Annotated in this window: 100 protein-coding genes, 1 tRNA gene and 2 riboswitches (2 of these 103 only partly in view); of the genes, 42 read left to right on the forward strand and 59 right to left on the reverse strand. The window is 63.3% G+C overall.

All coding sequences use genetic code 11. The annotated features are described in order from the left end of the window. The 4 genes in view from ACSSVQ_RS07315 to ACSSVQ_RS07330 are tightly spaced (at most 36 nt apart) and all read left to right on the forward strand, a layout consistent with a single transcriptional unit that may run on beyond the window. Window positions 1–357, forward strand: partial view of an alpha/beta hydrolase gene (locus ACSSVQ_RS07315; protein ID WP_454181893.1) — the final stretch only. 615 nt of this gene lie to the left of the window's left edge; 357 of the gene's 972 nt are visible here — the last part of the coding sequence; its start codon lies beyond the left edge, outside the window; its stop codon occupies window positions 355–357. Window positions 358–393: 36 nt separating this feature from the next. Then, window positions 394–1,314 (forward strand): acyl-CoA thioesterase, encoded by a 921-nt coding sequence (locus tag ACSSVQ_RS07320; RefSeq protein ID WP_454181895.1) that lies wholly within the window; start codon window positions 394–396, stop codon window positions 1,312–1,314. A 3-nt stretch (window positions 1,315–1,317) separates the two neighbouring features. Further along, window positions 1,318–2,226, forward strand: a complete 909-nt coding sequence (locus tag ACSSVQ_RS07325) for an acyl-CoA thioesterase (RefSeq protein ID WP_454181897.1) — start codon at window positions 1,318–1,320, stop codon at window positions 2,224–2,226. A 12-nt stretch (window positions 2,227–2,238) separates the two neighbouring features. After that, on the forward strand, window positions 2,239–3,159 hold the full coding sequence (locus ACSSVQ_RS07330) for an acyl-CoA thioesterase (protein ID WP_454181899.1): 921 nt from the start codon (window positions 2,239–2,241) through the stop codon (window positions 3,157–3,159). A 3-nt stretch (window positions 3,160–3,162) separates the two neighbouring features. On the opposite strand, the gene ACSSVQ_RS07335 is transcribed toward ACSSVQ_RS07330, so the two are convergent. The 5 genes from ACSSVQ_RS07335 to ACSSVQ_RS07355 are packed head-to-tail and all read right to left on the reverse strand — an operon-like array spanning window position 3,163 to window position 6,925. Further along, entirely contained in the window at window positions 3,163–3,426 is a 264-nt protein-coding gene (locus ACSSVQ_RS07335; RefSeq protein ID WP_454181901.1) for a hypothetical protein, read from the reverse strand. A gap of 12 nt (window positions 3,427–3,438) precedes the next feature. Further along, window positions 3,439–3,891: a hypothetical protein gene (locus tag ACSSVQ_RS07340; RefSeq protein WP_454181903.1), complete on the reverse strand. Its 453-nt coding sequence runs from the start codon at window positions 3,889–3,891 to the stop codon at window positions 3,439–3,441. Window positions 3,892–3,944: 53 nt separating this feature from the next. Further along, window positions 3,945–4,880 carry an alpha/beta fold hydrolase gene (locus tag ACSSVQ_RS07345; RefSeq protein ID WP_454181905.1) on the reverse strand — a complete coding sequence of 312 codons (936 nt, stop codon included), beginning with the start codon at window positions 4,878–4,880 and terminating at the stop codon, window positions 3,945–3,947. 4 nt (window positions 4,881–4,884) lie between these two features. Beyond that, entirely contained in the window at window positions 4,885–6,057 is a 1,173-nt protein-coding gene (locus ACSSVQ_RS07350) for an alpha/beta hydrolase (RefSeq protein WP_454181907.1), read from the reverse strand. A gap of 34 nt (window positions 6,058–6,091) precedes the next feature. Continuing rightward, on the reverse strand, window positions 6,092–6,925 hold the full coding sequence (locus ACSSVQ_RS07355; RefSeq protein ID WP_454181909.1) for an enoyl-CoA hydratase/isomerase family protein: 834 nt from the start codon (window positions 6,923–6,925) through the stop codon (window positions 6,092–6,094). 177 nt (window positions 6,926–7,102) lie between these two features. On the opposite strand from ACSSVQ_RS07355, the gene ACSSVQ_RS07360 reads away from it, so the two are divergent. Continuing rightward, on the forward strand, window positions 7,103–7,897 hold the full coding sequence (locus tag ACSSVQ_RS07360) for an SDR family NAD(P)-dependent oxidoreductase (protein WP_454181910.1): 795 nt from the start codon (window positions 7,103–7,105) through the stop codon (window positions 7,895–7,897). Here the strand turns inward: ACSSVQ_RS07360 and ACSSVQ_RS07365 are convergent, their stop codons facing one another. From ACSSVQ_RS07365 to ACSSVQ_RS07405, 9 genes are all read right to left on the reverse strand, one after another. After that, window positions 7,898–8,185: an encapsulin-associated ferritin-like protein gene (locus tag ACSSVQ_RS07365; RefSeq protein ID WP_454181911.1), complete on the reverse strand. Its 288-nt coding sequence runs from the start codon at window positions 8,183–8,185 to the stop codon at window positions 7,898–7,900. It lies immediately after the preceding gene. 58 nt (window positions 8,186–8,243) lie between these two features. Beyond that, window positions 8,244–9,350 carry a glutathione S-transferase family protein gene (locus ACSSVQ_RS07370; RefSeq protein WP_454181913.1) on the reverse strand — a complete coding sequence of 369 codons (1,107 nt, stop codon included), beginning with the start codon at window positions 9,348–9,350 and terminating at the stop codon, window positions 8,244–8,246. Between the two features lie 193 nt (window positions 9,351–9,543). After that, window positions 9,544–12,846 carry an autotransporter outer membrane beta-barrel domain-containing protein gene (locus ACSSVQ_RS07375; protein WP_454181915.1) on the reverse strand — a complete coding sequence of 1,101 codons (3,303 nt, stop codon included), beginning with the start codon at window positions 12,844–12,846 and terminating at the stop codon, window positions 9,544–9,546. Between the two features lie 161 nt (window positions 12,847–13,007). After that, a complete protein-coding gene (locus ACSSVQ_RS07380; RefSeq protein ID WP_454181917.1) occupies window positions 13,008–13,814 on the reverse strand; it encodes a hypothetical protein in 807 nt (268 codons plus the stop codon). A gap of 128 nt (window positions 13,815–13,942) precedes the next feature. Continuing rightward, the gene (locus ACSSVQ_RS07385) at window positions 13,943–16,165 is read right to left on the reverse strand and encodes a 3-hydroxyacyl-CoA dehydrogenase NAD-binding domain-containing protein (RefSeq protein ID WP_454181919.1); all 2,223 of its coding nucleotides are present in this window, start codon (window positions 16,163–16,165) and stop codon (window positions 13,943–13,945) included. Window positions 16,166–16,182: 17 nt separating this feature from the next. Then, window positions 16,183–17,388 carry an acetyl-CoA C-acetyltransferase gene (locus tag ACSSVQ_RS07390; protein WP_293326155.1) on the reverse strand — a complete coding sequence of 402 codons (1,206 nt, stop codon included), beginning with the start codon at window positions 17,386–17,388 and terminating at the stop codon, window positions 16,183–16,185. 98 nt (window positions 17,389–17,486) lie between these two features. Then, complete coding sequence (locus tag ACSSVQ_RS07395; RefSeq protein ID WP_454181921.1) at window positions 17,487–18,644, reverse strand: acyl-CoA dehydrogenase family protein; 1,158 nt, start codon at window positions 18,642–18,644, stop codon at window positions 17,487–17,489. A gap of 35 nt (window positions 18,645–18,679) precedes the next feature. Further along, window positions 18,680–20,473 carry an acyl-CoA dehydrogenase C-terminal domain-containing protein gene (locus tag ACSSVQ_RS07400; protein ID WP_454181923.1) on the reverse strand — a complete coding sequence of 598 codons (1,794 nt, stop codon included), beginning with the start codon at window positions 20,471–20,473 and terminating at the stop codon, window positions 18,680–18,682. Window positions 20,474–20,558: 85 nt separating this feature from the next. After that, window positions 20,559–21,047 (reverse strand): MerR family transcriptional regulator, encoded by a 489-nt coding sequence (locus tag ACSSVQ_RS07405; protein WP_293326164.1) that lies wholly within the window; start codon window positions 21,045–21,047, stop codon window positions 20,559–20,561. 191 nt (window positions 21,048–21,238) lie between these two features. Between ACSSVQ_RS07405 and ACSSVQ_RS07410 the strand changes: the two genes are divergently transcribed. From ACSSVQ_RS07410 to ACSSVQ_RS07430, 5 genes are all read left to right on the forward strand, one after another. Then, entirely contained in the window at window positions 21,239–21,796 is a 558-nt protein-coding gene (locus tag ACSSVQ_RS07410; protein WP_454181925.1) for a CAP domain-containing protein, read from the forward strand. A gap of 230 nt (window positions 21,797–22,026) precedes the next feature. Further along, window positions 22,027–25,020: a peptidoglycan-binding protein gene (locus ACSSVQ_RS07415; protein ID WP_454181927.1), complete on the forward strand. Its 2,994-nt coding sequence runs from the start codon at window positions 22,027–22,029 to the stop codon at window positions 25,018–25,020. 248 nt (window positions 25,021–25,268) lie between these two features. Beyond that, a complete protein-coding gene (locus ACSSVQ_RS07420; RefSeq protein WP_293324263.1) occupies window positions 25,269–26,198 on the forward strand; it encodes a sulfite exporter TauE/SafE family protein in 930 nt (309 codons plus the stop codon). A 3-nt stretch (window positions 26,199–26,201) separates the two neighbouring features. Further along, window positions 26,202–27,011 carry a TIGR02186 family protein gene (locus tag ACSSVQ_RS07425; RefSeq protein WP_454181929.1) on the forward strand — a complete coding sequence of 270 codons (810 nt, stop codon included), beginning with the start codon at window positions 26,202–26,204 and terminating at the stop codon, window positions 27,009–27,011. An 87-nt stretch (window positions 27,012–27,098) separates the two neighbouring features. Next, window positions 27,099–27,878, forward strand: coding sequence for a cytochrome c biogenesis CcdA family protein (locus ACSSVQ_RS07430; protein WP_454181931.1), 780 nt, complete (start codon window positions 27,099–27,101; stop codon window positions 27,876–27,878). Between the two features lie 66 nt (window positions 27,879–27,944). Here ACSSVQ_RS07430 and pdeM read toward each other — a convergent pair whose 3' ends face one another. After that, window positions 27,945–28,667, reverse strand: a complete 723-nt coding sequence (gene pdeM, locus ACSSVQ_RS07435) for a ligase-associated DNA damage response endonuclease PdeM (protein ID WP_454181933.1) — start codon at window positions 28,665–28,667, stop codon at window positions 27,945–27,947. Window position 28,668: 1 nt separating this feature from the next. After that, window positions 28,669–31,224 carry a ligase-associated DNA damage response DEXH box helicase gene (locus tag ACSSVQ_RS07440; RefSeq protein ID WP_454181935.1) on the reverse strand — a complete coding sequence of 852 codons (2,556 nt, stop codon included), beginning with the start codon at window positions 31,222–31,224 and terminating at the stop codon, window positions 28,669–28,671. A 113-nt stretch (window positions 31,225–31,337) separates the two neighbouring features. Here ACSSVQ_RS07440 and ACSSVQ_RS07445 point away from each other — a divergent pair, with 113 nt between their 5' ends. The 3 genes from ACSSVQ_RS07445 (at window position 31,338) to ACSSVQ_RS07455 (ending at window position 33,505) form a co-directional block, all read left to right on the forward strand. Then, complete coding sequence (locus ACSSVQ_RS07445; RefSeq protein ID WP_454181937.1) at window positions 31,338–32,180, forward strand: mechanosensitive ion channel family protein; 843 nt, start codon at window positions 31,338–31,340, stop codon at window positions 32,178–32,180. Window positions 32,181–32,210: 30 nt separating this feature from the next. Further along, entirely contained in the window at window positions 32,211–32,495 is a 285-nt protein-coding gene (locus ACSSVQ_RS07450; protein ID WP_293328942.1) for a DUF6460 domain-containing protein, read from the forward strand. Window positions 32,496–32,626: 131 nt separating this feature from the next. After that, the gene (locus tag ACSSVQ_RS07455; protein WP_454184664.1) at window positions 32,627–33,505 is read left to right on the forward strand and encodes an SDR family oxidoreductase; all 879 of its coding nucleotides are present in this window, start codon (window positions 32,627–32,629) and stop codon (window positions 33,503–33,505) included. A 17-nt stretch (window positions 33,506–33,522) separates the two neighbouring features. On the opposite strand, the gene ACSSVQ_RS07460 is transcribed toward ACSSVQ_RS07455, so the two are convergent. The 6 genes from ACSSVQ_RS07460 to ACSSVQ_RS07485 form a co-directional block, all read right to left on the reverse strand. Further along, entirely contained in the window at window positions 33,523–34,083 is a 561-nt protein-coding gene (locus tag ACSSVQ_RS07460) for a DUF1131 family protein (protein ID WP_454181939.1), read from the reverse strand. Window positions 34,084–34,086: 3 nt separating this feature from the next. Then, entirely contained in the window at window positions 34,087–35,073 is a 987-nt protein-coding gene (locus ACSSVQ_RS07465) for an NADPH:quinone oxidoreductase family protein (protein WP_454181941.1), read from the reverse strand. 66 nt (window positions 35,074–35,139) lie between these two features. After that, window positions 35,140–35,748 carry a TMEM165/GDT1 family protein gene (locus ACSSVQ_RS07470; protein ID WP_454184665.1) on the reverse strand — a complete coding sequence of 203 codons (609 nt, stop codon included), beginning with the start codon at window positions 35,746–35,748 and terminating at the stop codon, window positions 35,140–35,142. Window positions 35,749–35,787: 39 nt separating this feature from the next. Beyond that, window positions 35,788–35,930, reverse strand: a riboswitch (yybP-ykoY riboswitch). 33 nt (window positions 35,931–35,963) lie between these two features. Next, on the reverse strand, window positions 35,964–36,314 hold the full coding sequence (locus ACSSVQ_RS07475) for a DUF3147 family protein (RefSeq protein ID WP_454181943.1): 351 nt from the start codon (window positions 36,312–36,314) through the stop codon (window positions 35,964–35,966). A gap of 7 nt (window positions 36,315–36,321) precedes the next feature. Continuing rightward, complete coding sequence (locus ACSSVQ_RS07480; protein WP_454181944.1) at window positions 36,322–37,356, reverse strand: alpha/beta hydrolase; 1,035 nt, start codon at window positions 37,354–37,356, stop codon at window positions 36,322–36,324. Continuing rightward, a complete protein-coding gene (locus ACSSVQ_RS07485; protein ID WP_454181946.1) occupies window positions 37,353–38,045 on the reverse strand; it encodes a TetR/AcrR family transcriptional regulator in 693 nt (230 codons plus the stop codon). Before ACSSVQ_RS07485 ends, ACSSVQ_RS07480 begins: the two co-directional genes overlap by 4 nt. 287 nt (window positions 38,046–38,332) lie before the next feature. Between ACSSVQ_RS07485 and ACSSVQ_RS07490 the strand changes: the two genes are divergently transcribed. From ACSSVQ_RS07490 to ACSSVQ_RS07500, 3 genes are read left to right on the forward strand one after another with little or no spacing between them, the layout of a single operon-like run. Next, the gene (locus tag ACSSVQ_RS07490; protein ID WP_454181948.1) at window positions 38,333–38,851 is read left to right on the forward strand and encodes a PaaI family thioesterase; all 519 of its coding nucleotides are present in this window, start codon (window positions 38,333–38,335) and stop codon (window positions 38,849–38,851) included. After that, the gene (locus ACSSVQ_RS07495) at window positions 38,848–39,297 is read left to right on the forward strand and encodes a PaaI family thioesterase (RefSeq protein WP_454181950.1); all 450 of its coding nucleotides are present in this window, start codon (window positions 38,848–38,850) and stop codon (window positions 39,295–39,297) included. The genes ACSSVQ_RS07490 and ACSSVQ_RS07495 overlap by 4 nt, the downstream gene beginning before the upstream one ends. Then, entirely contained in the window at window positions 39,294–40,640 is a 1,347-nt protein-coding gene (locus ACSSVQ_RS07500; protein WP_454181952.1) for an MATE family efflux transporter, read from the forward strand. Before ACSSVQ_RS07495 ends, ACSSVQ_RS07500 begins: the two co-directional genes overlap by 4 nt. On the opposite strand, the gene arsC is transcribed toward ACSSVQ_RS07500, so the two are convergent. From arsC to ACSSVQ_RS07515, 3 genes are read right to left on the reverse strand one after another with little or no spacing between them, the layout of a single operon-like run. Further along, window positions 40,627–40,986 carry an arsenate reductase (glutaredoxin) gene (gene arsC / locus ACSSVQ_RS07505; RefSeq protein ID WP_454181954.1) on the reverse strand — a complete coding sequence of 120 codons (360 nt, stop codon included), beginning with the start codon at window positions 40,984–40,986 and terminating at the stop codon, window positions 40,627–40,629. The two genes, ACSSVQ_RS07500 and arsC, sit on opposite strands and share 14 nt — an antisense overlap. Window positions 40,987–41,005: 19 nt before the next feature. Then, the gene (locus tag ACSSVQ_RS07510; protein WP_454181956.1) at window positions 41,006–42,046 is read right to left on the reverse strand and encodes a quinone-dependent dihydroorotate dehydrogenase; all 1,041 of its coding nucleotides are present in this window, start codon (window positions 42,044–42,046) and stop codon (window positions 41,006–41,008) included. A 5-nt stretch (window positions 42,047–42,051) separates the two neighbouring features. After that, entirely contained in the window at window positions 42,052–42,411 is a 360-nt protein-coding gene (locus tag ACSSVQ_RS07515) for a DUF952 domain-containing protein (RefSeq protein WP_454181958.1), read from the reverse strand. Between the two features lie 202 nt (window positions 42,412–42,613). Between ACSSVQ_RS07515 and ACSSVQ_RS07520 the strand changes: the two genes are divergently transcribed. Beyond that, window positions 42,614–43,258: a S24 family peptidase gene (locus ACSSVQ_RS07520; RefSeq protein ID WP_454181960.1), complete on the forward strand. Its 645-nt coding sequence runs from the start codon at window positions 42,614–42,616 to the stop codon at window positions 43,256–43,258. A 19-nt stretch (window positions 43,259–43,277) separates the two neighbouring features. Here the strand turns inward: ACSSVQ_RS07520 and ACSSVQ_RS07525 are convergent, their stop codons facing one another. Next, window positions 43,278–44,069, reverse strand: a complete 792-nt coding sequence (locus ACSSVQ_RS07525; RefSeq protein WP_454181962.1) for a hypothetical protein — start codon at window positions 44,067–44,069, stop codon at window positions 43,278–43,280. Between the two features lie 119 nt (window positions 44,070–44,188). Next, on the reverse strand, window positions 44,189–45,814 hold the full coding sequence (locus tag ACSSVQ_RS07530) for a lysine--tRNA ligase (protein ID WP_454181964.1): 1,626 nt from the start codon (window positions 45,812–45,814) through the stop codon (window positions 44,189–44,191). 144 nt (window positions 45,815–45,958) lie between these two features. Between ACSSVQ_RS07530 and ACSSVQ_RS07535 the strand changes: the two genes are divergently transcribed. The 5 genes from ACSSVQ_RS07535 (at window position 45,959) to ACSSVQ_RS07555 (ending at window position 52,739) form a co-directional block, all read left to right on the forward strand. Further along, entirely contained in the window at window positions 45,959–47,821 is a 1,863-nt protein-coding gene (locus ACSSVQ_RS07535) for a sensor histidine kinase (RefSeq protein ID WP_454181965.1), read from the forward strand. A 67-nt stretch (window positions 47,822–47,888) separates the two neighbouring features. After that, a complete protein-coding gene (locus ACSSVQ_RS07540) occupies window positions 47,889–50,792 on the forward strand; it encodes an ATP-dependent DNA helicase (protein WP_454181967.1) in 2,904 nt (967 codons plus the stop codon). 80 nt (window positions 50,793–50,872) lie between these two features. Continuing rightward, on the forward strand, window positions 50,873–51,283 hold the full coding sequence (locus ACSSVQ_RS07545; protein WP_293327396.1) for a tellurite resistance TerB family protein: 411 nt from the start codon (window positions 50,873–50,875) through the stop codon (window positions 51,281–51,283). 110 nt (window positions 51,284–51,393) lie between these two features. Beyond that, entirely contained in the window at window positions 51,394–52,221 is an 828-nt protein-coding gene (locus ACSSVQ_RS07550; protein WP_454181969.1) for a sterol desaturase family protein, read from the forward strand. Then, window positions 52,218–52,739: a SixA phosphatase family protein gene (locus tag ACSSVQ_RS07555; protein WP_454181971.1), complete on the forward strand. Its 522-nt coding sequence runs from the start codon at window positions 52,218–52,220 to the stop codon at window positions 52,737–52,739. The genes ACSSVQ_RS07550 and ACSSVQ_RS07555 overlap by 4 nt, the downstream gene beginning before the upstream one ends. 78 nt (window positions 52,740–52,817) lie before the next feature. On the opposite strand, the gene ACSSVQ_RS07560 is transcribed toward ACSSVQ_RS07555, so the two are convergent. Next, window positions 52,818–53,927, reverse strand: coding sequence for a transporter substrate-binding domain-containing protein (locus ACSSVQ_RS07560; protein ID WP_454181973.1), 1,110 nt, complete (start codon window positions 53,925–53,927; stop codon window positions 52,818–52,820). Window positions 53,928–54,243: 316 nt separating this feature from the next. On the opposite strand from ACSSVQ_RS07560, the gene ACSSVQ_RS07565 reads away from it, so the two are divergent. Together ACSSVQ_RS07565 and ACSSVQ_RS07570 are read left to right on the forward strand one after the other, a co-directional pair. Then, the gene (locus tag ACSSVQ_RS07565) at window positions 54,244–56,136 is read left to right on the forward strand and encodes a glycosyltransferase family 2 protein (RefSeq protein WP_454181975.1); all 1,893 of its coding nucleotides are present in this window, start codon (window positions 54,244–54,246) and stop codon (window positions 56,134–56,136) included. Window positions 56,137–56,162: 26 nt separating this feature from the next. Further along, window positions 56,163–56,729 carry a response regulator gene (locus ACSSVQ_RS07570; protein WP_454181977.1) on the forward strand — a complete coding sequence of 189 codons (567 nt, stop codon included), beginning with the start codon at window positions 56,163–56,165 and terminating at the stop codon, window positions 56,727–56,729. A gap of 19 nt (window positions 56,730–56,748) precedes the next feature. Here ACSSVQ_RS07570 and ACSSVQ_RS07575 read toward each other — a convergent pair whose 3' ends face one another. Next, window positions 56,749–58,290 carry a malonate--CoA ligase gene (locus tag ACSSVQ_RS07575; protein WP_454181979.1) on the reverse strand — a complete coding sequence of 514 codons (1,542 nt, stop codon included), beginning with the start codon at window positions 58,288–58,290 and terminating at the stop codon, window positions 56,749–56,751. A gap of 23 nt (window positions 58,291–58,313) precedes the next feature. Further along, the gene (locus tag ACSSVQ_RS07580) at window positions 58,314–60,302 is read right to left on the reverse strand and encodes a BCCT family transporter (RefSeq protein WP_454181981.1); all 1,989 of its coding nucleotides are present in this window, start codon (window positions 60,300–60,302) and stop codon (window positions 58,314–58,316) included. A 520-nt stretch (window positions 60,303–60,822) separates the two neighbouring features. Here ACSSVQ_RS07580 and atzF point away from each other — a divergent pair. Next, entirely contained in the window at window positions 60,823–62,640 is a 1,818-nt protein-coding gene (gene atzF / locus ACSSVQ_RS07585) for an allophanate hydrolase (RefSeq protein WP_454181983.1), read from the forward strand. 22 nt (window positions 62,641–62,662) lie between these two features. On the opposite strand, the gene ACSSVQ_RS07590 is transcribed toward atzF, so the two are convergent. Together ACSSVQ_RS07590 and ACSSVQ_RS07595 are read right to left on the reverse strand one after the other, a co-directional pair. After that, window positions 62,663–63,346: a hypothetical protein gene (locus ACSSVQ_RS07590; RefSeq protein WP_454181985.1), complete on the reverse strand. Its 684-nt coding sequence runs from the start codon at window positions 63,344–63,346 to the stop codon at window positions 62,663–62,665. Between the two features lie 401 nt (window positions 63,347–63,747). Continuing rightward, complete coding sequence (locus ACSSVQ_RS07595) at window positions 63,748–65,817, reverse strand: DUF1302 domain-containing protein (RefSeq protein ID WP_454181987.1); 2,070 nt, start codon at window positions 65,815–65,817, stop codon at window positions 63,748–63,750. A gap of 441 nt (window positions 65,818–66,258) precedes the next feature. On the opposite strand from ACSSVQ_RS07595, the gene ACSSVQ_RS07600 reads away from it, so the two are divergent. Then, window positions 66,259–67,332, forward strand: coding sequence for a helix-turn-helix domain-containing protein (locus tag ACSSVQ_RS07600; RefSeq protein WP_454181989.1), 1,074 nt, complete (start codon window positions 66,259–66,261; stop codon window positions 67,330–67,332). Here ACSSVQ_RS07600 and ACSSVQ_RS07605 read toward each other — a convergent pair. Beyond that, a complete protein-coding gene (locus tag ACSSVQ_RS07605; protein ID WP_454181991.1) occupies window positions 67,326–67,604 on the reverse strand; it encodes a hypothetical protein in 279 nt (92 codons plus the stop codon). The genes ACSSVQ_RS07600 and ACSSVQ_RS07605 overlap by 7 nt on opposite strands. A 133-nt stretch (window positions 67,605–67,737) precedes the next feature. Then, the gene (locus ACSSVQ_RS07610; protein ID WP_454181993.1) at window positions 67,738–69,099 is read right to left on the reverse strand and encodes a DUF1329 domain-containing protein; all 1,362 of its coding nucleotides are present in this window, start codon (window positions 69,097–69,099) and stop codon (window positions 67,738–67,740) included. A 507-nt stretch (window positions 69,100–69,606) separates the two neighbouring features. Between ACSSVQ_RS07610 and ACSSVQ_RS07615 the strand changes: the two genes are divergently transcribed. Next, complete coding sequence (locus tag ACSSVQ_RS07615) at window positions 69,607–70,590, forward strand: AraC family transcriptional regulator (RefSeq protein WP_293327433.1); 984 nt, start codon at window positions 69,607–69,609, stop codon at window positions 70,588–70,590. A 55-nt stretch (window positions 70,591–70,645) separates the two neighbouring features. On the opposite strand, the gene ACSSVQ_RS07620 is transcribed toward ACSSVQ_RS07615, so the two are convergent. After that, window positions 70,646–70,719, reverse strand: a tRNA-Gly gene (locus tag ACSSVQ_RS07620). Window positions 70,720–70,787: 68 nt separating this feature from the next. Beyond that, complete coding sequence (locus tag ACSSVQ_RS07625) at window positions 70,788–71,807, reverse strand: DUF2804 domain-containing protein (RefSeq protein ID WP_454181995.1); 1,020 nt, start codon at window positions 71,805–71,807, stop codon at window positions 70,788–70,790. An 89-nt stretch (window positions 71,808–71,896) separates the two neighbouring features. On the opposite strand from ACSSVQ_RS07625, the gene ACSSVQ_RS07630 reads away from it, so the two are divergent. Continuing rightward, window positions 71,897–72,847 (forward strand): radical SAM protein, encoded by a 951-nt coding sequence (locus tag ACSSVQ_RS07630; protein ID WP_454181997.1) that lies wholly within the window; start codon window positions 71,897–71,899, stop codon window positions 72,845–72,847. Between the two features lie 164 nt (window positions 72,848–73,011). Then, complete coding sequence (locus tag ACSSVQ_RS07635; protein ID WP_454181999.1) at window positions 73,012–73,431, forward strand: hypothetical protein; 420 nt, start codon at window positions 73,012–73,014, stop codon at window positions 73,429–73,431. A 141-nt stretch (window positions 73,432–73,572) separates the two neighbouring features. On the opposite strand, the gene ACSSVQ_RS07640 is transcribed toward ACSSVQ_RS07635, so the two are convergent. The 4 genes from ACSSVQ_RS07640 to ACSSVQ_RS07655 form a co-directional block, all read right to left on the reverse strand. Then, window positions 73,573–73,896: an HD-GYP domain-containing protein gene (locus tag ACSSVQ_RS07640; RefSeq protein WP_454182001.1), complete on the reverse strand. Its 324-nt coding sequence runs from the start codon at window positions 73,894–73,896 to the stop codon at window positions 73,573–73,575. Between the two features lie 493 nt (window positions 73,897–74,389). Continuing rightward, a complete protein-coding gene (locus tag ACSSVQ_RS07645) occupies window positions 74,390–75,112 on the reverse strand; it encodes an LrgB family protein (RefSeq protein WP_293327459.1) in 723 nt (240 codons plus the stop codon). Further along, a complete protein-coding gene (locus ACSSVQ_RS07650) occupies window positions 75,109–75,483 on the reverse strand; it encodes a CidA/LrgA family protein (RefSeq protein ID WP_293327461.1) in 375 nt (124 codons plus the stop codon). The genes ACSSVQ_RS07645 and ACSSVQ_RS07650 overlap by 4 nt, the downstream gene beginning before the upstream one ends. Window positions 75,484–75,486: 3 nt before the next feature. Further along, the gene (locus ACSSVQ_RS07655) at window positions 75,487–76,647 is read right to left on the reverse strand and encodes a 2'-deoxycytidine 5'-triphosphate deaminase (RefSeq protein ID WP_293327464.1); all 1,161 of its coding nucleotides are present in this window, start codon (window positions 76,645–76,647) and stop codon (window positions 75,487–75,489) included. A gap of 148 nt (window positions 76,648–76,795) precedes the next feature. Continuing rightward, a riboswitch (SAM riboswitch) is annotated at window positions 76,796–76,875 on the forward strand. A gap of 41 nt (window positions 76,876–76,916) precedes the next feature. Here ACSSVQ_RS07655 and ACSSVQ_RS07660 point away from each other — a divergent pair. The 3 genes from ACSSVQ_RS07660 to argE all read left to right on the forward strand — a co-directional run bounded on the left by ACSSVQ_RS07660 (window position 76,917) and on the right by argE (window position 79,894). Further along, the gene (locus tag ACSSVQ_RS07660; RefSeq protein ID WP_293327467.1) at window positions 76,917–78,113 is read left to right on the forward strand and encodes an O-succinylhomoserine sulfhydrylase; all 1,197 of its coding nucleotides are present in this window, start codon (window positions 76,917–76,919) and stop codon (window positions 78,111–78,113) included. Between the two features lie 178 nt (window positions 78,114–78,291). Next, entirely contained in the window at window positions 78,292–78,684 is a 393-nt protein-coding gene (gene apaG / locus ACSSVQ_RS07665; protein ID WP_293327470.1) for a Co2+/Mg2+ efflux protein ApaG, read from the forward strand. Window positions 78,685–78,727: 43 nt separating this feature from the next. Beyond that, window positions 78,728–79,894 (forward strand): acetylornithine deacetylase, encoded by a 1,167-nt coding sequence (gene argE, locus ACSSVQ_RS07670; RefSeq protein ID WP_454182004.1) that lies wholly within the window; start codon window positions 78,728–78,730, stop codon window positions 79,892–79,894. A gap of 3 nt (window positions 79,895–79,897) precedes the next feature. On the opposite strand, the gene ACSSVQ_RS07675 is transcribed toward argE, so the two are convergent. The 4 genes from ACSSVQ_RS07675 to ACSSVQ_RS07690 form a co-directional block, all read right to left on the reverse strand. Further along, window positions 79,898–80,908 (reverse strand): Hsp33 family molecular chaperone, encoded by a 1,011-nt coding sequence (locus tag ACSSVQ_RS07675; protein ID WP_293327475.1) that lies wholly within the window; start codon window positions 80,906–80,908, stop codon window positions 79,898–79,900. Between the two features lie 58 nt (window positions 80,909–80,966). Next, window positions 80,967–81,893: an ornithine carbamoyltransferase gene (argF, locus tag ACSSVQ_RS07680; RefSeq protein ID WP_454182006.1), complete on the reverse strand. Its 927-nt coding sequence runs from the start codon at window positions 81,891–81,893 to the stop codon at window positions 80,967–80,969. Then, on the reverse strand, window positions 81,890–83,092 hold the full coding sequence (locus ACSSVQ_RS07685; protein WP_454182008.1) for an acetylornithine transaminase: 1,203 nt from the start codon (window positions 83,090–83,092) through the stop codon (window positions 81,890–81,892). The genes argF and ACSSVQ_RS07685 overlap by 4 nt, the downstream gene beginning before the upstream one ends. 241 nt (window positions 83,093–83,333) lie before the next feature. Continuing rightward, window positions 83,334–84,158: an ABC transporter permease gene (locus tag ACSSVQ_RS07690; RefSeq protein WP_293327482.1), complete on the reverse strand. Its 825-nt coding sequence runs from the start codon at window positions 84,156–84,158 to the stop codon at window positions 83,334–83,336. Between the two features lie 451 nt (window positions 84,159–84,609). Between ACSSVQ_RS07690 and ACSSVQ_RS07695 the strand changes: the two genes are divergently transcribed. After that, complete coding sequence (locus ACSSVQ_RS07695) at window positions 84,610–85,134, forward strand: GcrA family cell cycle regulator (RefSeq protein ID WP_454182010.1); 525 nt, start codon at window positions 84,610–84,612, stop codon at window positions 85,132–85,134. Window positions 85,135–85,252: 118 nt separating this feature from the next. Here the strand turns inward: ACSSVQ_RS07695 and phoB are convergent, their stop codons facing one another. From phoB to ACSSVQ_RS07735, 8 genes are all read right to left on the reverse strand, one after another. Next, window positions 85,253–85,948, reverse strand: a complete 696-nt coding sequence (phoB, locus tag ACSSVQ_RS07700) for a phosphate regulon transcriptional regulator PhoB (RefSeq protein WP_293327488.1) — start codon at window positions 85,946–85,948, stop codon at window positions 85,253–85,255. Between the two features lie 74 nt (window positions 85,949–86,022). Then, complete coding sequence (gene phoU, locus ACSSVQ_RS07705; protein ID WP_293327491.1) at window positions 86,023–86,742, reverse strand: phosphate signaling complex protein PhoU; 720 nt, start codon at window positions 86,740–86,742, stop codon at window positions 86,023–86,025. A gap of 45 nt (window positions 86,743–86,787) precedes the next feature. Further along, the gene (pstB, locus tag ACSSVQ_RS07710; protein ID WP_454182012.1) at window positions 86,788–87,603 is read right to left on the reverse strand and encodes a phosphate ABC transporter ATP-binding protein PstB; all 816 of its coding nucleotides are present in this window, start codon (window positions 87,601–87,603) and stop codon (window positions 86,788–86,790) included. Next, entirely contained in the window at window positions 87,597–88,916 is a 1,320-nt protein-coding gene (pstA, locus tag ACSSVQ_RS07715; protein WP_454182014.1) for a phosphate ABC transporter permease PstA, read from the reverse strand. Before pstA ends, pstB begins: the two co-directional genes overlap by 7 nt. After that, on the reverse strand, window positions 88,913–90,373 hold the full coding sequence (pstC, locus tag ACSSVQ_RS07720; RefSeq protein WP_454182016.1) for a phosphate ABC transporter permease subunit PstC: 1,461 nt from the start codon (window positions 90,371–90,373) through the stop codon (window positions 88,913–88,915). Before pstC ends, pstA begins: the two co-directional genes overlap by 4 nt. Window positions 90,374–90,527: 154 nt before the next feature. Further along, on the reverse strand, window positions 90,528–91,547 hold the full coding sequence (locus ACSSVQ_RS07725; protein WP_293325562.1) for a substrate-binding domain-containing protein: 1,020 nt from the start codon (window positions 91,545–91,547) through the stop codon (window positions 90,528–90,530). Window positions 91,548–91,796: 249 nt separating this feature from the next. Further along, the gene (locus tag ACSSVQ_RS07730) at window positions 91,797–93,206 is read right to left on the reverse strand and encodes an ATP-binding protein (protein ID WP_454182018.1); all 1,410 of its coding nucleotides are present in this window, start codon (window positions 93,204–93,206) and stop codon (window positions 91,797–91,799) included. A 78-nt stretch (window positions 93,207–93,284) separates the two neighbouring features. After that, window positions 93,285–94,502 (reverse strand): acyl-CoA dehydrogenase family protein, encoded by a 1,218-nt coding sequence (locus ACSSVQ_RS07735; protein ID WP_454182020.1) that lies wholly within the window; start codon window positions 94,500–94,502, stop codon window positions 93,285–93,287. Window positions 94,503–94,656: 154 nt separating this feature from the next. Here ACSSVQ_RS07735 and ACSSVQ_RS07740 point away from each other — a divergent pair, with 154 nt between their 5' ends. Continuing rightward, on the forward strand, window positions 94,657–95,481 hold the full coding sequence (locus ACSSVQ_RS07740; RefSeq protein ID WP_454182022.1) for an SDR family NAD(P)-dependent oxidoreductase: 825 nt from the start codon (window positions 94,657–94,659) through the stop codon (window positions 95,479–95,481). Window positions 95,482–95,533: 52 nt separating this feature from the next. Here ACSSVQ_RS07740 and ACSSVQ_RS07745 read toward each other — a convergent pair whose 3' ends face one another. Then, window positions 95,534–96,166 (reverse strand): TetR/AcrR family transcriptional regulator, encoded by a 633-nt coding sequence (locus tag ACSSVQ_RS07745; protein WP_454182024.1) that lies wholly within the window; start codon window positions 96,164–96,166, stop codon window positions 95,534–95,536. Window positions 96,167–96,275: 109 nt separating this feature from the next. On the opposite strand from ACSSVQ_RS07745, the gene ACSSVQ_RS07750 reads away from it, so the two are divergent. From ACSSVQ_RS07750 to ACSSVQ_RS07765, 4 genes are all read left to right on the forward strand, one after another. Beyond that, window positions 96,276–97,148 (forward strand): metal-dependent hydrolase, encoded by an 873-nt coding sequence (locus tag ACSSVQ_RS07750; protein WP_454182026.1) that lies wholly within the window; start codon window positions 96,276–96,278, stop codon window positions 97,146–97,148. Between the two features lie 11 nt (window positions 97,149–97,159). Then, window positions 97,160–97,675 carry a hypothetical protein gene (locus ACSSVQ_RS07755; RefSeq protein ID WP_454182028.1) on the forward strand — a complete coding sequence of 172 codons (516 nt, stop codon included), beginning with the start codon at window positions 97,160–97,162 and terminating at the stop codon, window positions 97,673–97,675. A 66-nt stretch (window positions 97,676–97,741) separates the two neighbouring features. Further along, the gene (locus tag ACSSVQ_RS07760) at window positions 97,742–98,047 is read left to right on the forward strand and encodes a putative quinol monooxygenase (protein WP_454182030.1); all 306 of its coding nucleotides are present in this window, start codon (window positions 97,742–97,744) and stop codon (window positions 98,045–98,047) included. A gap of 13 nt (window positions 98,048–98,060) precedes the next feature. After that, window positions 98,061–98,939 carry an alpha/beta fold hydrolase gene (locus tag ACSSVQ_RS07765; protein WP_454182031.1) on the forward strand — a complete coding sequence of 293 codons (879 nt, stop codon included), beginning with the start codon at window positions 98,061–98,063 and terminating at the stop codon, window positions 98,937–98,939. A 10-nt stretch (window positions 98,940–98,949) separates the two neighbouring features. Here ACSSVQ_RS07765 and ACSSVQ_RS07770 read toward each other — a convergent pair whose 3' ends face one another. Genes ACSSVQ_RS07770 through ACSSVQ_RS07785 form a run of 4 tightly spaced genes read right to left on the reverse strand, consistent with a single transcriptional unit; the run spans window position 98,950 to window position 102,750 of the window. After that, window positions 98,950–99,393: a hypothetical protein gene (locus tag ACSSVQ_RS07770; RefSeq protein WP_454182032.1), complete on the reverse strand. Its 444-nt coding sequence runs from the start codon at window positions 99,391–99,393 to the stop codon at window positions 98,950–98,952. Between the two features lie 4 nt (window positions 99,394–99,397). After that, on the reverse strand, window positions 99,398–99,814 hold the full coding sequence (locus ACSSVQ_RS07775) for a DUF1330 domain-containing protein (protein WP_454182034.1): 417 nt from the start codon (window positions 99,812–99,814) through the stop codon (window positions 99,398–99,400). Next, complete coding sequence (locus tag ACSSVQ_RS07780; RefSeq protein WP_454182036.1) at window positions 99,789–100,511, reverse strand: TetR/AcrR family transcriptional regulator; 723 nt, start codon at window positions 100,509–100,511, stop codon at window positions 99,789–99,791. The genes ACSSVQ_RS07775 and ACSSVQ_RS07780 overlap by 26 nt, the downstream gene beginning before the upstream one ends. Window positions 100,512–100,557: 46 nt before the next feature. Next, complete coding sequence (locus ACSSVQ_RS07785) at window positions 100,558–102,750, reverse strand: copper-transporting P-type ATPase (RefSeq protein ID WP_454182038.1); 2,193 nt, start codon at window positions 102,748–102,750, stop codon at window positions 100,558–100,560. Window positions 102,751–102,986: 236 nt separating this feature from the next. On the opposite strand from ACSSVQ_RS07785, the gene ACSSVQ_RS07790 reads away from it, so the two are divergent. Together ACSSVQ_RS07790 and ACSSVQ_RS07795 are read left to right on the forward strand one after the other, a co-directional pair. Beyond that, window positions 102,987–104,951, forward strand: a complete 1,965-nt coding sequence (locus ACSSVQ_RS07790) for a BamA/TamA family outer membrane protein (protein WP_454182040.1) — start codon at window positions 102,987–102,989, stop codon at window positions 104,949–104,951. Beyond that, window positions 104,951–109,159 carry a translocation/assembly module TamB domain-containing protein gene (locus tag ACSSVQ_RS07795; RefSeq protein WP_454182042.1) on the forward strand — a complete coding sequence of 1,403 codons (4,209 nt, stop codon included), beginning with the start codon at window positions 104,951–104,953 and terminating at the stop codon, window positions 109,157–109,159. Before ACSSVQ_RS07790 ends, ACSSVQ_RS07795 begins: the two co-directional genes overlap by 1 nt. Before the next feature lie 22 nt (window positions 109,160–109,181). On the opposite strand, the gene ACSSVQ_RS07800 is transcribed toward ACSSVQ_RS07795, so the two are convergent. Further along, entirely contained in the window at window positions 109,182–109,625 is a 444-nt protein-coding gene (locus ACSSVQ_RS07800) for a hypothetical protein (protein ID WP_454182044.1), read from the reverse strand. Between the two features lie 137 nt (window positions 109,626–109,762). Then, complete coding sequence (locus ACSSVQ_RS07805) at window positions 109,763–112,072, reverse strand: S8 family peptidase (protein ID WP_454182045.1); 2,310 nt, start codon at window positions 112,070–112,072, stop codon at window positions 109,763–109,765. A gap of 274 nt (window positions 112,073–112,346) precedes the next feature. On the opposite strand from ACSSVQ_RS07805, the gene ACSSVQ_RS07810 reads away from it, so the two are divergent. Beyond that, on the forward strand, window positions 112,347–112,667 hold the full coding sequence (locus ACSSVQ_RS07810; RefSeq protein ID WP_293324867.1) for a 2Fe-2S iron-sulfur cluster-binding protein: 321 nt from the start codon (window positions 112,347–112,349) through the stop codon (window positions 112,665–112,667). Window positions 112,668–112,752: 85 nt separating this feature from the next. Then, on the forward strand, window positions 112,753–113,066 hold the beginning of the coding sequence (locus ACSSVQ_RS07815) for a ferritin-like domain-containing protein (protein WP_293324870.1). It continues 793 nt past the right edge of the window; the window shows 314 of its 1,107 coding nt (coding positions 1–314); its start codon is at window positions 112,753–112,755; its stop codon lies beyond the right edge, outside the window.

Raw genomic sequence — 113,066 nt, forward strand, 5'->3', positions numbered from 1 at the left:
CTCAACATGACGCCGAGCCAGCGTTCCTTCGGCGACGAGCGCCTCATTCTGCGCACGATCGACATCGAGAAGTTCCGCGATGCGACATGGCCGGGGCTGAAGGATTTCAGCGATCCGGATATTTCGCCGCTTCATGCGCAACTGCACGACATGCCGCCGGCGCTCTTCACCGTCGGCACGCGGGATGCGCTGCTGGACGACTCGCTCTTCATGCATGCGCGCTGGGTTGCCGCGGGCAATGAAGCGGAGCTCGCCGTCTATCCGGGCGGGGCGCATGGCTTCATCGCCTTTCCCGGCGAGCTGTCCAAATCGGCCAATGACCGCATTGACGACTTCCTGAAAGGCATTGTCGGGTAGGCTGCCGTTTCCACCCGATACAGGATCAGGTTCGTCATGAGTGATTTTATCGACTCGTATCGCGGCAGCGTGAATACGTGGGAATGCGACGATGTCGGCCATATGAACGTGCAGTTCTATGTAGCGCGCGCCTCCGACGCAGCCTTCTATCTGCGGCATGCGCTGGGGCTTTCTCCCTCGCAGATCCACGAAGAAGGCCGCGCCATGGTGGCGCTGGAGGAGCATTTCCGGTTCCTGCGCGAGCTGCGCGCCGGCGACATGATGAATATGCGCTCGCGCGTGATCGAGCTGCGCGAGAAGACACTGGTGAGCTATCACGAGCTTCTGAACAGCGCGACGGGCTACATCGCCGCGACCTGTATCGCGGTGAGCGCGCATTTCGATCTCGAGGCGCGCAAGCTGATCGCCTGGCCGCAAGAGGCACATGAGAAGGCAAAGGCCATTACCGCGCCCCTGCCCGACCATGCCAAGCCGCGCAGCGTGACGCGCGAGGTGCGCATGCCGCATATCACGCTGGCGGAGGCGGAGGCGCGCGGCTTCATCGAAATCTATCGCGGCGCAGTGATGCCGTGGGAATGCGACGATTTCGGCCATATGAACAGCCGCTTCTATATGGGGCGCTTTTCCGACGGGGCGGGCCATCTCTGGCAGGCGGTCGGCATGGAGAAGACGCGGCTGCAGAAAGAACACCGCGGCACGGTGGTGCTGGAAATGCGGCTCAACTATCTGAACGACGTGCGCTCCGGCATGATGCTCATCGTCAAGAGCACGCTGACGCGCATGGAGAACAAGACGCTGACCTTCGTTCATTACATGTTCGATGCGGAAACCGGCATGCCGGTGGCGACGGGCGAAGCGGTGGCCGTGATGCTCGATCTCGATGCGCGCCGGACGGTGAATCTCACCGATGAGGACCGTGCGAAAATCGCACCGCATGTTCGCGCGCTGGAGGCCTGACGCGTGGCGCTGATCGATACATATCGCGGGTATGTCTCGTTGCAGGAGTGCGACGAGATGGGCCATATGAACATTCAGCATTATGTCGGCAAGGCGTCGGATGCGCATTTCAACCTGCGCGCCGCACTGGGGATCGGCTATGAGCATCAGGCGCGCGAACGCACGACCTATGTCGCGCTGGAACATCACATCCGCTTTCACCGGGAGTTGCGCGCAAGCGATCTCGTGCTGATCCGCTCCGGCATCGTGGAGATGCGCGACAAGACGATGCGCGTCTATCAGGAGGTGCGCGAGATACTGGACGACCGGCTGGCGGCGACGCTGACGCTCGATGTCGGGCATTTCGATCTCGACAAGCGCAAGCTGACACCCTGGCCCGCGCATGTGCGCGATAAGGCGACGGAGATGATGACGGAGATGCCGGATTATGCCGCGCCGCGCTCTCTCCCCGCCGAGACGCTGACGCGCGACATCTCGCTCGCGCGGGCCGACGAGCTGGGCATGGTGGAGACGAACCGCTCCGCCGTCGCGCCGTGGGAATGCGACTCGAACGGCCATATGAATACGCGCTTCTTCATGGCGCGGGTGTCGGATGCGCAAGGCCATATGTGGGCGCATGCGGGGCTCGGACGGCATGAGCAGGCGGCGCGCGGGCTGGCGACGGCAACAGTCGAAACACGGCTTTCCTACAAGCGCGAGCTGATGGCCGGACAGACCATCGTCGTGCGTACGGGCATTGCGGCGGACAGCGCGCGCACGCTGCGCTACCGGCACTGGCTCTTCAACGGGGAAACCGGCGAACCGGCCTTCGAGGCTGTGGGCGCGGGGCTTCTCTTCGACAAATCGACACGCAAGGCCGTGACGCTGCCCGACGATGTGAAGGCGCGGCTGGCCTCAACGCATAACAACTGAACGGACAAAAGCATGAGCGGGATGATCGAACTGGCGCGCAATGCCGTGCAGACATGGGAATGCGACCAGATGGGGCATATGAACGTGCAGTTCTATGTCGAGAAGGCAACACAGGGGCTGGCCGCGCTCGGTGTGAATCTGGGGCTCGGCCCGCGTTTCGTGAGAAGCGAAGGCGCACGGCTTTTCGCGCGCGACCATCATGTGCGCTTCCTGCGCGAGCAGCGGCCCGGCGCGCCCTTCTGGCTGCGCGGCGGCGTGCTGGAGGTGCATGATTATTCGCTGCGCATCTATCAGGAGATGGTCGCAACGGCGAGCGGCGAAGTGGCGGCGACGTTTACGGCAGATGTCGAGCTGCTGGACGAGTTCACGCGCGAGATGAAACCGCTGCCCGCCAAGGCGAAGGAAAAGGCCAATGCGCTTCTGATCGAGCTGCCCACCCATGGCGCGGCGCGGGGCCTGACGCTGTACGACCCGCGCCCGGCTCCGTCGCTGAAGGACGCGGAAGGGCTTGGCATGGTGCATACCTATCAGGGCGAGGTGCAGGCGCCGCAATGCGATACGCAAGGCCGGCTTTCGACACGCCACTTCATGGGGATCGTGTCGGACTCGATTCCGAACCTGCTCGCCCAGACGCGGGGCGACGACCGCTCGAAGACGCCGAGCGTCGGCGGGGCGGCGCTGGAGTACCGCTTCATCTATCGCGGACACCCCGCCGCGGGAGATGTGCTGGCGCTGAGGAGCGGGCTCAAGGAAGTCGGCAACAAGACCTATACCTGGTGCCATTGGCTGTTCGACGTCGAGAGCGGCAAGGCCGTGGCGACAGCGGAAGCCGTCGCCATCGCGCTCGACCTCGAAACGCGCAAATCCATCCCCATCCCCGACGAGATGCGGACGCTGCTTGAAGGTCTGGTGATCGACGGGCTCGGCGTCTGAGGGTCAGGCGTTCCCTTTTCGCGGACGGCGGGCCTGAATGACGAGGCCGCGTTCGCCCGCCAGACGCTGGATGGTCTTCAGTCCACGCGCCAACGGGTAAAGCGTTTCCATGTCGCCCTGCTTGCGCGCCTCGGACGCCGCGCTGCGCGTGACCTCGTAAAGCCGCATCAGTTCGTGCCCGTCCATCAGGCGCAGCGCCGCCTCCTTGGCCGGGCGGTCCGGATCGCGCTCGGGGAAGACCAGCGGCTTTACCTGATGAAAGGTCACGCGTTCACCGCCTCAGATATCGTCCGACTGCGGAGCGGGGGCGGACGGCTCGTCCATATTCCGCATACGGTCGCGGAAGTCGCGCGCCAGCTCGGCAAAGCGATCCATGAACGACCCGAAAAAGGAGAAGGCCTTGTCGAGCTCTTCCTCACTGGGCAGCTCGGCCTCGGCCCCCTTGTCGTTCAGCCGCTTGCGCAGATCGGCATTTTTGTTTTCCAGCTCGCCGAGACGCTTTTCATAGGCTTTGCGTTCGTCCGGCACGAGCTGGCACACCCAGGCCCCCTGAATTTCACGGCAATGGGACATTTCACCGGTCTGCCGGTCGAGGCGAAGAAAGCCGCCATCGACCCTTTCCATCTCGTAGCGCGGGGCGCTTTCCGGCTCCGCCGCGAGCGCAGGCGCAGCGGCGCACACCGCCAGAAGCGATATGAGACCTGCCCCTCCAAATCGGATTACGCCTGCCATGGAGCGTTCCTTGCGCGGCTGAGTTCAGCGTTTGAGGAATGATAGGAGAGCCGTCAGCCCGCCGCAATGCGGGCCTGAAGATCGAGCATCTCGCGGCGGATCGTCTCGGGAAATTCCATGGGAATGAAATGCGAGGCCCTGCCGATGCGCAGGATGGTCGCCTGCGGATCATGCGCGGCCAGGAGCGCGGGCGCAGGCGCGCGGCAGGTGCTGCCGGGCCCGGCATAGATGAGGGTGAACGGCGCCTTGAGCTGCGCAATGGGCGAGATGCTGTCATGCCCTTGCGCGCGGAAACTGGCCGCTTCCCAGGCGGGCTTGCAGGCAAGCTCCAGCGTGCCATCGGCGCGGGCCACGGTGCCGCCCTCGATATAGTCCGCGATCACCTCCTGCGGCCAGCTGCGGAAGGCGCCACGGCCGGTATAGGCGCGCAGCACGGTCTCCGCATCGGGAAATTCCGCCCGGCGCTTTTCCGCGCCGCGCGCGAGAGCGAAGCCGTTCGAGCCGCCAATGCCGAGCTTCTGCGCCAGACCGATGAGGCGGCGCTGATGGTTGGGGATCAGCACGGGGTCGATCAGCAACAGGCCGCGCACAAGGTCGGGCCGTTCCGCCGCCGCCATCACGCTCAGCGCGCCGCCCATAGAATGACCGGCGAGCATGATGGGGCCGCCCGTTTCCTCGGCCCACCCCTCGATGAAGCGGATGAGATCGTCACGATAGACATACCAGTTACGAAGGTTGGCCGGATCGGCGGGCAGAGACGTCAGCCCATGGCCGCGCGCATCCCAGGCGCGAATGCGAAAGTCTTTCGCGAGCGGGGACAGAAGCTGGCGGTAAGTCAGCCCATTGAACCCGTTGGCATGCGCGAAATGCAATGTCGGGCAATCCGCATTGCTTTCACCTGCCCATTCGATAAAGGAAATCTCGCCGTCGCGATCGCACCAACTCTTGCGCTCGCCCACAGGCGCGGGCGCCGTTACTACACCATTCATATCGTTACTGCTCGAGCAGCCCCTTTTTCCGAAGCCAGTTCCCAATCACGCCGACCGCTTCGGCAGCCTTGTCCGGCTGGCCGATATAATAATGGGTTGCGCCCTCGATGCGATGAAACTCCTTGTCATCGTGCTTTACGCCTTTGAACAGGCGCGCAGCATGAGACGGCGTGCAGCCATCGTCTGCGCTGTTTTCGATGACGAGGACGGGTTTTGAAATGTCGCCTGCGCATTTCGGCCCATTGGCGCGGCTTTCGGCATAGGACCATTGCGAGAGCCAGGCGCGGAGCGAAGAATAGCGCGCAAGTCCAGCGGGCGACATGTTGACGATTTTCGGATCGCCCATGAAACACCAGTTCGGCCCCTTGCGGTCATTGGGGTCGATGGTGAGATCGAGCCAACGCGGGTCGGCCATGGTGCCATGCACGGTGAACGCATATTCCTCGTTCTCTCGGCCCGTTTTCCGCAGGTGGTCGAGCTTTTCCTTCACCCAACTGTCGATCTTGTCGGACCGCGCGATCTGGGCGGCGCGGAAGCGGTCCAGAAATTCCGGCGTATAAGGCGGCTGGTTCGGGTTTTCCGGATCGTAGAGGTCGAGCTCGCGGTCGCGGTCTTCGGGATCGAGTTCATTGCGAATGGAGGGGTCGAGCCATTCGGTGAGCGTCAATGCGCGGCTGACATGGGCGGCGAGAAACATCACCGCGTCCGCGGGGATGAGGTTCGCGCCCGCCACATCCACCGGGTCGCCCGCGGGCGTTGCCGTGATGGAGGGTTTTTCCGCCTGCGACTGATAGAAGGCCGAGAGCGAGCCGCCGCCGGACCAGCCGGCCAGGATCACCTTCTCGAAGCCGAGCTTTTCCTTCGCGTAGCGGATATAGGCACCGAGATCGAGCAGCACCTTTTCCATGATGAGGGCGCTATCATTATGCGGGTATCTACTGCCGCAGGTGAGGACATGGACGCCCGCCGCCGCCAGCGCATTCGGCATGGGCAGAAGGTTCATCGTGCCCGTCGGGTGCATGAAGACGAGCACCGTTTTCGAGGGTGCGTCCTTCGGCTTCAGATATTGCCCTTCGACCACGATGCGGTCATGCGCGCCCGCATAGGTTTCCTTGAAGGCGGATTTCTCCTCCCAGTGCAGATAGAAGGGTATCCGCTCGACCTCGAATTTTTTCATGACCGGCCTCCCTGCCAGACAGATATGACAGGGTTTATTCGGCAGCCTTGCCCGCTCTCGCCCGCGCGGCCTTGAAGTCGGGCTTGCGCTTGTTGAGGAACGCGTCCACCGCCTCATGATGTTCCGGCGTCGTCCAGCATTCCTGAAGGGCGTCGGTTTCGAGCTTCTGGGCGCGCGTCAGATCCGTGGTGCAGGCGTTCTCCGTCAGCAGCTCCTTCGTCATGCGAAGCTGGAGCGAGGGGTTCTCGCAGATGAGACCGGCGATCTCCATCGCCTTGGGCAGAAGCTCCTTATGCGGAACGACATATTCGCAAAGGCCTTTTTCCTTTGCTTCCGCCGCCGGATAGATGCGGCCCGTGAGCATCATCTCGCTGGCATTGCCCCAACCCATGCGGCTGACGAGGAAATGCGAGGAGGCAAGCTCCGGCACAATGCCCATCTTCACGAAGACGAGACCGAATTTCGCTTCTTCCGAGGCGACGATGATGTCGAAAGGCAGGATCTGCGTAACACCTATGCCGACAGCGGGACCGTTCACCGCCGCGATAAGCGGCTTGGAGGTCCGGCAAAGCTGTATCCAGTCGAGCCCCTTGGGCAGGCCGCCGGAGCCGCCCTTGGTGTCGTTACCGGGATCTTCGCCGTCGAGGCGGGTCTTGAAGGTGCTTTCGATGTCGGCGCCCGCACAGAAGCCGCGTCCCTCGCCCGTTACGATAATGGCGCCGATGTCCTCATCGTCATTCGCCTTTGTGATCGCGTCGGCCAGCTCTTCCGACATGCGCGGCGTCCAGGCGTTCAGCCGATCCGGCCGATTGAGCGTGAGCAGCAACACACCGTCACGCGTTTTGGATTTGATCTGTTCGTATTGCATGGTCCTCCTCCCAGAGTTCCTCATTGTTCTTTTGAGGGAAGTCTAGGCAGCGTGGAGAGCGGTCACAAGCAGGATGGAAGCGACCGGCGGCGCACCCTGCGTAACCCGACGTCAACGCCGCGTGCTTGATCGGCCCCCGCCGCGCGCTACAGTGTCGGCGAACAGAGGGAGGCTCAGATGGATCTGGAACTTGGCGGCAAACACGTCTTCATCGCGGGCGCGAGCCGCGGTATCGGCTTCGGCATGGCGGAAGCCTTCCTGCGCGAAGGCGCGAAGGTTGCGCTGACGGGACGCGGCGAAGCCTCGCTCGATGCGGCGCGCAAGACACTGATCGACAAGGGCGTGGCGGAAACGCAGCTCTGCACCATTGCAGGCGACATGACGTCATCGGCCGGTCTTGTCGCCGCGCTCGACGCCGCAGAGGAACGGCTGGGTCCGCTTCACTGCGCCGTTGCCAATGTGGGGCTCGGGCGCGCACCGCTCGGCTACGACGTCAGCGACGAGGACTGGGAAGCTGATTTCAAACAGAACCTCTTCGGGTCGGTCTATCTCGCCCGCGAGGCGGTGCGGCGTTTTCTGAAGCGCCCGCCGGAAGAGCGCAAGGATGCGAACATCATCACCATCTCTTCCATCGCAGGCGTGGAGTCGCTCGGCACGACGCTCACCTATGGCGCGTCGAAAGCGGGGGTGAACCATTTCACGACCTCGCTTGCCAAGCTCGTCGGCAAGGAAGGCATCCGCATCAACGCCATCGCGCCGGGCAATATCATTTTCCCGGGCGGCAACTGGCAGCAGAGAGTGGATGAGAGGCCGGATGCCTGGGGACGCTGGATCAAGCGCGAAGTGGCGCTCGGCCGGTTCGGCCAGGTGGAAGAAATCGCCGATGCCGCGCTCTTTCTCGCAAGTCCGCGTGCGAGCTTCGTCACCGGCGAAGTCTTTGTCGTGGATGGCGGCCAGGTCAACCGCGCGTAATCAGTCCTCGCCGATGGTGCTGTCCTTGAACAGGCGCTCCTTCATCTCATGGGCGAAGCGCTCATTGTTGCGGCGCAGCCATTCCATGACCATGACGGCGTGTTCGATTTCCTCGTCGCGATTATGCTCGAGGATTTTCTTCAGCTCGGGATCGGTCGTGTTCTGGGCGCGCTGATTGTACCAGTCCACCGCCTCCAGCTCTTCCATCAGGGAGACGATGGCGCGGTGGAGGTCCAGCGCTTCGGGGGAGAGCTTGTCATAGGGTTCGTGGAGACCTTCACTCGACATGGGCGATCCTTCTTTCTGATCTGGTTCTCGTTTTTCGTCCGTCCAGGGTGCGGTCGCGTCAGGCGAGCGCGTGCTTGAAATTGCGCCGGGCAAGCCGCGGATAGTCCGGGAAGGCCATCATCGCTTCCCCGCCCGCCATATTCAACAGCTTCCCGACCGCTTCGCTATCGGCGCCTTCCAGCGAACGCAGATAGTCGAGCGGGCGCTGGAACATCCAGAGGTCGAACAGGAAGACGGCGCGCTTTTCCGTCACGCCTTCCAGCGTGAAGTCGTGCATGCCGATGGCGCGGGGCAGCTCCTTCTCGCCGCTCGCCACGTCCGGCTGTGCGGCAAGGAAGGCTTTGAACTGCTCCGCCGTGGCGAGAAGGACCGGCAGATATTCGCGCATCATGCGCTGAAGCACCGGCATGAGCGTGTCCGGCACGTCGTCTCCCGACAGGAACTCGCCCTCTTTGGGGTGAGGCGGCTTCATCATCCGCTCGACCCATTTTGCGACATGGGGCGCGACGCGCTTCATGAGCTCGCCGGATGCGGGATCGCGATATTGATGCGCATAGAGCGGGCCGATGAGCCCGAAATCGCCGATGGAAGGGCGCGAACCGAAGAGATAGTCGTGATGGGCGAAATGCGCGTCCAGCTCGGCGAGAAGCCCTTCATAGCTCCGCTCGATGGCCGGGCCCGACGTTTCCGTGCAGCCCAGGGCGGGCAGCGCGCCGGCGAAAGGCTTCGCCATCTCCTCGCCGATTTTGTGCTGCGCCTCAACCGGCAGGTCGGGACGCGAGAGGCGGCCAAATTCGGCGATCGCGAACTCCCGGTTCTTCGTCCAGCGGTAATGCATGGCCGGAATCTTCAGCCATTCATCGCCATAGACCTCCAGCAGCAGGGCGGCGAGGCGCTGGCGCGGCGTGGCGGGATAGATGGAGGGGTCGGGGAAACGCACTTCCAGCGCATCGATGATGTCGGTGGAATCCTGCAGCGTATCGCCTTCGGGCGTCACCATGACGGGAATGACCGGCCAGCCGACGCGCGGCATGATGACGGTCTTGTAGACCTCGCGGTTTGCGATCGTCTCCACAAAGGGGATTTTCTTGTAACGCAGATAGGCGCGGACCTTGCCGGTGAAATAGCTCACCTCGGCACCATAGAGTTCGTACCCGTTCGTCATATTGTCCTCCCGCCCGCGCGATGGCTGCTCGATCCATGAACAGCATGCCATATTCGCTCTCGGGACGGGACGCAATCCGCGCCGGCGCTGCCCTGCTTCACCGCGCCGTCGCTACCAGCACGACCGATGTTCCCGGCCAAACGCGAAAAGGGCCCGGCAAGCCGGGCCCTTTTGCACTTCAGCCTGCCGCGTCTTACCAGTCGTAACGCAGGTAAAGGCCGAGACCGAAGGCTTTCGAGCCTGAGCGGAAATCGCCCGATGCCTGAACCCCGACACGAAGCGGTTCGCCGACAAAGGCTTCGGCGCCGAAGCTCGCCAGAAGCGCGTTGCGGGCCTGGCTGTTGGTTTCGAGCGTGAAGCTCGTGCCCGGCGCACCGGCGAAAGCCGCCGTCACGCCCTTGTCGGCCTGACGGATGTCATAGCCCCAGCGGATATCCGCCGTCGGCTGGACCTTGCCGAGGAAACCCGGCTCAAGCGTGCCGGTCGCCTGCACGCCAAAGGTGGAGCGGAGCTGGTAGTCGTTATTGGCGTCGATGGCGAGGTTGTAGCCGCCCGCGCCCGTTTCCGTGTAGCTGTCGGTATGAAGGTGGGTTGCGTCGAGACCGACGACCGGGCGGATCACCGCCTTGCCCATGGTCATGGCATAGCCCGCCTCGACGCCGCCGCCGACGGCGAGGCCGTCATAATCGGAATGGGCCGAGACCGAGCCGAGGCTGACCAGACGGTCGGACTTGAAGCTGTTGAACGACAGGCTGATCTGGCCGGAGAGGTCCACCGGGCCTGCCAGCGTGGTGCCATAAAGGCCGACCAGCACGCTATCGACCGAGCCGTCGCTGCCCGCGCGGTCCGGGCTGAAGTCGGTCCGGGCATAGCCGAAGGAGACACCGGCCGCCGCCGTCTCGCCCAGCGCGATGTCGTAGCCGCCCTGAAGGCCGCCGCCGCGATAGGAGAAGCCGTTGGCGGCGCCGCTATCGGAGGCGACATCGCCGAAGGTGCCGAAGCCGCGGCCCCAGAGGCCGTTGCTCGTGCCCGCGCGGTAGGAGGGCGCGCCCATGAGCGAGGCGGTCAGGTCGCCATCCGTGCCGGCGGACGCAAGGCGGATCGCGCCGCCATTCCCCGACCAGGCGGCGCGGACGCCGCCCAGATGACCGAACACATTGCCCTGAAAGAGACCCGAGAGCTGCTGCATGGTGATGCCCGAGGCGTCGGACAGATCGGGGGCGAGCTGATCGAGCGCGGCGGCAATGTCTCCGCTGCCATAGCTTGCAAGCTGGCCGAGAACCGCCTGAATGTCCGGATCGGTCGGGCTGGAGGCTTCGATGGCATCGATGGCGGCCGCAAGCGTGGCGCTTTCGGGCGTGCCCACGAGGCTCGAATAGGTCGTCGAGGTGCGGTTGAAAGCGAGCATGACGTCATTGGCGTTGTAGGTCACGACCGGATCGAGAAGCTTCGAGGTCAGTTCATTGTCGACATTGGAAAAGGTGCCGCTGACGCCGCCCGTGGCCGAGAGAATGGTGTAAGTGAGGTCGGCGCGGAAGCCCGACTCCAGATCGCCCACGATGAGATCGCCATCAAGCGTGGCGGTTCCGCCCACACTCACTTCGCTCGAGCTGCTGCCGCTCACGCCGACATTGAGCGAGCCGCCCGCCCCTTGCGTGAAGTTGCCCGTGACAGCGAGTGTGCCGAGCGACAAAGCCCTCCCGCTACTGGCGATGCCGCCGGCGAAAAGCTCTCCATTGTTGATGAAATCTGCCGTCGCGACCGTTCCCGTGCCGGCGAACGCGCCCGCATTGGTGAAGCTCGTCGCACTCGAATAGTCGTCCGTCAGAATGACCACGCCATTGGCGATGGCGGTCACCTCGAAATTGGCGTAGTGCGAATTGCCCAGCAGGAAGGGCGAGAGCGTGCTGTTCTGAATGTCGATATTGAGCGTATCGGCGCCGCCGTCGCCCGCATCCACCGTGCCGGTGACCGAACCGCCATACATGTTGAAGGTGTCGTTGCCGCCGCCCAGCAGAACCGAAATGTCGGACGTGCCGGAGATGGTGCCGTAGTTCGTCACCGTATCGTCCTGGCTGCCGACCAGCTTGATCGCATAGCCGTCAAGGCCGCGAATGGCGCCGTAGTTCGTCACCTGCGTGGCATAGAAGGCGTCGCCTGCATTGCTGTCATCGATCAGGATGCCGTTATCGGCGCCGGTGATGAGCGCATCGGTGTGCGTCGCATCGCCATTGACGATGGTGCCGCCGCCGGCCGCGATGCCTTCGCTGGTGCTGGGGTTCGGCTCGCCCGGCTTGGTGCCCTTGGAGCCCAGCGCCTGGATGGTGCCGTAATTGTAGATGACGGCTTCATAGTCGATATCCACGCCGTCGCCATCGCCAAAGGCATAGGCGTCGTTATAGGTGCCGGTGATGGTGCCGTAGTTCGTGACCGTGGTCGTGGCGTTCTTCGCATCGGAACCAACGCCCGAACCGTTGAGGCCGGTGATGACGCCGCCCTCTTCGTTGATCACCGAGGCGTTCGTCGCGTCCTTGTCGATGGTGATACCGTGCTTGCCGCCGCGAATGACGCCGGTGCCGTAATTGTGTACCGAGCCGCCATCATCGTCGATGCGCACGCCATACATGTCGCCGATCTCATAGCCGTCGTCCGTCGGGTCGCTGTTCGTGTCCGTCCCGGTGACGATGCTGCCGGTGGTCTCCACCGTGCCGTAGTTGGCGAGCGAGCTGCCGTTTTCAAGCCGGATCGCGCCAACCTCGCCTTCCTTATTGCCCTGCTCCACGCTTGCCGCATCGCCGGTGGCCCGCACGATGCCGTGGTTCGTCACCGTGGTCGGGTCGTCATGACCGGCGCGAATGGCATAGATGTTGGAGCCGTTGTCGCCAGAGCCGTCCAGCGTGGTGGCGCTGCCGGTCGCCTCGATGACGCCCGTCGACTGGTTCAGGATCGTGCCGCGATCGACGCGCAGGACGTAGGAATTGTCGCCCGCAGCCGGTGTGGTCGCACCGCTGATCGTGCCGCTGTTGGTGACGTCGCCATCCTTGTCGAGTTCGATGGCCGACTCGCCGCCCGTGGTGGAAATCGTGCCTGCATTGACGATGGTCACATCGTCGTCGAGCTTGATCGCATTGCCCGAGCCGAGCGCCTGAATGATGCCGGTCGCGTTGTTGGTGACGGTGACGCCGTCGCCATCGTCGCTGCCGTCGTCGGTGAGCGCATCCTTGGAGGAGCCTGCAACCGAGGTGATGGTGCCGTTATTGGTGAGGGTGGTGTCGTCCTGGGTGGTGATCGTCGGATCGCCGGTCGCACCGGAATTGTCGATGGTCACGCCTTGCTGCACCGTGTCGCCATCGGCGGGCAAGGCCGCGCCCGTGGTGGAGGCGGCGATGTCGCTGCTCGCAGGAAGCGCATAGGCGCCGCCGGACAGAAAAAGGAGTATGGCGGTGGTCGCAATCAGGCACGTCGGAGCGATACGCGCGCTCGCACGATGTTTCATCAGGCCCCCCAATCAGGCATGCACTTGGAACTGCCGGGTCGCCCCGGCGCTTCAGATCAGCATGCTTAATTGAAGGTAAAATGAGACGTTTGCGATTCCGTTCCGTGACGGATTTACAAAGTCATGAAATCCAAGTGCCGCAGCGGGGGGCCGATAGCGGCCTATCTGCGCAGCGCGCCGGCGGCCGGCGCCGCATTCGTCTCCCGCCCCCTCAACACATCGAGAAAGAGCGCCTTCCGGCACTGATCGAGACAGGCGATCATGTGGGTGGGCTCCCCGCCCTCGAGATAGAAGAAGATGTTGTATCGCGTCGCGTCGATATTGGAGACGGCATCGAGCTGCCAGATTTCGTCCGCAGGCGGCGCTTTCGTCTCGCCGGATGCCTGCGCCAGCAAGGCGGCGGCCATTTTCCGGCGTTCGCCCTCCGCCTTCTGACCGACAAGCCCGGTAAAGCGGTAGGCATAACGCGGATCGAAACCGGCCGAGGCGGGTTTCGGCGTCTGGCCGGGCGGGAGAGCGAGAATGGAGACGGCTTCGCTGCTGCCATGCGCGACCCAGGCGACACCCATGACAGGCACCAGCGCCTGGCCTTGCGCGGAACAGACCCGGACCATCCAGCGGTCGAAAGGTGCCGGCACGGGCACCGTCATGCCCTTGGGGGCATCGAGGCAGAGAAACCCGGCGTCGGCGGGCTTACCCACGGACAGATCAGCGGGCACATCTGCTGGTATGGGGGAGGCTGTCGCCCGGTTCGGCCTTGCCAGCGGCGTATTCAACAGGCGCTGCCGGTCGTCTTTTTCAGGCTCCGCGACCAGCTCGTCGGGCTGGGCGGCGACGCGGTCGCCCTCTTCCCAGACGGGCTCGGATGAAAGCCCGGCGGGGCCCATATCCGGCACCTCGGCGCGGGCCCGCATGCCCGCCCCGGCAAGCAGAACGACGACGACAAGAAAAGCGAAAAGACGGACCAAAACGAACGCCCCAGATCCAAACTCAGGCCCAAGCCCAAAGAAGACAATCTAGCAGGCGGCACGGGCGAACCAAAGAAGAAGGGCGGCCCGCCGGACCGCCCTTCCGCATCGTTCGTGACCAGATCGGATCAGGCCGCGGCCTGTTCCTTCTTCGGCGCGAAGCGGGTGTAGAAGCTTTCGCCCTTTTCCGCCATTTCGCGCAGCAGCGCATTCGGCTTGAAGCGCTCGCCATATTTCTGGGCGAGGCTGTCGCAGAGTTCGACGAAGGCTTTCGTGCCCAGCATGTCGATGTAGGAGAGCGGACCGCCGGTCCAGGGTGCAAAGCCCCAGCCCAGGATCGCGCCGACATCGGCATCGCGCACATCCGTGACCACGCCTTCCTCGAAGCAGCGGGCCGCTTCCAGCGCCTGGATGCAGAGGAAACGCTTCTTGTATTCCTCAACAAGTTCCGGATCGGCTTCCTCGATCTTGGTTTCGACGAGATCGGCAAGGCCCGGCCAGAGCTTCTTCTTGCCGCCCTCCGGATAGTCGTAGAAACCCTTGCCCGCCTTGCGGCCCATACGGCCAAGCTCCACGACCATCTTTTCGATGAGCTTGTCGGCGGGACCTTCTACAAATTTGTCGCCGAGATCCTTCTTGGTCTGCTGGCGGACCTTGTAGCCGAGTTCCAGCGACACTTCGTCGTTGAGCGCGAGCGGCGGCATGGGCATGCCGGTCATCTTGCCGGTGTTTTCCACGATGGCCGGCTTGATGCCGTCGGCCAGCATGGCAAGACCTTCGCTCACATAGGTGCCGAAGCAGCGCGAGGTGTAGAAGCCACGGCTGTCATTCACCACGATGGGCGTCTTGCGGATCTGCTTGACGTAATCCATCGCCTTGGCGAGCGTCTCGTCGGACGTCTTCTCGCCCATGATGATTTCGACAAGCTGCATCTTGTCGACCGGGGAGAAGAAGTGAATGCCGATGAACTCTTCGGGCTTCGAATAGGCCTGCGCCAGGCCCGAAATCGGCAGGGTGGAGGTGTTGGAGCCGTAGATGCCGCCTTCGGCGATCATCGGTTCGGCCTTCTTCGTCACTTCGGCCTTGATGCCGCGATCCTCGAACACCGCCTCGATGACGAGATCGGCGCCCTTGAGGTCGTCGAAGTTGGTCGTCGGCGTGATGCGCGCCAGCGTGGCGTCCATCTTTTCCTGAGTGGTCTTGCCGCGCTCCAGCGCCTTTGCGAGAAGCTTCTGCGAATAGGCCTTGCCCTTTTCGGCATTCGCCTGATCGGTGTCGAGCAGCACGACCTCCATGCCGGCCTGGGCGGAGACATAGGCAACGCCCGCGCCCATCATGCCGGCGCCGAGAATGCCGAGCTTCTTCACCTTGAACTCCGGCACGCCCGCGGGGCGGCGCGCGCCTTTTTGCAGTTCCTGCATGGAGAGGAAGAGCGAACGGATCATCGCCTTGGAGCGCGGATCCATCAGCAGCTTGGTGAAGTAGCGGCTTTCGATGCGAAGACCGGCCTCGATCGGCACCTGCAGACCTTCATAGACGCAGGAGAGAATATATTTCTGCGCCGGGAAGTTGCCATGCGTCTGCTTGTGAAGCTGCGCATTGCCGATGGTGAAGACCTGAGCGCCGCCCTTGGAGTTGGGATCGCCACCCGGCACCTTGTAACCCTTCTTGTCCCAGGGCTGCTCGGCATCGCCGACTTCCCTGATCCATTTCTTCGCTTCATCGATGAGCTGATCGGCGGGCACGACCTTGTGGACAATACCGGCCTTGGCCGCCTTTTCCGGATTGAGCGACGAGCCCTGCAGGATGATCGGCAGGGCCGCGCCCGCGCCGATGAGACGCGGCAGGCGCTGCGTGCCGCCACCGCCCGGCAGGAGGCCGACCTTGGCTTCGGGCAGGCCGAGCTGCGTTTTCGGATTATCGGCCGCGACGCGGTAATGGCAGGCGAGCGTCACTTCGAGACCGCCGCCCAGCGCCGTGCCGTTGATCGCCGCGGCGACCGGCTTGCCGCAGGTTTCCAGACCGCGAAGGATCATGTTGAACTTGAGGTTGCCCTCATACATGGCCTTCACACGGTCTTCCGGCGACCCGCCGCCCTCTTTTCCGCCGGATTGGCCGCCAGCCTGACCGCCCATCATGGAGAGATCGGCACCGGCGCAGAACGCGCCCTTGCCGGAGGTGATGACGGCGCCCTTGATGGCGTCGTCGGACGCGATCTTTTCGATGATCGAGGTGAGGTCGGCCATGGAGCTTTGCGAGAGCACGTTCATGGAGCGGCCCGGCATGTCCCAGGTCACGAGCGCGATGCCGTCGCTATCGACGTCGAAGCTGAAATTTTCGTATGTGGTCATTGTCTATTCTCCCTCGCTCAGACGCGCTCGATGATGGTGGCCGTGCCCATGCCCGCGCCGACGCAAAGCGTCACCAGCGCGGTGTTGAGGTCGCGGCGTTCCAGCTCGTCCAGCACCGTGCCGAGGATCATGCCGCCGGTTGCGCCCAGCGGATGGCCCATCGCGATGGCGCCGCCGTTCACATTCATTTTCTCATGCGGAATGTCGAGCGACTGCATCATGCGCAGCACAACGGAGGCGAAAGCTTCATTAAGCTCATAAAGGTCGATGTCTTCCGGCTTCATGCCCGCCTTGGCGAGCGCCTTGCGCGACACATCGGCCGGGCCCGTCAGCATGATGCAGGGTTCGGAGCCGATGGAGGCCATGGCGCGGATGCGCGCACGCGGCTTCAGGCCCATCGCCTTGCCGGTCTCCGAATTGCCGACGAGCACGGCGGAGGCGCCGTCCACGATGCCGGAAGAGTTGCCTGCATGATGAACATGCGTGATCTCTTCCACTTCCGGATAGCGGTCGAGCGCCACGCCGTCGAAGGCGAATTCGCCGAGCGAGGCGAAGGAAGGATTGAGCGCGGCCAGCGACTGCATGGTCGCCTCGGGGCGCATATGCTCGTCATGGTCGAGGATGGTGAGGCCGTTGATGTCCTTCACCGGGATGACCGAGTTGGAGAAATAGCCCTTGTCCCAGGCGTTCTTTGCGCGCTTCTGGGATTCCACGGCATAGGCATCCACATCGTCGCGCGAGAAGCCGTATTTCGTCGCCACGAGATCGGCGCCGATGCCCTGGGGCGTGAAGTAGGATTTGAACGCGATGTTGGGATCGGTCGACCAGGAGCCGCCCGAGGCGCCCATGCCGACGCGCGACATGGATTCGACGCCGCCGCCAATCGCCATGTCGGCTTCGCCGGAGATGACCTTGGCCGCCGCCATGTTGGTCGCTTCCAGACCGGAAGCGCAGAACCGGTTGACCTGCACGCCCGCCGTCGTATCGGCGTAATCTGCATTCAGCACCGCGATGCGGGCGATGTCGCCGCCCTGCTCGCCGACCGGATCGACGCAGCCCAGCACCACATCGTCCACCTTGGAGGTGTCGAGACCGTTGCGGTCGCGGATGGCCTTCAGCGTCTGCGTGGAAAGTTCCAGCGCAGTCACTTCATGCAGCGCGCCGTCCTTCTTTCCCTTGCCGCGCGGCGTGCGCACGGTGTCGTAAACGAAACAATCGGTCATGGGGAACTCCCTGTCTGACACGCCGGTCGTACCGGCAACCGTTCTTTTATTGGTTTGAATGTGCCACGCCCCGCAATCGCGGGGCGTGGTTTCTTGTCCTAGAGCGTGCGGGCAATGAGCATCTTCATGATCTCATTGGCGCCGCCGTAGATCTTCTGGATGCGTGCGTCCGCATACATCTGAGCGATCGGATATTCCATCATGTAGCCGTAGCCGCCGAAGAACTGGAGACAGGTATCGACGATCTCGTTCTCCTTCTCGGTGGTCCACCATTTGGCCATGGCCGCGGTCGTCGCATCGAGCTTGCCGTCGAGCAGCTTCACCGCGCAATCGTCGACGAAGACGCGGGCGATGGTCGCCTCGGTCTTGCATTCGGCGAGTTTGAACTGCGTGTTCTGGAAGTCGAGGATCGACTTGCCGAAGGCCTTGCGGTCCTTGGTGTATTCAGCGGTCAGCGCGACGGCCTTTTCCATCGCGCAGCAGGCCTGCACGGCGATGATGAGGCGCTCCTGCGGAAGCTGCTGCATGAGCTGGATAAAGCCCTTGCCTTCGTCTTCACCCAGAAGGTTCGTCAGCGGCACCTTCACGTCGTCGAAAAAGAGTTCCGACGTGTCCTGCGCCTTCTGGCCGAGCTTCTTCAGATTGCGGCCTCGGCGGAAGCCCTCGACCTCTTCGGTTTCGACCATGATGAGCGAGGTGCCCTTGGCGCCCGCTTCCGGATCGGTCTTGGCGACGACGCAGATGAGGTCCGCGTTCTGACCGTTGGTGATGAAGGTCTTCTGACCGTTCAGCACATACTGGTTGCCGTCCTTCTTCGCGGTCGTCTTCACGCCCTGAAGGTCGGAGCCCGTGCCCGGCTCGGTCATGGCGATGGCGCCGACCAGTTCGCCGGACGCCATTTTCGGCAGCCACTTCTTCTTCTGCTCTTCCGTGCCATAGGCCTTCACATAGTGCGCCACGATGCCGGAATGCACCGAATTGCCGAAGCCGCCGACGCCGGCGCGGCTCTGTTCCTGCGTGATCACCATTTCATGGGCGAAGGTGCCGCCGCCGCCGCCATATTCCTCAGGGATGGAAGCGCAGAGAATGCCCGCCTCACCGGCCTTCAACCAGGCATCGCGATCGACGCAGCCCTGGTCGTTCCACTTCTCGACATGCGGCACGAATTCTCTTTCGTAGAATTTCTTCACCGCGTCCTGAAGGATTTCCAGCTCCTCGTTGAGCCAGGGGGATTTGTATCCCTCATTAAGTGTCATCCGTAACGCTCCCTGTTTTTCTTGCGTTCTCGTTATCAGAAATCATTCGCGGCCAGCGCCATCATGTTCGACGAGCCCGCGCGCACGCGCTCAAGCTGCATCGCCGTTTCCGGTACTGCCTGCTGCATATAGAAGAGACCGGTGGTGAGCTTGGTCTCGTAGAATTCCGCCTGGTCGCCGGCGCCCTCTTCGAGCTTGTCCAGCGCGACCTTCGCCATCATCGCCCACATGAAGGCGATGCCGGTGATGCCGAAGAGATGCATGTAAGGCGTGGAGCCTGCGCCTGCATTGTCGGGATTTTCCAGTGCGTTCTCCATGAACCACATGGTCGCTTCTTCCAGACGCTTGCGCGCGAGCTTGACCGGCTCGAGATAGGGTTTGAGCTTGGCATTGCCTTCGTTGGCGGAGACGAATTCGTCCACTTCCTTGAAGAAGGCGAAGACGGCGCGGCCGCCATTGGAGGCGAGCTTGCGGCCGACAAGGTCGAGCGCCTGCACGCCGTTGGCGCCCTCATAGATCATGGCGATGCGCGCATCGCGCACGAACTGCTCCATGCCCCACTCGCCGATATAGCCGTGGCCGCCATAGACCTGCTGCGCTTCCACGGCATTGAGGAAGCCGCGATCCGTCAGATGGCCTTTCAGCACCGGCGTCAGCAACGCCATCATGTCGTCGCCGAATTCGCGGGTCTTCTCGTCTTCCGATTTGTGCGACAGGTCGCCATGCAGCGCCGTCCAGACGAGCAGCGCGCGGGCGCCCTCATTGAAGGAGCGCGCATTGAGCAGCATGCGGCGGATGTCGGGATGGACGATGAGCGGATCGGCGGGCTTGTCTTCCGCCTTGGGGCCGGTGAGAGAGCGGCCCTGAAGACGCTCCAGCGCATATTCGGCCGCGTTCTGATAGGCGACTTCGGACTGAGACAGGCCCTGCAGCCCGACGCCGAGACGCGCTTCGTTCATCATGGTGAACATGGCGCGCAGGCCCTTGTGCTCCTCGCCGACGAGCCAGCCGACGGCGTCGTCATAGTTGAGAACGCAGGTCGCGTTGCCGTGAATGCCCATCTTCTCTTCCAGCGATCCGCAGGAGACGCCGTTGCGCTCGCCTAGAGAGCCGTCCTCGTTGACGAAATATTTCGGCACGAGGAAGAGCGAGATGCCCTTTACGCCTGCCGGACCGCCCTCGATGCGCGCCAGCACAAGATGCAGGATGTTCTCGGCAAGGTCGTGCTCGCCCGCCGAAATGAAGATCTTCTGCCCACTGATCTTGTAGCTGCCATCGCCCTGCGGCACGGCCTTTGTACGCAGAAGTCCCAGATCCGTCCCGCAATGGGGTTCGGTGAGGTTCATCGTGCCGGTCCACTCGCCCGACACGAGCTTGGGCAGATATTTCTGCTTCTGCTCATCCGTGCCGTGCTGATGGATTGCGGAATAGGCGCCATGGCTCAGGCCCGGATACATGCCGAAGGCCATGTTCGCGGAGGACACCATTTCGTTGAAGATCACGCCGAGCGAATTGGGCAGCCCCTGGCCGCCATATTCGGGATCGACGACAAGCGCAGGCCAGCCGCCTTCGACGAGCGTCTTGTAGGCCTCCTTGAAGCCGGTCGGCGTGGTGACCTCGCCGTTTTCGAGTTTGCAGCCCTCGCGGTCGCCCACCTGATTGAGCGGCTGGAGGACTTCCTCGGTCAGCTTCGCGGCTTCTTCCAGGATGGCGCGGACAAGGTCTTCCGACGCATCCGCGAAGCCGGGCAGGTTGGAATATTGCTGGATGCCCAGCAGCTCATAGAGAAGGAAATTATATTCGCGAAGGGGGGCTTTGTAGCTGGGCATTGATTACCTCGAGATCGTCTAACCGCGGGACCGCGTTGCATCACTCACAGGAATGACGGACGGCCCCGCGCCGATTGGCAAAGCCTCAACCTATAGAGGCTTTTTGACGCTTCTTCGGCGCATCCTTCCCGGAATTTCCGTCGGCGGCAATTCGTTCTTCAAGGCGGCGGCAGGCTTCGTGCAGCGTGGCGACCTGCAGGCCGATCTCGTCGCGCTGGCGTTCCAGGCTCGTAATGCGATTGCGGAACTTCTCCAGCGCGATCCGGTCCTGCGTTTCGCAGCCTTCGGCGGGATCGTAATGATCGAGGATCTCCTTGATCTCGGTCAGCGCCAGACCGACATTTTTGCCCCGAACGATGAGGATCAGACGGGCGCGGTCGCGCGGATAATAGACGCGCGTCTGACCCTGGCGCTCCGGCGACAGGAGCCCCTTGTCTTCATAAAAGCGGATGGCGCGCGTGGTAAGGCCGAACTCCTCGGCAAGCTGGGTGATCGAGAAAGTCGGGCAAGGCCCGTGCTTGTCACCCTCATGACTGCCCGCCAATACGGCATGTTCGGACGTCTGCTGGTCCATGTTCCATCTCCCCGACATTCGCCGGTTTTCCGGCTTTATTCGCTCGATTTGAAGTGGCCGGACTCTAGGTGACGTTGACGTAAACGTCAAGCATATCGCCTGCCCGGGGATTTCAAACCGGCGCCACAATTTCCTACTCGGATGAGAGGGCATGTTCGGTCAGAATGCCGATGTCTCTAAAGGGAGGGATCATGAAATCGGGATATGCGGCCATCATCGCCGTCGCAGCGAGCCTCGTCCTGGCGGGCTGCCAGACGACAGGCAATTCCTCGGACGGCGACAAGTTCGTCCGGGTCAACACATCGAGCCTGCCCGCGCAGGCCGAAGCCTCGGCGCAGGCGGACACCCCCCTCGCCCGGGCGCTGCTCGACGAGGTGAACGCCTTCCGCAAATCCAAGGGGGCCGGTCCGCTCTCGGTCGATCCGTGCCTGCAAAAGGCCGCCGCCGTTCATAGCCAGGACATGGCGCTTCGCGATTTCTTCGGCCATTTCAACCCGGACGATCAGGGCCCGAAAGAGCGGGTTCTGGCGGTGGACGAGGACTACAAGGGCTCGCTGGCCGAGAATATCGTCTTCGTGCAGGGGCCCGATCTGGACGACAAGGTGCTGGCGAAAAAGCTTTTCACCAAATGGCGCAACAGCCCCGCACATCGGCGGAACATGCAGGATCCGAGCTTCACCATCACCGGCATGGGGGTGGCGCGCTCAGGCGACAAGGTCTATGCAACCGAGGTCTTCGGCGGGCCTTAAGTCCCTGCATATACGCATGAATCCCCTAATCGTTAACCAGCTGTTTACGGTGCCCGGCGCTTTATAGGCGGCATGCGGGAGAGGCCGTTCAGGCGGCCGAGGCTCGATAGAGAATCGGTGCGATTCACCAGATATGGTGCCGATGTCAATATTTTGGGCTAACCCACACGTTTAAACGCCATATTCCGTGGCATATACTGACCCAAACCGTTCAAAGGCTAGTGATTCGGATGAGATCGGGGGTCCCCTGGAGCGTCAAAGGCATAGAGCCTGAAGCGCGCGAAGCTGCAAAGCAGGCTGCGCGCCGCTCGGGCCTGACGCTTGGCGCGTGGCTGAACCAGGTCATCATGGACAGCGGCACGGACGATGTGTCCGGCGACGGCGGCGAACAGAGCGGCTGGAGCAACCAGACCCGCTCGGGCGGACGCCCGGACTACGCCGCGCAGGCGCCTGCGCAGGCCGCCCGGCCCGGCGACGGCGAGATGGAAGGCCTGGCCGATGCGGTCCGCAATCTTTCAAGACGGCTGGAGCGCAGCGAAGACCGGACCGTGGAATTGACCCGGCGTCTGGGCGAAACCATCGACGAGCTGGCAGACCGGATCGTCCGCGCCGAACATGCGCCCGCCCAGCCGCAGCAGGAGACGAAAGCCGTTATCGATCCTCTGGAACGCAAGCTGCAGCATCTGGCCGAACGGCTGGAACGCGCGGAGAAGGATGGCGGCGGCTCCCAGCAGACCGCCGAGGACAAGCACGCGATCCAGACGCTGGAGAAGGCGGTGAACGCGGTGGTCGACCATCTGGACACCAGCGAGAAGCGGACCAACGATTCCCTGTCCGATATCCGCAACATGCTGGGCCAGCTCTCCTCGCGCATCGACGAGACCGAGCAGGCCAACGAACGCGAAGCCGAAAAGAAGCGCGCGGAAGCGCAGGAAAAACACCTCTCGCTCCTCTCCCAGCGGCTGGAGCAGATGGAGCAGAGCCTTTCCGGCGTCAGCGGCAATCTGGAACAGACCCAGGCCAAGGCCGTGCAGGCGGCGCTGAAGGCGTTCGAGGACAAGGCGCAGGCCGACAGCCAGCGCGACACGATTTCCAGTCTCCAGAAGAGCCTTTCCCGGCTTTCCGAACGGCTGGAGCAGACCGAACAGAAAAGCCAGGACGCGCTGGACGCCGTGCACAAGGGCATGAACGGCATTGCGCGCCAGATCGAAGACCTTTCCAGGCCGCGCGAACCGGAAATGCCGCGTGAGCTGGCCGACCAGCTCGACATGCTGGCGCAGCGTCTGGAAGAAAGCGAACACCGCAGCGACGAGACCACGCGCAATGTGGAAGAAACGCTGTCGCAGATCGCGAACCGGCTGAGCGAGACCGATCACCAGAGCCGCGAGGCGCTGGAATCGGTGCAGAGCGTGCTGGCGCGCACGACCGAACGACTGGCCCGGCTGGAAAAGTCGGCCAAGCAGCGCGCGGCACGGCCCGCCGCGCCGCAGATCAATGCCGGCATGGGACCGCAAGGCAGCTTCTCGCCCAACTTCCCCACCGCGGCCGCGCTGAACGCGCCGGGCATGGGGGGCGCGCAGTTCGACCTGCCATCGATCGGCGCCCAAGGGCGTGGCGAAGGCTTCATGGTGCCGTCCGCGATTCCCGCCCAGCCTGCGATGCAGGCCCGTGCGCCGGTCCTGCGGGAAGATCCCGTCGCGCCGCCGCCCATCGACGAAGGGCCCCGGCTTGTCGAGCCGGTGCGCGAGACACCCGCGCCCGACGTGCCGGTCAAAACCTCTCCCAAGACAGCGGACATCCCCGATTACGAGACGCCCGAGCCCGAGGAAGATGAGGATGACGGCGTCGTCCTGCCGGATCCGCCGCCGCCTCCGCCGCTGAGGGAAGCCGGCGCGCAGGCTGCACAGGATTTCCTCGCCCAGGCACGCCGCGCCGCGCAGGCCGCCTCGCAAGGGTCCCATTCCGGCTATGACAGCCCGGCCTATGCCGAATCCTCCGCGCGCTTCGAGACAGACGATGCGGAGAAGAAGCGCAACCGGCTGGTGATCATCGCCACGGCGGGCTTTATCGCGCTTGCGGTCATCGCGGGCGCCTTCCTCTTCATGCGCCAAAGCCCGACACCGGGCGGCACGGCGCCGATGACAAATCCGGGCGAGACAAGTTCGCCCGCGCCGACCAATCCGGAGGCCAGTCCGGAGGACGCCGGTGCCGATGCGGCACCAGAGGCACCGGCGTCCACCACGTCTCAGACCGGCACGTCCAAGACCGGCGCGCCCGAGACGAGCGCCCCCAAGACGGGTACGTCGGAGACCGGCGCATCCGCCGAAGCCCCCGTCAATGTGGCGAAGGTTCCGGCGACGCCCGTGGACGATGTTTCGCCCGCGACGAGCACGCCGCCCAGCGCGCCGCAGCCGGTGACATTGAACGATGCCGCGCGGGCCGGGAACGCCGCCGCGGAATACACGCTCGGCGACGCCTATGCGCGCGGCGAGGGTGTGGCGCAGAACGACAAGCAGGCTGTGAGCTGGATCCGCAAAGCCGCCGGACAGGGGCTGACCATCGCCCAGTACAGGCTCGCGACCTTTTATGAAAAAGGGCGCGGCGTGGGCCAGGACAATGCCCGTGCGATGCAGCTCTACGAAAAGGCCGCCAGCAAGGGCAATGTGAAGGCGATGCACAATCTCGCCGTCATGTATGCCGAAGGCCGCGGCACGTCCCAGGATTTCGCCAAGGCCGCCCAATGGTTCGCCAAGGCGGCCAATTACGGGCTGGGCGACAGCCAGTACAATCTGGCCGTGCTCAACGAACGCGGGCTCGGCATCAAGAAAGACCTCGCCACCGCCTATAAATGGTTCGCCATCGCGGCTCTTGCCGGCGACAAGGGTGCCGCAAAGAAGCGGGATGCGCTGGCCGAACAGATGGAGCCGGGCGATCTCGCCGATGCGCGCATCGCGACGAATGCCTGGCAGGCGAAGACGGCCGATCCGGTGGCAAATGGCAACCTCTCCTCGCTCAAGAGCTGGGACAGCGCCGCCGCAGGCCCCGCCGATCCCGATATCGCGCAGGCGCAATCGCTGCTCAACAAGCTCGGCTACGATGCCGGCCCGGCCGACGGCATGATGGGGCCGCGCACCAAAGACGCCATCGCCGCCTTCCAGAGGGCGAACGGTCTTGCGCCGTCGGGCAAGGTGACGCCGGAACTGCTGATCGAGCTCGAGGGCTAAAAGAGCGGGCGGAGACGGCCCGTCCGGTCGGCGCAGATTCCGCGTCACGGTTCTGGCGCAAAAGCTTGCGAGATAGTCCACGCCCCGGCGCGCCGCCCCTTTGAAATGGGCCGGCAACGTGCTACGCCAAATCAAACATTGCCGGCGCCGTTCCGCAGCGAGTCCCTCTCGATGTATCCGACGCAGGCGGCCGAGGGGGAAGGCCGGAGCCCGGATATGCGGGCAGGCCGCCGGAAGCGCTTACGTTCATGCAAATCTATCTGCCAATCGCGGAAATTCCGGTGAATGTGCTGACCATCCTGGCGATGGGGCTCACGGTCGGGTTTCTGTCGGGCATGTTCGGCATTGGCGGCGGCTTTCTGATGACGCCACTCCTCATCTTTCTCGGTATTCCACCCGCCATCGCGGTGGGCACGCAGTCGACCTCGGTCGTCGCCTCCTCGGTGACGGGGGCGCTGGCGCATTTCGCGCGGCGCAGTATCGACTTCAAGATGGGCGGCGTGCTGCTGGCGGGCGGTACCGCGGGCTCGCTCAGCGGTATCTATCTTTTCAAGCTGCTCAGTTCGATCGGCCAGGTCGACCTGATGATCTCCATCATCTATGTGGTCTTCCTGACCATCATCGGCGGGCTGATGATGGTGGAAAGCGTGCAGGCGATACGGGCCGCGCGCAATGGCGGGACGGGCGGCCGCGCACGCGGGCGGGGTCATCACAGCTGGATCCACGGCCTGCCGTTCAAGATGCGGTTCCGCCGCTCCAAGCTCTATATCAGCGTGATCCCGCCCATCCTGGTCGGCTATTTCGTCGGCACGCTCTCGGCGATCATGGGCGTGGGCGGCGGCTTCATCATGATCCCGGCCATGATCTACCTGCTGCGCATGCCGACCAGCGTCGTGATCGGCACCTCGTTCTTCCAGATCGTTTTCGTGACCGCGCTGACCGGCGTGATGCATGCCTATGAAAACCAGGCGGTCGATATCGTGCTGGGCTTCATCCTCGTGATCGGCGGCGCTGTGGGCGCGCAATTCGGCGTCCGCGTCGGCGAGAAGCTGCAGGGCGAACAGGTGCGCGCGCTGCTGGCCGCGCTGCTCCTCGTGATCGGCGTGCGGCTGGGCATCGACCTCATCAGCCGTCCCGACGACCTCTATTCCATCGTCGTCATGTCGTCGGGGAACTGACGCATGGCATTCCGGCGGACCGGCACATCTGCGCTTCTGGCCCTGCTGACGCTGGGCGCCTTTGCGCTCGGGACCGTATCGGCCCGCGCCGACCGTCTGGTGACCGACCTGTCGCAGCACCAGGTCTCCATCCGGTCCAACTTCACGGGCACGGAGATCCTGCTGTTCGGCGCGGTGGAAGCGCCGCAGGCCGAACGCGCCGTCGATCGCGACATCATCGTGGTCGTGACGGGGCCGACGCGGACGGTGAAGGTCCGCCGCAAGGAACAGGTGGCCGGGATATGGGTCAATCACGACTCGGTGACCTATCCCAATGTGCCGGGCTATCACGCCATTGCCAGTACGCGGCCGCTGGAAGTCATCGCCTCGCCCGAAACGCTGCGCGAGCAGCGGATCGGCATCGAGAACTACGAGTTCGGCGACGCCGTTGCGACCGGGATCGACGGGACGCAGGAATTCCTGCCGCCGGATACCGAGCGCGATTTCTGGAAGGCGCTGATCCGTAACAAGCGCCGCGACGGGCTCTACCTGACAGATCCGGGCGGGGTGATTTTTCTCGGCCAGACGCTTTTCCGCGCCACGCTGGACCTGCCCGCCACCGTGCCTGTCGGGCTTTATACGGCGAAGGTCTATCTGCTGAAGGACGGCAAGGTCGTCGATACGATTTCCTCTCCGCTCTATATCGACAAGGGCGGGATCGAGCGTTTCATCTACCGCCTCGCCCATAATAATGCGCTGCTCTATGGCCTGATCGCGGTGATCGGCGCCGCCTTTTTCGGCTGGCTGGCCTCCGCCGTGCTGGGCCGGCGCTGAACATGACCACAAAGTAATGCGGCCGCGCCGATCTGACACGCCGTTGCACATTTGCCTCGCGGCGCCGACGGGCTAAAGTCCCCGCCCATGGACCCATCCAGCATCAGCTATGCCGCCGCGGCCGCGGGCGGCCTTATCAGCTTTCTCAGCCCGTGCGTGCTGCCGCTCGTGCCGGCCTATCTTTGCTATATCGCGGGCACATCGCTCGACGAACTCGTCGCCAAGAACGAAAAGGGCGAGGCGCTGGGCTCTGACGGGCTGACGCTGCGCGTGACGCTGGGGGCCATCGGCTTCGTGCTGGGCTTCACCACCATTTTCGTCGCGCTGGGGGCGAGCGCCTCGGCGATCAATCCGCTCATCATCGCGCATAAGCAGCTTCTGGGGCGGATCGCAGGCGCGGTCATCATCATTTTCGGCCTGCATTACATGGGCGTTTTCCGGCTCGCCTTTCTCGACCGGGAAGCGCGCTTCCAGGTGCAGGGGACGGGCGCGGGCGAGAAGAGCCTCTTCATGCAGTTTGCGAGCCCCTATCTCCTCGGGCTTGCCTTCGCCTTCGGCTGGACGCCGTGCATCGGGCCGATCCTCGCCACGATCCTGACGGTCGCCGCCTCGCAGGAAAGCCTCGGCGCGGGCGTCGGGCTGCTGACGGTCTATTCGCTGGGGCTCGGCATTCCGTTCCTTGCCGCCGCCTTCGCCATTCGCGGCTTCCTCAGCTTCGCGGGCCGCTTCCGCCGTCACATGCACAAGGTGGAAATCGCGGCGGGGCTGCTGCTGGCGCTGACGGGCCTTTTGATGCTGACGGGCTCTTTCGAGAGCATCGCCGTCTTCCTCATCAATACGTTTCCGGGGCTCGCCAAGTTCGGCTGAGGTTTTCCGGAAAGGTCCGAAGACGTGGATGCCCCGCATGAAGCGGGGCATGACGGTTCAAGGAATTCAGTCGCCTTCGAGGCGCGTTGCCGAGACCGGCACGACCGCGTCTCGGCCCATCATCCAGGCATGGAAGTCGCGCCCCGGCAGGAGCCCGGCATAGGCGCGGTCCAGCACGTTGAGGCCGCCCGCATAGGCGCCGAAGGCCGGCAGGATGGCGCGCGTCGTATCGCTGACGAAGCAGCGCCGCCGCAAGCGCCGTCCGCGCACGCGCACCGCCGCGCAGGGGTGAAGGTGGCCTGCGATCTCGCCGGTGGAGGGCGCGGGCCGCGGCTCGTGCCGGAAGGTGAGCGGGCCGACCGTCATCTCGCCCTGCACCGAGCCGCCGAAGCGGCGCGGCGGCACGGGGTCGTGATTGCCTTCGATCCAGATCCAGTCGCAGGCGGCGGTGAGCGCAACGAGGCGGTCGGCATCGGACTTCGCCATGCGCTTTTCCGCCCGGCGGTCATGGAAGCTGTCGCCCAGCGCGATGAGCGTTTCGGGCTCGAATTTTTCCATCAGCTTTTCCAGCCGGGTCAGCGTCGCGCCCGTGTCGTAGGGGGGAAGCGCGACACCGCGTTCGGCGAAGGCGGACCCCTTTTCGAAATGCAGATCGGCGACGACGAGGATGCGTTCGTCCGCCCACCAGAGCGCGCCTTCCGGCAGCGGCGTCAGTGCCGCGCCGCAGACGCTGAGCGGCGTTTCGCGCAATCGGGGGGTGGCTTCCGTATGTCGTTTACGCAACTGCATTTCAGACCAGTCTTGTCGCTTCTTCGATCAACTCATCGGCCGCTTCGGCCAGCAGCGCCTCGTTCGCTTCGCCTTGAACGGCTTCGCGCCCGATATCGAGCAGCACGGGCACGGCGAGCGGGGAGACGCGGTCGAGACGTTCAAGCACGATTCGTCCCTTCACGCGCGTCAACATGGCAGCGACACGCGCAACGTCAAGGAGGCCGGTCGCGGCATCCTGATAAGTCGCCCGCAAAAGAATGTGATCGGGCTCGTGTTCGCGCAGCACATTGTAGATGAGGTCGGCGGAGAAGGTGACCTGCCGCCCGGTTTTTTCCTGCCCCGGAAAGCGTCGCTCGATGAGACCGGAGATGAGCGCGCAGTCGCGGAAGGTGCGCTTCAACAGGCTCGATTCCGCCAGCCAGTTTTCAAGATCGTCGCCCAGCATGTCCTCGCCGAAAAGCTCGCCCAGCGGCAGCTCGTGGCGGTCGGCCATCAGACCCGGATCGCGCAGGCACCAGATGGCGAGCGAATATTCCGACGCGACGAAGCCGAGCGGACGCGCGCCCGCGCGATCCAGACGGCGCGTCAGCAACATGCCGAGCGTCTGATGCGCGAGACGGCCTTCGAAGGGATAGCAGACGAGATAGAACTTGCCGTTGCGGGGAAAGGTTTCGACCAGCAGGTCGTTTTCGCCGGGGAGCCGCGAGCGCCAGGCCTGCATGCCGAGCCAGTCCTGCACCTGCTGCGGCAGCGCGGCCCATTCGCCTTTGTTCGCCAGCATGCGACGCACGCGCGAGGCGAGATAGGTGGAGAGCGGAAACTTGCCGCCGTAATAGGCGGGGATCATGGGTTCGTCGCCGCCGCCCTTGGTCACCAGCGCTTCGGTTTCGGCCAGTCCCTCGAAGGAGAGGATGTGTCCGGCAAAGAGAAAAGTGTCGCCGGGCGACAGCTGGTCGATGAAATATTCCTCGATCTCGCCGAGCACCCTGCCCCCGCCCGCGCCCACCGGACGACGCCCTTTCCGGATCATGCGGACTTTCAGCATGGGCGCTTCGACGATGGTGCCGACATTCATGCGGAATTGCTGGATGACTTTCGGATTGGAGGCCCGCAGGCGCATATCGCCTTCGAGCGGCTTGTTGGGACGCAGGCGCGCGAAGCGGTCATAGGTCTTGAGCGCGTAGCCGCCGGTCGCGACGAAATCCACCACGCGGTCGAACTCGTCCCGCGTCAGCTCGCGATAGGGCGAGGCCGAGCGCACTTCCGCATAAAGCTCATCGGGGTCGAAGGGTTCGGAACAGGCCATGCCCAGCACATGCTGGGAGAGCACATCGAGCGCGCCCTTGCGGGCGACGAGCCCGTCTTGCGCGCCTTCCAGCGCGGCGGCGCGGGCGGCCTCGCATTCCAGCACCTCGAAACGGTTGGCGGGCACGAGAAGCGCGCGGCTCGGCTCGTCGAGCCGGTGATTGGCGCGCCCGATGCGCTGCAACAGACGGCTTGCGCCTTTCGGCGCGCCCATATTGACGACGAGGTCGACATCGCCCCAGTCGATGCCGAGATCGAGCGTCGAGGTACAGACGACGGCACGCAAGGATCCCGCCGCCATGGCCGCTTCCACCTTGCGGCGCGCTTCCGGCGCCAGCGAGCCGTGATGCAACGCGATGGGCAGCGTGTCCTCGTTCAGATGCCAGAGCGACTGAAAGACGAATTCGGCCTGGGAGCGCGTGTTGACGAAGACCAGCACCATGCGGTTGCGCTTGATCTCTTCATAAACGGCAGGCAGCGCATGGCGCGCGGAGTGTCCGGACCAGGGTATTCGCGCTTCAGCCGGTACAGGCAGCTTCGCCGCCGAATCAGGTTCCGGCCCTTTCGGGGTCAAAATGCCCAATTCCGGCACGGCGCCCGGCGGCGCGGTGACGATTTCCGCCATTGCATCACCCATTATGGGTTGGGGCATGAGATAGCGGCGCAGCTCGTCCGGCTCGGCCACGGTGGCGGAAAGGCCCACCCGGCGAAGCGACGGCGCGAGCGTCGACAGGCGGGCGAGACCCAGCGCCAGAAGGTCGCCGCGCTTGGAGTTCGCCAGTGCGTGAAGCTCGTCCAGCACGACGCATGACAAAGAGCCGAAAAATTTATCCGCATCCGGATAAGAGAGCAGCAGCGCCAATTGCTCCGGCGTCGTCATCAGGATGTCGGGCGGTGTGTGACGCTGGCGCAGGCGACGGTTCTGCGGCGTGTCGCCGGTGCGGGTTTCCACCGATATATCAAGGCCCATCTCGCTAATCGGCGTTTCGAGATTGCGCTTGATGTCCACCGCCAACGCCTTGAGCGGCGAGATGTAGAGGGTATGCAGCCCGCCTCCCCGCCCCGCCGAAAGCTCCACCAGCGAGGGCAGGAAGCCCGCCAGCGTCTTGCCCGCGCCGGTGGGGGCGATGAGCAGGACGGAGCGGCCGCTTTCAGCGATCTCCAGCAACTGGAGCTGATGGGCGCGCGGGGCCCAGCCGCGCGCGGCAAACCAGTCCCGGAAGGGTCCGGGCAGCAGGCCGGTGTCGGCTGTGGATAAGGGCTCGCTCATGGCGTTGAGCCTAGCTGCCCCCTGCAAGACGGCAAACCTTGTCTTTTTTCATATGCGTAAACATGGGAAACTGCGCGCTTTCAGGGGTCGCCAACCATCAGGAGCCAGACCACATGCTCGCGCAGATGCCCGCCATCGTTCAGCAGAATATCGACGCCTTGCTGCCTTTCGCTCTCCAGTACGGGGTCAGCTTCGTCGCCGCCATCCTTATCCTTATCGTCGGCTTCTGGTTTGCCGGGCGCGCAAAGACCTGGACCATGCGGGCGCTGGCACGCGGGCCGGTGAAGGACGACATGCTGCAGAGCTTTTTCGGCAGCATCGTCCGATACCTCATCATCGCCGCCACCCTTCTGGCCGTACTCGGCGAGTTCGGGATCGAGACGACCTCTCTCATCGCCGTTCTCGGCGCCGCCGGCCTGGCCGTCGGCCTTGCCCTTCAGGGCACGCTGTCCAATGTGGCGGCGGGCGTGATGCTCCTGATCTTCCGTCCCTTCCGCACCGGGCAATATGTCGAGATCGGCGGCATCGCCGGCACGGTGAAGGAACTCACCCTGTTCTTCACCGAACTCAACACGCCGGACAATGTGCAGATCATCGTGCCGAACAGCGGCATCTGGGGACAGCCGCTGAAAAACTATTCGTCCTATCCGACGCGGCGCGTCGACATCACATTCGGGATTTCCTATGGCGACGACATCGACAAGGCGATGGAGATCATCCGCTCCGTCTATGAAGCCGATCCGCGCAGCATGAAGCAGCCCGAGCCCTTCCTCGGCGTGATCGGGCTGAATGACAGCTCCGTCGATATCGTGATGCGGCTGTGGGTCGCCAACGCCGACTATTGGCCGACCAAGTTCGAGATCACGAAGAAGGTGAAAGAGCGTTTCGACGCGGAAGGCATCACGATCCCCTTCCCCTCGCGTACGGTCTATCAGATCGCCGACGCCGCGGACTAGCTCCGCCCAACAATCCAAAGGATGCCGGATATGGACAAACTGCTTGGCGGGCCGCTGCTGCCGACCCTTCTGAAGCTCGCCATCGCCTCGGTGGTGGTGGGCATCGTGCTGGCGGTGTTCGGCATCCGCCCGATCGATCTGTGGCGCGATTTCATCGACACTTTCATGCGCGTCTGGGAAATGGGCTTCGACGCCATTCGCTGGTCCGGCGAATATTTCATGCTGGGCGCCATCGTGGTGATTCCGATCTTCATCATCGTGCGGCTCTGGAGCGTGCTGGTCGAACGCAACGGCAAGAACGGTCCGCAAAGCTGAGTTTGACGCTGCGTCTCGTCCCGCAGGCTATGCGCGGGACTAGGCGCGGCGGCTCTCGCTGCTATCCTCCCTCCCGAACGCAATAATGAATGGCCGGGGTCATAACGGCCAAGGAGGACAGCATGGTTTCGATGTTCCGGGACGGACTTCTCACAGGAAAACGCATTCTCGTCACCGGCGGCGGCACGGGCCTCGGCAAGGAAATGGCGGAGGACTATCTGCGGCTCGGCGCCGATATCCATATTTGCGGGCGCCGCAAGAAAGTGCTCGACGACACGGCCGCCGAGCTGATGGACAAGCATGGCGGGTCGGTGAAAACGCATAGCGTGGACATTCGCGTCGCCGAAGCCGTGGACGAGATGATCGAGGAGATCTGGGCGAACGGTCCGCTTACCGGCCTGGTCAACAATGCGGCGGGCAATTTCATCTCTCCGACCAAGGATCTTTCCACGCGCGGTTTCGACGCCATCGCCAATATCGTCTTTCACGGCACCTTCTATGTGACGCATGCCTGCGGCACGCGCTGGATCCGCGACGGCGTGCCGGGCAGCGTCATTTCCATCCTCACCACCTGGGTGTGGAACGGCGGCCCCTTCACCGTGCCGTCGGCCATGTCGAAGGCGGGCGTCAACATCATGACGAAATCGCTTGCCGCCGAATGGGGCCAATACGGCATCCGCCTCAATGCGATCGCGCCCGGTCCCTTCCCCACCGAAGGCGCATGGGCGCGGCTGAGCCCCGGCCAGTCGACCGACGGCGATCAGGAACGCGACGGCATTCCGATGGGGCGCGTGGGGCAGATGGACGAGTTGAAGAACCTCGCCACTTTCCTGATGGCGGATGGCTGCGACTATCTTTCCGGCCAGACCATCGCCATCGACGGTGCGGCCTATTCCGCGGGCGGCGGCAATTTCTCGCGGCTCTCTTCGCTCAAGGATGACGACTGGGACCAGATGCGGGACATGATCCGCAGCGCGAACGACAAGGACAAGGCGCAGCGCAGCGTGTGACCGCCAAACGGCGCAGGTTAAACCGCGCTGGCGCGCCAGTGGATTGCCGTGACCTTCCAGTTCCGAATGACGTCGTCGGGCGGCACCTTGCCGTCCGGCCCGTCCCACTTGCCGGCAAGCTCGTAATAGATGCGCGTCGACTCGGCGGCCGGGCAGAAAAGCCGTCCGGCATATTCCTCGACGCCCGGCAGACATTGGGGCCTGTCGTTTTTCTTGTAGATGTCGGTATAGAGGCTGCCGACATGAATGCCGTGCATGTCGCGAATGCCGGGCGAGAAGACGATGACGCCCGCGACCGACCGCTCGTCCGCGTCCGGTACGACTTCCATCATCTTCTCGTTGTTTTCCTCGACGAGGATGATGGGATATTTCTCTCCCTCGCGCGAGACCTGCCGACGCGAAACCGTCGTGCCCGGCAGAAGGGCCGACACGGCGTCGGGATCGAAGGCGGTGATGCCGGTAATGGGGCCGACGCCTTCTTCGGTGACCTTGATGGCCTTCGGCCCGGAACATGCCGCAACCAGTAACAGGATCGCGACCGCCGCGAGCGACGCTTTCGTTCCGGGCTTTCGTGCCATCGATCAGTTCTCCCCGTTCATTTCGATCACGACCTTACCGACAACCTCGCGGTTTTGCAGCATGCGCATCGCGTCTGCCGCCTTTTCCAGCGGAAAGCGGGCACAGATATAAGGGTCGATCTTTCCCTCCGCAGCCAGACGGTCGATGGCTTCGATATTGGCCTTGCCCGCCTCCGGGTCGCGGCGGCCATATTCGCCCGCCCGGACGCCGACGACGGAAAACCCCTTGATGAGCGGCATATTGACGGGGACGGACGGGATACGGCCGCTGGTGAAGCCGATGACGAGCAGGCGTCCGTTCCAGGCGATGCAGCGCACGCTCTCGTCGAACACGTCGCCGCCGACCGGATCGTAGATCACATCGGCGCCCTTGCCGCCGGTAAGCTCCTTCACCTTGTCCTTGAAGCCGTCATTGATGTTGAGCACATGGTCGGCCCCGCGCGCCTTCACCACTTTGAGTTTTTCATCCGACGCCGATGTCGCGATCACCGTTGCGCCAAGCAGCTTTCCCATCTCGACGGCGGCAAGCCCGACGCCGCCGGTGCTGCCATGGACGAGAAGCGTTTCGCCCGGCTGCAAATGACCGCGGCAAACGAGCGCGACATAGGCCGTGAGATAGGCTGCCGGATAGGCCGCGGCCCTGGCGAAATCCATGCCTTGCGGGATGGGGCGGCAGGCTTCAGCCGATGCGTTCACTTCCTCCGCGAAGCCGCCGATGCGCAAGCCCGCAACAACATGATCGCCGACTTTCAGCGTCGTAACGCCCTCGCCCAGCTCGGCGACGATGCCCGCGCCCTCCATGCCGGGCGAGAAAGGCAGCTCCGGCTTGAACTGATATTTGCCCTGCACCATCAGAATGTCGGGGAAGTTCACCGAGCAGGCCTTGAGCTTCAACCGCACTTCGCCGGGACCGGGTGGCGGCAAGTCCATATCATCCATTCGCAGAACGGAAATATCTTCCGACAGCTCATGCACACGCATCGCCCGCATGGGCACCTCCCTCTTTTTCAATATCGTTTCGCGCAGCATAGGCAGAGCGCGTGAGCGAAGGAAGCGTCAGAGATAACCGAAGGCGGAAAGCAGCGTGACCGCGCCAAGGGCGATGAAGATAAACGCGGCGGTTGCGCGCACCCAGCCAAGCGGCACGAACCGAGCGACCTTTTCGCCAAAGAACACCACCGGCACATTGGCGAACATCATGCCCAATGTCGTCCCTGCCGCGACGTGAAGCACGGAATCGAAACGCACCGCCAGCGCCGCCGTGGCGATCTGGGTCTTGTCGCCGATTTCTACAAGGAAGAACGCAATCACCGTGGCGAGGAAAGGACCGAAGCGCTTCGTCCGTTCAAGTTCCGTCGCATCATCCTCGGGCGCCTTGTCGGGGATCAGCGCCCAGAAGCCCATCAAGATGAAGGAGACGCCGACGAGACGGGTCATGAGCTCGCGGTCCATAAACCCGGCAAGTTCCACCCCCGCCCAGGCGGCGAGTGCGTGATTGGCAAGCGTCGCCGCGAGAATGCCCCAGACGACCGGCCAGGGCTGGCGAAAGCGCAGTGCAAGGATCAGCGCCAGAAGCTGCGTCTTGTCGCCGATTTCGGCGATGGCGACGGTGACGGTGGAAATCAGGAAGGCGTCCATCTCGAAGCTCCGGCCGGGCAAATACACCAATGGCTTTACGCTCTCCGCCCGGCCAGGCGAAAGCGTGAAACCAAAGGTCTTGCCAAATCGGGCCGAAAATCCGGCACCTTTCGCGAACGCCATGGCGTGAGCCAAGTGTGTTGACGTCCGCCCCTCTCGACCCCCGCTAGGCGCGGGCGGAGGGAGGCTACTCCCCTAAGGACCCGTTTTGACTAGCACAGGCCCTCTCGCGCATCAACGCTCTAGAGCCTGATGCCGAAGCGGGCCGCGACGACCACGGTGAGGAAATAGAGAAGGATGGTGAGGAGGATGGAAAGCCCGAGCGCCATCCAGAAGGACATGCCATGGCGCAACATCGCCGGAAAGGCGAGGAACATGGGAAGGCTCGGGATGACGTACCAGAAGGTCGCTTCCGCATGGTCCGCGATGCGCGGAATGTCGCCCGTATCGCGCCAGAGCCAGACGATACCGAGGACGGAGACGAGCGGGATGGAGGCGACCAGCGCGCCGAAGGCGGGACTGCGCCGCGCAATTTCGGAAATGAGCATCACGATGACGCCGGAAATGGCGGCCTTGATCAGCAGATAGGTCATGCGGGCCTCATGCGGATGCTGAGAGCCCCGCCCGCACATCCACCGCGATCTCCTCGCAGGCCCGTTTCGCCGCGGGCACGGTGCCGGACATGGCGGTGAAGGCATGGGCAAGCCTGTCGTAGCAGCGATAGGTGACGGGGACGCCCGCCGCTTTCAGCCTGTCGGCATATGCCGCCCCCTGATCGCGGAGCGGATCGAACCCCGCCGTGACGACGATGGCGGGCGGCAGGCCGGACAGGTCCTCCGCCTTCAGGGGTGAGGCGCGCAAATCCTTCTTGTCTTCTGGCTTGTCGATGTAATGGTCGATGAACCATTGCATGATGTCGGCGGTCAGCGGATAGACCTCGCCGCAGCTTTCCATCGACCCGCCTTGCGCCTCCATATCCGTTACCGGATAGATGAGAAGCTGACACGCGGGCGCAGGACCGCCCTCGGCCTTCATTTGCTGCGCCACGACGGCGGAGAGATAGCCGCCCGCGCTGTCTCCGCCAACGCCGATACGGCCCGCCTCCATGCCGAAGGAGGATGCGTTTTCCTCAGCCCATTTGTAGGCGGCCAGCGCATCGTCCACCGCGGCGGGAAATTTGTGCTCGGGCGCGAGACGGTAGTCGACGGACAGAACCGCGCAATTGGCGCTGCCGGCGAGAATGCTGCAGAAAGTCTCGCAGGTGTCCAGATTGCCGATCACGCAGCCGCCCATATGAAAATAGACGAGGCCGGGCAGCGGGCCGGCTGCATGTTTGGGCCGGTAGAGACGCGCGGCCAGCCTGCCGCCGGGCCCTGGCATGACGACTTCGTCGATCGCCACATTGGCGCGCGGCGCATCGTCCAGAAGCGCCAGGCCCTGCGCCGCCGCCGCGCGGGCGGCCACCGGGTCGAGCGTGGTAAGCGAGGGCGCCTTCGCGCCCTGCACCGCGAGCAATTGCACGCGCGGATCGATCACCCTTCCATCGATGGAGAGCGGCTCACCGCCCGACATGCGCAGGAGAGCGCCCTCGGGCAGTTTCATCAGGCCACGGATGACAAGCTTCTGTAAATTCATTTGCCGTCTTCCTTGCGGTCATCCGCGCCGGAGGTCGCGGGCGCCGTGCCTGCGACGGGCAGATTGTGAAAGCCGCCCAGCACCAGCGCCGTCGCAAACTCCGCCGCTGCGGCGGGGTCGACATTGTCGCGCGCGATCATGCGATCGCCCATTTCCATGGCGAGCCCGACCACGGACGCCATCAGATATTCGGAATCCACGGGCGGCAGCGTGCCGTTGCGAATATCCTCTTCCATATATTCGCGGATCTCTTCGAAACCGGCGATCATTTCCGCCGTCTCCATGCGCACGCGCACCGTGTTCGGATTGCGGCGCATCACCTCGAACGTCTCCCGGTCGGAGGCGAGATACTCGAAATAGGCGTGAAGCGCATTGCGGATGAAATCCTCGAAGGTGCGCGAGCGAATGCGCTCGGCACGCAGGCGCGGGCGGATGCGGCGCATGCCTTCATCCATCAGCGCCTCGAACACTTCTTCCTTGCTGCGGAAATAATTGTAGAAGGTGCCGGAGGCGAGGCCTGTGCGACGGATGATGTCGCGCACCGTCGTCGCGCCATAGCCCAGATCGGCAAAGACGTTCCGCGCGGCCTGAAGGATGGCCTCCCGATTGTTGATTTTCGTCCGTTCGCGCTTGCCGAGGGGCTTGCCTTCCGCCCGCTCCTTCACAGCGTCTTCCACGCTATCTTTCATACTGGTTCCAGTGCCCCCACCGGCCCGCCGCCGAGGCGGCTGACCCTGATTTCATGTTGGGCCCGAGTCTAGACAAAAGTGAATCAACGTCAACTTTGAGAATGCATCCCAAGGCGCAAAAACCGCTTTTCTTTCAGATAGTTGCGTAAGCGCACCTCGGTATCGGGCAGAATCACATAGAAATCCGGTATAGGTTATTCCCATTCAGGGCGCAGTTGACACGACGACGCCCGGACGCCCTACTAGCGCCGTTTCGCGGCCGGCGGCAGCCCAAGGCAAGAGTGACCATGAGTGACCAGACGAATATCTCCCCCGAACAGATTCGGATGATGAAGGATGTGCTGATCGAGCATGTACCGCATGCACGCGCACTCGGCATGAAAGTCGAGGATGCCGCGCGCGGCGAGGCCTGGCTCAGCGTGCCCTATAACGAGGATCTGGTCGGCGACATCGAAACCGGCGTGCTGCATGGCGGCGTCATCACCGCCATGCTGGACAATGCCTGCGGCATCGCCGTCCAGCTTTCCCTGCCCGAGCGCATCGCGATCGCGACGCTCGACCTGCGGATCGACTATATGAAGCCCGCCACGCCAAAGCTCGACCTCAATGCGCATACGCATTGCTACAAGGTGACGAAGAACATCGCCTTTGTACGCGGCGCGGCCTATCACGAAGACGAGGAAGATCCGATCGCCACCTGTGTCGGCACCTTCATGCTGGCAGCCAACCGGGCCATGCCCATGCCGATTTCGGAAGAGCTTCGTCAGCAGGCGGATCAGGTTCTTGGCGGAGGAAAAGCGGAATGAGCGAGACGAAAGATCTGAGCCTGTTTCTCGATCGCATTCCCTATGCGCGTTTTCTTGGCGTCGGCGTCGACCGGCGCGGCAACGAGATCACCACCGTGCTGCGCTACAAGGAAGATTTGATCGGCAACCCCGTGCTCCCGGCGCTGCATGGCGGGGCCATCGGTGCTTTCCTTGAAATGACGGCGATGGCGCAGCTCGCCTTCGAAACGGGGATCGATGCGCCGCCCAAGCCGATCAACATCACCATCGATTATCTGCGCTCGGGCAAGCCGCAAGACACCTTCGCCCGCGCCGCGATCACCAAGCAGGGACGGCGCGTCGCCACGGTGCATGTGGAAGCCTGGCAGGAAGACAAGTCCCGGCCCATCGCCGCGGCGCATGGTCATTTCCTGCTGAAACAGCCCGACGAAGAAGGGACCGCGGCGGACGCCGGCGCTACGGCATGAACCCGAATGCGGCGGGCGACAGGATCACGCATGCCCGCGTGCTTGCCATCGCCGGTCCGATCGTTCTCTCGAACCTGTCCACGCCGCTTCTGGGGCTTGTCGACACGGCGGTCATCGGACAGATCCCCGACCCGGCGCTGATCGGCGCCGTCGCGCTTGGCGCGACGCTTTTCAGTTTCCTTTACTGGGGGTTCGGGTTCCTGCGGATGGGAACGACCGGGCTGACGGCGCAGGCACTGGGCGCCGACGATATGGACGAAGTGCGCACGAGCCTGGGGCGCGCGCTCCTCATTGCGGGCGTCGCGGGCCTTGCCCTCGTCGCGCTGCAATGGCCCATCGGCAAGATCGCCTTTTCGCTTCTATCGGGCAGTGCGGAAGTCGAGCGGCACACACATGACTATTTCGCCATCCGCATCTGGTCGGCGCCCTTCACGCTGGCCAATTTCGCGCTGCTGGGCTGGTTCATCGGACGGCACAAAGCGGGCACCGCGCTTGCCCTGCAATTTCTGCTCAACGGGACGAATCTGGCCCTCGACGTCACTTTCGTCGTCGGGCTCGGCTGGGGCGTGAAGGGGATCGCGGCGGGCACGGCCATTGCCGAAACGCTTGCCGCGCTGGTGGGCCTTGTCATTGCAAGCAGGGCGCTCAAACGGATGGGCGGGCACTGGGACCGCGCCAAGCTCTTCGATGCGGAGCGCATCCGGCGGACGATCACCGTCAATCGCGACATCATGATCCGTACGCTCTGCCTCGTCTCTGCCTTTGCCTGGTTCATGGCCAAGAGCGCGGATATGGGCGATGTGCAGCTTGCCGCCAATGCCGTGCTGATGCAGTTCGTCTCCACCTCCGCCTTTTTTCTCGACGGGTTCGCCTATGCGGCGGAGGCGCTGGTCGGCAAGGCCATCGGCGCGCGCACACGGGAGAGGCTTTCCGAAGCGGTGCGCATTTCCACCGTCTGGGCGGCGGGGACGGCGGTTTTCCTTTCCGTCGTCATCCTTGCGGGCGGCCCGTGGTTCATCGACCTGCTGACGACCGCGCCGCATGTGCGCGACGCCGCGCGCCTCTTTCTGCCCTGGGCGGTGCTGACGCCGCTTCTGGCGGTGTGGAGTTTTCAACTCGACGGCATTTTCATCGGCGCGACCCGCACGGTGGAAATGCGCAATGCGATGATCGTCACGCTTGCGCTCTTCCTTCTGGCGTGGCGGCTGCTGGCGCCGGCCTATGGCAATCACGGGCTCTGGGGTGCCTTCATGATCTTCTATCTCCTGCGCGCCGCTTCGCTGCTCTACTACTATCCGCGCGTCAGAGCCGCCGCGGAGGCGGAGGGCCTCACCACTCGTTGAAGAGATCGAGCACGTCTTCCGGCGGGCGGCCGATCTTCGCGCCATATTCCCCGACCACGATGGGGCGTTCGATCAGGATCGGATTTTCCACCATCGCCTTGATAAGCTGCGCGTCGCTCAGGCTTTCATCGTCGAGGCCGAGGGCCTTGTAGGGCTCTTCCTTCTTGCGCATGAGATCGCGCGGCTTCATCCGCAGCTTTTCCAGAATGCCTTTCAGCTCGGCCTCAGTGGGCGGCGTTTTCAGATATTCCACGATGTCCGGGACGATACCGTGCTGCTCCAGCAGGGAGAGCGTCTGGCGCGATTTCGAGCAGCGCGGGTTGTGGTACATCGTTACGGCAGTCATCGCCTGTCCCTTTCGAAAATTATTCCGTATCCTGACCGATGGCATCCTGCACGCGGGCAAAGCCGTCGGCTTTCAGCATCGCGGCCAGGTCGCGCTTGATGGCGCCGACGAGGCCCGGCCCTTCATAGACGAGCGCGGTATAGAGCTGCACCAGCGAGGCGCCGGCCCTGATCTTGGCATAGGCGTCCGCGCCGCTGCCGATACCGCCGACGCCGACCAACGGTATCCGTCCGCCGGTCAGCTTGTACATCTGCCGCAAAATGGCCGTCGACAGACCGAAAAGCGGCTGGCCGGAGAGGCCGCCGGTTTCCCCGGCCCGGGCGCCCTGCACCAGCCCCTCGCGCGCGATCGTCGTATTGGACACGATCAGACCGTCGAGGCCTTTTTCGGCAGCCACATCGGCGATGTCCTGCAATTCCTCGTCGGTCAGGTCGGGCGCGATCTTGAGCAGGACCGGCGTTTCGCCTGCCCTGGCGGCCAGCACCCGCGTCACCAGCGTTTCAAGCTCCGCCTTGTTCTGCAGTGCGCGCAGGCCGGGCGTGTTGGGCGAGGAGATATTGACCGTGAAATAGCTCGCCAGCCCCTCGAAAGCGCGGATGCCGGTTTCATAATCGGCGATGCGGTCTTCGCTATCCTTGTTGGCGCCGATATTGACGCCGACGATGCCGGGCCGTCCGCGCCGCGCCTCAAGGCGGCCTTTGGCGGCCGCGTGGCCTTCATTGTTGAAGCCGAGCCGGTTGATGACGGCGCGCTCATGCGCGAGGCGGAAGATGCGGGGGCGCGGATTACCGGCTTGCGGGCGCGGCGTCACCGTGCCGATTTCCGCAAAGCCCATGCCGAGCCGCAGCATGGCGTCGGGCACTTCGGCATTCTTGTCGAAGCCCGCCGCGATGCCGACGGGATTGGGGAAATGCAGTCCGAAAAGATCGATACCCAGTTCGGCGGGGTCGGCCCCTCCGGCCGGCACAAGGCCCAGCTTCAGCGCGCGAATGGTGTTGCGATGCGCGGTCTCGGGATCCATCAGGCCCAGAAAGGGCCTTGCGAGCGGGAAGAGGTTCATCCGCTTCAGCTCTCCCCGTCAGTGACCGCCGCCGGAAAGACATGCTCGCCCTCCGGCCCCAGCGGCAGGTCGTGCACGCCGGTCACAGCCGTCATCGGCAGCACGTCATAAAGATGGGGAAAGAGGTCGCCGCCGCGCGAGGGCTCCCATTTCAGCACCTCGCCCAGCGCGTCCGCATCCACGGCCACCAGCAACAGGCCCTTGCGGCCCGCAAAGTGCCGCGCCGCGGTCTCGCGGGCCTGCGCCGCGGTCGAGAAATGGATGAAACCGTCATCGAGATCGACAGGCGAGCCGATGAACCGTCCCTCCGCTTCGGCGGCGCGCCATTCATGCGCGCCCACTATCTTGAAGATGGTTTTGGTCATAAGCCGTCTGATGTTTCTCGCGAAGTGCGCGCACTCTAGCGGCGGGGATGCCCCCTCACAAGCTGGCGCGCCGTCGCCTGCCGGGGCCTGCCGGGGCCTGCCGGGGCCGCGCTCCATATGGCGCGATTCCCGAAATCATGCCAGATTGGGGGAATAGGATTTTATTCAGCGCTCGCGTCATATCCGGAAGGGAGATTGCCGCATGCCGCGTCAAATGACCCATGCCCGCATCTGGGCCGCGATCGACAAGCTGGCCGCGCATCGCGGCCTGAGCATTTCCGGGCTTGCCCGGGCGGCGGGGCTGGACCCGACTTCCTTCAACAAATCCAAGCGCTTCACCCCCGCCGGACGGCCGCGCTGGCCCGGCACGGAAAGCCTTTCGCGCGTGCTGGAGGCGACCGGCGCGGGCCTCGACGAATTTCTGACGCTGGTCGAGGATGGCGAGACGGCAGGCGAACATACGCATCGCGTGCCGCTGATCGGATTTGCACAGGCCGGTCTCGGCGGGTTTTTCGACGATGCGGGATTTCCGGTGGGCGGGAGCTGGGAAGAGATCGCCTTTCCCGCCATCGCCGACCCCAATGCCTATGCGCTGGAAATCTCCGGCGACAGCATGGAACCGGTCTACCGGGCAGGCGACATCATCATCGTGTCGCCCAATGCCTCTGTCCGGCGCGGCGACCGCGTGGTGGCCAAAACCGCCGACGGTCAGGTTCTGGCAAAGGCCTTGGGGCGCCGCACGCAGGGCGAGATCGAGCTTCTGTCGCTCAACCCGGCCTATGAGACGATCCGGGTTCCGGCCCGGGAACTGATCTGGCTCGCCCGCATTCTCTGGGCCAGCCAGTAACCGCCTTCCAGTAGCCGCCTTAGCGGGCGCGGCCCAGCCTGGCCTCGGCCAGTTGCATCGCCTTTTCGGGACGGCCCTGATCGAGCGCCTGTTTGAGATTTACCGCCGATTGCCTCAGCAGCCGCTCCATCGCATTCGCGGGCCGGTGCGCCACCACCATATCGAGCAGCTCGGCGGCACGGCGCCTGTGCGCGTCGCCGTCGAGGCCCAGCAACTGGACCGCATATTGATAGGCAATGGAGATGTTGCCCGGGTCGATAGAGAGTGCGCGTTCATAGGCCTGCTGGCCGGCCTTGACCGACGCGCCGTAGATCGCCTCGCCGATAGAGCCGCCCGCATAGGCGATCTGGAGGTTCCACCCGCCCAGCGCCGCATGCGCCCACGGGCTGTCGGGCGCCAGTTTCAGGGCGATGTCGATATGCTTGCGGGCTTCCTCGCCCAGCCCCTGCATATGCGCTTCGAGGCCGCCTTCGCTGCGGGCCACGAAGCCCAGCGCGATGGCCAGCGCCAGATGCGCCTCGGGGCTGTCCGGCGCGCCAGCCACGGCCTTTCGCGCATCCGCCAGCGCAGTCCGATAGCATTCGAGGCGGACCTTGTCCTTTTCCTCGATGAGATCGCCCCGGGCCATTTCGGCGTGGGCGGCGAGCGTATATCCCTCGGCGGTGCCGATTTCACGCGCGACCCCGGCGGCGCGCGAAAAGGCGCCGTCATCGAAGGCCGCCCGCGCGGCGTCGAGATCGCTCCACATGGCAGCGGCCGGCTGGGCCCACTGGGCCAGGACGAGGATCAGCAATAAAGAGACCCATCTCATGCCGCATTTCCCTCGAAGCGCCGAAAGGTGAAATATCATACGGTATGATTGGTCTTTAGGGGGCTCCCGGCAAGCCTGGATATGCGCCAGGGGCGCAATCCGGCCGGAATTTCGCGCGATCAGCCTTTGGAAAGGTCTTCCCCGGCCAAGGCGCGACGGATGAGGGCGACGCTCTCTTCCCGGCCGTAAAGCGCGATGAAGGAGCCGAAACGCGGTCCCTGTGTCTCGCCCAGCAGCACTTCGTAAAGCGCCTTGAACCAATCGCGCAGCTTTTCGAAGCCATGCGTCTTGCCGATTTCATAGACCACGGTCTGGAAGGCTTCGGCGCCCGCATCGGAGGGCATCTCGTCCAGCCGGTCCGCCAGATCGGCAAGCGCGATCGCTTCCAGATCGCTCGGCTGCCGGTAGGTCTTGTTCGGCTTCACGAAGTCATGGAAGTAGTTGATCGCATAGCCGACCATATGGTCGAGGCGCGGATAGGTCTCGGGCGAAGCGTCCGGCGCATAGCGGCGGATGAACCCCCAGAGCACATCGTGGTCTTCCGAATGGCTCGCGCTCACCAGATTGAGCAGCAGCGAGAAAGAGACGGGCAGCTTTTCAGCCGGCGGGTTGCCGGCATGGATGTGCCAGGCGGCGGAGTTCAGCCGCGTGCGCAGATCCTGTTCCGGGAAGTTCACGATCGAGGAAAGATACTCGTCCACATTCTTCGGAATGACGTCGAAATAGAGCTTCTTGCCGGAGCGCGGGCTCTGGAACATGAAATATTGCAGGCTTTCGGGGCTCGCATAGCGCAGCCAGTCATCCATGGAGATGCCGTTGCCCTTGGACTTCGAGATCTTCTTGCCTTCCTCGTCGAGGAAGAGTTCGTAGTTGAAGCCCTCCGGCGGCCTCTTGCCCAGCACGCGGCAGATCTTGGAGGCGAGCTTTACGCTGTCGATCAAATCCTTGCCGGACATTTCGTAGTCGACATCGAGCGCGGCCCAGCGCATGGCCCAGTCGGCCTTCCATTGCAGCTTGCACTGGCCGCCCGTGACCGGCACTTCCACGATCTCGCCGGTATCCGGCTCCTCATAGGAGACAGTGCCCTTTTCGGCATTGCGCTCGGTGAGCGGCACAAGCAGCACATGGCCGGTGCGCGGGCTGACGGGCAGGATGGGGCTGTAGGTCTGCTGCCGCTCTTCGCGCAGGCTCGGCAGCATGATCTTCATGATCTCGTCGAACTTCTCGAGCACCTTCCTCAGGGTCTCGTCGAAACGGCCCGAGGTGTAGTAGTCGGTCGCGCTGGCGAATTCATACTCGAAGCCGTAGCTGTCGAGGAAAGCGCGCAGCATCGCATTGTTGTGGTGACCGAAGCTCTCGAACTTGCCGAACGGGTCCGGGATGCGCGTCAGCGGCATGTTGATGTAGCCGGCCAGCATCTCCTGGTTCGGGACATTGCCGGGCACCTTGCGCAACCCGTCCATGTCGTCGGAGAAGCACAACAGGCGCGTCGGCACGCCGGGCGCCAGCGTCTCGAAGGCATGGCGGACCATGGTCGTGCGGGCGACCTCGCCGAAAGTTCCGATATGGGGCAAGCCCGACGGGCCATAGCCCGTTTCGAACAGTACGGTGCGCGTCTCGCCGCCTTCTTTTTCCAGCCGGTCCACCAGTTTTCGCGCTTCCTCGAACGGCCAGGCTTTGGAAACCCTGGCTGCTTCAAGAATTTCGTCTTCACCGAATGTGGCCGGAAGTGTATCGGACGGCATTTTTTGACCTGTGTGTAAGGACTTAATGCTTTGTCAAGCGCGCGGACCCTATGCTGACCTTTAAGTACAGTCAACGCGGCAGTGGGGACCTGCGCCATATGGGCGTATCCTGCATATGTATCGTTGAGCCGGAGAGCAAATAAGGTGAGCGCGCAAACCAGGGACGAAGAGCCCGAAGCGATGGAAATCCCCGCCATCCGTCGGCCCGCGGACATGACGGCGCGCCTCAATGCGGAACTTCTCCGCATCCTTTTCGGCCTCGGCGACAGCAGCAGCATCACGGTCTTTCTGGGGATCGTGGTGGTGGGGCTGGTTTTCGTTCCCTACTACGCCCCGATCTGGACGCTGCCGGCGGTCATCGCCGTGCAGGGCGTCGCGGAAATGCTCTTCTCCCGGGTCAAAAGAGGATTCCGGGAGGATGCCGAGGCCGTTGCCCATACCTCGAAATGGGCGCAGCGCTATACGGCCGTCACGGCGCTCAGCGGATCGACATGGGGGCTGGCCGCCTGGCTCTGGCTCCCCCATGCGCCGCTCACGCATCAATTCTTCTTCACTTTCGTGCTGTCGGTCCTGTGCACGGCCACCGCTGTGACACGGGCCACCTATCCGCCTGCCGTGTTCGTCTATACGAGCTTCGTCGCAAGCCCGACCATCCTGCTGTTCGTGCTGCGCGGCGACGCCATCTCGGTCGCCATCTTCGTGCTTGCGCTGCTGTTCTTCGCAACGCTCGCGGGCTGGACGCGTCATGTCCAGCACTCCTACCGGGAGGCGGTGCGGCTAAAACTCGAAAATGCCGATCTGCTGGAGCGCATGTCGCGCGCCCATGCTGCGGCGGACCAGAAGCGACGGGAGGCGGAACGGGCCAAAGCCGAGGCGCAGGCCGCCGCCGCCACGAAGGGCGCATTCCTCGACATGCTCGGCCATGAAGTGCGCGCGCCGCTCTCTTCCATGACGCGCATGGCGGCGCAGCTGGGCAAGACCGCTCTCGACGGGAGCGCGCGAGGCCTGGCGAAAAGCATCGAAACGACCAGTCAGCTGCTTTCGCGGCTGTTCGACGACATGCTCGATTTTTCGCAGATGGAAACGCAGACCCTGACGCTAGCACCGCGCCAGCTCGACCCCTCCGAGCTGTCACGCGACGTGGTGCGCGCCATGCGGGACGCGGCGTCGAAGAAAGGCCTGTCCCTCGAACTCGACCTCGCCACCGATATACCCGCGGCCATGACGGCCGATCCGGACCGACTGCGGCAGGTCCTGATCAACCTGATCGACAATGCGATCAAATTCACCGATCAGGGCGGCGTGGTCCTGCGCGCAGCGCGGGTGGAGGGGCCCGAGGATACGACGCTCCTGCGATTTTCGGTGACCGATACGGGGCCCGGCCTCAGCGAGGATATGCGCCAGCTTGTCTTCGACACCTTCGAGCGCGGTCCGCAGGAAAAGGCCGACAATGCCATGATCCACAGCGCGGGCCTCGGCCTCGGCCTGCCGATCTGCGACCGGCTTGTCCATCTGATGGGCGGCCAGATCGGCGTGGACAGCGTACCGGGTCTCGGCAGCACCTTCTGGTTCCTGTTGCCGCAGGAACCCGGCATGGCCGCCGAGTATCTCGCCACGCTCAACAGCGCGCGCAGCGGAGAGCAACAGATATGGACCGCCCCGCTGCTGGACCACGGCATGCTGTACGAGATCGAGAACGGGATGGCCGGCGACGCCCTGACCGAATATCTGGTGGAGGGCCTGGAAAAGGTGCTCGTCTTCCACCGCAATGTCTGCGGCGCGAAGACGACCCGCAATGCCGAAGCGTTGCGCGAAAGCGCCGCCGAACTGGCCAGGGCGGCGGAAAATCTCGGCCTTGCCGCCATCGCGGAAAACGCACATGCGATCGGGGAAGCACTGGACAAGGGTGAGGAAAAGGCCGCTTTCGCGAATGTGCCGCGTCTTGAACGGCAAATCACCGCCACCTGGCATGCGCTGGCGCAATCCTATCCCAGCCTGGGCGCCTGACGCCCTCGCCGCTGCGCCGTCCGCCCCGGTCATGGGCATTCCTCGCAGGGGCATGATATGACGAAGCATGCCTTCCGACACGGACCCCGAATCGATGGAATTGCCGGATGTCCCTGCGCTGGTGCCGCTTTCGGGCGGCGGCGCTGGCGGCGCCGTGTCCGTGACGCCGGATGGCGAGATCGAGGAGCTTTCGGCCGAAGCGGCGCTGGCCCTGATCGAGCGGGAGCCCGTGATACTGGTGCATGGCGGCTTTACCGCAAGACGGATCGCCCGCTCGCCGAATGTCCGCGATCCCCATTTCCGCGAAGCTGGGCCGCATGTCTTCGACCTGCTGGAGCTTTTCGCCTTCACCTTCCCGGCGCAACCCTGCCTGCCGACGCCTGAGGGACTGTTCCGCGCCCTCGGCCTGCCCTCCGCCGATACGCCGGAAGACCAGGCCATCAGGCTGCATGAGGCGGCGGCGCATATGTTGCGCATCCTTGCCAATCCGCGTCTGCCCGACCGGCCCTTCGCCGCGCGCACCGCCTTTCGCATGGCCGAGGGCGGATGGGCCTGGGGACCGGGCGTTCTCAACGCGATGAAGGATGTGCTGGGGCGCGACGGCAAGCCGCCTGCCGGGCGCGGCTTCGATGTCTGGAACGAATTGCCCGAATGGGAGGACAAGCCGCCCCGGCCTGCGCCGGGCGCGCTCCCCGTCAGCGCAGAGGAAGCGCAGGAACGGCTGGCGGAACTAGCCGGACCGAACGCGGAAGCCCGGTCCGGCCAGAAGGATTTCGCCGCCACCGCCGCGCTCGCCTTCGCGCCCCGCAGCAAGACCGGCGAACCGGAAGTGGTGCTGGCGGAAGCCGGTACCGGCATCGGCAAGACGATCGGCTATATCGCGCCGGCAAGCCTCTGGGCGGAACGCAACCAGGGCACGGTGTGGATTTCGACCTATACCAAGAACCTGCAACGCCAGCTCGATCAGGAGCTTTCGCGGCTCTATCCCGATCCGGCGGAGAAGGCGCGCAAGGCGGTGGTCCGCAAGGGCCGGGAAAATTATCTCTGCCTGCTCAATTTCGAGGAGATCGCCGGCCGGGCGGCGCTGGGAGGCGGCGCCGTCACAATCGGCCTCGTCACGCGCTGGGCGCGGGCAAGCCGCGACGGCGACATGGTGGGGGGCGATTTCCCCGCCTGGCTCGGCCCAAGGCTCGCCAATATGGCGGGACGGGGCGGCGTGACGCTGACCGACCGGCGCGGCGAATGCGTCTACAGCGCCTGCCCTCATTTCAGGAAATGTTTCATCGAGCGCGCGATCCGGAAAGCACGCCAGGCCGACATCGTGGTGGCAAACCATGCGCTCGTCATGCGGCAGGCCGCCCTCGACCTCGCCGCCTCCTTTGCGCCGCCGCAGAATACGCAAAAGGCGGAAGAAGCCGTCGCGGCGGGCGCCGAGGACGAGGAGCCCAGCGGGCGCGAGGCACGGGGCCGTTTCGTCTTCGACGAGGGTCATCACATTTTCGAGGCGGCGGACAGCGCCTTTTCCTCCATCATTTCAGGGCTCGAAGCCGCAGAGCTCCGGCGCTGGATCCGCGGCTCGGAAGGACAGAGGCGGCGGCGCGGACGCGGTATCCAGGAGCGTGTCGGCGATCTCATCGGCGAGAGCGAGACGGCGGAAGAGGCGCTCGACGCACTGCTTTCCGCCGCCGCGGCATTGCCCGGTCCCGGCTGGACGACGCGGCTTGCAGACGGCAGCCCGCGCGGTGCGGCGGAAGACTTTCTGACGCTGGTCCGCCAGCAGGTTCATGCGCGTGTGGAAGACGCCAATATCGGCTTTTCCCTCGAAGCGGAAACCTTTCCGCCGGTGGACGGGCTGGTAGACGCGGCCAAGAAGCTGAGCGACGGGCTGGGACGAATTGCCGGGCCGATGCGGCTCATCTCCGACCGGCTGCGGGCGCGGCTCGACGACGAGGCGGACAAGCTCGACACCTCGCTGCGCATTCGCATGGATGCCGCCATACGCGGGCTCGACCGGCGCGCGCGCATTCACATCCCCGCCTGGCAGAACATGCTTGCGAGCCTTGGCGGCACGACGCCGGAAGATTTCGTGGACTGGTTTTCCATCGAACGGCAATTCGGGCGCGAAATGGATTTCGCCATGCACCGGCATTGGCGCGATCCGTCTCTTCCCTTCGCCGAAGCGGTGCTGGAACCTGCGCAGGGCGTGCTCATCACCTCCGCCACCTTGCGGGACGGCCTGCCGGAAACGGAAGACGCAGACGGGAGTGCGGAGGACAGCTGGACCTCGGCGGAAGTACGCACCGGCGCAGGCCATCTCGTCGTCCCCGCCAAGCGCGCCTTCAGCCCCTCTCCCTTCGACTATGCCGCGCAGTCCCGCGTGCTGGTGGTGCGCGATGTGAACATCAACAAGGTGGATGAGCTTTCGGCAGCCTATCGCGAACTCTTCCGCGCCTCGGGCGGCGGCGCGCTCGGCCTTTTTACCGCGATCCATCGCCTGCGTGCCGTGCATGAACGGATCGGCGGGCCGCTCGGCGAAGCGGGTCTCAATCTTTATGCGCAGCATGTGGACATGCTCGACACGGGCACGCTGGTCGACATCTTCCGGGCGGAGCGCAATGCCTGCCTGCTGGGAACGGATGCCGTGCGCGACGGCGTGGACGTGCCCGGCGACAGCCTGCGCATGATCGTGTTCGACCGGACGCCCTGGCCGCGCCCGGACATTCTGCACAAGGCGCGGCGCGAGATTTTCGGCAAGGGCCGGTATGACGACATGCTGACGCGGCTGCGGCTGAAACAGGCTTTCGGCCGCCTGATCCGCCGGGCCGGCGACAGGGGCGTTTTCGTGACGCTGGATGCGCGCCTGCCGACACGGCTCACCACGGCCTTTCCGCCGGGCGTGGAAGTTCAGCGTGTGGGCCTTGCCGAGGCGATCGCGCAAGTGAAGGGCTTTATCGGCGCCGACGCGCCGTGAGCGCGGCGATGGGGAGCGACCTTGCCGCCGCCTGCATCAATCCGTAAGCTCCGCTCGCCCGATCAACCGTGAGGAAGCGCATGTCCACGATCTCCCCCCAGCACGCCCTTATCTACATCATGGTCACCATGAGCGCCGTCGACCGCGCCATGAGCGACAATGAACTGCAGGAGATCGGGAATATCGTGAAAACGCTGCCCATTTTCAGCAATTTCAGCGAGGAAAAGCTCATCCCCGTGGCCCGGGAATGCGCCTCAATCCTGCAGGAAGATGGCGGCCTCGACGCGGTTTTCGGGCTCGCCAAGGACGCGCTGCCGCATTATCTGCGCGAGACGGGCTATGCGGTCGCCGTGGAAATCGCCAGCGCCGATATGAGCGTCAAGGCGGAAGAGCTCCGCCTTTTGCAGATGCTGCGCGAGGCGCTGGGGGTGGACAAGCTGACCGCCGCCGCGATCGAACGCGGCGCCCGCGCCCGCCATATGACCGAGTGAGCTACGCGGCATTTCCTCGCATGCTTGTGATCGCGGCTTCATTTTCGCAAGGCCGCGCGATCCTGTAACCTGTGCGCGAGCGCAATGAGGCGCATCATGCACAGGTCCAGATGAGCGAATTCCTGTCCCTCCACGAACCGCAACTGCGCCTTGCCGCCTTCGGTGGGGTGCTGCTTGCCATGGCGCTGTGGGAGATATTCGCGCCCCGGCGGCGGCTGTCCGCGCCGCGCTGGCACAGATGGACCACGAACCTGCTGCTGTCGGCGGGCGGTACGCTGCTCCTGCGCATTGCCGTGCCGCTGCTGGCTGTGGGTGTGGCGCTGGAGGCGGAGCGGGCGGGCTTCGGGCTCTTCCACTGGCTGAGCGCGCCATGGCCGCTCGCCTTTATCCTCTCGTTTCTCGCGCTCGACCTTCTCGTCTATGCGCAGCATGTGCTTTTCCACCATGTGCCGCTGTTCTGGCGGCTGCACCGGGTCCATCACGCCGATACCGATATCGACGTGACCACCGGCATCCGCTTTCATCCATTTGAAATTCTCGCCAGCATGGGCATAAAGATGGGCGCGGTGGCGCTGCTGGGAGCTCCGGCGGCGGCCGTCATCCTGTTCGAGGTGGTGCTGAACGCGACGGCCATGTTCAATCATGCCAATATCGAAATACCCGCCTGGGCGGACCGCTTGCTCAGGCTTGTCATCGTGACGCCGGACATGCACCGTGTGCATCATTCTGTGCGGCCCGAGGAGCACAACAGGAATTTCGGCTTCAACCTGTCTGTCTGGGACCGGCTGTTTTCCACCTATCGGGCAGAGCCGCGGGAGGGGCACGAGAAAATGCATATCGGGCTTGCCGACTATCCGGCGCCAAATCCTCAATATCTGGGCTGGAGCCTCTGGCTGCCCTTTGCCGGGCGCGCACCGCGCCGGGAGCGACATGTATGAAACGCCTCTGCCTGCTTCGGCATGCCAAGTCCGACTGGTCGGACCCGGCCCGCGACGATTTCCACCGGCCGCTGAACGAGCGCGGCGCGAAGGCGGCGGACTTCATGGCCGGCTATGTTGCCAGCTGCCCCTACCGCCCCGACACGGTGATCTGTTCCACCGCGACGCGCGCGCAGGACACCTGTGCACCGATGATGAAAGAACTGGGCGACGATGTGCCCGTGATCTATCGCGAAGAGCTTTACCATGCGATGCCGGACCAGATGCTGGCGGAAATCCATCGCGCGCCCGACAGCGCGGATACGCTGCTGGTGATCGGACATAATCCCGGGCTCGTGCTGCTGGCCATGGCGCTGGCGGTCGATCCCGACGATGAGGTGTCGTTGCGCATTTCGCGCGGCGTGCCGACGGGCGGGTTCATCGTTTTCGATTTCGACATCGACCACTGGGCCGACCTCAAGGAAGGCAAGGGCACGCCGGTCTTCTTCGGCCGCCCGCGCGACCTGATGGCCGACTAGGCGAAGAGCTAACTCTCTGTTCTCTTTGATATCGCGATCCCGGACGGAAAACCGGTCCCCACTTTTCCTAGGATCGCTTCAATAAATACTCTGAGAAAAGTAGCGCGACGAGATGCGCCGATAGGTGCCGTCCGCGACAAGGCTTGCGAGCACAGCATCCATGCGCTTGCGCAGCGCTTCGTCCTTGCCGCGCAGCGCGATCCCCGCGCCCTGCCCGAACCAGGAAGGATCGTCATAATCCGGTCCCGCCAGGCGGCAACATGTCCCGCCCGTCCTGAGCCAGCGCAGCAATGCGTTCCGGTCCCCGAACAGATAGTCGACCTTGCCTTTCGCGAGAGCCTGCTCGGCATCTTTCAGCGTCGTCACATCGACGGCTTCCACGCCCGGAAAATGATGCGTGAGAAAAGCCGCATGGACGGACCCCGCCTGAACCGCAACGCGCTTGCCTGCGAGCCCCGACGCGCTGGCCGGGAAACCGCCGGATTTCTGCACGGCGAAATGACCGGGCGTCGAATAATAGGCGCCGGTGAAGACGATGCCCTCTTCATGCGGCGGCGCGGCGCGCGGCGCGCTCGGGATCAGCATGGAGGCGATCACGACGTCGCCGTCGCCGGATTTGAGGGCGGGCAGAAGCGCTTCCCATGCTTTCGTTTCGAAGCTGCATTGCGCCTTGAGCCTGTCGCATAGCGCATGCGCCAGATCCACATCGAAGCCGGTCAGCTCGCCTTTGTCGTTGCGATAGTTGAAGGGCGGATAATCGCCCTCGGTGAGCACGGTCAGGACAAACGGCGGTTCAGCTTCCTTTTCGGGCGTGCCAGTTTCCACAGGGGTCTCCGCCGGTATCTCCAAAGGCGTTTTCGCCGCGAGACGCGGATTGACGAGCGGCACCCCATGGGGCAGCGGTTCGCCGGTCGCGGCCGGTTTTTCCTCAACAGGGTTTTTGTCGGCGGGGTTTATGTCAGCGAGGTTTTCTTCAGGGGGTTCCTGCGTCGGCGCGGCAGCGGATGCCCTCAAGCCCACCGAGGCCATGTCGACCGATCCGGTCTCCGGCGCGCCCGCATCGGGAGATGCCTCGTGCGACGCCGACCGGTTCACCGGCTCGGCGAACTTCGTTCCCTCGTAATGCCGGGCCAGACCTCCTGCTATCAGGATGATCGCCAGCAAATTCAGATAGGCCAGAAAACGCATACCCGCCCCGAAACCCCCGATTGCACGGCTTACCCGTGCCATTGTGAAACAAATTGCCGCGGACTGTCTCCCATCCATGCGAAATGAAAGAAAGGCGGCCATTTCGCCTTCTCTCAGCAAGAGGCATGCCCGGCCCACATTCAGCCGAAAAAGGATTTACCAGACCGATATTACGGAATATCATCTGTGTAATCACCTATGTAAAGACATCGGTTTCTTTTTCGTTTTCCAATAACCCGGCAGGCCTATGCGATCTGCTCTTCATTCGAAGCGTGCAGACTCTCCCTCCCGTCGGGCGCGGCCCCGCCCCCTGCGGGTGCGCCGTAAATGGCCCCTCCTCGGCACGCTGGCCCTTCGCAGCGGCCTCGTCTCCCGGCGCGAGCTGGACCCCATTCTGGCCGAGCAAAGGCGAAGCGGCAGCCGCATCGGCGACGTTCTCATGGCCGAAGGCAAGGCAGGGCCGGACGATATCGGCCGCCTTGTGGCCCGCCAGAACGGCGTTCCGTTCGTCGATCTGGAAGAAGCGCCGCCCGATAGCGGGATCGCTGGCGCGCGGACCGAAGGGCAGCCGTCGCTCGATTTCTGCATCGCCCATCAATGCCTGCCCTGGCGGCGCCGGAACGGAAAGGTGACATGGGTCGCGGCGGATCCGTCCCTGGCGAAGAAGGCCGTCGCGGATCTGGTGGCGGGACCGTTTGCCATGTGGGCCGGGTCCGCGCGGCAAATCCGCCGCGCCATCGAAGCGCTTTATGCAGACGAACTGACGGAGCGGGCAGTACGCGGGCTCATGACGCATGCGCCTCAGGATTCCGCCGCGATGCGCCTGTCGCCGGGCCAGTGCATCGCGCTGCCGCTTCTCGCCGCGGGCGCGGCGCTGCTGACGGCGCTATACCCGCAGACGGCACTGGCCGTGTTCAGTGTCGTGCTGAGCATTTGCTTTCTCGCCGTGTCGGCGCTTCGGGGGGTCTCCATCCTGCTGAGCGCCGCCGGACGCGAAACGGCGGAAGAGCTTGCCTATGAGCGGCATGGACCGGGCCCTGTCGACGAGCTGCCTGTCTACACGATCATGGTGCCGCTCTTCCGCGAGGCCAATGTGCTGCCGCCGCTGACCGATGCGCTCAAACGGCTGAACTACCCGCCCTCGAAACTCGACATCAAACTGATCTTCGAGGCATGCGACGCGGAGAGCTACGAAGCGGCCAAGGCTCTGAACCTACCTGGCCATTTCGATTTCATCCGCGTGCCGGAAAGCGCGCCCCAGACCAAGCCCAAGGCCTGCAATTTCGCGCTACCTTTCGCGCGGGGCGAATATCTCGTCATCTATGACGCCGAAGACCTGCCGGAGCCGAACCAGCTCCTCAAGGCGGTGGCGGCCTTCCGGTTGAACGATCCGAAACTCGCCTGCCTGCAGGCACAGCTCAATTACTACAATTGGAGCGAGAACTGGCTGACGCGGCAATTCGCGATCGAATATGCATCCTTTTTCGATCTCATGCTGCCCATGCTGGTGCGGCTGGGCCTGCCCATCCCGCTTGGCGGCACATCGACGCATTTCCGTACGGATGTCCTGCGAGAGGTAAGCGGATGGGATCCGCATAATGTCACCGAGGATGCCGATCTCGGTATCCGGCTTGCCACGCGCGGCTATCGCTGCGGCATTATCCGCTCCACCACCGAAGAAGAAGCCAATTGCCGGCTGCACAACTGGGTCCGGCAACGCTCGCGCTGGATCAAGGGCTGGCTGCAAACATGGCTGGTGCGCATGCGGCATCCCGTATCGCTGTGCCGCTCGCTCGGACCGGCAGGGTTTCTGGGGTTCCAGCTGGTGATCGGCGGGTTCACGCTCGCCACCTTCGCGCACCCCTTCTTTTATATCGTGGCCGGCGGCATCATTGCCGCGCACGGGCTCGGCGGCCTCTTCGGCGCTCACTGGCTGACCGGTTTCAATCTCTCCGTGCTGATTTCCGGCTATTCCCTGTCGATCCTTGCCGGGATGATCGCCGCAAAACGGCGCGGGCGCCTCTCCCTGATGGCTCACACGCTCACCATGCCCGCCTATTGGATGCTCATTTCAGCCGCCGCGGTGAAAGCGGTTTTTCAGCTTTTGCGGCACCCTTTCTATTGGGAAAAAACGGTTCACGGGCTGAGCCGTATGGCCCCTCCCTCTAACCAATCGATAATCAGTTTGGCGGATACTCCCGACAGGTGACCTTCTGCGATTCGGGAATTCGAGACATGGCTATCGCCCAACACATCCCTGCCCAAACATCCAGCAAGCTCTCGCAGCGCGACTATGCCAGGCTCAACGCGCTGGTGGTCGAGGATGCCAAGGATATGGCAAGCCTGTTGCGCGGGTTCCTGCGCGAGCTGGGCGTCAAGAATATCTGGAGCGTGGGGACGGGCGAGGACGCCTTCGAGATTCTAAGCAAGCACAAGATCGACATCGCCATCATCGACGACCTGCTTCCGCCGCTGGACGGCCTGTCGGTCGTTCGCGCCGTTCGTTCCGCCGACGACAAGAAGCTCGCCCCGATCCCCGTGGTCTATGTCACGCATCAGCGGACGCAGGAATCCATCATCAATGCGCGCGATGCGGGCGTGACGGAAATTCTCTGCAAGCCCTATTCGTTCCAGCAACTCGTCACGCGCATGGAAACCGCGATCCTGAAGCCGCGCGAAATGATCCGTAGCGAGAAGTTCGTCGGCCCGGACCGGCGACGCCGCCGGGGCGACGCGCCGACGGAAAGGCGCCGCTCCGCCGACAAGCCCGAAGTCGAAGCCGACAAGTTCGAAGTCGAATAAGGCTCAGGCGGAATAGGGGTCAGGCCGCGGGGCGGCAGGTCTCGCGATATTCGTCGCGCAACAGGTTCTTCTGAACCTTGCCCATGGTGTTTCGCGGCAGCTCTTCCACGAAGAAGGCGCGCTTGGGCACCTTGTAATTCGCAAGCCTTTCCTTCAGACGGGCAAGCAAGGTCTCTTCATCGAGCGCTTCGCCCGCGCGCAGCACGACCAGCGCCACGCCCGCCTCGCCGAAGTCGGCATGCGGTACGCCGATGACGGCCGACTCGTCGACCTCCGGCATATCGTCCACGATTTCCTCGATCTCCTTGGGGTAGACATTGAAGCCCCCCGAGATGATGAGGTCCTTGGCGCGCCCGACCAGATGCACATAGCCGTCTTCGTCGATGCGCGCGACATCGCCGGTGCGAAACCAGCCGCCTTCGGCAAACTCCTCGGCTGATTTTTCCGGCATCCGCCAATAGCCTGAAAACACATTCGCGCCGCGCACCTGCAATCCGCCCGTCTCGCCCTGCGGCAACACATTGTCATTGTCGTCGGTCACGCGAACTTCCGTTCCCGGCAGCGCAAAGCCCACCGTGCCCGCGCGGCGCTCTTCGTCATAGGGGTTCGACGCGTTCATGCCCGTTTCGGTCATGCCGTAGCGCTCGAGAATGGTGTGGCCGGTGCGCTCGCGGAACGCGTCGAAGGTTTCGGTGAGAAGCGGCGCGGAGCCGGAGGTGAAGAGGCGCATGTTGCGAACCGCCTCTGCATCGAGGCCGCTGCCCGCCAGAAGCCGGGTGTAGAATGTCGGCACGCCCATGAAGACGGTGGCGCGCGGCAGCTCCGCCAGCACGCGGTCGCGGTCGAACTTCCCGAGCCAGATCATCCGTGCGCCGGACAGCAATGCACAATGGCAGGCGACGAAAAGCCCGTGCGCGTGAAAGATTGGCAGGGCATGCAGCAGCACGTCGTCTGCGCTGAAGCGCCAGGTGTCGCGCAGTGCGAGACCGTTCGAGGCCAGATTGCGATGGGAGAGCATGGCCCCTTTGGGCTTGCCCGTCGTACCGGAGGTATAAAGGATGGCGGCGAGATCCTCCGGCGCGCAAGGAACCGGCGGTAATTGTTCATTGCCATGCGCGGCCAGCGCATCGGCGAGGCTTCCCTTGCCCTCCGCATCAAGCGTCAGAACCTTCGCACCGGCCTGCCGGTTTGCGATCTCCGCAATTTCGCTTTCGCGGGACGGATCGCAAATGACGAGGGCGGGTTCGGCATTGCCGACGAGATAATCCACCTCCTCGGTACGGTAGGCGGTGTTCATCGGCATGAAGGCGAAGCCGCCGCGCAGGCAAGCGAGATAGACGAGCAGCGCTTCGGGCGATTTCTCGACCTGCACCGCCACCCGGTCTCCCTTTTTCAGCCCCAGAGCGTCGAGGAACCCGGCATAGCGGCCCGCGCCTTCCGACAGGTCGTCAAAACTCCAGGCGCTGCCGCCACGATCCGGCAGTTCCATCGCGATGCGATTGCGGTCGACGGAAAAGTTGCTTTCCATCAACGCATAGAGCGACGCATCCTCTCCCGCCATTCGGTCCTCCTTCGCAGCGCAAATCAGCTCACGACATGCATGTGGAAATAATGCATGTGACGCTCATATTGCGCCAGCAGGTCGGAAATCACCTGTTCCTTGGTGTAGCCCATGATGTCGTAGCGCTGCCCGCCTTCGCGCAGGGAAACCTCGATGCGCCACACCTTGCGGCTCTCGGCCTTCTTGCCTTCCAGTTCGGTGATGGCGAAGGACGGGATATTCACCCCTTTCATCGTGACACCGTACTGGAACTCGTCCTCGCTGCCATGAGAGACGGTCAGCATGGCGCTGTCGTCCTCGGTGACCACCTGCGCATCGAGCCCGCGGCCGCGGATTTCTTCCGCCACGTCCTCCAGCGCCGGGATCACCGTGCCCTTGAGGAAGCCGACGGCGCGCTCCTTTGTCGGCTGGTTCAACAACGTGCCGAGGCGCTGCCGCCAGGGCACGGCGGGCGCCGTGGCCGCCGACACGCCATGTGCCGATTGCAGCGTGTCACGACGCTGCGTTTCCCGCCTGAGGGCCAGGAAGAGGCCGTAGGAAACCAGCAACAGGATGATGCCGAGCGGAAAGCCCGTGGTGATGGCCGCCGTCTGCAAGGCGACGAGGCCGCCTGCCAGAAGCAGGAGCGCGGCGACCACGCCTTCCGTCAGCGCCCAGAAAATGCGCTGCCAGACAGGCGGTTCTTCCTGCCCGCCGGAGGTGATGATGTCGATCACGAGACTGCCGCTGTCCGACGAGGTGACGAAGAAGGTCACGACCAAGATCGTGGCAAGGCCCATCGAAATCGAGGCGAAGGGCAGATTTTCCAGGAACTTGAACAGCGCCACCGCCACATCGGCATTCACCGCGCTGACAATGTCGGCGGTACCGGCCATCTGCAGCTCCAGCGCCGTGTTGCCGAAGACGGTGAACCACAGGAAGGTGAAAGCCGAGGGCACGAGAAGCACGCCGATCACGAATTCGCGGATCGTGCGGCCGCGCGATACGCGCGCGATGAACATGCCCACGAAGGGCGACCAGGAAATCCACCAGCCCCAGTAGAAGAGCGTCCAGTTCCCGATCCATTCATTCGGCTGATAGGCGTAGAGCGTGAAGGTCTTGTTGACGAGATCGCTCAGATAGGCGCCGGTGTTCTGCACGGTGGCGGTGAGCAGGAAGACCGTCGGGCCCATCACCAGCACGAACAGCATGAGCAGCACGGCGAGCAGCAGGTTGATTTCCGACAGGCGGCGAATGCCCGCATTGATGCCCGATACCACCGATGTCGTCGCCATCAGCGTGATGACGACGATCAGGATGACCTGGACCGTGGTGTCTTGCGGAATGCCGAAGAGATAGCTGAGGCCCGCATTCACCTGCATGACGCCGAGGCCGAGCGAGGTCGCAACGCCGAACATGGTGCCCAGCACGGCGAAGATGTCGACCACATGCCCCATCCAACCGTGAATGCGATCGCCGATAATGGGATAAAGCGCCGAGCGGACGGTGAGCGGCAAGCCCTGACGGAAGCCGAAATAGGCGAGCGAAAGCCCCATTACCGCGTAAATCGCCCAGGCGTGAAGCCCCCAATGGAAGAAGGCCAGTTCCATCGCCTGGCGCGCGGCGCCCACCGTTTCGGCGGGCCCCACGGGCGGATTTGAATAGTGCATGATCGGCTCCGCCACGCCGTAGAACATGATGCCGATACCCATGCCGGCACTGAACAGCATGGAAAACCAGGAGAAGGTCGAGAAATCCGGCTCCGAATCGTCCGGTCCAAGGCGAATGCTGCCCATGGAACTCATCGCCACGCCCAGCGCGAAGACGATGAAGACGGCAACGGCAAACACGTAAAACCAGCCGAACTTGCCGACGATGAAATTCTGGATCGAGGTCACGAAGGCCAGGGTGTCGTCGACGTCGCGGAACCAGACGATGGCCAGCACGGAAAAAATCAGCACGACGGATCCGATAAAGACCGGGGCGCTGGCTTGAAATAAAGAAGATTTCTCGCTGTTGCCGTTCTCGGACATATATGACCCTCTCGCTATTTTGGCGGAAAGACGAGAGACCGCAGATGGCGGACCCCGCCAGAACAGGATGCCCCCAAACTGGCCAGATACCGACGGTTCTCGTGTGATTTTCGAGGGTCACCATTGCATACAGCACGCCGAGGGCCAACCCACGGCCCCCGGACGCCGTGTGATGCAAGACGAAAATCTGGCCGAAGTCACTGTGAGGGAATGATTTTTCAGTGCGCCTGGCGCGTCAGGCCAGCAGCGAGCCCGCCACCGTCATCAGAAAGATGAAAAACCCAAGCGTTGCGGAATAGAAATAATGCCGTGCCGTCATAACGCGCTCCCAACCCGAAATCCCATGACGCCAACCTGCCGCAAAGCCGGCTAGCATCGCATGACCCAAATGAGCCAAATGCGCGGGCGCGCATGGCACCGGGCTTGCTAGGCTCTGGATATACGCTCATGAAAAACGCGGCGGAAAGGGCTGAAATCCGGGCCTTTCACGCGGCGCTGCAAGAAGAAAAGGACGAAGCCGGTGACGAGTATGCCCTTTACGATAGCGGACCTGCGCAAACGCTATGCAGAAGGGCTGACGCCCGCGGAGGTCGTCGAGACCGTTTTCGAGCGGCTGGCGAAAGCGGACGATCCCGGCATCTTCATCCATCTCGCGGACAAGCAGGCCTTGCTCGACGAGGCGGCGGCGCTCGGCGCGCCCGATCCCGACAAACCGCCCCTCGACAAACCTTTGTGGGGCGTTCCCTTCGCGGTGAAGGACAATATAGATGTCGCCGGCATGCCCACCACGGCGGCCTGCCCGGCATTCGAATATGTCGCCCAGGAGGACGCGGTCACGGTCGCGCGGCTCAAGGCGGCTGGCGCCCTGTGTATCGGCAAGACCAATCTCGACCAGTTCGCCACCGGGCTTGTGGGGGTGCGCACGCCCTACCCCGTGCCGAAAAACGCCGTCGACCCTTCTCTGGTGCCGGGCGGCTCCAGTTCCGGCTCGGCGGTTGCCGTGGCGCGCGGCATCGTCAGCTTCGCGCTCGGCACCGATACGGCGGGGTCGGGCCGCGTGCCCGCCGGGCTCAACAATATCGTCGGGCTGAAGCCGACAGTGGGCGCAATGTCCACGAGCGGTGTGGTACCTGCCTGCCGGACACTCGATTGCGTCTCCGTTTTCGCGCTCACCGTGGAAGACTCCTATGAAGCCTTTCAGGTGATGGCCGCGTTCGACGAGAGCGATCCCTATTCACGGCATTTTGCGACGGCATCGCTCGGCGCCACGCCGCCGGTGCTGAAGGTTGGCGTACCGGCCAAAGCGGACCGGAAATTCTTCGGCGACACGGAGATGGAGGCGGCTTACGAGGCCGCCCTTAAGATGCTCGCCGGGCAGGGCCACCAGATCGTGGAAATTCCGTTCGGCGATTTCTACGCCGTGGCCGATCTCCTTTACGAAGGCGCGTGGGTGGCGGAGCGCTATGCCGCCATCGAGAATTTCATCTCAGAGCATGAAAGCGCGCTGCACCCTGTAACGGCGGAGATTATTCTCGGCGCGCGCAAACTCAGCGCGACGGATGCCTTCAAGGGGCTTTATGCGTTGCAGGCGGCAAAACGCACACTCGCGCCCGTGATCGACAGCGTCGACCTCTTCTGCGTGCCCACCGCGCCGACGCATTACACGGTGGACGAGGTGCTCGCCGACCCCATCGGCACCAACAGCCGCAACGGCACCTATACGAATTTCGTGAACCTGCTCGACATGTGCGGCTTCGCGGTGCCGACCGGCACACGCGGCGACGGGCTGCCCGCGAGCGTTACCCTGCTCGCGCGCGCCGGACGGGACTGGCTCACCGCCGCCGTCGCACGCGATCTTCACGCGGCAAGCGGCGTGACGCTGGGCGCGACGGGCTGGAGCCTGCCCGAGACACAGCCCGCGAAGATCGTTGGCGCGCCGGGCGAGATCGAGCTCGTCGTGGTGGGGGCTCATCTTTCGGGCATGCCGCTCAATCGCGAACTCACCGAGCTCGATGCGGTGTTCGACCGCGCGATGTCGACGACGCCGGACTATCGGCTCTATGCGCTTCCCACCACGCCGGTGGCCAAACCTGGTCTCATCCGCAACGAGAAGAACGGTGTCGCCATTGCCGCGGAAGTCTGGCGCCTGACGCCCGAAGGCTTCGGCAAGTTCGTGTCGAACATCCCCTCGCCGCTCGGCATCGGCACGCTGACGCTTGCCGACGGGACGAGCGCCAAGGGCTTCATCTGCGAAGCCTTTGCCGTGGAGGGCGCGGAGGATGTGAGCGGCTTTGGCGGCTGGCGCGCCTATATCGCCTCGAAGACCAAGACGGGCTGACGGGGCTGCCCTCCTCCGCCGCCTAGCTGTCGCCCGCCGAGGGGACGCCGCCTGTCACGCCCGCCAGCGCATCCGTCAGCGGCGCCAGGCTATTGCCGCCGCTATCGCCGGAACCGCCCGTGTCGGGGAATTTTACGGTTGAAAGCGCGTCGATGACAGGGGTCGTCACGGGGGCGAGCGAGGCGCCTTCCGGCAGGCTGCCGGTTACGGGCGACAGGACCGTTCCGAGAATCCCGCCATCGGTTCCGGCCACAAGAACTGGAACCGCGCCTTCCTCCGTGCCGATCAGCGCACCAACCGGATCGCCGCCAAGCAATTGCGTGACGGGGCTGTCTTCACCCGATGCGCCAAGGCCGGGGTCGGCCAGCTGCGCCAGTTGCGGGGTCAGATTGTCCCCGACCGCCTGACCGAGCGCATCGCCCAATGGCTGCTGGGACAGGCTGTCGGCGGGGAACTGCTCGCTCACCGCATTGGTGCCGCCGAGCAGCGTATTGACGGTTCCCTCCGTGCCGAGGGTCGCGCCGAGCAGGTCGTTTCCTGCGAGCGCGGTGACAACACCGTCCTGCCCCGAAAGCCCCAGCCCCGGCGAGGGCGGCGCTTCCTGCGGTGTCGAAGAGCGATAGGCGGAGGGCAGCACCAATGTGCCGGTATCCACACAGCCGGCCACCAGCACGGCAATCGCACAGCCAAGCAATATCCTGTTCACACGCCCCTCCCCGAAAAGGCAAAACGATTTTCCCGATCGCGCCTCAGGCTCGTCACCGGCAAGCGCTGTCCAATGGAAAAAGCCGCAAACGCCGGGGGCAATGTAAATTAGGTGGAATTTTGTGCGCGGGGCCGGGGCGGCCGATCTGCGCAGCGACAGTACCTGCCCATGAAAATGGCCCGGTGCGCCGTGAGAGAGACGCAACCGGGCCACCTCCCCCTGTCTTTTAACGCCAGTGGAGGAAAGAGCGCGGGGAGACAGGAGGCTCCCTGACCGGCCTGAGTGACACCGAAATTGTGGGATGCCGATACAAGGCTGCACATGCTACGGAGCAGCCGGTCCGGAATACCGGCCCGGCCCTTAGTGAGGAGGGGGCCGGACCGGATAGCATTCGTCAGTCCTCAGAAGGCGTAGGACACCGTCATGGCGAGGAAGTCTTTATCGTAGTCCACGTTCCGGTTTTCCGCCCCCATATGCATGGTGTAGGAAATGCCGGCCTTGAACCCCTGATAGAGCGCATCGACGCCGAGGCTCAGAACCTTCTTGCCTTTCACGAAGCCCGGGCCGATGGGACCGGCGGAGTAACCCGACACGTCATGCGACCAGTAGAGGTGCGGCTCGATCGTCCACCCCGTGTTGAAGGCGGAGTGATAATCCTGGAAGGCATAGATGCGGTAGCCGGTCGAAAAGGCCGAGGCATAGCGCGGCGTGAGCGAACAGTTCTGGTTCGCCGGACCGCCCGGCACCTGACAGGCATCGCCGACCGCGGCTGCAACACCGCGATTCGGGTGCGTCTTGTACGAGCCCGGGATGGCGAAGCGGTTGCCCTCCGAATCCGGCAGGTACTGGAAGCCCGCATTGATGAGCAGCACGGTGAAGTCGCCACCCGTATTGCGCACGAACCAGTTGGACGGCGTCAGCGTGGACAGCGAGGTCAAGGAGCCGTGCAGCGCCCGGGTCCGCCGGTAGCCGGGAACGACCTGGCCCGCTGCGACCATTTCGCCGGTATAGATCGGCGCTTCGCCCGGCTGGGCCGTGAAGCCGTAGAGCGCGAAGTCCGCCGCGAGGATTTCCGACGTATCCACCTGGAACGGCATGTTCGGGTAGTAGGCAATATCGCCCGAGATCGCCGTGCCGTCGCCGAAGATTGCCGGCAGCATGGTGACGGAGGTGTTGAAGCTCGCCCCGATCATTTTGATATCTTCGGGATATTGAGCCAACAGGTTCTTCTCTCCCCCGGCGATACCCAAGCCATAGTAAAGACTGCTTGCAGCAAGCTTCCAATCATCGAACAACGACCCGGGTGAGTCGAACGTGCCCGCGCCTGACGCACACCCCGACGGATCGGACAAATTGCCGCCGCAGGCAAAATACAAAGCGGTCATGGCACCGTTTTGGTCTTTCAGCGCCGTGAATGTGCCGAAGGGCAGCTTGGAATGGAAGTTCATGAAGTAGAGACCGAGATCCGTGCCCTGGCCCAGCCAGTCGGCATAATGGCGCAGCGCGAAACCGTATTGCCCCTCATCCTTCGTCTTCTGATCGCCGACACGCGGCAACACCACGGGAGGCGGCGTTATGATATTCTCCACACCGGGAAAATACTCGCCCTTCGAGACACCATAGCCGCAGCCCTGGCCCAGCGCATCGCTGACGGAGAAGAGCGTGCCGCAAGCCGGAAGCTCCGACTTTTCATGCTCATAGATATACATGGCCTCGAGCGTGACATCGCCCGGCAGACCCAAGCTCGCATAGGCCGTGCCCTGCGGCAGGAAGACTTCCTTCAGTTCCAGACCCGGCTGGTACAGCGCGGCCACGTCGAAAGGCAGATATGACGAAACGCCGCCCTGGATGAAGGTGCTTTCGCCCCAGCTCACCACCTGCCGGCCGAGACGCACATTGAGCGGCATGCCGGCAATGTCCCAATCCGCATAGGCATAGGCGTCCAGCAGCTTGATATCGCGCATGGCGTATTTCTTGGCGCTGCGCTGGTTGTCGTTGAGGGGGCGTCCCAGCCCCTTACCCGGCTGCGTGCTGCCCACACCCCGGCTCAAGGAACCGTATTCATTGTAGCCGTCATCGATGTCGCGGGCGGCCGGGTCGAAAAAGGCCTTGCCGGAGACATAGAAGCCGTAATTGCGCCACTGGCCGCTCAGTTCCGAAACGGCCTTATAGGGCATGGAGAAGATCTCGCCCCGTTCGACGTTGATGTTGCCGTCGTCATGGTTGACGTCAAAGCCGGAGCCGTCCGACTGTTGGCAACCGCCGTTCCAGTAAGAGATGTGAGCGCAGCTACGCCCTTCCGTCCGCATGGCGGCGGATACGGACACCGTGGTGTCCAGTTGCATCGTCAAATCGCTGAATTTGAATTCCAGAGCGTCGGCCTGTGACGCGAAGAGCGCCGGCGACAATATCAGTGACGCGGCGACAAGCGCGCGCCGCCCGCTTTTTGCGGGCGAATGCAGGATTGTCATTCCTTCCCCCCTTTTCCCCTTTACGTTTCTACTACGTGCTTTTGTTTCTCTCGCTTCCGCGAGCGCCGCCCGCTCATCGACAAATGCCCGATGACGCAACGAACTCCTCCCTTTCGAAGCCAGGGGAGTATGCGTGAAGGAGGCAGGCCGATTGAAGGTGGCTTCTGGCCAATGTGACGGTTCGATCTGGCCAGTTCAAAAACCCCCTTCGCGGCAGCCGATTTCCGAACGGCGGAAGTGCCACAGCGCCGGATTTTTCGTTCCGCGAAGAGATGCACGCCCAATTCGCCGCCTGAAATACCCATATTTTTCACCTTTCTCCGATTCTCGATTTCCGACGGCAAATATGCGTAATCCTTATGTGGTTTTATCTTTCGCTTCTTCTTCGGATTGACAGTCCAATACTGTGTGTCCAGACTTCATTACGGGGAGGGAACGGTCATGCGCGTCACGAAGAGCTATCCGCTAGCGGCCTGTGTGGTCATCGAGGAGCTGGGCTTCGATTCATCGACGCTGCAATCCTTCGAGGGGCTTGGCCTTTCCGGCGACGACCTGCCGGATCTGTGCCGGCAGATCGCCATCAGCGCGGACCATCACCCGGAACTCGGACTGCGAATCGGCCGCTCCCTGAGCCTCGGCTCGCATGGCATATTCGGCCACGCGCTGATGAGCTGCAGGACACTGCATCAGGCGGCGCGGATATTGATGCGCTACAACCCGCTCGACGGCGAAACGCGCTGCGCGAACGTCTCCTATACCGCCGACAATGTGGTGCTGAGTTTCGTTTCGCCCTTCGAGATTCCGTCCTTTCCCGGCCTGATGAGCGAAATTTTCTTCGCCGCCGTCGTCAATGCGCTGCGGGAACTGCTGGGTACGGATCTGAGCGGCGCCCGCCTGGAGCTGGCGCATGTGCCGCGGATCGACGAGGACCGCTTTTCCGACCTCATCAAGATGCCGACGACCTTCGGCCACAAGGCCAACCGGCTTCTGGGGCCGATAGAGGCGATGCAGGTTCCCCTGCCCGCCGCGGAGATCGATACGGCGCCGCTTTATCTGGAGCAGTGCGAAAAGCTGCTGGCGCAGATGGGACGCGCGCATGGCACGCATACGCAGGTGCGCCGGATATTGATGCGCATGAAACCGCAATTCCCGCGCGAGGGCGAAGTGGCCGCGATGCTGAATATCAGCCCCCGCACGCTGCGCCGCCGCCTGACGGGCGAAGGCACGTCCTATCAGCGGATCTGCAACGAGGTTCGCGCGCATGTCGCCTGCGAATATCTGCGGCGGACGGAAATCGGCATCGCCGAAATCGGCGCGCTTGTGGGATTCGAGGATGCGGCAAATTTCCGGAACGCCTTCAAGCGATGGACCGGCATGTCGCCCAGCGCGTTCCGGGCGCGGCCGCCGGACCATGCCGGCGACGAGCGGGAGACGATCGCCTCTCTCCCCCTGGCCATCGACAATGGCGGCGGGATGGGCAACGGGATCGGCAAGCCCCGGCTACGCGTTCAGTAACGCTCCCGCCGCTGGACATGCATGCGAAGAATGGCATTGTCCAGAAGCAGCTCGGCCACAGCCCGCTTCATCAATGAAAGCTCTTCCTCCCCGGAGGCCGTTGCGCGGGCATGCACCAAGGGGGCGTGGAGTTCGCCATAAAGGGCCCGTGCCTCATAGAGAGTGGCCCGATTGACCTCGAAGCGCGCGCAGATGGTCTCCACGGGCACGCCTGTCCGATAAGCCTCCAGCATCTCCGCGATCTGACTGCGAGACAGTGCTTCAGCCGACATCACCAAACACTCCTTCAGGGCTTTCGACGGAAAGACCCCGGGAGCTTCGTTCGCTCCCGAGGCTCACAATTTCGACCCGATGGCGGGGTGTCGAACCGGGCGCCATGACGCCCGGTTCTCCGTTTGCGGTGCCTTAGCGGGCGCCCATCCGGCGGATCGCGCTGGGCGAGTACTCGTCGCCGTTCAGCTCGTCCGCGAAGAAGTTCACCGCGGGCTCCTCATTGTTCAGAGCCGAGGCAAGGTAGCGGCTGCCCTGCAGGTCGTAGTCCATCTGACCGGCATAGGCGCAGAGCGGCACGTTGTAGGCCTGGATCTGCTCCAGCTCCTGCACACGCCAGATGTCGCCTCGTCCGTCATAGAGCTCGGTCGCGGCGATCTGCCAGGCATCCTCGTCCATATGGAAGACGCGGCGGGCATAGACGTGACGGGTGGAGGGCTTCAGATCGGCCTGCACTTCCCACATGCGATGCTTTTCGTAGCGCACGAAATCCTGGTTGAGGTGGCGCGCCTGGATGAGGTCGTCATATTTGGCCAGACCCATCTCGTAATTGTTGGCCGCCATGTAACGCACATTCTTGCCGAGCACGGTCCAGTCGTAGCGTTCCAGCGAGCCGTTATAGCCGTCGAAGCTGTCGGCGGTGGACAGGCCGTCCGTGTTCACGCCGGGATTGTCGAAGGCGATGTTGGGCGCGCGGCGCACGCGGCGCGTGCCGGGGCTGTACTGCCAGGCCTGGCGCGGACGCTTGGCCGCGTTGATCGCTTCATGCACCAGAATCACGTTACCGGCGGCGCGCGCCGGCGCAATCGTGTGCGCGATGTAGTAGATCGAGTTGTTGTTGAGATCTTCCGCGCTCTTCTTCGTCGGGTCGGACCACCACAGGATCGCCTGGTCCTGCACGATCAGCGGCGTGTAGGTGCCGCTCGGCGTGACCGGCATGGCCGCGAACTGACGGATCAGCTTGAAAGAACGATAGCGCAGCGTGTGGTTCCACACGATTTCATAGGCGTTGTTCGGAATGGGGAACGGGAAGCCCATGATGGCCTTCGACACGCCGTTGCCGCCGCCCACAAGCTCGCCGACGCGCGCATTGCGCTTGGTCGCTGCATAGACGTTCTGGGGATAGGCGCAGCTTCGCCGCGTCTGGAAGACTTTCATCCTGTAGTCGTCATAGCGTTCCAGCATCGCCGCCTGACCGGGCGTCAGAAACTTCCGGTACTGGTCGATATTGGAACCGTCCACGACATAGAGCGGCTTGTCATCGGGGAACGGGTTCTCCAGATGATCGCCCACCTGATAGCTGACATTGGAGGGAACCGAATTCAGTCCCCCGGTCCAGGCCGGAATATCCCCTCCATCGCCGGCCTTCTCCGCGCCGATCGGCGTCAGGTCCTGCCCCAACCGATTGACCTGGTTTTCCGGTACTTTCGCGTAGGACGCGGTCATGCCGAGCGCCAAGATGGCAGCCGACAGCGTGGCTGTTTTCATAATCCTCATCGAAACCTCCCCCCCTTTCAGGCGATGCAATGGCCTGTTGTTCGTTACTGGTAACGTCTCGCCCCCGCTACTTCCATGTATCGAGCCAGCTTCAGGACAAGCGATCTGCGAAGGTGCAGCCTAGAGGGAACGCCTTACGGCGACAGGCCTCAAACAGGCCAAGTTAGGGGTAAAAAGCGGCCACCCCGCGCCATTCCCCGCATGCGCCTCGGCAGACGGCAGTGGACCGCGCCACCGGACACGCCACGGCAAGCCGCAACCAGCCCCGCCGCAACGCCCGCCTGAAGACATATGCCGGTTCCTGTCTCATTACTCCGTATAAGGATGTTGAAAGTTCTTTCCCCGGCCTTGTCTTCTGGCTAGTATCCCTCTGCCAACTTCGTTGTCCCGCGCATGATTCTGCACATACCTGTCGCGGGCCTCCCAATCCAGAAATCATAATGAAACCGGCGACCTGCCCTTCGGAAGGTTGGTTCCGGACAATCTGGGGGTAGGAGTAGGCCAACAATGTATTTGTCTCCCGCATATGTCACAGTTCTCGAATCCACACTCAGACAACTTGGATACGACGCGTCGGAATTTGCGCGGACCTATAGCGAACCGTTGCGCGAGAAGGATCTCTACGATCTGTGCTGCCGCGCCGTGGACATCTCGCACGGCCATGCGGAGCTGCCGCTTCTGGTCGGCACGGGATTTCACCTGGGCACGCATGGGCTGTTCGGACATGCGCTGATGAGCTGCCAGACATTGCGGCAGGCGGCGAGGATTCTCGTGCGCTACAACCCGATCAATGGCGACAAGGGAAGAGTGCAGGTCGTCTTCGCAGACGAGTCGGTGGTGGTTTCCTATTTTCCGGCCTTCAGCGTGCCCGGCGCGCCGAACTTTCTCACGGACCTGTTTTTCTCCGCCGTGTCGACGGCGCTGCGGGAACTGATCGGCCGCCACCTCGAAACGGCGCAGCTGGAGCTTTCCTACACGCCGTCCATTCCCGAAGAGCGATATTCCGATATCGTCGGCATACCGACCACCTATGGGCATCTTGCCAACCGGCTGATCGGTCCGGCCGATGTTCTGGACCGCCCGCTTCCGGCCGCCCATATCTCGACGGCCGACGCCTATCTGCGCCAATGCGAGAAGCTGCTCCAGCGGATGGAGGAAAGTCACGGCTATCAGAACATCGTGCGGCGCCTTTTGATGACGTCCCGTTCGAGCCTGCCCAACGCTGCCGAAATCGCCGACAAGCTCAATATGAGCCCGCGGACCCTGCGCCGTCGCCTTCTGGACGAGGGAACGAGCTACCAGGCCATCGTGAACGAGGTCAGGAGCTATCTTGCCTGCGAATATCTGCGCGACACCGATATCAGCGTGTCGGAAATCGGCGTTCTTCTGGGGTTTGAGGATATTTCCAATTTTCGAAACGCCTTCAAGCGCTGGACCGGCGTCTCGCCGCGCGATTACCGCCGGCAGGCGCGGCAAGCCGAAAGCACCTAGCGCGTAGAAGCGTCGGGCCGAAACGCCGCTTCAGCGTGACGGCGGAAGGAAGGGCTGGAGCGGGTGAAGGGAATCGAACCCTCGTCGTAAGCTTGGGAAGCTTCTGCTCTACCATTGAGCTACACCCGCGCGGCCTTCTTAGTAGCTTAGGCGTCCCGCCCCGCGCAAGAGGGATCGCGGGGAGACGCGGCAGGGCCCTACCAGCGGTTCTTCACTTCCTCGGCGAAACCCAGCAGGTCCGTCACCTCCAGTCGGCTGCCATCGTCCAGCACCACATGGCCGGAGAAACGGCCGAAAACCTGATGCTGGATGGAGCGCAGGATCTTGAGATCCACGGCGCTGCTGCGGTCGATGATGGGCCCGAAGCGCATTTCGAAGCGACCGTCATTGCTGCTGAAACTCCAGGGCGCGCCGTCGAACGTGCCCTCGGGGATATGAAAGGTCACCTGGTCGAGCTTGTGCGCCGTACCGTCGACGAAGACCATGTTCTCGGACGCCGCCGAGGTGTCGCCGAAGCCATAGCCGATATTGAAACCGAAAGGCTTTCCGCCGACGAGACCCGAGGCCGAGCCCCAATACCATGTGTTGTCATAGGTCCAGACGCCACGGCCCCAGTCGAGCACGCCGACAGCGGAGGCCGGGTCGAAGGCGAAGCTCTTGCCGCCGACCGTGACGCTACCGCTTGCGGGCATGCAGTTGATCTTCTGGTTGTAGTAGAAGGCGCGCGGTGCATCGGGGAAGGGCGTTGCGATGACCATGCGGTCCATGGGCGGCTGGCTCAAAAAGATCTCGCCCTTGAGGCCCGCGCCCTTGCCGAAGTCCGGACAGTCGAGCGTCAGCCGCCGTCCGCCGGGCTCATGCCGGAAGGAGATGTCGATCCTGGGATGATGCTGGACGATATCGCCCGTGTCGGCGCTTTCCGGCAGCTTCATCCTGCCGCGCGGCAGCGCGGTGACGATGCTTTCCTCGGTCGCTTTCGGCGCGGTGAAATCGAACCAGGTGGTGCCGAGAAGGCCCATATAGCCATTGTCGGCCACCACCATGGCGATGCCGTAATCACCCGCCAGCACGCAGTAATAGTCCCACTCCTTGATGCGGAACCAGGGCGCGCGAATGGCCGAGCGGCGATAGCTGCGCACCTCCGACCTCGCCCAGCCCCGTTCGACGAGGTGCCCCTTTGCGTCGAGCAAATCGCCATTCGTCATTTCATGCTGCATCGAATCCCCCTGCGTTCCGGCCGGAGAGCATAGCCTGCCTCGCAGATTTGTGAATTGCCGTTGCGCCCGGTCGCGCTAGTTTCTCAGGCATGACTGTGAAACCCGACAATCTGCCCCGCGAGAAATTTTCCCATCCGGATGTGACGGCCAAGGGGGAGCGCCGCGCCTCGGTCGGTTTCCGGCGGCTGGAGACGCTGTGGATCAATACGGGCACGCTCTGCAATATCGAATGCGCGCATTGCTACATTCATTCCAGCCCGACCGAGGACCGGCTTTCCTACATCACGCGCGACGAGGCGGCGCGCTATCTCGACGAGATCGAGGCATTGAAGCTCGGCACGACGGAAATCGCCTTTACCGGGGGCGAGCCCTTCATGAACCCCGATATGTGCACCATGGCGGAGGACGCGCTCGCGCGCGGGCATGAGGTGCTGATCCTCACCAATGCCATGCAGCCCATGATGCGTCCCCGTGTACAGGCCGCCCTTCTCGACCTCCGCGCCCGCTTCGGCAATCGCCTGAAGCTGCGGATCAGCATCGACCACTATCTGGAAGAGCCCCATGACCGGGAACGCGGCGTCGGCAGCTATGCGCGCACGATTGCGGGGCTGCGCTGGCTGGCCGCCCACAGTTTTCCGCTCACCATCGCGGGCCGGACCGCGTGGGACGAAGAAGAAAGTGTCATGCGCGCGGGCTTTACCTCGCTCTTCCGCCAGCTGGAGCTGCCCGTCGATGCGTTCGATCCGGCTTCGCTCATCCTCTTTCCGGAGATGGATGAGGAAGCCGATGTGCCGGAGATCACCACTGCCTGCTGGAACATCCTGCATGTCGACCCGGCGCAGGTGATGTGCGCGACGAGCCGCATGGTGGTGAAACGAAAAGGTGCTGCGGAACCGAGTGTCGTCGCCTGCACTCTGCTTCCCGACGATCCTCAATTCGATTTCGGGCCGCGGCTCTCAGATGCGCTTCACCCCGTGAAGCTCAACCACCGTCATTGCGCCAAATTCTGCGTGCTGGGCGGCGGGAGCTGCACTTCATGAGCCGGCACCAAAACGCTATGATTTAAATCAAATTTTATCTATTTACTTGCCCCGTCCTCTTTCACAAATATACGGGTTCCTCCTTATTGATCCGCTCCTTGCGATCTTCTTTTCTTCTCGGGGACAAGATTTCCAATAACCCCCCACGACGAGGAGGATCGTCCATGAAGAAGATCGCAGTCACTCTGGTTGTCGCCACGAGCGCATTCGCCATGTGGGCCGGCGCCGCCTCGGCCGACGTGTTCATGACCGGCAAGCAGGTCGCCAAGGAGATCGTCGGCAACACGATCGAAGGCCAGTATCGCGAATGCGCAGCCGACCGGAACGACTTCCAGGAATATTACGATCCCGACGGCACGATCCGCGGCCGCGAACGCCCCTGCCGGATGAGCGGCAGCTGGTCGCGTTATGGCGGCTCGTGGGAGGTGAAGGACGGGAAGTTCTGCGTCACGCTGGGCTCCGGCCGCTCCAGCGGATGCTTCGACTACAATATCGGCAAGGATGGCATGCTGACCCGCTACAACGAGGTTGGCGTGACCGATCTCAAGTTCAAAGTCTATGACGGAAATCCCGACCATCTTTGATGGCGGTCGCAGGATTACAGGCGGGCGCGGCCTCATGGGGCGGCGCCCGTTTTCTTTCAGGTAAAGGCAGATCGGACCGTGATGGCGGCGGCGACATGGAAGGCTGCGCCGGCCTTATATCACGACGCACACCCCGCCCTCTCAGCGATCCTTCATGATCGAAGCAAGACTGGAGAGCATCGAGCGGTCCCAGACAGCGCAAATATTGGCCTGTGTATCGAGAAACGCTTCCGTCACCAATGGATCGAAGCCTCCCGGATCTCCCCGGCACTCTTTCATCAGTTGACTGATGGTATCTTCGTGGCTGCGCTGTGCCTTATAGGAACGAACGGAACGCAGTGCGTCATAGACATCCACCACGGCTACGATACGCGCCTCAAGCGGGGTATTCTTCCCGCTCAGCCGAGCCGGATAGCCTTTCCCGTCATATCGTTCATGGTGAAGGAGCGCGATGTTGCGCGCCATTTGCGCGAACGCCCCCGATTCCTTCGTCGGTGCCTGCCCCCCCCAAGATCGCAATGAGCCTCGATCAGGCTGCGCTCATCAAGCGTAAGAGAGCCCGGCTTGCAGAGTGTGGAAACCGGAATGAACAACTTCCCGACGTCGTGGAAATAAGCGGCATCGCCGATCAGGCTCGCCTCTTGCGCGGGCAGCCCCATCGCAAGTCCCAACCCTGTCGTCAGCATCGCCACGCGGGTTGAGTGGCCATACAAATCCAGGCCGGGATGCACGCAATCGGCGCGATAAAGGGCATGCCTCAGCTCTGCCAGGGCATCTCCGCCGGACCTATCATCCAAAGACTTATGAGGTTCCATCTCGACCTCTCGAGCGCCGCCCTCTCAAATGCGGCGGCGCCATCTTTTGTCGGGGCCGATTAAGAAGTCTCTAATGCAGCGTGTCCGAAAGGCATGGATGACAGGCTGCCACTTCGCCAATGCGTTTCCGCAATGACATACGATCAGGCGGCAATGAGCCATATGAGAGGCAGGACGATCGCCGTGGCGATGCCGTTCAGCGCCATGGCGACGCCGGAAAAGGTGCCCGCCACCTCATGTTCCTGAAAGGCGCGCGCCGTGCCGATGCCATGCGCGGCCGTGCCCATCGCAAACCCCCTTGCGCGCTCGTCCTTCACGCCCAGCGCGTTGAAGAGCATCGCACCCGATATGGCGCCGATGATGCCCGTCACGATGACGAAGGCGGCGGTGAGCGGGGCCAGCCCCCCGATCTTGTCGGCAATCCCCATCGCAATCGGCGTGGTGACGGATTTGGGCGCCAGCGAGCGGATGGTTTCCGCCTCCGCACCGAGGGCCCAGCCGATGCCGACAGCCGACACCACCGCCGTGGTGGAGCCCGCCACAAGCGCCAGCACCATGGGTTTCAGCGAGCGGCGCACATGATGGAAATTCGTGTAGAGCGGCACCGCGATGCCCACCGTGGCGGGACCGAGCAGCCAGAGAAGAAGCGCGCCCGCGGGCTCATATTGCAGCATGGCCTGTTTATCGACCGCCAGCAGGAACATGACGGGCAGCGCCGTCAGCAGCACGGTGTTGGCCAGCGGATGGCCGTTCACCTTTTGCTGGAAGCGCCGGGCCAGAAGATAGATGCCGACGATGAGCGCGAGCCAGAAGGCCATGGCGCCGATCTCATCAAGCGGGACAAGGTCGATACCGATATCGCTCATTCCATCCCCTCCCCGTCATCGCCTTTCGCCGCCCAGCGGAAAACGAGCGCGCCGACCGCCATGGCAAGCAGGGTGGAGACGACAAGCGCCACGGCAATCGGCAGGAGATCGCGGCGCAGGAGCGCGATATAGCCCATCAGGCCAACACCGGCGGGCACGTAGAAAAGGTTGAGGTGGGAAAGCAGGAAGGCGGTCATGCGGCGCAGCGGATCGGGCACATGACCCGTCGCGAGCAGCCCGGCCAGCAGGATCAATATGCCGATGACCGTGCCGGGCACGGGAAGCGCCAGCGTATCGGACAGCCAGTTGCCCACCTCGTTGCAGACGACCAGCAGCGCAAAGGCGAGCGCGAGGCCGGGGAGCCCACGCATCGTTCAGCGCGCCTTGAAATGCTTGGAGAGCTTCAGCCCCTGACGCTGATAGTTGGAGCCGATATCGCCGCCGTAAAGTTTGCCCGGGCGGTCGGTCAGGCGCTCATAGACGAGGCGGCCGATAATCTGGCGATGCTCCAGAATGAAGGGCACGTCGTGGCTGCGCACTTCCAGCACGGCCCGGCTGCCGACGCCGCCGGCTTCGCGCGCACCGAAGCCGGGATCGAAGAAGCCTGCATAGTGCACGCGGAACTCGCCTACCAGCGGGTTGTAGGGCACCATTTCGGCGGCATGGGTGGGCGGCACATGCACGGCCTCGCGCGAGGCGAGGATATAGAATTCGTCCGGGTCCAGAATGAGGCCCCTGTTGTCGCGGATATAGAGCGGCTCCCAGAAATCGAGAACCTCGTAGGCGTCCGGCTGGTCGACATCGATCACACCGGTGTGGCGCTTGGCGCGATAGCCGACAAGGCCGTCTTCCCGGTCGGTTTTCAGGTTCACGGTGAGCGCGAGGCCGCCGTCGATATCCGCCTCGCCCTCCACGAGCTTCACCTGCTCGTGCAGCCGCTTCAGTTCCGCGTCGGAATGGGTCGGCGTGCCGCGCCGAAAGCGGATCTGCGACAGGCGCGAGCCGGGCCGCACCAGGATCGGGAAGGTGCGCGGCGAAATCTCCAGATAGAGATGGCCCTTGTAGCCGGGCTCCACCTGATCGAACTCGGCACAGAAATCGGTGATGACGCGGGTGAAGACATCGAGACGGCCCGTCGAGCTTTTCGGGTTCGCGGCAGCCGAGGTGCGCTCCGACAGCGCCAGCGCTTCGACCAGCGGGACGAGATAGACGCAGCCGGTTTCCAGCACGGCGCCTTCCGTCAGGTCGATCTTGTGAAGGGTCAACTCTTCGACGCATTCCATGACACCGCGATGAGGGCCGGGCAGGAAGCTCGCCCGCAGGCGATAGGCCGTCGTCCCCAGCCTCAAATCGAGGCTCGCGGGCTGGATCTGCGCCGGCTCGATCTCCGGGCTGCCCCAGATTTCCTTTTCCCGGATCAGCGACTGGATCGCATGGGCGGGCAGAATACCGGTCGCATGGGTCTGGCCGGGGCCGACCCTGCGGGGCTCCGGATCTTCAATATGGGGAAAAAGGTCGTCTGCGGGTGTCGTCATGGTCCTGCCCTTATAAGGTGACCAGGCTTTTGGCGGAAGCCCCGCGATTGCGGTCCCGAAACAGGCCGGGCCGGACTTCTGCCCGGCTGCGTCTTGACTGGACGCCCTCCCCGGCTTTTAATGCGCCGCGTTCGGGCGGCTCAGGGCCGGTCGGGCCCGTGGTGATTTGAGCCGACCGGCTTGCGGCCACGTAAAACAACCCGCTAAAAAGGTCGGGTTGTGAAACCCCGTCCTTCCCGGTCGGGGTTTTTTGTTTTGGGGACACGCCAATGACCGAAAAGACACCCTCCTCCGCCAAATGGAGCGCCCGCACCGCCGCCGTCCATGGGGGCACCATGCGCAGCCAGTTCGGAGAGACGAGCGAGGCGATGTTCCTGACGTCGGGCTATGTGTACGAGACGATGGAATCGGCGGAGGCCCGCTTCAAGAACGAAGAGCCGGGCTACGTCTATAGCCGCTTTGCGAACCCCACCGTGCGCATGTTCGAGGAGCGTATCGCGGCGCTTGAGGGCGCGGCGGATGCCCGGGCGACGGCAAGCGGCATGGCCGCCGTGACCGCCTCCATGCTCTGTCATCTGCAGGCGGGCGACCATGTACTGTCTTCGCGCGCGCTTTTCGGCTCCTGCCGTTACATCGTGGAGACGCTGCTGCCGCGCTTCGGCGTGACCTCCAGTTTCGTGGACGGGCGCAACATGGACGAATGGCGCGCGGCCATCCGCCCCGAGACCAAGGTGCTCTTTCTGGAATCGCCCTCCAACCCGACGCTGGAAGTGATCGACATCGCGGCGGTGGCCGAGCTTGCCCATGCCAATGGGGCGCGCCTGATCGTCGACAATGTGTTTGCGACGCCGGTTCTCCAGAAGCCGATGGAGCTGGGCGCGGATGTCGTCGTCTATTCCGCGACCAAGCATATCGACGGCCAGGGCCGCTGCCTCGGCGGGGTGGTGCTGTCGGACCAGGACTTCATCGACGAGCATCTGGCGAATTTCCTGCGCCAGACAGGCCCCGCCATCAGCCCCTTCAATGCCTGGGTCATGCTCAAAAGCCTCGAGACGCTGGACCTTCGTGTGCGTCAGCATGCAAGAAATGCAGAGGCCGTTGCGCGCTTCCTCGACGGCCATGAAAAAGTGGAACGTGTATTTTACCCGGGCCTCGAATCCCACCCTCAGCACAATCTCGCCATGAGCCAGATGGAGATGGGCGGCAACATCGTCGCCTTCGAGGTGAAGGGGGGCAAGGCCGGCGCCTTCAAGGCGGCCAATGCGCTGGAAATCGTCAAGATTTCCAACAACCTGGGCGATGCCAAGAGCCTCATCACACACCCGGCGACGACGACCCATCAGCGGCTTTCGCCGGAGGCGCGAGAGGAGCTGGGTATTCGGGAAGGGCTCGTGCGGCTCTCCGTCGGGCTCGAGGAGGCCGACGATCTCATCGCCGATTTCGATGCGGCACTTGCGCGCATCTGAGATTGATCCACTCCGGACAGGTGAACATTAAGGGGAATTTAGCCCCTCTCCTGCTAAGTCTGCCTTGCGGAACTCGCTGGGAACTCTCTTGCCAAGAACATGGCCGGGTCATATCCAGTGCCGCGGGGCATTCAGAATGAAGACCTCACGCCGGGCGTACCGGAGAGCAGGACAGCCGATGTACAGCGAGAAGACAAGATCCATCAAAGTCTGCGTAGAACCGACCTATCTGGAAGACCAGTCGGAGCCCGATGACGATTATTTCGTCTGGGCCTATCGCGTTGTCATCGAAAATGAAGGCGGCGAGACGGTGCAGCTGCGCTCGCGCTACTGGCAGATCGCCGATGCGGGCGGCCGGGTGCATGAAGTGCGCGGCGACGGCGTGGTCGGCGAGCAGCCCGTGCTCCATCCCGGCGAGCGCTTCGAATATACCAGCGGAACTCCGCTCGGCGCGCCTTCGGGCATCATGTTCGGCAAGTACCAGATGGAAACCGGCGGTGGCGAAACCTTCGAGGTGAACATTCCCGCCTTCTCGCTCGATTGCCCCCACACCAAGGCACTGATGAACTGATCGCCAAGCCGCGCTAGGATGCGCCCTCACCCAGGGGGACGCGATGGCGCCGATACGGCTTTCAACCCGGGAGATGATCGACCGGCTCATCTCCTTCGACACGACCAGCCGGAATTCCAATCTCGAGCTGATTTCCTTTATCGAGGACTATCTGGCCAGTCACGGCGTCGCCTCGCAGCGCGTAGTGAACGAGGACGGCTCCAAGGCCAATCTCTTTGCAACTATCGGCGATGCGTCGAAGCCGGGCGGCATCGTGCTGTCGGGCCATACCGATGTCGTGCCGGTGGACGGGCAGGACTGGTCGGGCGATCCCTTCCGCGTGGTCGAAAAGGACGGGATGCTTTTCGGGCGCGGCACCAGCGACATGAAAAGCTTCATCGCCATTGCGCTCGTCATGGTGCCGGAGTTTCTGAAGCGCGGACCGGCCATCCCCGTGCATCTCGCCTTTTCCTATGACGAGGAAATCGGCTGCCTCGGCGTCAGGCCGATGATCGACGGCATCGTGCGCGACCTTCCACGCCCGGCGGTCGCCATTGTCGGCGAGCCTTCGATGATGAAGGTCGTCAATGCGCATAAATCCATCCAGTCCTATTTCACGACCGTGACGGGTCTCGAATCCCATTCCAGCCAGACGCATAAAGGCGTCTCCGCGATCTCCTATGCGGTGGAGCTGATCGCGTTTCTGGACAGGCTCGCGCAGGAAATGCGCGAGCGCGCACCGGCGGGCTGCCGCTTTGCGCCGCCCTATACCACCATCAATGTGGGGGTGCTGAAAGGCGGCACGGCCGTGAACATCATTCCGCGCCAATGCGAATTCGGCTGGGAATATCGCGCATTGCCCGATGACGATCCCGACGAGATCATCAACCGCTTCACCGCCTTTGCCGTAGAAGAATTGCTGCCGCGCATGCGCGAGGTCTGCCCGCAGGCCCGCATCGAAACGCGCGAACGCGCCAAAGCGCCGGGCCTCGTGCCGGAAACCGGATCGGCGGCGGAAACGCTGGTCCTGAAGCTCGCACAATGCAACGAGACGGAAGCCGTCTCCTATGCGACCGAGGCCGGGCTTTTCCAGATGGCGGATGTGCCGACGCTGGTTTGCGGGCCCGGCGACATTGCGCAGGCCCACAAGCCGGACGAGTTCATCGAGCTTTCGCAGATCGCCGAATGCGAGCGCTTCATGATGCGGCTCGCCGAGCATGTGGGGGGCTGAGAGCTACTCCTCCAGCCCTTCCTTCAGCTCGTCGGCGGTGAAGACATAGACCGAGCTGCAGAACTCGCATTTGGTGGTGATGACGTCGTCCAGCACCATGCTGTCGATTTCCTCCGCGCCGAATGAGCGCAGGACCGAACTCATGCGCTCGCGCGAGCAGCGGCACCCGAATTCCACACCGGATGTCTGGAAGGCGCGGACGCCATCCTCATGGAAAAGGCGGAACAGCAGACGCTGCGGCTCCAGCGCGGGATCGAGGAGCTCATGGTCCTCCACCGTGTCGAGCAGGATGGAGGCGCGGTTCCAGCTTTCCTCTTCCTCCGTATAGGGACTGTCGTCGTCTCCCTCACGATAGCCGGTGAGACCGCCCTCGCGCGCGACATGCTGGATCATGATCGCGCCGGCGCGCCAATGCTTCTCGCTACGGCCTTCCGCATCGCGGCTGTAAAGCGGCCCGGCGGCGATGCGGATGCGGGTCGCCACCTGTTCGGAACTCTCGAAATATTCATGCGCCGAATGGGTGAGCCCTTCAGGGTCGAGCGCGACGATGCCCTGATAGCGGTCCATATCGCCGCCCTGATCGATGGTGAGGGCCATATGCCCCTCGCCCATCAACTCGGCGGATGACGCGTTGCCCGCCGCGATGGCCTCATTCACGGCATCGCTGTCCATATGCGCATAACCGCGCACCTTGCCGGTGCCGTCGCCGTGACTTTCATAGTCGGCGACCAGCATGGAGATGGGGCCCTTGCTCTGCGTCTGCAGGATGAAGCGGCCTTCGAATTTGAGGGCGGAGCCAAGCATCACCGTCAGCGCCAGCGCTTCGCCCAGCAGGCGGGAGACCGGTTCGGGGTAATCGTGGCGTTTCAGGACTTCGTCGACCAGCGGCCCGAGACGCACGAGGCGGCCTCTTATGCCCAGATCCTCGATCTGGAAGGGCTGCACGATGTCGTCGCCCGGCATGTCGAAGCGGCGGCCATCGCCGCCGCCCCTGTTCTGGCTTGCGTCACTCATCTTTACTTCCTGTCAGTCGGGCGTGTTGTCTCACACCACCGCCTGGCCGTTCGGGCTGTTACCCGAAGCACCAGGCGAGCACACCCTTTTGGGCGTGCAGCCGGTTTTCCGCCTCGTCCCAGACCACGGAGGCGGGACCGTCGATCACGTCGGCGGTCATTTCCTCGCCGCGATGCGCGGGCAGGCAATGCATGAAAATGGCGTCCGGGGCCGCCTTGCCCATCAGCGTCTCGTTCACCTGGAACGGAGCCAATAGATTGTGACGGCGGGTCTTGGTTTCAACATCGTCGCCCATGGAGACCCAGGTGTCGGCCACCACGCAATCGACGCCGTCCACCGCCGCGCCCGGATCGGTTCCGAGCGTCACTTTCGCGCCGGTCTTCTTCGCCCAGTCCATGACGTCGGCATCCGGGCTCAGTTCCGGCGGGCAGGCCAGGCGCAGTTCGAAGCCGAGCTGACCGGCGGCATGGATCCAGGAGACGGCGACATTGTTGCCGTCGCCCACCCAGGCGACCTTGCGGCCCGCGATATCGCCCTTGTGTTCCTCGAAGGTCATCACATCCGCCATGAGCTGGCAGGGATGGGACTTGTCGGTGAGACCGTTGATGACGGGGACGCTCGCATTTTCGGCGAGGTCCAGCAGCGAGGCATGGTCGTTGGTGCGGATCATGACCGCATCGACGAAGCGCGAGAGAACGCGCGCCGTGTCGGCAACGGTTTCGCCGCGGCCAAGCTGGGTTTCCTGCCCGTTCATCAGAAGCGTCTGACCGCCAAGCTGGCGCATCGCCACATCGAAGGAGACGCGGGTCCGCGTCGAGGGCTTCTCGAAGATCATGGCAAGCAGCTTGCCGTTGAGCGGCATGTCGTCATCGGGCTCGGCCTGGCCCCTGCCTTTGCGCGCGGCCTTGCGCGCATGGGCGTCGTCGAGGATAGCGCGCAATTCGCTCGGCGCGACTTCATGCAGGTCGAGGAAATGCCGGCTCATGCTGCGCCCTCCCGCTTCCCGCCCGCGTGTCCGTCCAGCGCGGTGCAGGCATTCGACAGCTTGTCGATGGCTTCTTCCACCTCTTGGTCTCCGATATTGAGCGGCGGCAGCAGGCGGATCGTATTGTCGCCCGCGCCCACCACCAGCAGATGTTCGCTGCGCGCGGCGGCCACCAGATCGGTGTTCGGCACCTTGCATTTGATGCCGAGCATCAGGCCTTCGCCACGCACGCCCTCGATGATGTCGGGATGCTCGTCGGCAAGCCGCGCGAGCTTCTGGCGCAGCGTGCGGCCGAGTTCGTTCACATGCTCGATGAACCCGTCGGCCAGCACCTGATCCAGCACCGCATTGGCGACCGCCATGGCAAGCGGATTGCCGCCGAAGGTCGAGCCATGCGTGCCCGCCGTCATGCCCTTGGCCGCCTCTTCCGTCGCAAGGCAGGCGCCCACGGGAAAGCCGCCGCCCAGCGCCTTGGCAATCGCCATGATGTCGGGCGTGATGCCGGCCAGTTCATGCGCGAAGAGCTTGCCCGTGCGGCCAATGCCGGTCTGCACCTCGTCGAGCACGAGCAGGATGCCCGCCTCGTCGCAGATTTCGCGGATCTGCCGGAGATCGCCATAGGGCAAGGGACGGATACCGCCCTCGCCCTGAATGGGCTCGATGAGAATGCCCGCGGTCGCGGGGCCGATCGCCTCCTTGAGCGCCTTCAGATCGTCGAAAGGCACTTGCGGGAAACCGGGCGTGACCGGGCCGAAGCCTTCCAGATATTTCTTCTGGCCGCCCGCGGCGATGGTCGCCAGCGTCCGCCCATGGAAGGCCCCTTCCATGGTGATGAGCTCGTAGCACTCCGGATGGCCGTTCACCGCGTGATATTTGCGCGCCATCTTGATCGCGCATTCCAGCGCCTCTGCACCCGAATTGGTGAAGAAGACCGTATCGGCGAAGGTCGCCTCGACCAGGCGCTGAGCCAGCCGCTCCTGTCCGGGAATGCGATAGATGTTGGAGGTGTGCCAGACCTTCTGCGCCTGCTCGTTCAGCGCGGCGACGAGACCGGGGTTTGCATGACCGAGCACGTTGACGGCGATCCCGGCGCCGAAGTCGAGATATCGCTCACCCGAGGCGGTGAGGAGATATGAGCCCTCGCCCTTCTCGAATTCGAGGTCGGCCCGTGCATAGGTCGGCAGAACTGGCGTGATCACGACTGCGCTCCTGCGGGGGATCGCACCGGCCGCTTGTGTCGATAGACCGTCCGGCTGCGCCTGTCATTTTCCATAGACAGGCCCCAATAGAAAAAGCCGCCCAAATCCGGCGGCGTTGCGAGAAGCCTCGAAGTATTAGGGAGAGGCCGCCTCGCTGTCAATCGCAGACGGCCTCTCCCAACGCAAAAAAGTGAAGTCATGCGGGCGGTTAGCGTGTCTTCCGCCCCCTCCGACCGGCCGGTCAGGCCTTCAGCCGGTAGCCGCGCTTCAGCATCATGTGGCAAACCGCCCAGAGGATCGCATTGACCGCCAGCACGACCGCCACGCCGATCTCGATGGAGCCGTCGGCATGGCCCGTCATACCATAGCGGAAGCCGTCAATCAGATAGAAGATCGGGTTGTACTGGGTGATGTGGTAGGCGAAATCCGGAAGCTGCGTCACCGAATAGAAGGTGCCCGAGAGGAAGGTCGCCGGCAGGATCAGGAAGTTGGTCACGGCCTGAAGATGATCGAACTTCTCCGACCAGATACCGCCCATCATGCCGAGCAGCGACAGCATGAGCGAAGCCCCCACGGCAAAGAAGACCACGGCCCAGAGATGATCGATCTCCAGATGGATGAAGGGCCACATGCCCAGCGCCGTCGCCAGGCCGCAGACCACGCCGCGCGTGACGCCCGCCGTCGCAATCCCCACATTCAGCTCGCCCGGCGAAAGGGGCGGCATGAGAATATCGACGATATTGCCCTGCACTTTCGAGATCAGGATCGAGGAGGAGGTATTGGCGAAGGAGTTCTGGATCATCGTCATGATGATGAGACCCGGCGCCAGAAACTCGATAAAGGGCACGCCATGCACATCCGGCCGGAACTTGCCGATGGCGAGCGCGAAGATCGCAAGGTAAAGAAGCGTGGTCACCACGGGCGCCGCCACCGTCTGGGTGATGACCTTCATGAAGCGGCGCACTTCCTTCATGTAGAGCGTCCACACGCCGAGCCAGTTCACCGAGCCGAAACGACGCGCACCGACCATGGGCTGCATTGACTTGCGATCTGTCGAAACACTCATGGGCAAGGCTCCCTTGACGTTTTGTCGGTGCCGCCGGCGACAGGCGCCCGGCACACGCTTGATTTACGGGCAAGCAATAGGGGACCGCCGCCCCCGTGACAATCGCGCCCCGAAAAATTGTCACAGGCCCTCGCCAAAGGACCGTCGCGGATGGGCAGCAACGGCATAAACCCGCCCTTTAAGGGGATATCCGTCCCGGACCGGGCCATTCTGGCGGCGCAAGGGGCATATATAGGGAGAGAAACGCGGCGCCCCCACCCTTTTCTGTGGATAAGCCGAATCGAAGGCGCATGTCTCCTTGCTAACAACTACCCCCATCTAGTATATTTTTCATGAACACATACGAAATCTGGTGTGCCTGACGGGCGTAATTTGCGGGCATTGGCCGGGCCGAGGCCGGGTCCTGCCGGATCGCAGGGTCTTCCGGGCCAATAAGGGGGAAGGAACCGAGATGTGGACTGAGGAACGCGTAGAACTCCTGAAAAAGCTGTGGTCGGAAGGCCTCAGCGCCAGTCAGGTTGCCAAGCAGCTTGGCGGCGTGACGCGAAATGCGGTGATCGGCAAGGTGCACCGGCTCGGTCTTTCCGGCCGCGCCACACCGAGCCGTCCGGCGCGCACGAGCCGCCCCGCGGCGCCGCGCACGCTGGTCCGGGCCCGGCCCGAGCCGGCCACCCCGCGTGAGCAGAAAGAAGAGCTTCAGAGCCGGAGCGAAGACAATCTGCCGAAGGAAAGCCGGGCGTCGAGCGCAAGCGAGCTGCCTGACCTGCCGCTTTCGGAGCGCGCCACGGTGCTGACGCTGACCGAACGGACCTGCAAATGGCCCATCGGCGAGCCGGGCAAGGCCGGCTTCCATTTCTGCGGACGGGGCGCCGAAGACGGCATGCCCTATTGCCCCGAACATGCGCGGAAGGCCTATCAGCCGGCACAGAGCCGCCGCAATCGCGAACGTGCGCGGACGGAACGGCTTACGGGCTGACCCCTTCGGAGGGGAGCCTTCCCGTCTAGGCCCCAGGGGACGGGGCGCGAACAAAAGCCGGTGTCGAGAGACACCGGCTTTTTTCTTTTCGGCATAAAGCACCCGGGCTCGAAAGCGTTCAGGCCCGGAACTGCTCGTCCAGCGCATAGCCCGCGGAGCGGACGGTGCGGATCGGATCGCGCTCGCCCCTGTCGTTGAGCGCCTTGCGCAAACGGCCCACGTGCACGTCGACGGTGCGGGCTTCGACATAGACATCGGAGCCCCAGACCGCATCGAGCAATTGTTCGCGGCTGAAGACGCGCCCGGGATGCTGGATCAGATGATCGAGCAGGCGGTATTCGGTGGGGCCCAGATGAACCTCCCGCTCGCCGCGCCGCACACGATGGGCCGCCCGGTCGATCACGATGTCGCCAAAGGTCACGAGGTCCTCGGTCAGCGCGGGCCGGATACGCCGCATGACCGCCCTGATCCGCGCCAGAAGCTCGGTCATGGAAAAAGGCTTGGTCACATAATCGTCGGCGCCCGTGTCGAGGCCGCGGATACGGTCCGATTCCTCGCCACGCGCCGTGATCATGATGATCGGCAGGTTGCGGGTTTCGGGCCGTCCGCGAAGCCTGCGGCAAAGCTCGATACCGGACAGTCCCGGCAGCATCCAGTCGAGAAGGACGAGATCGGGGGTCGTTTCCCGAACCATCATCGCCGCTTCCTCGCCATCCGACGCGGAGAGAATCCGGTAGCCTTCCTTGTCCAGATTGTACTGGAGGAGGGTCGATAGAGCCTCCTCGTCTTCCACAATCAATACGGTTGGTTTCATTCTTCGTTCAAAGGACGCGTGAGACCGTAGCTCATCCGCCGTGGTCAACATCTGCATTTCCCTTGTGGCCTCCTTCAATCATCCGATTCTATCGAGGTCATGCTCGTCGTATCGCCCTTCGGGCGGTCATCCACGACACGTTCGCCGGTGATGAGGTAGCGGACCGTCTCGGCAACATTGGTCGTGTGGTCGCCGATCCGTTCCAGGTTCTTGGCAATGAAGAGCAGATGGGTGGAAACGCCGATGGTGCGGGGGTCCTCCATCATGTAGGTCAGCAGTTCACGGAAGATCGAGTTGTACATCTCGTCGATCTCTTCGTCCTGCATCCAGACATCCATGGCAGCCTGCGCATCGCGGCTGGAATAGGAATCCAGCACCGTCTTGAGCTGCCCCTGAGCCAGCCGGCCCATGCGCCCGATGCTCTGGATGAGACGGTTCTCGATATTGAAATCGGAACCGATCACGATGGCGCGTTTGGCGATGTTCTTCGCCAGATCGCCGATGCGTTCCAGATCGTTCGAAATCTTGATCGAGGCAATGGCCTCGCGAAGATCGGCCGCCATGGGCTGGCGGAGCGCGATCACACGCACAGCCTGAGTTTCGATCTGCGTTTCGAGATCGTCGATCCGCACGTCTTCGCGCACGGTGCGCTCGGCCAGCTGATTATCGCGCCGCTGAACGGCCTCAAGAGCTGCCGATAGCTGAGCTTCGGTCAGCCCGCCCATCTGAGCGATCCCGGTGCTGAGCTTCTCGAGCTCCTCCTGGAAGGACTTCACTGTATGTTCTGTCGTCACGCCTGATCCTCCTTTTGGCCCCTCACCGAGTGACCGGCGTCGAAATTAACCGAAACGGCCGGTGATATAGTTCTGCGTGCGCTCGTCGTCCGGATTTGTGAAGATCTTGTCGGTATCCCCCTCTTCCACCAGCACACCGAGGTGGAAGAACGCGGTTCGCTGCGACACGCGTGCCGCCTGCTGCATGGAGTGCGTCACGATCACGATCGTGTAGTCCGACCGGAGTTCGTCCATCAGCTCTTCGATTTTCGCCGTCGCAATCGGATCGAGCGCCGAGCAGGGCTCGTCCATCAGGATGACTTCCGGCTTCACGGCAATGGCGCGTGCAATGCACAGACGCTGCTGCTGACCGCCGGAAAGCCCCGTGCCCGGCTGGTCCAGGCGATCCTTCACTTCTTCCCAGAGGCCGGCCTTCTGAAGGCTGGTCGCCACCAGCTCTTCCATGTCGGCCTTGTTGTTGGAGGAGAAGCCATGGATACGCGGTCCATAGGCGATGTTATCGAAGATCGACTTCGGGAAGGGGTTCGGCTTCTGGAACACCATGCCGACACGCGCCCTGAGTTCGACCACGTCGAGATCGGGGGCGTAGATGTCTTCCCCGTCGAGTTCGATATCGCCGGTGATGCGCGCAATCGGAATGACGTCATTCATCCGGTTCAGGCACCGCAGGAAGGTGGACTTGCCGCAGCCGGACGGGCCGATAAGCGCCATGATCTCGTTGGTCGGGATCTCCAGGTTCACCCCGAAAAGAGCCTGCTTCTCGCCGTAGTAGACGCAAACGTCACGCGCGCTCATCTTGCTGGTGTCGGCCTGATTTGCACCCTTGGGGGCCGACGAAACGGGTGCGGAAATTTCTACCATTTTCGTTCGAACTTTCTGCGCATGATGACAGCGGTGGAATTCATGAGGATGAGGAAGCCCAGCAGGATGATCGTCGCGCCTGCCGTGCGCTCAACGAAACCGCGCTCGGCGGCGGTCGCCCACATATAGATCTGCACCGGCAGCGCCGTGGCGGGATCCATAGGCGTAGCGGGATAATCGACGACGAAAGCCACAAGGCCGATCATCAGAAGCGGTGCCGTTTCGCCCAGCGCCTGCACCAGCCCGATGATCGTGCCGGTGAGAATACCGGGCAATGCGAGCGGCAAGACGTGATGGGTTACGGTCTGCATCTTGGACGCACCGATCCCCAGCGCCGCCTCACGGATGGAGGGCGGGACGGCGCGGATCGCCGCGCGCGTGGCGATGATCACGGTCGGGAGCGTCATCAGCGTCAGCACCAGACCGCCCACCAAGGAGGACGAGCGCGGCAAGCCGGCGAAATTGATGAAGACGGCAAGTCCCAGAAGACCGAACACGATGGAGGGGACGGCGGCGAGGTTGTTGATGTTCACCTCGATCAGATCCGTCCAGCGGTTCTGCGGCGCGAACTCTTCCAGATAGAGCGCGGCCGCGACCCCGAGCGGCACCGCCAGCAGGACCACGATCAGCATCATGAAGAAGGAGCCGATGGCCGCCACCCCGATACCCGCCGTTTCCGGCTGGGAGGAGGCGCCATAGGTGAACAGACCGGTGTTGAAGGTCAGGGAAAGTATGTCTTTCTGCTTCAGCTCATCGAGCCAGGCCACCTGCTGGTTGTCGAGCTGACGCCGGCTCTCCGGCACGTCGCGGTCGATGGCGCCCTTCATCAGCGCATCCGCATTGCCGCTGGCCAGAAGCCAGACCTTCCGCGTGGTGCCGATGACGGAGGGATCGTCCATCACGATGTTGCGGAGCTGGATCGCCGCCCCGCGCGACAACAGCGCTTCCGCCTTGCGGCGCATCGGCCGGTTGGCGGGATCGACGCCAAGCTCGGCGAGCAGCGCCTCGCGGGCGAGCTTGCGGTAGTTGGCGGTCAGCAGCGTCATGCGATCGCGCTTACCGGATTTGTCGATCACGGATTCGTCGAAATGCACGGTCAGGCCGAGCTTGGTCTGGAAAAACGCAGACCAGCCATTGTTGACGATCGAACCGAACAGCAGAAAGACGAAAAATACCGCCGTCCCGATTGCCGCCATGCCGTAGAGGCGGAACCGGCGCTCCGCCGCGTAACGCCGCTTTACCAGTTTGCTCTTCTCAGCCTTAGCCACACGACCCCCTGCCGTAACGTCCATACGATGCACCTGATCGGTCATTCATATTGCTCCCGATATTTGCGCACGATGTAAAGCGCGAAGACATTGAGGCCGAGGGTGACGACGAACAGGGTCAAGCCCAGCGCGAAGGCCACCAGCGTTTGCGGACTGTTGAACTCAAGGTCGCCGGTCAACTGACTGACGATCTTGACCGTAACGGTCGTCACCGACTCGCCGGGATTGAGCGTGATATTGGCCGCAATGCCCGCCGCGAGCACCACGATCATGGTTTCGCCGATGGCGCGCGAGGCTGCGAGAAGCACCGCGCCCACGACGCCGGGCAGAGCGGCCGGCATGATGACCTGCTTGATGGTTTCCGACTGGGTGGCACCCAGACCGTAGGAGCCTTCGCGCAGCGACTGCGGAACGGCGGAGATGATGTCGTCGGACAGCGAGGATACGAAGGGGATAATCATGATCCCCATCACGAAACCGGCCGTCAGCACCGAGGAGGCCTGGATGTCGAAGCCGACAAGACCGCCGGCGTCGCGCAGGAAAGGACCGAAAGTCACCAGCGCGAAGAAGCCGTAAACGATGGTGGGAATACCGGCCAGGATTTCCAGCAGCGGCTTTGCGATCGAGCGCACATGATTGCCGGCATATTCCGACATGTAGATCGCGGACATGAGGCCGATCGGCACGGCGACGAGAAGCGCCACGAGCGAGATATAGGCGGTACCCCAGAGAAGCGGCAGGATACCGAACTGGCCGGCATCGCCGCCGACGCGGCCTGGCGCCGAAAAGCGCGGGTCCCACACGGTCCCGAAAAAGAAGTCCGCGGGCGGGACCATCCGGAAAAACGCGATGGATTCGAAGAGCACCGACAGGACGATGCCTGCCGTGGTGAGGATCGCAACGGTGGAGGCCGCGATGAGACCGAGGGTCATGACGCGCTCGACGGCGTTGCGCGCGCGCGCGCGGGGCGCAATGCTGCGCCGCCCGTACCAGAACCCGCCGATCATCGTCAGCCCGGCAAACAGCGTCAGGAACAGATGGCTGTTGGCGCCCAAGCGCTCATCCAGTATCGCCGCCTGCAGCATGTAGGGCTTGGCGTCGGACCCGACCAGAACGCCTTTCGAGCGCATTGCGTCCTGCACCGTCATCGCGCCGGAATTGATCTGCTTGAAATCTTCTTCGTTGAGCTGCGTCACGCCACGGGAGATCTGCTCGACCGTGGTCATGACCAGGGACACGCTATCGCCCGATGCGGTTGCCGCCTCGGGCAGAGAATTCGTCACCGCCCAGCGCACCACCAGCGGCGAAACGACCAGCCAGAGCACGATCAGGAAAAAGGCCGGCAGTACCGTCCAGATCACAAGGTGGAAGCCATGATGACCGGGGCGCGAATGGAACTTCTCGGCGGAGGAGGCGGTCATCGTCCTGGCACGCAAGCGGCCATAGAAGAAGGCTGCGACGCCCGCGAGCAGAAGGATCAGAAAAATCACCTGAGTGGTCATTACCGCTCTTCCCGTTATGCATCCCGGAGGGACGCCGGACCTCTTGCGACAGACAAGGCCACGACTGGACTTAGAAACTTCACTTAGCAATTTCCGGCGGAAGCCGGAGGAGGAGCCGGCGCCCGAGGGCGCCGGCTCCCTGGCAGAACCAGGATTACATGGGCTTCATTTCAGCCACGGTTTCCTGAACTTCCTTCAGTTCGTTCGCCGGCAGCGGCACGAGGCCGTATTCGGCAAGCGGGCCGTCGGGGCCGGCCATCGCGTCGCTCATGAAGAACGTCGCATATTCCTTGAGGCCGGGGATCACGCCGACATGGGCCTTCTTCACGTAGAAGAAGAGCGGACGGGAAACCGGATACACACCCTTGGCGATCGTCTCGACGGAAGGCGTGACGCCGCCCATCGTGGCGACCTTCAGCTTGTCGGTGTTGTTCTCGTAGAAGGAGAGACCGAACACGCCGATGGCCTGCTTGTTCGACTGCAGACGGCCGAGCGTTTCGGTGTAGTCGCCGTCGATGTCGGTGGAGGCGCCGTCGGTGCGCAGCTTGATGCAGGCCTTCTGAGCGGCCTTCTTGTCCATGCCGCCATCCTTGTAGATGTCGAAGCCGCCAGCGGCTTCACAACCGGCAAGGATCACCTTGTCTTCGAACACTTCGCGCGTGCCGTGCTTTTCGCCCGGAATGAACGCCTTGATTTCCCAGTCGGGGAAATTCGGGTTGATGTCGGACCATTTCTTGTTCGGGTTGGCGACCATCTTGCCGTCGACCGGAATTTCGTTGGACAGCGCCAGGAACCAGTCCTTCGGCTCGAAAGCGAAAGAGGGGCCGTTCACGTCGGAAGCGAAGACGATACCGTCATAGCCGATCTTGACCTGGACGATTTCCTTCACGCCGTTGGCGGCGCAAGCTTCGATTTCCTTTTTCTTGATCGCGCGGGACGCGTCGGCGACGTCGATATATTCTTCGCCGATGCCCTGACAGAACTGCTTCAGGCCGGCGGAGGAGCCACCGGATTCAACGACGGGCGTCTTGAAGTTCGGGAACGCCGAACCGAACTGCTCGGCCACGATCGTGGCGTAGGGCAGCACCGTCGACGAACCGGCGATCGAAACCTGGTCGCGCGCCTGGGCAACGCCCGCTACGCCGAGAGTGGCGACGACAACGGTCGCAGCCATCGTCAGATTCTTGAGTTTCACGATTAATCTCCAGTCTGTGAGAGCCGGACACGGGGAGCCGGTAGGAGGCCTCCCTCTTTGCCGCAGCTGTTCTTACCTTCAGGCGTGGCGGACGCTAGAAGCGACTGACTAAGCGTTTACGACGCTTACGTGACACTTTTTTGAATGTGACGGCGGAGACGCACGGAAACCCTTGGATTCCCGCGAATCCGAATGTGAAATAATTACAAATCCAGCAATGAAATCAGGCTATTGGGCGGCCCGAATGCTCGCAGATGCGTCATTTTGGGTCGTGGCGTCATCGGCCTCTCCGGAGGGCCCCGCCGGGGTGCCCTGACCGCTCTCGGCGACGGGAATCTGGACCAGGAAGGTCGTTCCCTTGCCGATCTCGCTCTCGATGGAGAGCGTGCCCTGATGCCGGTTCACGATATGCTTGACGATGGCGAGGCCGAGACCGGTGCCGCCACGGGCCCGCGAGGTCGCCGCATCGACGCGGTAGAAACGCTCGGTCAGACGCGGAATATGCTCGCGCGCAATGCCCGGCCCGAAATCCCGGACCGTCAGGCGGACGACATCGCGGCTGCCTCTGGTTTCCCGGGACAGGCCGATTTCGATTCGCTTGCCCGATTGCGCATAGCGCAGCGCATTGTCGACGAGGTTCTGGATAATCTGGGCCAGCTCGTCACGCTCCCCCCTGACCGGCGGCAGGGTGGCGGGGGCGGAGGCAACAAGCTCCACGCCCGAATCGCGTGCAATCGGCGTCAGCGCGTCCATCACGTCTTCCACCACGCCCTGCAGGCTCACAAGCTGGTCGGGCAGCACATGTTCGCGCAGTTCGATGCGCGACAGGGAAAGCAGGTCGTCGATCAGGCGGCGCATGCGCTGTGCCTGATCGCTCATGATCCCGAGGAACTTCTCGCGCGCTTCCGGGTCGTCCTTCGCATGGCCGCTCAGCGTGTCGATGAACCCCGACAACGAGGCCAGCGGTGTTTTCAGCTCGTGGCTGGCATTGGCCACGAAGTCCACTCGCATGGATTCCACGCGCTTGGCCTCGGTGAGATCGTGAAGCAGCACCAGCACGAGAAAATTCTTCCGCGGTCCCGGCCCGGCGCCTTCCGTTTCGATCGGGGTGACGAAGGCGTTGAAATGACGCTCGATGGGTACCGGCAGCGTGTATTCGACCGAGCAGGCCGGGCCGCCCTTGAGGACCGATTCAATACAGGAAATGAGCGGGGCATTGCGCAGCACGGTCGCGACATGCTTGCCGACCGCCTGTTTGACGACCAGCGGCTCCGCCGCGCTGTTGCGCAGCAGGACACGGCCCGCACCGTCCAGAACGATCAGCGGATCGGGCAGGCGGTCGAGGATGGTGAGGGAGGGCCCGCTGCCAAGCGGGGTGGCGCGCTTTTCGCCGGACGCGCCAGCCACCCGGACGGGGCGGGTCTCGCCGGCAATCGCGGCCCGCGCCAGAACGACGATGAGGAGAAAGCCATATGCGGCAAGCGCCGCGGCAGCATGAATGGCCCCGCCGAGATAAAGCAGGCCGAATGCAACGGTGGCCGCGGCGATAAAGGTTCGCGCACCGGACCAATGCGTCATGTATTGCCGCATCGCCATCCGGCCCCTATCGGCCTCTTCCTGCTCCGGGGGCACTACCACCGGTTTTCCATCCCCATAAATTCATTCGTAGACGGTTTCGTTCGCAGACGGCGAATCACCGCGTGATTCATCATAACATCAGGCGCCGAAATCCCAGCTCGCGCCTTCCTGATAGCATTTGAGAACATTCTTCGCGATGACAATACGATGAACTTCATCCGGCCCGTCGGCGAGGCGAAGCGTGCGCGCGCCCATATACATGCCGGAAAGAGGCGTGTCGCCTGAAACGCCCAGCGCACCATGCACCTGGATGGCGCGGTCGACCACGCGCTCGAAGGCGGCGGGCACAAAGATCTTGATCGCTGAAATATCCGTACGCGCATCGCCTCCGGCTTCCATCTGATGGGCGCAATGCAGCGTCATCAGCCGGGCGGACTGGATGTCCATATAGCTGTCGGCGATGAAGCCCTGAATGAACTGCTTGGTCGCAAGCGTGCCGCCATGCACTTCGCGCGTCATGGCCCGTTTGCACATGAGGTCGAAGGCGCGCCACATCTGGCCGATCGAGTTCATGCAGTGAAAGACGCGGCCCTCGCCCAGCCGGTCCTGGGCGGCCTGATGGCCGGTGCCGGTGCGCCCGAGCTGGTTTTCAAGCGGCACACGGACATTTTCGTACCGAATTTCACAATGGTCGCCATTGGTATGCCCCCATACGGGGACGGAGCGGATGATGTTCACGCCGGGGGTATCCATGGGCACGATGATCTGGGTCATCTTGTCCTTGGTGCCGCCCTTGCCGTCATCCTGCTCGGTGCGGCACATGACGATGGCGATGTCGGCGCGGCGCCCGTTGGAGGTGAACCATTTATGGCCGTCGATCACCCAGTGATCGCCGTCCTTCACCGCGCGTGTCTGGATGGCATAGGGATTGGAGCCGGGCTGATCCGGCTCGGTCATCGAAAAGCAGGATTCGATCTCGCCCGCGACGAGCGGCTCCAGCCACTTCTTCTTCTGCTCGGGCGTGCCGTATTTCAGCAGGATCTTCTGATTGCCGGAATTGGGCGCGACGACGCCGAAAAGGCGCGCGGAGAAGGGGCTCCAGGCCATAACCTCGTTCATATAGGCATGGGCGAGAAAGCCGATCCCCATGCCGCCATACTCCTCCGGCAGGTGCGGCGCCCACAGACCGAGTTCCTTCACCTTGTCCCGGATGCCGGCGCGAACGGCCTCGGCCTCATCGCCGCCCTTATAAAAAACCGGTTCTGCCGGAATGATCTCCTCGTTCACGACCTTTGCCGTCATGAGCCGGATATCGTTGATCCGGTCGTCGAGCCCGGCGATGGGTTTGATGTCCATTTTCGTCTCCTCCCCTTATTCGTTGGCGGCATTCTAGGGGGAGAAGGGCCGGTTCGGCCAACCGCAACACATGAATACAAGCAACCACGTGAAAGCGGGCGTCAAATCGCGTAGTGTCAGCCGGTTTCGAAATCAACTGGAGAGCGAATAGCCCATGACGGAGATTGCCGGAAAAGTCGCCACCATCACCGGCGCCGCGAGCGGGATCGGACGCGCCACCGCCATCGCACTCGCCCGGGAAGGCGCTACGATCTGCGCCTCGGATCTCGACCGGGAGGGGCTTGCGGAGACCGCGAAACAGATCGAGGCGGAGGGCGGCAAGGTTTCGACCTATCTCCTCGACGTCGCGGACAAGGATGCCGTTTTCGCCTTCGCGCAGGATATCGAAACGAGCCATGGCGGCGCGGATATCATCATCAACAATGCCGGCGTCGCCCAGATCGCCAAGGTCGAGGAGCTGGCCTTCGACGATTTCGAATGGGTGATGAATATCGACTTCTGGGGCATGGTCTATGGCACCAAGGCCTTCCTGCCTCAGCTACAGGCCAAGGGCGCAGGGCACATCGTGAATGTGTCGAGCATTTTCGGCATCATCTCCGTGCCGTCTCAGGCCGCCTACAACTCGGCAAAGTTCGCCATTCGCGGTTTCACCGAGGCGCTGCGCCACGAACTTCAGCGTACGGACATCAAGGTCTCCTGCGTCCATCCGGGCGGCATCAAGACCAATATCGTGCGCAATGCGCGCTTCCTCCAATCCACCCAGGCGACGACGCGGGAGGAAGCGGCCTCCGGTTTCGACAAGATCGCGCGCACGACGCCGGACCGCGCCGCGCAGGTCATCCTCAAGGGCATCCGCAAGGACAAGGGCCGCATCCTGATCGGCATGGACGCGCATCTCGTCGACTGGATGCAGAGGCTGATGCCGGCTTCCTATGGCAAGGTCATGTTCCGCAAGGAAATGGGGCTGGAAGACATCTAAGCCTCCCTAAGCCCACCAAGCCCCTAGCACCCAAGCCCGGGCGCGTTGCGGGCTATCGAGGCAGGTCGCGCGCCAGCGCACGGCGGGCCGATCGCTCGAAAGCGGGATCGAGATAGGGCGCCAGGATATCGAATAGCTGGCTCGCGCCATCGGCCATATCTTCATGTTCGATGGCGCGTTTGCCGGATATCTGCAGAAAACGGATCCAGTTCATCCAGATGAGCCAGGTATTGAGCGCGACGGACCGCAGCCCGCCGCGCCCGCCCGGACGGGTCATGTTGCCGTCCTTCACGAGCTGACCGGCGATCCGCTCCAGTTCGCCGATCCCCCAGTCCTGAAGATCGCGATAGCGGGCGGCGAGTACATCGTCCCGGCGCAGAAGCCCCAGCAGGCCGCCGAAGAAAAACCGGTAGCGCCACGCCAGATCGAAACTCCGCAGATAAAAGGCGGCGAAACGCGCCGGCGAAATCGGCGGGCCGACATCCTCGACGAGCACCGCGCGCAGTTCCTTGTCCAGCTCATCGAACAAGACCCGGACGATCTCTTCCCGGTTGCCGAAGTGGTAGTAGAGATTGCCGGGGCTGATCCCCAGCTCCCCGGCAATACGCGTTGTCGTGCCGGCTGCCGCGCCCTCCTCGTTCATGAGGGTGAGGCTCAATTCCAGAATGCGTTCGCGATTGCTCATGCCTTTTCATACTACCCGCGCGCGGCGGCTCCAAGGCTTGACACTCCGACGGATTAGAGGAAATACTCTAATTAGATTGTTTGCTCTATTTGGCGGGAGAGGGGACGACATGAGCGCCGAAACGCGCATGACAATCCGGCGGATGGGCTTTGCCTTTCCGCCGGCCATGAAAGGCCACTGGAACCGCAAACGGCCTGAGTTCTCGCAGATCGTCAACGCGGCTTCGCTCGCCATGCCCTATCTGGAGCCCTATCTCATCCGCACCATGCGCGAGGCCCGGCCGCTGGTGCGCGACGACGCGCTGCGGCGGGACCTCGACTCCTATGTGGCGCAAGAAGCGACACATTACCGACAGCACCGGAAGTTCAATGACGAGCTGAAAGCCCGCGGCTACACGTCAATCGACGCGCTGGAAGCAAAGCTCGACGCCTCCTATGCGGATATCGAAGCCACACATTCCCTCGCCTTCAACCTCGCCTATGCGGAGGGGTTTGAGTCGATGGCGCTCGCTATCGGCCAAATGCTCGTCGAGGATCGCGACTATCTGTTCGGCGGCAGCGAGAGCGGCGTCGCCTCGCTGGTGCTTTGGCATTTCGTGGAGGAAATCGAACACAAGAACGTCGCCTATGACGTTTTCGATCATGTGGCGGGCGGGTATTTCCGGCGCATCCATGGCTTCCTCTACGCCACGGCGCATATCTTTCTGCTGACGCAGCGCGGATACCAGACCCTGCTCAGGGAAGACCGGCTCTGGCATGACCTGAGATCGCGTTTGCGCCTCGTCGGATTGCTGCTGCGCATTTTCCGCAAACTGACACCTAAGCTCCTGCGCATCCTCGTTCCCGGATACACCCCCAGGCGCGTGCCCGATCCGGATTGGGCTCGGGCATGGGCGGAACTTTTTTCGACCGATCAAAACGGCGCCGGGCGGCTCGACACCGACCAGCTTCGGCGGCCCGCGCCCGTGCCGCTTGGCGCATGAGGAGAAAGAAGATGGATGCTTCCCTGCAAACCACCGCCGCGACGATGAAAGACCGCATGCGCGGCCTCCTGTTCTTCAACGGCGTCGCGCTCCTCGCACTGGCGATCGTCATCGGCTGGGTCTGGTTCTTCGCCCTCCTGGGCAGGATCGTCCTGTGGCCACTTCCAATCGATATTCCGGTTTCCCTACCGGACGATTCGAGAGCCTGGCGCATGGCGCATATGGAAGCGATCACACAGGGGCTGATGCTGATGGCTTTCGGGATCGGCGGACAATTCATCCGCCTGACGCCGCGCCTCTTCACCTGGTTCTTCTGGTCGGCGCTGGTGACGGCATGGCTTTTCACCGTGCCTGCCATTTTCAATGCGGTTTTCGGCACCCGCGGGCTTGCCTTTGGGGGCGGCCCCTTTAAGCCCGGGCTTGCCAACGACATCATCTATCTCTTCGGCTGGCCGCCCGTTCTCGCCGTCCACATCATGCTGGGGCTCGCGCTTTATGGCGTGTGGCGGTACATTTCAGATCGATAGCCGGCATTCGACAGGCCGGTCTTCGACGCTGCGCACATCCCCTCAAAAACCGGGCAAGGAAGCAGAATGATCGTCGTGACGGGCACGTTCAAAATCGCCGAGGCAAGCCGCGAGAAGGCCGCCGGCATCGCCGCCACCATGGCGCGGGCCACACGCGAGGAACCGGGCTGCATCGCCTATGGTTTCTACGAAGACATCGAAACGCCCGGCCTCTTTCGTATTTACGAGGAATGGAAGGATGAGGCAGCATTGGCCTCCCATTTCGAACAGCCTCACATGGCCGCCTTCGGCAAGGCGATGGCCGATGTCGAGGTTCTTTCGATGGAGACGAAGAAATTCGAGGCCGGTCCCGCCGGACCGGTTCGCGGCTAGGAAAGACACTCCGATGGAAGAACAGATCGGCCCCGCCTCCCACATCTATTTTTCGCAGCGCCTGCGGCTCCACTATGTCGATTGGGGAAATGACGGCGCTTCGCCCATGCTGATGATCCATGGCGGGCGCGACCATTGCCGCAACTGGGACTGGACGGCGCAAGCGCTGCGCGACGAGTACCACATCATCGCGCCGGATTTGCGCGGCCATGGCGACAGCGACTGGATGCTGGGCAGCACCTATCAGATGAACGATTATGTCTATGACATTGCGCAGCTCATCCATCAGAAAGATCTCGCGCCGCTGACCATCGTCGCGCATTCCATGGGCGGCGCGGTGGCGCTGCGCTATACGGGGCTTTATCCGGAGAATGTGAAGAAGCTCGTCGTCATCGAAGGGCTCGGCCCCTCGCCCGCCATGCTCGAAAAAGGCAAGGACATGACGACCGACCAGCGGCTGCGCAACTGGATCGACGAGACGCGCAAGCTCTCAGGCCGCCAGCCGCGCCGCTATGCCAGCATCGAGGAAGCCTATAAGCGCATGCAGGGCGAGAACCCGCATCTTTCGCCGGAGCGGGCGCGACACCTTACCGTTCACGGCGTGCATCAGAACGAAGACGGCACCTATAGCTGGAAGTTCGACAATTATGTGCGCGTCTTTCCGCCGACGGGTTTCGACGAGGCGACCACGACCTATCTCTGGTCGCGCATCACCTGCCCCACGCTACTCATTCGCGGCGCGGAAAGCTGGGCGAGCGACCCGGTGAAAGACGGGCGCGCGAAGCATTTCCAGAATGCAAAAGTCGTGAATATCGAAGGCGCAGGCCACTGGGTCCAGCATGACAAGCTGGACGAATTCCTGAGAGTGACGCGGGGCTTCCTGAAAGGTTAGAGCGACCAACTCACTTCAGAAGCTCACCGGCTTCGATGCACGCCTTCATTCGGTCGGTGAATTCAACGCGCGCCTTGATCGATGCAGGGTCGTCGGGCTTGCGGTTGCCATCAAAGACAGCAAGAGCATCAGCGAATGTCCGAAGCACCTCATCCTGCTCTTCCTTTGAAGAAAACCTATACTCTTTCGCAAGGGTAACGGGTTTTCGTGTTTCGTAATCCCATCGCACTACCCTGCAAGCGACCCAGTCGAAACTCCAAACCTTGGTGCCATCGGGCATCCGCTCTGACGTATCGTCTTTCCAAAAATCAGCTGTCCTGAAACCGATTTTCTTTCCCTGCATGTGCAGTATGAACTCATCACCCTCTTCGCGATGAGCAGCGAGATATTCAACGAACACTTCTGGATCGTCGGACTCGATCCGGGTGGTTTCCCGGTTGAACCTCCAGCCCATGGACCTAGCCCACAGCGCCTGTATCCATGCACTGGATGAGCGCGGTGCGTTTCAGGCCCGCCGTGCGATGGGGCAGCGCTTCGCGATAGTCGGCTTCCGAGGTCATTTCGAGGAAGGCCTTGCGGGAGGGATAGCGCACCAGCACCACCGCGTCCCAATCGTCCTTGTCCGTACCGACGACGAGCTGCTCACGCGGGGACTGCCAGAGAATACCGCCGCCGACGGATTTGATCTTCTTCTGCGCGACCTGGCCATAGAGCCCATAGGCTTCCGCACCGCTGATGCCGCCTGCGTCTCGGCCATCCTCATAGACGGCTTTGGCACGAAACTTCAGCAGGTTGACCATGACGATGGGCGTCGTCTGGTCGGCTTTCATCAGCGCATCGAGTTGCGCCTCAGTCGGCTCGAGCTTTTCGCTCATCGGTTTTCCTCCCCCTGGATTTCACGGCCGGCGTCAATGCGGTCTCGGTCTCCGCGGAGACGGGCGCGGTCAACATGCCGAGCAGGCCGTCGACGAGATTTGCCGTGAAAAATTCGCGCGCCGCGACATCCTTCAGCGCATCGTGACGGCGCGTCCAGATGGCAAGGGCGCTGATCGCCATTTCCAGCATGAAACGCTGGCGCTGTTCGGCAACCTCTGGCGGCAGGTCGTTCAGATAGTCGGCCAGCAGAATATTGACCCGAGTGAGGCCGTCATAGCGCCCCCAGACCGTCATGCGCGGCAAGTCGAATTGCGGATCGCCCAGCACCTGCGCCACGAAACGGGCAAAGCGCACACCGTCTCTCGTATGCAGCAATTCGAAGATGGGCTGAAAGGCGATCTTCACGACCCCGCGGAGGTCGGGCTTTTCGCCGCTTGCCGCCAGATCGTCGAGCAATTGCGAGCGGCGGGTATCCAGCACATCGGCGCGCTGGCGCAGGATCGACCCGATCAGCGCCTTTTTCGACCCGAAATGGTAGTGCAGCGCGGATTCATTGCGCTGCCCTGCCGCGGCATTGATTTCCTTCAGCGTCACCGCATGGATGCCGCGCTCGCCGAACAATTGCTCGGCGGCGACGATCAACCTCTCACGCGTGTCGCTGCTGCGGTTTCCCGCTTTACTTCTGGCCTCGGACATGGGGCGAGACTAATGACCTCCATTATATCGGTCAATCGAAACAGGCTCACAGTTTGAGCCCGCGCAGGCGCAAAGCATTGCCGATAACGGAGACAGATGAAAGAGACATGGCCGCCGCCGCAAAGACCGGGCTCAGAAGGAGACCGAAAACCGGATAGAGAATGCCCGCCGCGATGGGCACGCCCGCGGCGTTATAGATGAACGCGAAAAAGAGGTTCTGGCGAATATTGCGCATGGTCGCGCGGGAGAGTTCGCGCGCCCGGGCGATGCCCATGAGGTCGCCCTTCACCAGCGTCACGCCCGCGCTTTCCATGGCGATGTCGGTGCCTGTGCCCATGGCAATGCCGACATCGGCGGATGCGAGCGCCGGAGCATCGTTGACGCCGTCGCCCGCCATGGCGACGACGCGGCCCTCGCCCTGCAGCCGCTTCACCATGTCCGCTTTCCTGTCGGGCAGGATTTCCGCCTCGACTTCATCGATGCCGAGTTCGGCTGCAATCGCCCGGGCGGTGCGTTCATTGTCGCCGGTCAGCATGACAATGCGCAGCCCGTCCTCGCGCAGACGCGCAATCGCATCGGGTGTCGTCTTCTTGATCGGATCGGCGACGGCGAGAAGCCCCGCCAGCGCACCGTCCATCGTCACGAACATTACGGTCGCGCCCTTGTCGCGCAATTCGTCGGCGCGGGCGGAGAGCTTGTCCGCCGCAATGCCCAGATCGTCCAGCAGATGCCGATTACCCAGGGCCAGCTTGCGGCCTTCCACCGTGCCGGTGACGCCCTTGCCCGACGGCGCATCGAAATCCTGCGCATCGGAGAGTGTCAGGCCGCGATCCTTCGCCGCTTCCAGAATGGCGTCCGCCAGCGGATGTTCGCTGCCGCGCTCAAGACTTGCGGCAAGGCGCAGCAGATCGTCTTCGCTCACCCCGTCCGCCGGCTCCACCGCAGTCACGCGCGGCTTGCCCTCGGTCAGCGTGCCGGTCTTGTCGACGACCAGCGTATCGACCTTTTCCATCCGTTCCAGCGCATCGCCATTGCGGATCAACACGCCGAGACCGGCGCCGCGCCCCATGCCGACCATCAGCGACATGGGCGTGGCAAGGCCCAGGGCGCAGGGACAGGCGATGATGAGGACCGACACCGCCGCCACCAGCGCATAGCCGAAGGCCGGGCTCGGCCCGGCGAACGACCAGGCGACAAAAGCAATAATAGCAACCGCAATGACGGCGGGGACGAAATAGCCCGCCACCTTGTCGGCAAGGCCCTGAATGGGCGCGGAACTGCGCTGCGCCTCGGCGACCATGTTGACGATGCGCGACAGCATGGTCTCCATGCCGACCTGTTCGGCCCGCATGACGAAAGTACCGGTGGCGTTGAGCGTGCCGCCGATGACATTGTCGTCCTCGGCTTTTTCAACGGCCATGCTCTCACCGGTGATCATGGATTCATCGATCGAGCTGCGGCCGTCGATCACCACGCCGTCGACGGGCACGCTCTCGCCCGGACGTACGCGCAGGCGGTCGCCCTTCTCCACCTCGCCAAGCTCCACTTCCTCGTCGTCGCCGCTTTCGGTCAGGCGGCGGGCGGTGCGCGGCGCGAGATCGAGCAGTGAGCGCAGCGCCTCGCTGGTGCGGTCGCGCGCCCTGAGTTCCAGCACCTGCCCCAGCAGCACGAGCACGATGATGACGGCCGATGCCTCGAAATAGACAGGTACCGTGCCGTCTTCATTACGGAAGGCGGTGGGGAAGATATGCGGCAAGAGGATCGCCACAACCGAATAGACATAGGCCGTGCCCGTGCCCATGGCGATGAGGGTGAACATGTTGAGATTATTCGTCACCACCGAGGACCAGCCGCGCTGGAAAAAGGGCGCCCCCGCCCAGAGCACGACCGGGGTCGCCAATGCGAACTGCACCCAGTTGCCCATAACCGGGGAGAGACCGAAATCCGTGTGAAACAGATGACCGCCCATTTCGAGGATGAAGACCGGGAGCGCCAGCGCGAGACCGACCCAGAAGCGCCGCGTCATGTCGATCAGCTCTTCATTCGGCTCCGCATCGCGCGTCACCATCATGGGCTCCAGCGCCATGCCGCATTTCGGGCAAGTACCGGGGCCATCCTGGACGATCTCCGGATGCATGGGACATGTATATTGTGCACCGGGAATCACCGGCGGCGGCGTTCTGTCCCCGCCGCCATGGCAATGATTATGGTGATGGCAGCAGCTTTCCTGTTCGCTCATGGTCTCGTTCCCGCAGGGAGGTCCAATTTTCTGCCTGGAACGTAATGCTTCCAGTTGCTGGAAGGTCAAGGTTGACGGGAAAATGACAGAATGCCAGTCATCCCGATGCAGGAGCATGGCCGCATGAGCCCGGCGTCGTGCATAATGTAACGTCGTAGGTTGAACCGGCTGTCAGGGCCGGCATGTCCGGGGCTTCGTTCTGTCAGGAGCGCGGCCCCGTCTGGAGCGAGTGACGAATGATCCGCAATGCGCGGTGGCAGCCCGGTGGTGGGCGTACAGCATGGCCGACGGGCCGGCTGCGCACGCTTGCGGGCGTTTCTGCGACCGCATTGGCGGTTGCGCTGACGAGCGCCTTTGCCGCACCGGCCACTCACACGCAAACCGATCCCGGCACCGTCGAAACCCCGTCCGCCTCTGCTCCGCCTGAAGACGCATCCACTCCGCCCGACGACGCCTCCGCTGCGCCAACCGGCGAACGCAGTCTCGACTTTTCCACCGAGGTTCGCGGCCCGCGTATTCCAGATTATCTGACAAAGCTGATGGAAGATTCCGTCCAGCTCGGCAAGACCGACACGCCCGTGCCGACGCTCGCCCAGCTTCGCCGGCGTGCGATCGAGGACGAAAAGCGGATCGACCGCGTATTGCGCTCGGAGGCCTATTACAACGGCCGGATTTCCTCATCCATCCGGCAGGAAACCGGCGGCGCCTACAAAGTGGTTTTCGACGTCGACCTGGGCGAGCGAACGATGATCGAAAGCTTCGACATCGTTTATGCCGACCATCCGGAAGACGAAAGCAAACTGCCGAAAGACGGCGCCTTTTTCGGGCTGAAACCCGAGCGCGCGGCGAAGGCGCAGCGCATCATCGACCTCACCAATGAGACGCTTACCTGGCTCTACGATAACGGTCACCCCGACGCCGAACTCGATGACCGCAAGGTGATCGTCGACCTCGCCGCGCATAAGGCCAGTGTCACGCTTTCCATCAAGGCGGGCGAGCCCATGCTCTTCGGTCCGCTGGCCATTTCCAATAAAGGCCGCACCCGTGACGATTATGTGCGCTCCTTCATCACCTTCGAGAAGGGGGAAACCTATGACCGCAGCGAAGTCGACAACTCGCTGAACGCGCTGCGCAAGACGGGCCTGTTCGATCAGATAGCCCTCGATAGCGGACAGCCGATCAACGGCAACGAACTGCCGCAGGAGCTCACCCTCAAGGAAAGCCCTGCCCGTACGGTCCGGCTCGGCGCGAACTACACGACCTCCACCGGGGCGGGCGCCAAGGCGTCCTGGGAACATCGAAACCTGCTGGGGCGGGGCGAGAAGCTGACGCTGGGCCTCAACGTCTCGCAGACGGAACAATCCGCGACCGCCGATTTCAGCAAGCCCCGTTTCCTGAGGCAGGACCAGACGCTGACCGCCAGTTTCGAAATCGCGCATGAACGCTCGGACGCCTACAACGAAAACCGCATCAAGGCGGGCACCGGTCTCGTCCGCCCCCTGACAGACAAGATCAAGGCAAGCCTCGGCGTTACTTTCGAACTGGTGCGCACGGCGGATTCGCGCGGCAACAACCGTTATCAGCTGATCGGCATTCCCGCCTCGCTGAGTTATGACGGCAGCAACAGCCTGCTCGACCCGACGTCCGGAATACGTGCCACCGTGCGGGCGACGCCCTATTTCGGCCGCGCCAATCAGAAAGCGGTCGCCTTTACGCGGCTGGAAGGTATCGGCTCAACCTATCTCAGTTTCGGCAAGAGAGACGACGGCTCGCCATGGGTGACGCTCGCCGCGCGCGGCCGGGCGGGCTCGCTGCTCGCCTCGGAAACAGACGATGTGCCGGGCTCCACGCGCTTCTATGCGGGCGGCGGTGGCTCGGTCCGCGGCTATGGCTACCAGATGCTGGGGCCCCTCGACAGCGACAATGACCCGGTCGGCGGGCGCTCCGTGCTGGAAACCAATTTCGAGGCACGATTTCGCGCGACCGACTCTGTCGGCGTCGTCGCCTTTCTCGATGGCGGCAATGCCTATTCCGGCCTCACCCCCTCATTCAGCAAGCCGCTCAAATGGGGCACGGGGCTGGGCTTGCGCTACTACACGCCTATCGGGCCGGTGCGGTTCGACGTTGCCGTGCCGCTGGACCGGCGCGCAGGGATCGACGACCGTTTCCAGATCTATGTTTCGCTGGGGCAGGCATTCTGATGGCACAGGCAGCGGCGAAAAAACGCGATATCACGGCCCGCCTGCTGCGACGGGCTGGCGCGGTGATGCTCGGCCTTGCCGGTCTGGTGCTTTTGCTGGTGGCCCTTGCCATCGCGCTTCTCAATATCCGTCCGGTGCGGCAGGCGCTTCTCGATGTCGGGCTGGCGCAAGCCAACAATGCGGGCCTTGCTCTCTCGGTCGAGGATATTTCCGGCAACTGGCCTTCGACGCTCATCCTCGAAAACGTCTCGCTGCGCGACGACAAGGGCACATGGCTCACCCTGCCCCATGCCTCCATCGAGTGGCGGCCGCTGGCGCTCTGGTCGGGCGAAGTCCATATCGTCGCGCTGACCGTCACCGGGCTCGACGTCGACCGGGCGCCGGAAAGCGCGCCCGCCGAAGAGCCCGCAAGCGATACTCCCTTCACCCTGCCCAGTTTGCCGTCTCTGCCGGTTGCCATCCGGATCGACGCCCTTTCGCTCGACGATGCAAGGCTCGGCAAGGCGCTTGCCGGCAGCGATACGCGGCTCGATGCCAGTGGCGACCTCCACTGGAAGGGCACGGATATCGACCTCAACCTGCGTGCCGACCGGACCGACAATGTGCCCGGACATATCGTGGCGCATATCGCGCATGATGCGGGGAGCGGACGGGGCGACCTGACACTCGACGTCACCGACGGCTCATCCGCCAAACCGGGTTTGGTCGCAGCGCTGACGGAGGACCCGCGTTTTGCCGGCGTCACGGCGAAAGCAAGCGGCACGATGCGCGAAGGCGCGATGACCGGCGAGATGTCGGTGACGGCGGGCCGCGCGATCGACGCCCGGCTTGCCGCGCATGGTCTGACCGGCGATGAAACCGACATCACACTGTCGCTCGACGCCCAAGGCCGCATGATCGCCGACGCGATGGAACCGGTCGGCGCCAAGACAGTGAAGGCGGAGACCCGCATCGGCTGGGATGGCGCCCGACGCCTCTCCCTGCGGGAGATCGACGTGACGGCAGGCGCTCTTGCCCTGACAGGCGACATCGAGACGGCAGGCGCGGCAAAGGGCGGCGTTGCCGACATAAAGGGATCGGGGACGATCCGAGGGCTCGACAAGCTCGCAGGCGCGGACGGGAACAGCTTCCTCGACGCCATGGACTGGCGTCTCGCGGCCAAGGCCGACATGGACAGGATGCAGGCCGATATCGGGGAGTTCGCTCTCGCCAGCCAGAACAATGAGCTGCGTTTTGCCGGGCAGGTCGCGCTCGCCGACGGGCTGAGCGTCGATGGCGAAGCGCATGGCACGCTCGCAGACCTGAAACCGATTGGCGAGCTGGCGGGACAGCCGCTCGCGGGACAAGTGAAACTCGACGTCGCTCCGCTAACGCTCGATCCGAACGGCACGGCCCATGCGCAGCTTTCGCTTGCGGGAGAGAAGATTTCCACGGGCGATCCCATGCTGGACGGGTTGCTGTCGCCGGGCTTTACGGCCGCGGCGGCGCTTTCCATGGATGGCAAGGGAGGCTATGCAGCCTCCGGCTTGGACGCCCGTTCGGCGAGCTTCTCGCTGACGGGTGCCGGGTCCATGACGGCGACCGGCGCGCTCAAGGGCGACGCCACGCTGTCCATGCCCGACGCGGGTAAGGTACTCGGCAGCATGAACACGCGCGGCAAACTCTCCGCGCAGGTGGCATTGAGCGGCACGACCGCCGCGCCGCAGCTCTCGCTCGATGCGAAACTTCAGAAAGGCATGCTGGCCGGTCTCGATGCGAAGCTGGCAAGCCTGACCGCCAAAATCGGCGCGAGCGACAAAAAAGACGGGGGATCGCAAGGCCCCATCGCCTTCCGTCTGAACGGCGACGATGGCCAGGTCAGGCTGGATACGAAACTGGCGTTGCCCGCGAAAGGTGGCGCGACGCTCGACCCGATCGATGCGTCCATTCTGGGCGCGCCGCTGAAAGGAAGCCTGAGCGTCGATGCCGACGGGCTTGCATCGGGATCGCTGACTGGCGAGAACCTCGCGCTCGCGCCCCTCGCGGCGCTGGCGGGCCTGCCGATCGACGGGCAGGCGGATATCGATTTCGCACTGGATACGCGGAACGGCAAGCAGAACGCCACGGCATATATTCTCGTTCCCAGACTGATCGCCGATGTCAGCAGCCGGCTGACGCTGGAAAAAGCCGAAGTCGCTCTCCGCGCGGATGATTTGACGGGCGATCCCTCCCTCGACGTGGTGATGAAGACCCGCTCGGGCGGTGCCGGCAATACACGTTTCAGCGCCTTCGGGGCAACGGCCAGCGGCCCCCTCGACAAAATTGCCTTCGATGTTGCGGTGAAGGGCGAACGCGAACAGCTCGAGCCCGCGGGCCTCAGTTTCCTTGCCAAGGGCACCTATACCGGTGACGGGGTGTCGCTCGATGCGCTCGACTATGTTGTCGGCGCCGCGGAGATGCATCTCACCCGGCCTTTCACGATAAAGCTGGGCGAGACGATCAAGACGGACAAGCTGTCGCTGGACACAGACAGCACCGAGGGCACGGGCTCCATCACCGCGCAGATGGACCTCCGCCCGCGCGCGGCGTACCTCGACGCGACGATCGACAATGCGCCGCTCGAATTGCTGACGCCCGTCCTGCCGGTCGAGGCGGCACGCGGCTCTGCAAGCGGCACCGTCGCGCTCGACAGCGGCAAGTCGTCGGCAGAGATCGCACTCGACTTTAAAGACGTGCGCGTGCCGGAAGCCAATCTGGAAGAACGTCCCGCTTTCGACGCCTCGCTCGACGGGAAATGGGCCGGACGCAAATTCACCCTTTCCGCCTGGGCCAAAGGCGTGTCGACCGAACCTTTCAAACTCGATGCGACGCTGCCGCTCATCCGCGACCCGCAAGGCGCCTTTCCGATGCTGCCCGAAAGGGGCCCGGTGTCGGGCAAACTGACTTGGGAGGGGCCGCTCGGATCCCTCGCCGCGCTCGCCGACCTCGACGGACAGAAAATCGACGGCGCAACCGATGTCCTGCTGACAGTCAGCGGTGACATATCCGCGCCTCTCGTCAACGGAACGGTGGATATCACGGATGGCCGGTTCGAGAATATTTCGACGGGCACGGTGCTGCGCGACATGCGCTTCCATATGGAAGCGCAGAACAGCCGCGCCTTCACGTTCCGGCTGGATGCCGATGATGGCGGCAAGGGCCGGATGAAAGCGGAAGGCAACCTCACTCTCGGCAAGGATGCGAAGACGCCTCTTCTGGTGAATCTCGATTTCGACAAGGCCCATCTTGTCCGGCAGGCCGAGGCGGATGCCGCGGTCAGCGGCGACCTCACCATCGAGGCGAAATCGCTGCCGCCCACGCCAGAGGCGCCATTGTCCGTCAGCGGCAAGCTCACCACCGATCTTGCGCAATACCGCATTCCGCAAAGCCTGCCTGCCAGCGTGCCGGAAATCCAGGTGACGGAGATCAACGCGCCCGCGGGCATCGTCCAGCGGGAGAAGGAAGAGGCGCCCCTTCCCACGGCCCTCGACCTGACGGTGGAAATCGGCCAGCCCGCGCTGGTGACGGGGCGCGGCGTCAATGCCTTGTGGCAGGGATCTCTCCACATAACCGGCACGGCCGATGCCCCGCGGATTTCGGGATCGTTGACCAGCCTGCGCGGCACACTGGATTTTGCGGGCAAGACCTTCACGCTGAAGAAAGGCGTCATCACCTTCTACGGGCGCAACCCGCCGAACCCGACCATCGATGTCGCGCTCGGCTATCAGCGAAACGATTTCGAGGCCACGATCAGCGTGACGGGACAGGCTTCCGACCCCGAGATCGACCTCTCTTCCCCTTCCGGGCTGCCGGAGGACGAAGTCATTTCGCGCATCCTGTTCGACAAGCAGGTCGGCGAACTGTCGGCTTTCGAGGCGGCACAGCTCGCAGCGACGGCGGCGGAACTTTCAGGCGTCACGGGCGGCGGCGGGCTGAGCGTGCTCGGCCAGATTCAGCAGCAGCTCGGCCTCGACGTGTTGCGCGTGAACCAGGGCGCCTCCGGCCAGACGACGGTGTCGGCGGGCAAATATATCGACAAGGGAATCTATGTGGGCGTCGAGCAAGGCGCGCTGGCCAGCGATTCCTCGGTCAAGGTCGAGATCGACGTGACCGACAATATCAGCGTCGAAACCTCGGTGGGGCAGGACGCCAGCGGCGGCGCGGGCGTCAACTGGAAATGGGACTACTGATCCGCCCGCAAAAAGCGCGCGCTCAGTAACGGCCCATCGAATCGCCCGACGGGTTCACGCTGTTCGGCTCGGTACCGCCCGCGGAAAAATCGAGAATGCGCTGAAGCTGCTCCTTGTCTTCCTGCTGCTTCTTGCGGCGTTCTTTCTCATACTGCTCGGCATACATTTCCGCATCATGCTGCTTTTTCGTGTCGTATTGCGGATCCTGCTCGGAGCGATAATTGACGGGCGGCGTATCCGGCTCGTCGGTGACCTTGTAGACGGTATCCCCATTGGGCGCGGTTTCCTTTTCCTGCGCCCGGGAGGGCGTGGACATCGTCACGGCCAGCAACATGACGGAGATCGCCACGGCGGAGGCGACCAGAAGCCCCTTTGTCCGCTTGTCGTTCAGATCTGCCGCAATAGAGAAATTCTGCGCCATAACGGGCTCTCCCTGCTTCAACGTCACCGGCGCAGGCTGCGCCATGGATAGGATCGCAACCACTATAACGCCGGCGCGCGTTTTCGCACGCAGCCAATGTGAGAGAGTGTCACCGCTGCGGTTTTATTCTTAACGCTTTGCGAATGGCTATGGCGCCCGCGCCACACTCCCGGCCGACGGATTTACCAGCGAAAGGTGAACTGAGCCGCCATGCCATAGGCAGGGTCTGCCTCGGCCACATGCCCCGGTTGCAGCGCGGCAAAGCCGTTAAGCGTAAGAAATGCAGCCCTTCCCCAGACGAATTCCGGCAGGGGGGTCGCATAGGCCAGCTCGAAATCGAGTTCCCGGCCATCCGGCTCCATGCCGACCGCCTGATGCCGCCGGATGATGTTGCCTGCGATATCGCGACCTACCGGAAGCCAGATATTGGCAGTCGCCTTGTCGGCACGCAGCGGCTGGGCCATACGGAAACCGAGCCGGTCGCCCTCGCGCCAGCCCGCCGGGCCCGACAGGGTGAACGACATGGCACTGCCATCGACATTGCGCAGCCCCAGACCATTGCCGAGCGTGCCCTCGGTCAGACGCGCGCGGGTGTAGGTCGCGGCAAGGGTCCAGTCCGCGCCCGCATCGTAGCGCAGGCTTGCGGTTGCAAAGCCGGTACGGCCGCCCGCGCCCGCGAAGACGCCCTGGCCGAAGGCGCCCAGCAGACTGCCATCCTCGTTCAGCATGCTGCCTGAAAGGCCCCATTCCACCGGTCCGATCTTCACCGCCATGGAAGACTGCATGAGGTCGCTCCGGCCGCGGATATTGCGCCCCGCCGCGTAGCTTGCGGTCATGCGCAGACCGTCGTTCCGCCAGCCCAGCGCCACCCCCGACACGCCGTCGCCCATGAACGCGCCTTGCGGCGTCGCGGCCGAGCTTGTGGAGAGGAACAGGGAGCGGCCATTGCCCGCAGCGGGCTCCAGCTCCGGCATCGCTACGAGGCTTGCAACGCCCGCATGGCGCATGGACATGGCAAACGTATTGCCGGACAGCGCGACCGCATAGGCGGCCGAAACATGCCGCGCCGCCACGCCGCTGCCAAAGGCGAGCGAGGCGCCCTTCTCCGGATACCAGTTGTCGAGCAAGGCACCGATACCCGCGCCGGACGCGCGGCCGTCCACGCCTGTGAAGCTATCGAAGAGGCTCGCCTGGCGCGTGACGAAGGTGTCGAGCGGCACGGTATAGGCGCGGCGATAGGCATCGAGCAGGATCGTGTGCCCGCCCTTGAAGCCGCCCAGCACGCTGCCCGTTGCGACGGTCGCGCCGGAAAGCGGCGCGGTGACGGCATCCACCGTGTTGCCCACCGTCATGACCAAGGGGGCGACGGGGTTCATCGCCGTGGTGAGATTGACGAGGCCGGAGCCGTAAACGGCATCGACGCCCGGCGCCCCGAGATCGTCCGCCGTCTGCTTGATCAGCGCCACAAGCTGCGGGCCCGTCAGGAAGGGATAGGCGTTGGCAAGCACGGCAAGCGCACCGCTGACCACAGGCGTCGCCGCGCTGGTGCCGGAGAAGAAGACATAACCGCCATCCTTCGCAGCGGTAATCAACCGCACCCCCGGCGCCACAACGAAATAGTCGCCATAGCTTCCCGCGCGGTTAGAGAAGCTCGCAATGGTGTTGGCGTCGTCCACCGCACCGACGATCAGCATGGACGGACCGATACCGGGGTCGGTCACGGCCAACGCCGTCGGCGCCGGCTGCGCATTGCCGTCATTGCCCGCCGAGATGACCATTATCCTGTCGGCTGCCGCGACCGAGCGCATGGCGGCAAGTGTGGAGGATGAAAAACCGCCGTCTCCCGCGAGGCTCATATTGGCGATGCGCGCGTTCACCGAACTGTAGGATGGATTGTTGCCCGCGACGATGTTCAGTGCCTCGCCTATATCCGCATCGGTGGCCGAAACATCTCCTGTCGCCGATTTGGTGAAGACGTTGATGTCGTAGAGATAGGAGTTGAACGCGACCCCGTGAACGCCCGCACCATCGCGCACCGCGGCCGCGATGGAGGCAACCGATGTTCCGTGGTCGGCAAGTCCGCCGGAGGGGTAAGAGCCCGTCGTGTCGATATAGTCGCGCACCCGACCCGACAGCTCCGGACTCGTTTCGGAAATGCCGTCGTCGATGATCGCGATATTGACGCCGTTGCCCGTCGCCCCCAGCAGGTAGGCGCCGTCGGCCTGAATGCCGTCGAGATAGGTCGAGTTGTCGTATTCCGCCGTCCGGATGGGCACGACCGGCGTTCGCACGACTGGAGAGGGAATTTCCAGGAGGGGATCGAGGATGGGCGACGGGGTCGGAGAAGGAGATGGCGGCGCATCGCCTCCACCGCCACCTCCGCCGCCGCAACCGGAAAGAGCAAGTGCGGCGCCTGTGGCGAACAAAGCAATGAAGCGAACTTCCCGCGCGCTCCGGCGGGCGGGCAGGGTCGGTCGGCAGTCGTCACCCATCGAATTTTTCTCCGGTTCATCTGCAGGACCACCGGAAAAAGCCTATTCGCCCGAACGGAGCGATTGTGCCCTCATTCGTCGCAATGTGTCTGAAATGTAAGAGCGTTCTTACAGTGGATCACATGCAGAACGACGCATCCGTCCCGCACCGCAGCATTGCCCGGACAGTTTGCCGCATTCTTCTCGCGATCAAAATGACAATACTTTTCTTATGGGTATTCGCCCGAAACAAGAACAACCGACCGCGGCAGAGACCGGAAGAGAAATCGGGACGATGGCGAAGATCAAATATATCGAGTTCAACGGGACGGAGCATGACGTCGACGTCCCCAACGGTCTTACCGTGATGGAGGGCGCGCTGCGCTACACCATTCCGGGGATCGACGGCGATTGCGGCGGGGCCTGCGCCTGCGCCACCTGCCATGTCTATGTTGAGGATGGCTGGTTCGACAAGCTGCCCGAGATGGAAGAACTCGAACGCGACATGCTGGATTTCGCCTTCGACGTTGCCGACAACAGCCGACTTTCCTGCCAGATCAAGGTTGACGAAACGCTCGACGGACTCGTGGTGAAAACACCTGCCCGTCAGTACTGAATTCCGTGCGTTGAGAAGAAAGAGGACGGCGAAACATCCGTCCCGAGAACAACACCGCTGAATGCGGCCAACCAGGAGAAGGACGATGAGCGCAAACACAGAGCATGAGGTCGTCACCAAGGGCGACTGGCGCGTCAGCATGACGCCGGACGACATCTACAAGAACCCCATGGATATCGCATGGACGTTCAAATACATGTTCTCCGAAGACAAGGTCGAGGACCTCTACAACCGGGCAAAGCAGAACCAGTGGGACAGCGACGAACTGCTGCCCTGGGATACGGAAGTCGACCCGTCCAAGCCGCTGGTGAACGACCGGTCGGACATCTATCACCAGATGCCCTTCTTCAAGAAGCTGTCGAAGTCGCAGCAGGAAACCTTTACCGCGCATTCGACCGC

The sequence above is a fragment of the Parvibaculum sp. MBR-TMA-1.3b-4.2 genome (genome assembly GCF_053628815.1).

What these genes read in the sequence shown, in the direction of transcription:
- ACSSVQ_RS07320 (WP_454181895.1), top strand. Translation starts at nt 394, where the DNA reads ATGAGTGATTTTATCGACTCGTATCGCGGCAGCGTGAATACGTGGGAA.
- ACSSVQ_RS07330 (WP_454181899.1), top strand. Translation starts at nt 2,239, where the DNA reads ATGAGCGGGATGATCGAACTGGCGCGCAATGCCGTGCAGACATGGGAA.
- ACSSVQ_RS07340 (WP_454181903.1), bottom strand. Translation starts at nt 3,891, where the DNA reads ATGGCAGGCGTAATCCGATTTGGAGGGGCAGGTCTCATATCGCTTCTG.
- ACSSVQ_RS07345 (WP_454181905.1), bottom strand. Translation starts at nt 4,880, where the DNA reads ATGAATGGTGTAGTAACGGCGCCCGCGCCTGTGGGCGAGCGCAAGAGT.
- ACSSVQ_RS07350 (WP_454181907.1), bottom strand. Translation starts at nt 6,057, where the DNA reads ATGAAAAAATTCGAGGTCGAGCGGATACCCTTCTATCTGCACTGGGAG.
- ACSSVQ_RS07355 (WP_454181909.1), bottom strand. Translation starts at nt 6,925, where the DNA reads ATGCAATACGAACAGATCAAATCCAAAACGCGTGACGGTGTGTTGCTG.
- ACSSVQ_RS07360 (WP_454181910.1), top strand. Translation starts at nt 7,103, where the DNA reads ATGGATCTGGAACTTGGCGGCAAACACGTCTTCATCGCGGGCGCGAGC.
- ACSSVQ_RS07365 (WP_454181911.1), bottom strand. Translation starts at nt 8,185, where the DNA reads ATGTCGAGTGAAGGTCTCCACGAACCCTATGACAAGCTCTCCCCCGAA.
- ACSSVQ_RS07370 (WP_454181913.1), bottom strand. Translation starts at nt 9,350, where the DNA reads ATGACGAACGGGTACGAACTCTATGGTGCCGAGGTGAGCTATTTCACC.
- ACSSVQ_RS07375 (WP_454181915.1), bottom strand. Translation starts at nt 12,846, where the DNA reads ATGAAACATCGTGCGAGCGCGCGTATCGCTCCGACGTGCCTGATTGCG.
- ACSSVQ_RS07385 (WP_454181919.1), bottom strand. Translation starts at nt 16,165, where the DNA reads ATGACCACATACGAAAATTTCAGCTTCGACGTCGATAGCGACGGCATC.
- ACSSVQ_RS07390 (WP_293326155.1), bottom strand. Translation starts at nt 17,388, where the DNA reads ATGACCGATTGTTTCGTTTACGACACCGTGCGCACGCCGCGCGGCAAG.
- ACSSVQ_RS07395 (WP_454181921.1), bottom strand. Translation starts at nt 18,644, where the DNA reads ATGACACTTAATGAGGGATACAAATCCCCCTGGCTCAACGAGGAGCTG.
- ACSSVQ_RS07400 (WP_454181923.1), bottom strand. Translation starts at nt 20,473, where the DNA reads ATGCCCAGCTACAAAGCCCCCCTTCGCGAATATAATTTCCTTCTCTAT.
- ACSSVQ_RS07405 (WP_293326164.1), bottom strand. Translation starts at nt 21,047, where the DNA reads ATGGACCAGCAGACGTCCGAACATGCCGTATTGGCGGGCAGTCATGAG.
- ACSSVQ_RS07410 (WP_454181925.1), top strand. Translation starts at nt 21,239, where the DNA reads ATGAAATCGGGATATGCGGCCATCATCGCCGTCGCAGCGAGCCTCGTC.
- ACSSVQ_RS07415 (WP_454181927.1), top strand. Translation starts at nt 22,027, where the DNA reads ATGAGATCGGGGGTCCCCTGGAGCGTCAAAGGCATAGAGCCTGAAGCG.
- ACSSVQ_RS07420 (WP_293324263.1), top strand. Translation starts at nt 25,269, where the DNA reads ATGCAAATCTATCTGCCAATCGCGGAAATTCCGGTGAATGTGCTGACC.
- ACSSVQ_RS07425 (WP_454181929.1), top strand. Translation starts at nt 26,202, where the DNA reads ATGGCATTCCGGCGGACCGGCACATCTGCGCTTCTGGCCCTGCTGACG.
- ACSSVQ_RS07430 (WP_454181931.1), top strand. Translation starts at nt 27,099, where the DNA reads ATGGACCCATCCAGCATCAGCTATGCCGCCGCGGCCGCGGGCGGCCTT.
- pdeM (WP_454181933.1), bottom strand. Translation starts at nt 28,667, where the DNA reads ATGCAGTTGCGTAAACGACATACGGAAGCCACCCCCCGATTGCGCGAA.
- ACSSVQ_RS07440 (WP_454181935.1), bottom strand. Translation starts at nt 31,224, where the DNA reads ATGAGCGAGCCCTTATCCACAGCCGACACCGGCCTGCTGCCCGGACCC.
- ACSSVQ_RS07445 (WP_454181937.1), top strand. Translation starts at nt 31,338, where the DNA reads ATGCTCGCGCAGATGCCCGCCATCGTTCAGCAGAATATCGACGCCTTG.
- ACSSVQ_RS07450 (WP_293328942.1), top strand. Translation starts at nt 32,211, where the DNA reads ATGGACAAACTGCTTGGCGGGCCGCTGCTGCCGACCCTTCTGAAGCTC.
- ACSSVQ_RS07455 (WP_454184664.1), top strand. Translation starts at nt 32,627, where the DNA reads ATGTTCCGGGACGGACTTCTCACAGGAAAACGCATTCTCGTCACCGGC.
- ACSSVQ_RS07460 (WP_454181939.1), bottom strand. Translation starts at nt 34,083, where the DNA reads ATGGCACGAAAGCCCGGAACGAAAGCGTCGCTCGCGGCGGTCGCGATC.
- ACSSVQ_RS07465 (WP_454181941.1), bottom strand. Translation starts at nt 35,073, where the DNA reads ATGCGGGCGATGCGTGTGCATGAGCTGTCGGAAGATATTTCCGTTCTG.
- ACSSVQ_RS07475 (WP_454181943.1), bottom strand. Translation starts at nt 36,314, where the DNA reads ATGACCTATCTGCTGATCAAGGCCGCCATTTCCGGCGTCATCGTGATG.
- ACSSVQ_RS07480 (WP_454181944.1), bottom strand. Translation starts at nt 37,356, where the DNA reads ATGAATTTACAGAAGCTTGTCATCCGTGGCCTGATGAAACTGCCCGAG.
- ACSSVQ_RS07485 (WP_454181946.1), bottom strand. Translation starts at nt 38,045, where the DNA reads ATGAAAGATAGCGTGGAAGACGCTGTGAAGGAGCGGGCGGAAGGCAAG.
- ACSSVQ_RS07490 (WP_454181948.1), top strand. Translation starts at nt 38,333, where the DNA reads ATGAGTGACCAGACGAATATCTCCCCCGAACAGATTCGGATGATGAAG.
- ACSSVQ_RS07495 (WP_454181950.1), top strand. Translation starts at nt 38,848, where the DNA reads ATGAGCGAGACGAAAGATCTGAGCCTGTTTCTCGATCGCATTCCCTAT.
- ACSSVQ_RS07500 (WP_454181952.1), top strand. Translation starts at nt 39,294, where the DNA reads ATGAACCCGAATGCGGCGGGCGACAGGATCACGCATGCCCGCGTGCTT.
- arsC (WP_454181954.1), bottom strand. Translation starts at nt 40,986, where the DNA reads ATGACTGCCGTAACGATGTACCACAACCCGCGCTGCTCGAAATCGCGC.
- ACSSVQ_RS07510 (WP_454181956.1), bottom strand. Translation starts at nt 42,046, where the DNA reads ATGAACCTCTTCCCGCTCGCAAGGCCCTTTCTGGGCCTGATGGATCCC.
- ACSSVQ_RS07515 (WP_454181958.1), bottom strand. Translation starts at nt 42,411, where the DNA reads ATGACCAAAACCATCTTCAAGATAGTGGGCGCGCATGAATGGCGCGCC.
- ACSSVQ_RS07520 (WP_454181960.1), top strand. Translation starts at nt 42,614, where the DNA reads ATGCCGCGTCAAATGACCCATGCCCGCATCTGGGCCGCGATCGACAAG.
- ACSSVQ_RS07525 (WP_454181962.1), bottom strand. Translation starts at nt 44,069, where the DNA reads ATGAGATGGGTCTCTTTATTGCTGATCCTCGTCCTGGCCCAGTGGGCC.
- ACSSVQ_RS07530 (WP_454181964.1), bottom strand. Translation starts at nt 45,814, where the DNA reads ATGCCGTCCGATACACTTCCGGCCACATTCGGTGAAGACGAAATTCTT.
- ACSSVQ_RS07540 (WP_454181967.1), top strand. Translation starts at nt 47,889, where the DNA reads ATGCCTTCCGACACGGACCCCGAATCGATGGAATTGCCGGATGTCCCT.
- ACSSVQ_RS07545 (WP_293327396.1), top strand. Translation starts at nt 50,873, where the DNA reads ATGTCCACGATCTCCCCCCAGCACGCCCTTATCTACATCATGGTCACC.
- ACSSVQ_RS07550 (WP_454181969.1), top strand. Translation starts at nt 51,394, where the DNA reads ATGAGCGAATTCCTGTCCCTCCACGAACCGCAACTGCGCCTTGCCGCC.
- ACSSVQ_RS07555 (WP_454181971.1), top strand. Translation starts at nt 52,218, where the DNA reads ATGAAACGCCTCTGCCTGCTTCGGCATGCCAAGTCCGACTGGTCGGAC.
- ACSSVQ_RS07560 (WP_454181973.1), bottom strand. Translation starts at nt 53,927, where the DNA reads ATGCGTTTTCTGGCCTATCTGAATTTGCTGGCGATCATCCTGATAGCA.
- ACSSVQ_RS07570 (WP_454181977.1), top strand. Translation starts at nt 56,163, where the DNA reads ATGGCTATCGCCCAACACATCCCTGCCCAAACATCCAGCAAGCTCTCG.
- ACSSVQ_RS07575 (WP_454181979.1), bottom strand. Translation starts at nt 58,290, where the DNA reads ATGGCGGGAGAGGATGCGTCGCTCTATGCGTTGATGGAAAGCAACTTT.
- ACSSVQ_RS07580 (WP_454181981.1), bottom strand. Translation starts at nt 60,302, where the DNA reads ATGTCCGAGAACGGCAACAGCGAGAAATCTTCTTTATTTCAAGCCAGC.
- ACSSVQ_RS07595 (WP_454181987.1), bottom strand. Translation starts at nt 65,817, where the DNA reads ATGACAATCCTGCATTCGCCCGCAAAAAGCGGGCGGCGCGCGCTTGTC.
- ACSSVQ_RS07600 (WP_454181989.1), top strand. Translation starts at nt 66,259, where the DNA reads ATGCGCGTCACGAAGAGCTATCCGCTAGCGGCCTGTGTGGTCATCGAG.
- ACSSVQ_RS07605 (WP_454181991.1), bottom strand. Translation starts at nt 67,604, where the DNA reads ATGTCGGCTGAAGCACTGTCTCGCAGTCAGATCGCGGAGATGCTGGAG.
- ACSSVQ_RS07610 (WP_454181993.1), bottom strand. Translation starts at nt 69,099, where the DNA reads ATGAGGATTATGAAAACAGCCACGCTGTCGGCTGCCATCTTGGCGCTC.
- ACSSVQ_RS07615 (WP_293327433.1), top strand. Translation starts at nt 69,607, where the DNA reads ATGTATTTGTCTCCCGCATATGTCACAGTTCTCGAATCCACACTCAGA.
- ACSSVQ_RS07625 (WP_454181995.1), bottom strand. Translation starts at nt 71,807, where the DNA reads ATGCAGCATGAAATGACGAATGGCGATTTGCTCGACGCAAAGGGGCAC.
- ACSSVQ_RS07630 (WP_454181997.1), top strand. Translation starts at nt 71,897, where the DNA reads ATGACTGTGAAACCCGACAATCTGCCCCGCGAGAAATTTTCCCATCCG.
- ACSSVQ_RS07635 (WP_454181999.1), top strand. Translation starts at nt 73,012, where the DNA reads ATGAAGAAGATCGCAGTCACTCTGGTTGTCGCCACGAGCGCATTCGCC.
- ACSSVQ_RS07640 (WP_454182001.1), bottom strand. Translation starts at nt 73,896, where the DNA reads ATGGCGCGCAACATCGCGCTCCTTCACCATGAACGATATGACGGGAAA.
- ACSSVQ_RS07645 (WP_293327459.1), bottom strand. Translation starts at nt 75,112, where the DNA reads ATGAGCGATATCGGTATCGACCTTGTCCCGCTTGATGAGATCGGCGCC.
- ACSSVQ_RS07650 (WP_293327461.1), bottom strand. Translation starts at nt 75,483, where the DNA reads ATGCGTGGGCTCCCCGGCCTCGCGCTCGCCTTTGCGCTGCTGGTCGTC.
- ACSSVQ_RS07655 (WP_293327464.1), bottom strand. Translation starts at nt 76,647, where the DNA reads ATGACGACACCCGCAGACGACCTTTTTCCCCATATTGAAGATCCGGAG.
- ACSSVQ_RS07660 (WP_293327467.1), top strand. Translation starts at nt 76,917, where the DNA reads ATGACCGAAAAGACACCCTCCTCCGCCAAATGGAGCGCCCGCACCGCC.
- apaG (WP_293327470.1), top strand. Translation starts at nt 78,292, where the DNA reads ATGTACAGCGAGAAGACAAGATCCATCAAAGTCTGCGTAGAACCGACC.
- argE (WP_454182004.1), top strand. Translation starts at nt 78,728, where the DNA reads ATGGCGCCGATACGGCTTTCAACCCGGGAGATGATCGACCGGCTCATC.
- ACSSVQ_RS07675 (WP_293327475.1), bottom strand. Translation starts at nt 80,908, where the DNA reads ATGAGTGACGCAAGCCAGAACAGGGGCGGCGGCGATGGCCGCCGCTTC.
- argF (WP_454182006.1), bottom strand. Translation starts at nt 81,893, where the DNA reads ATGAGCCGGCATTTCCTCGACCTGCATGAAGTCGCGCCGAGCGAATTG.
- ACSSVQ_RS07690 (WP_293327482.1), bottom strand. Translation starts at nt 84,158, where the DNA reads ATGAGTGTTTCGACAGATCGCAAGTCAATGCAGCCCATGGTCGGTGCG.
- ACSSVQ_RS07695 (WP_454182010.1), top strand. Translation starts at nt 84,610, where the DNA reads ATGTGGACTGAGGAACGCGTAGAACTCCTGAAAAAGCTGTGGTCGGAA.
- phoB (WP_293327488.1), bottom strand. Translation starts at nt 85,948, where the DNA reads ATGAAACCAACCGTATTGATTGTGGAAGACGAGGAGGCTCTATCGACC.
- pstB (WP_454182012.1), bottom strand. Translation starts at nt 87,603, where the DNA reads ATGGTAGAAATTTCCGCACCCGTTTCGTCGGCCCCCAAGGGTGCAAAT.
- pstA (WP_454182014.1), bottom strand. Translation starts at nt 88,916, where the DNA reads ATGACCGATCAGGTGCATCGTATGGACGTTACGGCAGGGGGTCGTGTG.
- pstC (WP_454182016.1), bottom strand. Translation starts at nt 90,373, where the DNA reads ATGACCACTCAGGTGATTTTTCTGATCCTTCTGCTCGCGGGCGTCGCA.
- ACSSVQ_RS07725 (WP_293325562.1), bottom strand. Translation starts at nt 91,547, where the DNA reads ATGGCTGCGACCGTTGTCGTCGCCACTCTCGGCGTAGCGGGCGTTGCC.
- ACSSVQ_RS07735 (WP_454182020.1), bottom strand. Translation starts at nt 94,502, where the DNA reads ATGGACATCAAACCCATCGCCGGGCTCGACGACCGGATCAACGATATC.
- ACSSVQ_RS07740 (WP_454182022.1), top strand. Translation starts at nt 94,657, where the DNA reads ATGACGGAGATTGCCGGAAAAGTCGCCACCATCACCGGCGCCGCGAGC.
- ACSSVQ_RS07745 (WP_454182024.1), bottom strand. Translation starts at nt 96,166, where the DNA reads ATGAGCAATCGCGAACGCATTCTGGAATTGAGCCTCACCCTCATGAAC.
- ACSSVQ_RS07750 (WP_454182026.1), top strand. Translation starts at nt 96,276, where the DNA reads ATGAGCGCCGAAACGCGCATGACAATCCGGCGGATGGGCTTTGCCTTT.
- ACSSVQ_RS07755 (WP_454182028.1), top strand. Translation starts at nt 97,160, where the DNA reads ATGGATGCTTCCCTGCAAACCACCGCCGCGACGATGAAAGACCGCATG.
- ACSSVQ_RS07760 (WP_454182030.1), top strand. Translation starts at nt 97,742, where the DNA reads ATGATCGTCGTGACGGGCACGTTCAAAATCGCCGAGGCAAGCCGCGAG.
- ACSSVQ_RS07765 (WP_454182031.1), top strand. Translation starts at nt 98,061, where the DNA reads ATGGAAGAACAGATCGGCCCCGCCTCCCACATCTATTTTTCGCAGCGC.
- ACSSVQ_RS07770 (WP_454182032.1), bottom strand. Translation starts at nt 99,393, where the DNA reads ATGGGCTGGAGGTTCAACCGGGAAACCACCCGGATCGAGTCCGACGAT.
- ACSSVQ_RS07775 (WP_454182034.1), bottom strand. Translation starts at nt 99,814, where the DNA reads ATGAGCGAAAAGCTCGAGCCGACTGAGGCGCAACTCGATGCGCTGATG.
- ACSSVQ_RS07780 (WP_454182036.1), bottom strand. Translation starts at nt 100,511, where the DNA reads ATGTCCGAGGCCAGAAGTAAAGCGGGAAACCGCAGCAGCGACACGCGT.
- ACSSVQ_RS07785 (WP_454182038.1), bottom strand. Translation starts at nt 102,750, where the DNA reads ATGAGCGAACAGGAAAGCTGCTGCCATCACCATAATCATTGCCATGGC.
- ACSSVQ_RS07790 (WP_454182040.1), top strand. Translation starts at nt 102,987, where the DNA reads ATGATCCGCAATGCGCGGTGGCAGCCCGGTGGTGGGCGTACAGCATGG.
- ACSSVQ_RS07795 (WP_454182042.1), top strand. Translation starts at nt 104,951, where the DNA reads ATGGCACAGGCAGCGGCGAAAAAACGCGATATCACGGCCCGCCTGCTG.
- ACSSVQ_RS07800 (WP_454182044.1), bottom strand. Translation starts at nt 109,625, where the DNA reads ATGGCGCAGCCTGCGCCGGTGACGTTGAAGCAGGGAGAGCCCGTTATG.
- ACSSVQ_RS07805 (WP_454182045.1), bottom strand. Translation starts at nt 112,072, where the DNA reads ATGGGTGACGACTGCCGACCGACCCTGCCCGCCCGCCGGAGCGCGCGG.
- ACSSVQ_RS07810 (WP_293324867.1), top strand. Translation starts at nt 112,347, where the DNA reads ATGGCGAAGATCAAATATATCGAGTTCAACGGGACGGAGCATGACGTC.